At 41.0% G+C, this 115343-nt stretch carries 92 protein-coding genes, 1 tRNA gene and 8 pseudogenes (1 of these 101 running past the window's edge); 47 read left to right on the forward strand and 54 right to left on the reverse strand.

Going from position 1 to position 115343, the window contains the following annotated elements; all coding sequences use genetic code 11:
• Positions 1-99 precede the first annotated feature (99 nt).
• Positions 100-390, reverse strand: a complete 291-nt coding sequence (locus tag FD724_RS13590; protein ID WP_179072989.1) for a CTB family bacteriocin — start codon at positions 388-390, stop codon at positions 100-102.
• Between the two features lie 529 nt (positions 391-919).
• On the opposite strand from FD724_RS13590, the gene glcD reads away from it, so the two are divergent.
• From glcD to FD724_RS13615, 5 genes are all read left to right on the forward strand, one after another.
• Positions 920-2392 (forward strand): glycolate oxidase subunit GlcD, encoded by a 1473-nt coding sequence (gene glcD, locus FD724_RS13595; RefSeq protein WP_114083532.1) that lies wholly within the window; start codon positions 920-922, stop codon positions 2390-2392.
• Positions 2393-3180: 788 nt separating this feature from the next.
• Positions 3181-4422, forward strand: a complete 1242-nt coding sequence (locus tag FD724_RS13600) for a glycoside hydrolase family 10 protein (RefSeq protein WP_179072990.1) — start codon at positions 3181-3183, stop codon at positions 4420-4422.
• Between the two features lie 245 nt (positions 4423-4667).
• On the forward strand, positions 4668-5231 hold the full coding sequence (locus FD724_RS13605; RefSeq protein ID WP_179072991.1) for a hypothetical protein: 564 nt from the start codon (positions 4668-4670) through the stop codon (positions 5229-5231).
• Positions 5232-5575: 344 nt separating this feature from the next.
• Positions 5576-7819 (forward strand): GAF domain-containing protein, encoded by a 2244-nt coding sequence (locus FD724_RS13610; protein WP_179072992.1) that lies wholly within the window; start codon positions 5576-5578, stop codon positions 7817-7819.
• Positions 7820-7982: 163 nt separating this feature from the next.
• On the forward strand, positions 7983-8840 hold the full coding sequence (locus FD724_RS13615; protein WP_179072993.1) for a hypothetical protein: 858 nt from the start codon (positions 7983-7985) through the stop codon (positions 8838-8840).
• Between the two features lie 31 nt (positions 8841-8871).
• On the opposite strand, the gene FD724_RS13620 is transcribed toward FD724_RS13615, so the two are convergent.
• The gene (locus FD724_RS13620; protein WP_372726510.1) at positions 8872-9579 is read right to left on the reverse strand and encodes a hypothetical protein; all 708 of its coding nucleotides are present in this window, start codon (positions 9577-9579) and stop codon (positions 8872-8874) included.
• 25 nt (positions 9580-9604) lie between these two features.
• On the reverse strand, positions 9605-9892 hold the full coding sequence (locus tag FD724_RS42055; protein ID WP_372726511.1) for a hypothetical protein: 288 nt from the start codon (positions 9890-9892) through the stop codon (positions 9605-9607).
• Between the two features lie 690 nt (positions 9893-10582).
• Here FD724_RS42055 and FD724_RS13625 point away from each other — a divergent pair.
• The 9 genes from FD724_RS13625 (at position 10583) to FD724_RS13665 (ending at position 17179) form a co-directional block, all read left to right on the forward strand.
• Positions 10583-10873, forward strand: a complete 291-nt coding sequence (locus FD724_RS13625; RefSeq protein WP_114080508.1) for a PqqD family protein — start codon at positions 10583-10585, stop codon at positions 10871-10873.
• A 21-nt stretch (positions 10874-10894) separates the two neighbouring features.
• Positions 10895-12076: a glycosyltransferase family 4 protein gene (locus FD724_RS13630; protein ID WP_179072994.1), complete on the forward strand. Its 1182-nt coding sequence runs from the start codon at positions 10895-10897 to the stop codon at positions 12074-12076.
• Between the two features lie 314 nt (positions 12077-12390).
• Positions 12391-12549 carry a hypothetical protein gene (locus FD724_RS13635; protein WP_167755970.1) on the forward strand — a complete coding sequence of 53 codons (159 nt, stop codon included), beginning with the start codon at positions 12391-12393 and terminating at the stop codon, positions 12547-12549.
• Between the two features lie 256 nt (positions 12550-12805).
• Positions 12806-13303 (forward strand): hypothetical protein, encoded by a 498-nt coding sequence (locus FD724_RS13640; RefSeq protein WP_179072995.1) that lies wholly within the window; start codon positions 12806-12808, stop codon positions 13301-13303.
• Positions 13304-13323: 20 nt separating this feature from the next.
• A complete protein-coding gene (locus tag FD724_RS13645) occupies positions 13324-13815 on the forward strand; it encodes a hypothetical protein (protein ID WP_179072996.1) in 492 nt (163 codons plus the stop codon).
• Between the two features lie 55 nt (positions 13816-13870).
• Positions 13871-14770, forward strand: a complete 900-nt coding sequence (locus FD724_RS13650) for a glycosyltransferase (RefSeq protein ID WP_179072997.1) — start codon at positions 13871-13873, stop codon at positions 14768-14770.
• Positions 14771-14774: 4 nt separating this feature from the next.
• Positions 14775-15824 (forward strand): NAD-dependent epimerase/dehydratase family protein, encoded by a 1050-nt coding sequence (locus tag FD724_RS13655; RefSeq protein ID WP_114080512.1) that lies wholly within the window; start codon positions 14775-14777, stop codon positions 15822-15824.
• The gene (locus FD724_RS13660; protein WP_179072998.1) at positions 15808-16251 is read left to right on the forward strand and encodes a lasso peptide biosynthesis B2 protein; all 444 of its coding nucleotides are present in this window, start codon (positions 15808-15810) and stop codon (positions 16249-16251) included. The genes FD724_RS13655 and FD724_RS13660 overlap by 17 nt, the downstream gene beginning before the upstream one ends.
• Positions 16252-16255: 4 nt before the next feature.
• On the forward strand, positions 16256-17179 hold the full coding sequence (locus FD724_RS13665) for an ABC transporter ATP-binding protein (RefSeq protein WP_179072999.1): 924 nt from the start codon (positions 16256-16258) through the stop codon (positions 17177-17179).
• Between the two features lie 228 nt (positions 17180-17407).
• Here the strand turns inward: FD724_RS13665 and FD724_RS13670 are convergent, their stop codons facing one another.
• A complete protein-coding gene (locus tag FD724_RS13670) occupies positions 17408-18541 on the reverse strand; it encodes an ISAs1 family transposase (protein WP_179072797.1) in 1134 nt (377 codons plus the stop codon).
• 760 nt (positions 18542-19301) lie between these two features.
• On the opposite strand from FD724_RS13670, the gene FD724_RS13675 reads away from it, so the two are divergent.
• Positions 19302-19496, forward strand: a complete 195-nt coding sequence (locus FD724_RS13675; protein WP_147262569.1) for a hypothetical protein — start codon at positions 19302-19304, stop codon at positions 19494-19496.
• A gap of 520 nt (positions 19497-20016) precedes the next feature.
• On the opposite strand, the gene FD724_RS13680 is transcribed toward FD724_RS13675, so the two are convergent.
• The 17 genes from FD724_RS13680 to gvpN form a co-directional block, all read right to left on the reverse strand.
• Positions 20017-22242, reverse strand: a complete 2226-nt coding sequence (locus FD724_RS13680) for a chemotaxis protein CheA (RefSeq protein ID WP_179073000.1) — start codon at positions 22240-22242, stop codon at positions 20017-20019.
• A 37-nt stretch (positions 22243-22279) separates the two neighbouring features.
• Complete coding sequence (locus FD724_RS13685; RefSeq protein WP_179073001.1) at positions 22280-23527, reverse strand: GAF domain-containing protein; 1248 nt, start codon at positions 23525-23527, stop codon at positions 22280-22282.
• 129 nt (positions 23528-23656) lie between these two features.
• The gene (locus FD724_RS13690) at positions 23657-24682 is read right to left on the reverse strand and encodes a chemotaxis protein CheW (protein ID WP_179073002.1); all 1026 of its coding nucleotides are present in this window, start codon (positions 24680-24682) and stop codon (positions 23657-23659) included.
• Positions 24683-24748: 66 nt separating this feature from the next.
• Positions 24749-25135 carry a four helix bundle protein gene (locus tag FD724_RS13695; protein WP_179073003.1) on the reverse strand — a complete coding sequence of 129 codons (387 nt, stop codon included), beginning with the start codon at positions 25133-25135 and terminating at the stop codon, positions 24749-24751.
• A gap of 111 nt (positions 25136-25246) precedes the next feature.
• Positions 25247-28375 carry a hybrid sensor histidine kinase/response regulator gene (locus FD724_RS13700; protein ID WP_179073004.1) on the reverse strand — a complete coding sequence of 1043 codons (3129 nt, stop codon included), beginning with the start codon at positions 28373-28375 and terminating at the stop codon, positions 25247-25249.
• Between the two features lie 158 nt (positions 28376-28533).
• Complete coding sequence (locus FD724_RS13705; RefSeq protein WP_179073005.1) at positions 28534-33780, reverse strand: GAF domain-containing protein; 5247 nt, start codon at positions 33778-33780, stop codon at positions 28534-28536.
• 199 nt (positions 33781-33979) lie between these two features.
• Entirely contained in the window at positions 33980-34513 is a 534-nt protein-coding gene (locus FD724_RS13710) for a chemotaxis protein CheW (protein ID WP_179073006.1), read from the reverse strand.
• 14 nt (positions 34514-34527) lie between these two features.
• Complete coding sequence (locus FD724_RS13715) at positions 34528-34890, reverse strand: response regulator transcription factor (protein ID WP_069071669.1); 363 nt, start codon at positions 34888-34890, stop codon at positions 34528-34530.
• 100 nt (positions 34891-34990) lie between these two features.
• On the reverse strand, positions 34991-36322 hold the full coding sequence (locus tag FD724_RS13720) for a response regulator (RefSeq protein ID WP_179073007.1): 1332 nt from the start codon (positions 36320-36322) through the stop codon (positions 34991-34993).
• A gap of 444 nt (positions 36323-36766) precedes the next feature.
• Entirely contained in the window at positions 36767-37474 is a 708-nt protein-coding gene (locus tag FD724_RS13725; RefSeq protein WP_179073008.1) for a gas vesicle protein GvpC, read from the reverse strand.
• A 197-nt stretch (positions 37475-37671) separates the two neighbouring features.
• Entirely contained in the window at positions 37672-37893 is a 222-nt protein-coding gene (gvpA, locus tag FD724_RS13730) for a gas vesicle structural protein GvpA (RefSeq protein ID WP_012408764.1), read from the reverse strand.
• A gap of 240 nt (positions 37894-38133) precedes the next feature.
• Positions 38134-38823 carry a GvpL/GvpF family gas vesicle protein gene (locus FD724_RS13735; protein ID WP_179073009.1) on the reverse strand — a complete coding sequence of 230 codons (690 nt, stop codon included), beginning with the start codon at positions 38821-38823 and terminating at the stop codon, positions 38134-38136.
• Between the two features lie 406 nt (positions 38824-39229).
• The gene (locus FD724_RS13740) at positions 39230-41053 is read right to left on the reverse strand and encodes an AAA family ATPase (protein ID WP_179073010.1); all 1824 of its coding nucleotides are present in this window, start codon (positions 41051-41053) and stop codon (positions 39230-39232) included.
• 273 nt (positions 41054-41326) lie between these two features.
• Positions 41327-42070: a GvpL/GvpF family gas vesicle protein gene (locus FD724_RS13745; RefSeq protein ID WP_179073011.1), complete on the reverse strand. Its 744-nt coding sequence runs from the start codon at positions 42068-42070 to the stop codon at positions 41327-41329.
• A 185-nt stretch (positions 42071-42255) separates the two neighbouring features.
• Positions 42256-42690: a gas vesicle protein K gene (locus FD724_RS13750; RefSeq protein ID WP_179073012.1), complete on the reverse strand. Its 435-nt coding sequence runs from the start codon at positions 42688-42690 to the stop codon at positions 42256-42258.
• Positions 42677-43027 carry a gas vesicle protein gene (locus FD724_RS13755; RefSeq protein WP_114085077.1) on the reverse strand — a complete coding sequence of 117 codons (351 nt, stop codon included), beginning with the start codon at positions 43025-43027 and terminating at the stop codon, positions 42677-42679. The genes FD724_RS13750 and FD724_RS13755 overlap by 14 nt, the downstream gene beginning before the upstream one ends.
• Complete coding sequence (gene gvpN, locus FD724_RS13760; protein WP_179073013.1) at positions 43024-44196, reverse strand: gas vesicle protein GvpN; 1173 nt, start codon at positions 44194-44196, stop codon at positions 43024-43026. Before gvpN ends, FD724_RS13755 begins: the two co-directional genes overlap by 4 nt.
• 214 nt (positions 44197-44410) lie before the next feature.
• On the opposite strand from gvpN, the gene FD724_RS13765 reads away from it, so the two are divergent.
• The 4 genes from FD724_RS13765 (at position 44411) to FD724_RS13780 (ending at position 46218) form a co-directional block, all read left to right on the forward strand.
• Positions 44411-44665, forward strand: a complete 255-nt coding sequence (locus FD724_RS13765; RefSeq protein WP_114085075.1) for a gas vesicle protein GvpG — start codon at positions 44411-44413, stop codon at positions 44663-44665.
• 306 nt (positions 44666-44971) lie between these two features.
• The gene (locus tag FD724_RS13770) at positions 44972-45301 is read left to right on the forward strand and encodes a hypothetical protein (protein WP_179073014.1); all 330 of its coding nucleotides are present in this window, start codon (positions 44972-44974) and stop codon (positions 45299-45301) included.
• Positions 45302-45313: 12 nt separating this feature from the next.
• Positions 45314-45715 (forward strand): hypothetical protein, encoded by a 402-nt coding sequence (locus FD724_RS13775; RefSeq protein WP_179073015.1) that lies wholly within the window; start codon positions 45314-45316, stop codon positions 45713-45715.
• A gap of 71 nt (positions 45716-45786) precedes the next feature.
• Positions 45787-46218 carry a pentapeptide repeat-containing protein gene (locus FD724_RS13780; RefSeq protein WP_179073016.1) on the forward strand — a complete coding sequence of 144 codons (432 nt, stop codon included), beginning with the start codon at positions 45787-45789 and terminating at the stop codon, positions 46216-46218.
• A gap of 208 nt (positions 46219-46426) precedes the next feature.
• Here the strand turns inward: FD724_RS13780 and FD724_RS13785 are convergent, their stop codons facing one another.
• Together FD724_RS13785 and FD724_RS13790 are read right to left on the reverse strand one after the other, a co-directional pair.
• Positions 46427-46711, reverse strand: a complete 285-nt coding sequence (locus FD724_RS13785; protein WP_179073017.1) for a hypothetical protein — start codon at positions 46709-46711, stop codon at positions 46427-46429.
• A 45-nt stretch (positions 46712-46756) separates the two neighbouring features.
• Positions 46757-48643 (reverse strand): ArsA family ATPase, encoded by a 1887-nt coding sequence (locus FD724_RS13790; RefSeq protein ID WP_179073018.1) that lies wholly within the window; start codon positions 48641-48643, stop codon positions 46757-46759.
• Positions 48644-49132: 489 nt separating this feature from the next.
• Between FD724_RS13790 and FD724_RS13795 the strand changes: the two genes are divergently transcribed.
• Together FD724_RS13795 and FD724_RS13800 are read left to right on the forward strand one after the other, a co-directional pair.
• On the forward strand, positions 49133-52399 hold the full coding sequence (locus FD724_RS13795; protein ID WP_179073019.1) for a WD40 repeat domain-containing protein: 3267 nt from the start codon (positions 49133-49135) through the stop codon (positions 52397-52399).
• 37 nt (positions 52400-52436) lie between these two features.
• Complete coding sequence (locus FD724_RS13800) at positions 52437-52898, forward strand: hypothetical protein (RefSeq protein ID WP_179073020.1); 462 nt, start codon at positions 52437-52439, stop codon at positions 52896-52898.
• On the opposite strand, the gene FD724_RS42060 is transcribed toward FD724_RS13800, so the two are convergent.
• Positions 52843-53334, reverse strand: a complete 492-nt coding sequence (locus FD724_RS42060) for a TnsD family Tn7-like transposition protein (protein ID WP_242060916.1) — start codon at positions 53332-53334, stop codon at positions 52843-52845. The two genes, FD724_RS13800 and FD724_RS42060, sit on opposite strands and share 56 nt — an antisense overlap.
• 170 nt (positions 53335-53504) lie before the next feature.
• Between FD724_RS42060 and FD724_RS13810 the strand changes: the two are divergent.
• Positions 53505-54542: pseudogene (locus tag FD724_RS13810) on the forward strand (hypothetical protein).
• Positions 54543-54730: 188 nt separating this feature from the next.
• Here FD724_RS13810 and FD724_RS13815 read toward each other — a convergent pair.
• From FD724_RS13815 to FD724_RS13825, 3 genes are read right to left on the reverse strand one after another with little or no spacing between them, the layout of a single operon-like run.
• Positions 54731-55582, reverse strand: coding sequence for a hypothetical protein (locus FD724_RS13815; protein WP_179073021.1), 852 nt, complete (start codon positions 55580-55582; stop codon positions 54731-54733).
• Between the two features lie 14 nt (positions 55583-55596).
• Positions 55597-56391 (reverse strand): hypothetical protein, encoded by a 795-nt coding sequence (locus FD724_RS13820; protein ID WP_179073022.1) that lies wholly within the window; start codon positions 56389-56391, stop codon positions 55597-55599.
• Between the two features lie 20 nt (positions 56392-56411).
• Positions 56412-57356 carry a hypothetical protein gene (locus FD724_RS13825; RefSeq protein ID WP_179073023.1) on the reverse strand — a complete coding sequence of 315 codons (945 nt, stop codon included), beginning with the start codon at positions 57354-57356 and terminating at the stop codon, positions 56412-56414.
• Between the two features lie 305 nt (positions 57357-57661).
• Here FD724_RS13825 and FD724_RS13830 point away from each other — a divergent pair, with 305 nt between their 5' ends.
• The 3 genes from FD724_RS13830 (at position 57662) to FD724_RS13840 (ending at position 60157) form a co-directional block, all read left to right on the forward strand.
• Complete coding sequence (locus FD724_RS13830) at positions 57662-58252, forward strand: hypothetical protein (protein WP_179073024.1); 591 nt, start codon at positions 57662-57664, stop codon at positions 58250-58252.
• A gap of 74 nt (positions 58253-58326) precedes the next feature.
• Complete coding sequence (locus FD724_RS40825; RefSeq protein WP_256874553.1) at positions 58327-58620, forward strand: hypothetical protein; 294 nt, start codon at positions 58327-58329, stop codon at positions 58618-58620.
• A gap of 298 nt (positions 58621-58918) precedes the next feature.
• Positions 58919-60157 (forward strand): DNA cytosine methyltransferase, encoded by a 1239-nt coding sequence (locus tag FD724_RS13840; RefSeq protein ID WP_179073025.1) that lies wholly within the window; start codon positions 58919-58921, stop codon positions 60155-60157.
• Positions 60158-60206: 49 nt separating this feature from the next.
• On the opposite strand, the gene FD724_RS13845 is transcribed toward FD724_RS13840, so the two are convergent.
• Positions 60207-61260, reverse strand: a protein-coding gene (locus tag FD724_RS13845) for an IS630 family transposase (RefSeq protein WP_256874324.1) whose coding sequence is annotated in 2 segments (ribosomal slippage) — positions 60207-60866 and positions 60868-61260 — 1053 coding nt in all. Because the reading frame shifts where the segments join, the coding sequence is not laid out codon by codon here.
• A gap of 679 nt (positions 61261-61939) precedes the next feature.
• On the opposite strand from FD724_RS13845, the gene FD724_RS42065 reads away from it, so the two are divergent.
• Positions 61940-62002, forward strand: coding sequence for a hypothetical protein (locus FD724_RS42065; RefSeq protein ID WP_372726524.1), 63 nt, complete (start codon positions 61940-61942; stop codon positions 62000-62002).
• A 179-nt stretch (positions 62003-62181) separates the two neighbouring features.
• Positions 62182-64773, forward strand: coding sequence for a chloride channel protein (locus FD724_RS13850; RefSeq protein ID WP_179075507.1), 2592 nt, complete (start codon positions 62182-62184; stop codon positions 64771-64773).
• Between the two features lie 51 nt (positions 64774-64824).
• Here the strand turns inward: FD724_RS13850 and FD724_RS13855 are convergent, their stop codons facing one another.
• From FD724_RS13855 to FD724_RS13865, 3 genes are all read right to left on the reverse strand, one after another.
• Positions 64825-66252, reverse strand: coding sequence for a cell wall metabolism sensor histidine kinase WalK (locus tag FD724_RS13855; protein ID WP_179073026.1), 1428 nt, complete (start codon positions 66250-66252; stop codon positions 64825-64827).
• Positions 66249-66626, reverse strand: a complete 378-nt coding sequence (locus FD724_RS13860; RefSeq protein ID WP_152591568.1) for a response regulator transcription factor — start codon at positions 66624-66626, stop codon at positions 66249-66251. Before FD724_RS13860 ends, FD724_RS13855 begins: the two co-directional genes overlap by 4 nt.
• A 132-nt stretch (positions 66627-66758) precedes the next feature.
• Positions 66759-68159 (reverse strand): ATP-binding protein, encoded by a 1401-nt coding sequence (locus tag FD724_RS13865; protein WP_179073027.1) that lies wholly within the window; start codon positions 68157-68159, stop codon positions 66759-66761.
• Between the two features lie 871 nt (positions 68160-69030).
• Here FD724_RS13865 and FD724_RS13870 point away from each other — a divergent pair.
• From FD724_RS13870 to FD724_RS13900, 7 genes and pseudogenes are all read left to right on the forward strand, one after another.
• Positions 69031-70686: pseudogene (locus FD724_RS13870) on the forward strand (peptidoglycan D,D-transpeptidase FtsI family protein).
• Between the two features lie 352 nt (positions 70687-71038).
• On the forward strand, positions 71039-72964 hold the full coding sequence (locus FD724_RS13875) for a transglycosylase domain-containing protein (RefSeq protein WP_179073028.1): 1926 nt from the start codon (positions 71039-71041) through the stop codon (positions 72962-72964).
• Positions 72965-73024: 60 nt separating this feature from the next.
• On the forward strand, positions 73025-73750 hold the full coding sequence (locus tag FD724_RS13880) for a response regulator transcription factor (protein ID WP_012409541.1): 726 nt from the start codon (positions 73025-73027) through the stop codon (positions 73748-73750).
• A gap of 797 nt (positions 73751-74547) precedes the next feature.
• Positions 74548-75990, forward strand: coding sequence for a glycosyltransferase (locus FD724_RS13885; protein WP_256874554.1), 1443 nt, complete (start codon positions 74548-74550; stop codon positions 75988-75990).
• A gap of 56 nt (positions 75991-76046) precedes the next feature.
• Positions 76047-76433 (forward strand): IS630 transposase-related protein, encoded by a 387-nt coding sequence (locus FD724_RS13890; protein WP_179072485.1) that lies wholly within the window; start codon positions 76047-76049, stop codon positions 76431-76433.
• Positions 76352-76993 (forward strand): IS630 family transposase, encoded by a 642-nt coding sequence (locus tag FD724_RS13895; protein ID WP_179072486.1) that lies wholly within the window; start codon positions 76352-76354, stop codon positions 76991-76993. The genes FD724_RS13890 and FD724_RS13895 overlap by 82 nt, the downstream gene beginning before the upstream one ends.
• 117 nt (positions 76994-77110) lie before the next feature.
• Positions 77111-77884, forward strand: coding sequence for a sucrose-phosphate phosphatase (locus tag FD724_RS13900; protein ID WP_179073029.1), 774 nt, complete (start codon positions 77111-77113; stop codon positions 77882-77884).
• 70 nt (positions 77885-77954) lie between these two features.
• On the opposite strand, the gene FD724_RS13905 is transcribed toward FD724_RS13900, so the two are convergent.
• Together FD724_RS13905 and FD724_RS13910 are read right to left on the reverse strand one after the other, a co-directional pair.
• Positions 77955-80285, reverse strand: a complete 2331-nt coding sequence (locus tag FD724_RS13905; protein ID WP_256874555.1) for an HD family phosphohydrolase — start codon at positions 80283-80285, stop codon at positions 77955-77957.
• A gap of 80 nt (positions 80286-80365) precedes the next feature.
• A complete protein-coding gene (locus FD724_RS13910) occupies positions 80366-80545 on the reverse strand; it encodes a hypothetical protein (protein ID WP_372726512.1) in 180 nt (59 codons plus the stop codon).
• A gap of 199 nt (positions 80546-80744) precedes the next feature.
• On the opposite strand from FD724_RS13910, the gene FD724_RS13915 reads away from it, so the two are divergent.
• Positions 80745-82085 (forward strand): transposase, encoded by a 1341-nt coding sequence (locus tag FD724_RS13915; RefSeq protein ID WP_179071337.1) that lies wholly within the window; start codon positions 80745-80747, stop codon positions 82083-82085.
• Positions 82086-82102: 17 nt separating this feature from the next.
• Here the strand turns inward: FD724_RS13915 and FD724_RS13920 are convergent, their stop codons facing one another.
• The 11 genes and pseudogenes from FD724_RS13920 to FD724_RS13965 form a co-directional block, all read right to left on the reverse strand.
• On the reverse strand, positions 82103-82894 hold the full coding sequence (locus FD724_RS13920; RefSeq protein WP_114084989.1) for an alpha/beta fold hydrolase: 792 nt from the start codon (positions 82892-82894) through the stop codon (positions 82103-82105).
• A 171-nt stretch (positions 82895-83065) separates the two neighbouring features.
• Positions 83066-84250: pseudogene (locus FD724_RS13925) on the reverse strand (cation:proton antiporter); the annotation flags it as partial.
• A 316-nt stretch (positions 84251-84566) separates the two neighbouring features.
• Positions 84567-85025: a cupin domain-containing protein gene (locus tag FD724_RS13930; protein ID WP_179073031.1), complete on the reverse strand. Its 459-nt coding sequence runs from the start codon at positions 85023-85025 to the stop codon at positions 84567-84569.
• Between the two features lie 82 nt (positions 85026-85107).
• Complete coding sequence (locus FD724_RS13935; protein ID WP_179073032.1) at positions 85108-87504, reverse strand: glycoside hydrolase family 15 protein; 2397 nt, start codon at positions 87502-87504, stop codon at positions 85108-85110.
• A gap of 50 nt (positions 87505-87554) precedes the next feature.
• Complete coding sequence (locus FD724_RS13940) at positions 87555-88355, reverse strand: cation diffusion facilitator family transporter (RefSeq protein ID WP_256874596.1); 801 nt, start codon at positions 88353-88355, stop codon at positions 87555-87557.
• Entirely contained in the window at positions 88306-88845 is a 540-nt protein-coding gene (locus tag FD724_RS40830; RefSeq protein WP_256874344.1) for an IS630 family transposase, read from the reverse strand. Before FD724_RS40830 ends, FD724_RS13940 begins: the two co-directional genes overlap by 50 nt.
• Positions 88846-88882: 37 nt before the next feature.
• The gene (locus tag FD724_RS40835; protein ID WP_256874500.1) at positions 88883-89263 is read right to left on the reverse strand and encodes a transposase; all 381 of its coding nucleotides are present in this window, start codon (positions 89261-89263) and stop codon (positions 88883-88885) included.
• A 12-nt stretch (positions 89264-89275) separates the two neighbouring features.
• The gene (locus FD724_RS13950; RefSeq protein ID WP_256874556.1) at positions 89276-89524 is read right to left on the reverse strand and encodes a cation transporter; all 249 of its coding nucleotides are present in this window, start codon (positions 89522-89524) and stop codon (positions 89276-89278) included.
• A gap of 18 nt (positions 89525-89542) precedes the next feature.
• Positions 89543-90784: a permease gene (locus FD724_RS13955; RefSeq protein ID WP_179073033.1), complete on the reverse strand. Its 1242-nt coding sequence runs from the start codon at positions 90782-90784 to the stop codon at positions 89543-89545.
• A gap of 36 nt (positions 90785-90820) precedes the next feature.
• The gene (locus tag FD724_RS13960; protein WP_179073034.1) at positions 90821-92944 is read right to left on the reverse strand and encodes an amylo-alpha-1,6-glucosidase; all 2124 of its coding nucleotides are present in this window, start codon (positions 92942-92944) and stop codon (positions 90821-90823) included.
• A 188-nt stretch (positions 92945-93132) separates the two neighbouring features.
• Positions 93133-93945 (reverse strand): SDR family oxidoreductase, encoded by an 813-nt coding sequence (locus tag FD724_RS13965; protein WP_179073035.1) that lies wholly within the window; start codon positions 93943-93945, stop codon positions 93133-93135.
• 426 nt (positions 93946-94371) lie between these two features.
• Here FD724_RS13965 and FD724_RS13970 point away from each other — a divergent pair, with 426 nt between their 5' ends.
• Positions 94372-95340, forward strand: a complete 969-nt coding sequence (locus FD724_RS13970; RefSeq protein WP_179073036.1) for a VOC family protein — start codon at positions 94372-94374, stop codon at positions 95338-95340.
• A 69-nt stretch (positions 95341-95409) separates the two neighbouring features.
• Here FD724_RS13970 and FD724_RS13975 read toward each other — a convergent pair whose 3' ends face one another.
• The 3 genes from FD724_RS13975 to FD724_RS13985 form a co-directional block, all read right to left on the reverse strand.
• Positions 95410-96039 (reverse strand): hypothetical protein, encoded by a 630-nt coding sequence (locus FD724_RS13975; RefSeq protein WP_179073037.1) that lies wholly within the window; start codon positions 96037-96039, stop codon positions 95410-95412.
• Positions 96040-96188: 149 nt separating this feature from the next.
• Entirely contained in the window at positions 96189-96755 is a 567-nt protein-coding gene (locus FD724_RS13980; RefSeq protein ID WP_179073038.1) for a DoxX family protein, read from the reverse strand.
• A complete protein-coding gene (locus FD724_RS13985; RefSeq protein WP_179073039.1) occupies positions 96752-97681 on the reverse strand; it encodes an SMP-30/gluconolactonase/LRE family protein in 930 nt (309 codons plus the stop codon). Before FD724_RS13985 ends, FD724_RS13980 begins: the two co-directional genes overlap by 4 nt.
• 690 nt (positions 97682-98371) lie before the next feature.
• Here FD724_RS13985 and FD724_RS13990 point away from each other — a divergent pair.
• The 7 genes and pseudogenes from FD724_RS13990 (at position 98372) to FD724_RS40840 (ending at position 107284) form a co-directional block, all read left to right on the forward strand.
• Positions 98372-99946: a GMC oxidoreductase gene (locus FD724_RS13990; protein ID WP_179073040.1), complete on the forward strand. Its 1575-nt coding sequence runs from the start codon at positions 98372-98374 to the stop codon at positions 99944-99946.
• 114 nt (positions 99947-100060) lie between these two features.
• The gene (locus tag FD724_RS13995) at positions 100061-100441 is read left to right on the forward strand and encodes a hypothetical protein (RefSeq protein WP_242060865.1); all 381 of its coding nucleotides are present in this window, start codon (positions 100061-100063) and stop codon (positions 100439-100441) included.
• 730 nt (positions 100442-101171) lie between these two features.
• Positions 101172-101906 carry a two-component system response regulator RppA gene (gene rppA, locus FD724_RS14000; RefSeq protein WP_179073041.1) on the forward strand — a complete coding sequence of 245 codons (735 nt, stop codon included), beginning with the start codon at positions 101172-101174 and terminating at the stop codon, positions 101904-101906.
• 45 nt (positions 101907-101951) lie between these two features.
• Positions 101952-103286: a two-component system sensor histidine kinase RppB gene (gene rppB / locus FD724_RS14005; protein ID WP_114084977.1), complete on the forward strand. Its 1335-nt coding sequence runs from the start codon at positions 101952-101954 to the stop codon at positions 103284-103286.
• Positions 103287-103664: 378 nt separating this feature from the next.
• The gene (locus FD724_RS14010; RefSeq protein ID WP_372726513.1) at positions 103665-104561 is read left to right on the forward strand and encodes a DUF389 domain-containing protein; all 897 of its coding nucleotides are present in this window, start codon (positions 103665-103667) and stop codon (positions 104559-104561) included.
• Positions 104562-104795: 234 nt separating this feature from the next.
• Complete coding sequence (locus FD724_RS14015) at positions 104796-105803, forward strand: mechanosensitive ion channel family protein (protein ID WP_114084976.1); 1008 nt, start codon at positions 104796-104798, stop codon at positions 105801-105803.
• Positions 105800-107284: pseudogene (locus FD724_RS40840) on the forward strand (DUF2254 domain-containing protein). The gene FD724_RS14015 and the pseudogene FD724_RS40840 overlap by 4 nt, the downstream one beginning before the upstream one ends.
• Positions 107285-107499: 215 nt before the next feature.
• Here the strand turns inward: FD724_RS40840 and FD724_RS14030 are convergent.
• Positions 107500-108516: pseudogene (locus FD724_RS14030) on the reverse strand (transposase).
• A gap of 175 nt (positions 108517-108691) precedes the next feature.
• On the opposite strand from FD724_RS14030, the pseudogene FD724_RS40845 reads away from it, so the two are divergent.
• The 3 genes and pseudogenes from FD724_RS40845 to FD724_RS42070 all read left to right on the forward strand — a co-directional run.
• Positions 108692-108874, forward strand: a pseudogene (locus FD724_RS40845) (sodium:proton antiporter); the annotation flags it as partial.
• 215 nt (positions 108875-109089) lie between these two features.
• Positions 109090-109413: a plasmid pRiA4b ORF-3 family protein gene (locus tag FD724_RS14035; protein ID WP_179073042.1), complete on the forward strand. Its 324-nt coding sequence runs from the start codon at positions 109090-109092 to the stop codon at positions 109411-109413.
• Between the two features lie 68 nt (positions 109414-109481).
• The gene (locus FD724_RS42070; RefSeq protein WP_179073043.1) at positions 109482-109667 is read left to right on the forward strand and encodes a hypothetical protein; all 186 of its coding nucleotides are present in this window, start codon (positions 109482-109484) and stop codon (positions 109665-109667) included.
• Here the strand turns inward: FD724_RS42070 and FD724_RS14045 are convergent.
• The 4 genes and pseudogenes from FD724_RS14045 to FD724_RS40860 all read right to left on the reverse strand — a co-directional run bounded on the left by FD724_RS14045 (position 109634) and on the right by FD724_RS40860 (position 114287).
• On the reverse strand, positions 109634-110974 hold the full coding sequence (locus FD724_RS14045; protein WP_179071337.1) for a transposase: 1341 nt from the start codon (positions 110972-110974) through the stop codon (positions 109634-109636). The genes FD724_RS42070 and FD724_RS14045 overlap by 34 nt on opposite strands.
• 315 nt (positions 110975-111289) lie before the next feature.
• Positions 111290-111616: pseudogene (locus tag FD724_RS14050) on the reverse strand (IS4 family transposase); the annotation flags it as partial.
• A 138-nt stretch (positions 111617-111754) separates the two neighbouring features.
• Positions 111755-112722, reverse strand: a pseudogene (locus FD724_RS40855) (IS4 family transposase); the annotation flags it as partial.
• Positions 112723-113042: 320 nt separating this feature from the next.
• Entirely contained in the window at positions 113043-114287 is a 1245-nt protein-coding gene (locus tag FD724_RS40860) for an IS630 family transposase (protein WP_256874557.1), read from the reverse strand.
• Positions 114288-114522: 235 nt separating this feature from the next.
• Between FD724_RS40860 and FD724_RS14075 the strand changes: the two genes are divergently transcribed.
• A tRNA-Lys gene (locus FD724_RS14075) sits at positions 114523-114594 on the forward strand.
• Positions 114595-114850: 256 nt separating this feature from the next.
• Here the strand turns inward: FD724_RS14075 and FD724_RS14080 are convergent.
• Both FD724_RS14080 and FD724_RS14085 read right to left on the reverse strand, forming a co-directional pair.
• Positions 114851-115015, reverse strand: a complete 165-nt coding sequence (locus FD724_RS14080) for a hypothetical protein (RefSeq protein ID WP_179073046.1) — start codon at positions 115013-115015, stop codon at positions 114851-114853.
• 233 nt (positions 115016-115248) lie between these two features.
• Positions 115249-115343 carry the final stretch of a hypothetical protein gene (locus tag FD724_RS14085; protein ID WP_179073047.1) on the reverse strand. It continues 712 nt past the right edge of the window, so 95 of the gene's 807 nt are visible here — the last part of the coding sequence; its start codon lies beyond the right edge, outside the window; it ends in the stop codon at positions 115249-115251.

Genomic DNA, 115343 nt, shown 5'->3' on the forward strand with positions numbered 1-115343 from the left:
TTACAATAAATATTTTTGACGTTTTATTTTTTGCTTTCTTTTCTTTCTCTGCCTAAATTTATCAAATACTCTGATTATGTAATAGCTAATTTTTGCAAATTAACTGGTGAACGGATTTGGTATAGCGGGCAAGACAGGTATTCCGGGTATAGCAGCTACTAGACCACCTAATTGTAAGTTCTGTACTGCTGATGTTTGAACACCATCATTTGAACCTTTACTGTTAGCTTCGCTGCCTTGAGGACCAGACCTACTCGTTCCGTCTAACCTTGTAAGTCTTCTAGCGAAATTGCTCTGATTTCTCTGAGAGTCTACACCGCCAGCGAGTAGCTCTTGTTGTTCATTAAATAACTCGACAAACAACTCAGATGTGTTGATTTGATATGACATGATTGTTAGCCTCACTTACGAAATTAGGTATGTGACTACCTAAGACCCAACTATAGGCATTGTTTGTCATGATTTCATAAACCTGAAGACATAAAACCAAATTGTATTTTTGTTTCTTAAGGTAGATATAAAATCTTTAATTTTTTTTAGATATAGCAATGCCATAGAGCAAGAATGGTCAATATTTGCTATTTTCAAACTGATTTCAAGTATTTGAACATATATTTATAAACTTGGCATATCTAAAACCACTACTTTGACATCATGAGTGGGAAATCATTAATAAGTTTTACTTAAGTCTTTGGAACTAATACATAAGCAGTTGTGACAAATAGACAACCTGTCGTAACGAATGCATAATATCAGGCTTTTCAAGTGGAAAATAAGCTCAGTAAGTTCTAGAGCGGTAAAGCAAGAAAGAACGCCGCAATGGCCAAACCGTCGTTAACCGCTCAAAACTATTGGCAAATCCCTCAAAAACTTGGGTATTGTTTTAAACTCTAAGTTACTATAGTTAACTTTAAAAACTATGCTGACCCAAGATAAAAAACAACACAACTGGAAACCTATTATCAAAGCATTCGAGGTTGTCCTTGGCAAAAATGGCGTAGTGCAACGCCGCGAAGAACTTATTACTTATGAATGTGATGGTTTAACTGGCTATCGCCAACGCCCGGCTGTAGTGGTATTACCTAGAACAACAGAACAAGTTGCCCAAGTGGTAAAGATATGCAATCAATATTCTATCCCCTTCATCGCACGCGGTTCTGGCACTGGTCTATCTGGCGGTGCTTTACCAGTGGAAGACTCTGTTTTGATTGTCACTTCCTTAATGCGGCAAATCATCAGCATTGATTTGGAAAATCAACGCACAATTGTTCAACCAGGCGTGATTAATAGTTGGGTAACACAAGCCGTTAGTGGTGCTGGTTTTTACTACGCTCCTGACCCATCTAGCCAAATTATCTGCTCTATTGGGGGCAACATTGCTGAAAACTCTGGTGGCGTACATTGTCTTAAATATGGTGTCACCACTAACCACGTTTTAGGATTAAAAATTGTCACGCCAGAAGGAGAAATTGTCGATTTAGGTGGACAAATCCCCGAAATGCCTGGTTATGATTTAACGGGTGTGTTTGTTGGTTCTGAAGGCACTTTAGGTATAGCCACAGAAATTACTTTACGAATTCTCAAAAGTGCAGAATCAATTTGCGTACTATTGGCAGATTTTACCAGTATTGAAGCTGCCGGAGCAACTGTTTCTGATATCATCAGCGCTGGAATTATTCCTGGCGGTATGGAAATGATGGATAACTTCAGCATCAATGCAGTTGAAGATGTTGTCGCCACAAATTGTTATCCCCGTGATGCTACTGCTATTTTGCTAATCGAAATTGACGGTTTAGAAGTAGAAGTTGCAGGAAATAAGCAGCGAGTGACTGAAATTTGTAAAAAGAATGGGGCGCGAAATGTCACTTCTGCTAGTGACCCAGAAACCAGATTGAAATTATGGAAAGGACGTAAAGCTGCTTTTGCTGCGGCTGGGCATTTAAGTCCAGATTATTATGTACAAGATGGTGTAATTCCCCGGACTCAGTTGCCTTATGTTCTGCATGAAATTGAGGCATTAAGTGAACAATATGGTTATCGTGTTGCTAATGTATTTCATGCTGGTGATGGCAATCTTCATCCATTAATTCTTTATGATAATTCTGTGCCTGGAGCATTGGAACAAGTAGAAGAAATGGGTGGAAAAATTCTCAAGCTTTGTGTCCAAGTTGGTGGAAGTATTTCTGGTGAACATGGCATCGGTGCGGAGAAAAGGTGCTATATGCCCCAGATGTTTAGCCAAGTTGATTTAGAAACTATGCAATGGGTGCGACAAGTTTTTAATCCTAAAGGGTTAGCAAATCCTGAAAAGATATTCCCCACACCACGAACTTGTGGTGAAGCAGCAAATGCGTCTGCTGTCAAGCAATTTGAAGGTGTGGAAAGATTTTAAGAATTCAGAATTCAGGAGTCAGGAGTCAGGAGTTAGGAATTAGAAGTTATACCAATTTAATGTGAAGTTGCATATATCTTGATCCCCCTAAATCCCCCTTAGAAAGCAGGGTGGATTAATTGTGCGGAGAGAAAATTTGTAATCCCCGTAACCTCGTCAGCCTGCTAACAGGGGAACTGGATTTATGAACGCAAGAATGAGGGTTTTAATTTTTCTCTCTAGACAATTAATCCACCCTGCTAAATCCCCCTTAGAAAGGGGGACTTTGATAGATGTTTTTCTGTTTCCCCCCTTATTAAGGCAGGGCTGTTTCATTCGATCTCTTAGAGATTTTGTCAAGAGTAGGAGTCAGAAATTTGCTTGATTTGCTAATCGAAAAGCTACCACCTCAACGACTAAATTTCAGTGTGATCGCGATTTTCTTGCCCAATCAGATTTTTTAGTCACCTGACTTTTTTTCCTGAAACGCTTGTAAATCAGAGCCTTTTAGGGAATGAAACGGCCCTGCCTTATTAAGGGGGGCTAGGGGGGATCGAATTATATGCAGTTTCATAAAGAATTGGTATTAGGAGTAATAATTAGAGTTTGGAATTCTAATTTATTAGGTTTTGGTATCGTTAAGTATATTCATAACCAAAACTGGCTCCGTATGCTTTCAAGTATTCTGAATTCTGAATTCTGAATTCTGAATTCTGAGTTATTAATCATCATTTCTTTACATAATCCGGAGGATTACAACTTTATTTTGTAGTTATATATATTCCGATCGCACTAGGTCACGATTACAAATGAATCGGGTTGCTCGCCGTTGTGTTTCTTACTTAATGTGTTTGGGATTAGTAGCCACTTTAACAGTTTTTTCATTCTCTTCAGTTTCTTCACTCCCAGTTTATTCCCAAAAAATAATTCCTTTACCTACAGAAATTCGCGGCGTTTGGCTCACTAATGTTGCTAGTGGTGTACTATTTGTCCCTTGGGGCATTAACCGGGCTATAAACCAATTATCGTCCCTCAACTTTAATACAATTTATCCTGTAGTTTGGAACCGAGGACATACTTTTTATAAAAGTGCTGTAGCTGAAATGACTACAGGCTCAGATACTCAACCTTTTCTCAATTTCATGCACGGTGGACAGGATGTTTTAACAAAGATAGTGACACTTGCCAAAAAGAAAAATTTGAGAGTCATTCCCTGGTTTGAATATGGGTTTATGACACCGCATTATTCACAATTAGCAAGGCGTTATCCCGACTGGTTAACAATTGGGCAAGAAGGTATAAAGTCTATCCAAGATGCACCACCAGAAGAAATTGATAATAGTTTAGTAAGTAAGCTGGCTTGGTTGAATCCCTTACATCCGCAAGTGCAAGAGTTTATCCGAGGGCTAATTTTGGAAGTAGTCAGGGATTATGATGTGGATGGTATTCAGATTGATGACCATTTTGGGATGCCTGTACAGTTTGGCTACGATCGCTTCACGATTGAACTTTACCAGCAAGAACACAAAGGCAAAAGTCCCCCCATTGACCCTTTTAACTCAGAATGGATGCGTTGGCGAGCAGACAAAATTACTGATTTTATGGCAGAACTCTATCAAGCTGTGAAGGCGGTGAAACCCAAAGTCAAAATATCCCTATCTCCAAACTATCAAGCTTTTGCCTACAAATATTATTTGCAAGACTGGGAGAATTGGATAAAAAAAGGTTTAGTCAATGAGTTAATTTTGCAAGTTTATCGAAATGATAAAAGCTCTTTTATCGCTCAATTAGAACAACCATCCGTGAAATTGGCTCAAAGTCTAATTCCTGTACAAATTGGTATATCAACGGGAACGGTGCGTAATCCTGTAAAAATGGGACAAGTTAGAGAACAGGTTCAAGCAGTACGCGATCGCAATTTTAATGGTATATCCTTTTTTTACTGGGAGAGTCTCTGGGGTTACATTGTACCGGAATCGCCCCAACAACGACGCAAAGCTTTTTTTGAGATGTTTAATGCTAGAACCAGGGCGAACGCACGGGATTTCTGAAACCCTTGCTGGGCAAGGATCTTGATGAAAAAATAGGCTAAATTAAAAAACGCCAAAACCCTTGCTATTAAAGGATTCTTATACTTTAGATGCGTTTGCCCTGATGCTAGAACTGTCAGACAATTCAAACCAAAAAAACTTTGATATTGTCATTTGTCATTTGTCATTCGTCATTTTCTACTCTGCTCCCATTCCCCATACTTCGGCTTCGCTCAGTACAAGTTCCCAATTCCCAATTCCCCTTAATGTCATTCGCGCCGGAAAATACTAGATTTAGCTTTACATTGCTGTGGACTATCGCTACTTGTGGCGGTTTTTTATTGAGTTTACTTTTTATTGAAGTTGGCGATCAGCCAGATGTTGGGGTGGTAGAAGCAGCTATCGGCGGATTTGCGATCGCACTTCCTCAAGGTTGTCTTCTCAAAGAACCTGTATTTTGCATCAGGTGGATTTTGTCAAGTCTTTTGGGTTGGAGTATCATCACTGCGATCGGTATTGGTGCAGTAGGTTGGATTGTACCCAGCATTCAGATTCTTCCTTTGAGAATCCTGTCGGGAGCGATTTATGGCGCACTTGGTGGCTTGGGAATTGGATTGACACAATGGTTAGCAATTCCCCAGCCTATGGCGTGGCGATGGATATTTGTCTCTTCGGTAAGTTGGGCTGTTGCTGTCCCTGTGGGTTCTGCTGTGGGGATGATTTTGCACGACTTAACGCAACTATTCTTAGGCGAAGTTATAGGGTTAGCTATCACTTGGCTGCTAGTTGGTATCCTCACCGGAATGAATGCTCATAAATTGCGGTTGTGAGTTCCCATTACCCAGCCTCGTCCAGTAATTTTATTAAGAATTGTAAAATTAATTGATATAATATGATAATTGTACTTAAGTATATGCAAAAATCTTGGAAAACTGTTCAAAAAATCATTAGATTTGCCCTAAACTGCAAATGTATTTTCGCCTTCAAAAAGCAGGATTTGTTAAGCTGACTTCTATTAGCTTTCCTAGATTTCTGACCAGAAGTAGAGAAAGATTTAAATTTCGATGAGCAACAGCTGACAATACTTTGCTATAGGCGCTAAAGTGCATCTACTACAAGCATAACGATAAGAGAGCGCCTAGAAGAGTCAGTAATACCAGAAAGGGACTCTCGCATGAATAAAAATCCAGCAGAATCAACTATGGAGTTGACAAAATTATCGCCCCCTCAAATTATCTTTGGCACGGAAGTAGAGGAGAAAAATAGTAGTGAGCAATTTCTACTGAGCATGTACGATTCTGTGCAGGCATCAATATTTGTAGTAGATGTTCTAGAGGATGGAGATTTTCAGTATGTGGCACTTAATCCCACTCATGAGCGGTGGATAGGCATTCGCTCAGATGATCTCCGAGGCAAAAAACCAGAGGATATTCTCTCCCCCATCGATGCTGCGAGGGTGCGTCAGCACTATGCTGACTGTGTGCTATTTGGTAAAACTATTTCTTACGAACAATGTTTGCAATTCCAGGGGGTTACTACTTGGTGGAGTACCACTCTCACGCCACTAAGGGATGCTAACTCCCGGATTTATCGACTGATTGGTACTAGTAGCAATATCACCCCTGTGAAGCAAGCCCAAGAAGCAGTCGGACTCCAGGTTGAACGGGAGCAATTGCTAGAAGCGATCGCCGGACGAATTCACCAATCTGTAGAATTAGAGACAATTCTGCATCAGACAACAATTGAACTGCGGCAATTTTTGAATTGCGATCGCATTCTAGTTTATCGCTTTCAGCCTGATGGCAGTGGGGTAATTGTTGCCGCAAGCGTCGCTGCAAGCGATTCACTATTGGGAAAAAACATCATCGATCCATGCTTTAGTGGCAATCCAGAACACTACGGGCAAGGTTGCATTCAAGTTGTTGAGGATATTTATGCAGCAGGCTTGCATCCTTACCATATAGATTTCCTGGCATCTTTGCAGATTAGAGCCAATGTAGTCGTGCCAATTTTCCAAGAGCAAGATATGTGGGGGCTATTGATTGCCCATCATTGCCAGGAATCGCGTCAATGGCAGCAAGCAGAAACTAACTTACTCAAACAACTGGCAACTCAAATCGGCATTGCTGTGCAACAAGCAGAACTTCGTCAGCAGTTCAAGGATCTCAAAGCCGAAATAGAGTTGCAAAAACAGAAGCACAAAAATCAGTTGCAGCAGGTACGAAACTTTGAAGCCTTGGTGCGCCGGATGACAGAACAAATCCGCGATCGTCTGGATGAAGCTCAGGTGTTGCAGACTGCCACTCAGGAATTAACAGAGTTACTGAACCTTGAACGTTGCCAAATTGAACTCTATAGCCCCTGTCAAACCCTGGTAACTATTGTCTACGAGTACAGCATCAACCTACCGCAGTGTCGAGAATTGACCAGACAGATTGCAGACCGTCTGGAAGTTTATCAACCCTTATTGCAAAAACAACCTCTGCAATTTTTAGAAATTGTCCCTGGATGGCAACCAAACCTATTGGTTATGTCCCAGATGGCTTGTCCAATTTTCGATACTCAAGGGATTTTGGGAAATCTTTGGTTGACAAGACCATCACAAGAGGCATTTGATGAATTTGAAATTGAGTTAGTGCAGCAGGTTGCCAATGAATGTGCGATCGCAATTCGCCAAGCTCAACTTTACCAACAAACCCAGGCGCAGGTAAAAGAATTAGAAAATTGTGATCGGCTCAAAAACCAATTTCTCCGAAATCTCTCTCAAGAACTGCGAACCCCAATAACTAGCATCAGCCTTGCAGTCCAAACCCTCGAAAGTGTCTTAACACCAGCAGAAATATTAGAGATAGAAATAGTTCCACAACTCTTGCAGATTCTGCATAATGAGTGTGCGCGAGAAAGCAAGTTAATTAACGATCTACTCAAACTCACATATCTCGAAGCAGAACCCGAACCCCCAACATTGATTGCCATTGACTTACAAAGCTGGCTTCAGCCCATTGTCGAGTCTTTTCGAGACCTCACCAACTGTCAGCGACAGCAGTTAAAACTGAGTCTAGATAGCGCACTCCCGCCTTTAGAGACAGATATCACAGATATGGAGAGGATTATCACCGAACTACTCAACCATGTCTGCAAATATACCCCAGCAGGTGAATCAGTCACAGTCTCTACCCACTTAAGAGGGGATGCAGTAGAGCTTAATATTAGCAATTCTGGACTAGAGCTTACCAGCAATGAACTGTCACGGATTTTTGAGCCTTTTTATCACCTTTCCAAACACGATCCTTGGAAACACAGCGGCACTGGACTGGAATTAGCATTAGTGCAGAAAATGGTCAGACATTTAGGCGGCTCAATTTATGTAGAGAGTGGAGCCGGTCAAACTACCTTCACCATCAAATTCCCCCTTTAATTCGTTTTTTGGGCGTATCACTAGCTAAATTCTCAGAAGTTGTGCTATGATGGTTATTCGTGTGGGTGACTAGCTCAACGGTAGCCCTCATTACACCAAGAATCCCTAAAATAAGGGTTCTCCCTACTATCTCTCAATAACTACACCCAGCATTGAGAGATAAATGAGAGACGAGCCTTCAGACAATTTAATTGGCTTTGAACGTTTACTAGCTTTATTTAAGGATGTTCAAAAGCAGACCCCTTCAGGAGTTGGACTGAAAAGAGAAACTAAGCCTTATGGTACTTACATACTAATTCAGTTTAAACTAGGAAGTAAGCGGGTAGCTAAAGCTTGTGGGTGTACCTTTACTCAACTGGGAATAGTTGAAGCTCTCCAAAAAGCTAAAAAGGTGGCTGAGGCTCTAAATAACTTTTCCACTGAAACAGAGTTCTGGAGTTGGTATGACCAAACCATTCTCGCTAAAAATACAATCCAAAATAACCTAATTACCTTTAGGCAGGCTATTGAGATAGCAGAGGAACATTTTTGGAATAGTATGAGGAAAAATGGGGTAAGGGATAAGAGAAATCCTTCCCATCAATCCTGCTGGAATGATGCTTACGGGAGGTTCTATAAAAGTCTTCCCTTAGATAAAGTATTTAACACTACAGACATACTCCAAGTTATTAACTCAAAGGAGAAGGGGACTAAGAACTTCAAAATGTGTGTGAGAGCAATGAAGAAATTAGCCCAGCTTAATAGTCAAGAGAGTGCCTATAAAGAGCTTGAGAAAATTAATGCAACTCAAGTTAAGTTTAAACAGGATTTGCAAAGTTTATCCCTTGATGATTTCTTGCAAATGAGGGAGCAAATATTAGATGTCCCTGCAAATGATAAACGGTATAGGATTGAGTCACGTAAGTCTTGGTTATTTGTTTTCTCAATGCAGGTAGTCTACGGATTGAGAATTTCTGAAGTATTTGCTGTTAAAAATATTGACCAGCCTTTTACTACTAAGGATGGGATAGTTATACCCTAGCGTGGCAAAACTTACTAGAGAAGACGACTCTCTAAATTAGCCAAGTAACCCTTGGGGTCTCTGCGAAATCGATATTGTTCAATTCTGGCAATGCGTAGTGTTTTTGCAATTGAGAGCGTAATTCGAGCCAAGTAACGATATCAACTTGTGCTAAATCAGATGCGGTAAAAGAATGAAGTTTAGTAGCGATGGCACAGGCAAGTTTGACAGAACCACGAATAACGAGGGATGAGGGGGCAACCTTACGACCAGTACAACGACGTTGATGATGACGTAGCATACCAAAAGCATGTTCTAAGTCATTATTAGTTCGGGGAAAATCTTCAATTTCGTAACAATGAAAAAGTCCAGACCAGTAGTTATGGGTAGTTTTTATAAAGTTATCGATTGCGGTATTGAGTGTACCAGCTTTCTGTTTTTGTTGGGACATTTCTGTTAATAGTTCCTGATAACTTTGTTTAACTCCAGCAGCATCAAGACCTATTTTATTATTAAGAATATTACTAGCCTTATCAACCCATTGATATGCAACTATAACAGGTGAAAATAAAGATGCAGTTGCAGATAACCCTTTAGATATCAGGTGTTTTAGAGCTAGTATTATTTCTCCTGATAAGCAATCTCGAATTACCCATAATACCTCATGTCCAATTTCTGGCTGCATCCCATCGATCGCTAATATCACCCGTCCTTGATTTTTAAATATTGCTTTTAACCTTTTATGGTCTTTTAGCCACAAAGAATTTTCTCGTCATATCTGTCAATTAGGTGCGTGACCGAACGCTTACCTTATACATATACCCAATAATATCGAGGTGAGTGTGTATTTGGGGAACACTTCTATGTTCCTGGTAGCGTAATGCTCCTATATAAGCAATCACATCCAAACCAAATTCGCTCTGTGGTAGAGCGAGTGACCCTTCTTGCTCTGGTCGATATGCTTTTTTATACCGCAGACATGACTTGTTTCGACATCGACGAATTTTTAGCTGTAGTTCTACTACCCCGTTTAACGTTCTTATATGTCGAGGATTATTGTATTCATTCCACATTGCTTGACCGCACGAGGGGCATTTTTTTTGAACACAATCGAGTACTTCAAACGATGTTGCCTCTGGTTTTAAACTTTTTCTTGCCAAGTTTTTGCACCATTATTTCGCTACAAGGTCAAGATTACAGGATTTCCGCTCTTCTCTAGTAAGTTTTGCCACACTAGGATATTGCTACCAGAAAAACTTAATTGCCCAAAGCTCAAACCACTATATAGTCCGATTAAATCTTGACCGTCAGAGAAATCAGTAAAGGAAGACCTATTAAAATCTCCGTTCCAAGATTTCAGCAGGAGCGGTGTTTTGCTTGGTATCAACGCAAATACCGTCGTCTCGTTGTTATATGGGAACGTCAAAAGGTTTATTTTGACGCATTCATTGACCTCGCTACCATTCACATCCGGATTAACAAAATATTATTAGTGGGATAGGTTCACGAATGACTAAAAAATTGCAATTCTCATCAAGAATTACAGGTTTTGCTTAATGCCCAATTTAGGCCACATCTATTTTTAGCGAAGGTATTGTTATACACTGCCTAAAGTGTGTATTTAGTAGTTGTGAATACCAACCTTTCAACTTGTGATGATTCAGCCTCACATAAGCTTGACGTAATTGTAAGGCAATTGGTAGTCCGAAGTAACAGCTTAATGAACACTAATTAACCAGACTCAATATATCCTGTTGTAAAAAATGACACTACAAATAGCCTTAAATCAAAAAGTATCCTTATCTGCAAATGTTCTGACTCAAGACTTAGCAGGGGAATCAGTTTTACTGAATCTGCAAAGCGAAGAATATTTTAGTCAAAACGAGGTAGGTACAAAAATATTCTTTGTGCTAACTGAGTCAGATTCTATCCAGACAGCTTACGACACCTTGATAAAAGAGTATGATGTCGAGCCAGAGAAGTTAAAACAAGACTTGCTCAAGTTTATTGATAAATTGGTTAAGGCTGGACTAGTGGAAATTACTGATTCTTAACTTGAAGCAAAAAATCAAATTATGCGTGTACTGATGATTGGTGCTGGGGGCGTTGCCTTGACAAGACCCTTAGATTGGGTAGTTAAAGCAGGTTATGAAGTTTGGCTACTAGGAGATGTAGACCCCTATGAAACGGAAACTCCCAAAAATTATCGCTATTTCCCCACTGTTTGGCGAAAGTATCTAGAGGAGTTTACCAACACCTACCCTTATGAAGAGCAGATGGCCGAGGAAATGGCGGAGCCATTACGTAAACTTGCAGATGAATTCCAGCCTGATATTATCCATGTCCACGCTATTGGTTGGCACGCCCAGTGTTGTGTCCTGGCAAATCTAAACCCTCTTGTGGTCTCTGCTTGGGGCTTTTTAAATCATTTGCTACAACCAGAAAGGGAACAAAGCAAGCATAACGATAGGGTTAGCCAAGTGTTTAATAACACTGGTGTGCTGATTGTAGAGACACCTAGTTTGATAGAAAAATCTAAAGCACTGCTGAATTCTAATCAACGGGTAGAATTAATTCCTTTAGGGACAAACCCCCAACATTTTCGCTCTGGAGTCACAAAAGATTTACCAAAATGGCGACGGGAAATATTGAAGATTGATGAAGAAGCCACAATTCTGCTTTCGCCCCGTGGTTGGTCTAAAGTGTACAACCATGAGCAGATATTTACAGCCTATGCACAGGCTTATCCCCAATTCATAAAACCGACGGTACTCGTCTTTTCAAAGCTAGGGCGTGCCGGCGGGGAAGAAGCAGTAGTTATTTACGAAAGCATCCGCAAAAAAGCAGAAGAACTTGGCTTATTAGAAAATCTGCGCTGGATGCCTGGCCTACCTTATAATCTCATGCCTACAGGCTACAACTTAGCAGATGTGATTATCAATTATCCCGTCAGTGATGCCTTTCCTTCGACACTAAGTGAAGCAGTTGCCTGTGAACGCCCAGTTATTACCTGTGATTTGTTAGCTTATCGAGGCACTTTTATTGAAGAATTTTGTACTTTGGTAGAACCGGAAAACCCAGATGCTCTAGCAGAGGCAATGATTAAAGTTGTCAATCAACCTCCCCAAGAGCGAGAAGCACATCTTGCACAAGCACGGCAAGTTATTGTCGAGGAATATGATGAAGCAATTTTACAAAAGCGGATATTCCAAATATATGAAGATTTGGCATCTACTACTAAGGTAGTCTCGGCCTAAATTTTCCATCACTCAATTCCATTAGGACTTACTAATAAGTCACGAAATATCTAACTGTAAAGGATAGAGGCAAGAATAATAGTTTAGGAGAGTTTTTGTGTAAATCACATCAATATATTAAATTTTGTTCATTAAAATCTTTTTTTTACCAATCTGTAAATATAGACTTTGGGGATTTTTAGTTGCAATTTTTGAGCGCAGAAAATAGTAATAACTTTACATAAAATTCATAAACCAAGTAATCTGAATTATTGTAATATTTTATAGTCTGAATAATTCCAAACAAGTAAAACACAAAAACAAGGATTGATCAAATGTCTCAATCTGAAAACACGAAAAAAAACTATTCTGAACCAGAATTGAAAGCTCACGGTAAAATATCTGGTTTGACACAACAAGTGGGTGGTAGTGGTGGTTTTGGTACTACTACTATTGTTTTTATAACTTCCCCCCCCATTACTGGTCTTCCTTAAGCAAGCAGTATAAAAACATAATGACAGTAAATTTGAATTCCTGTCATATAAATAATGGGAAGGTAAGGCTAGTTTATTAGGTAGAAAAAAGTGCCTATAAATCTAGACTAGAAGGGATTTTTTACCTACCTTTTTCTTTAACATTTTGTGAAAATAAAGTGTGTAATTTTGTCCTTTCCAAAAGAACCCCGACTTTTTCAACAAGTCGGGTTTCTGAAACTCATAAGTTTGCAGATAAAAATAAATATAAATGCAAATGTCGATTAAAAACGATAATTATTGCTATCAATTTTATGGGCTCAACCTGTCTATTAATCGACTGCTCCCAGGGTTAGTTACTGTTAACAGTTCTGCACTGATAGATGTTGCTATTCACCTAGTTGGTGAACAGCAGAGTCAACCGCCATTACTCGACCAAGCTTTTTGGAATGTGCCGCTTGAGTGGTATGAACAAACAGGCTTCCATTTGTGGACAACGCACCGGGATGACGGCACTTACTGGAGGATAAGGTCTTTTGATGGGGTTGATTGCTTAGAATTCATTTTGAATCCTGATGGTAGTCAAGTTTGGGGTTTTTGGTCTAAAGATGCACTATTTACAGATGCAGTATCTTTGCTGCTGGGTTGTGTACTTGGTCATCTGTTACGGCTGCGGGGAGTGACTTGTCTTCATGCCAGCGTGGTTGCGGTTGATGGTAGCGCGATCGCCAGGGACAATCAGGCGCAGGTAAATCAACCACAGCAGCAGCGTTAGCTAGCCGTGGATTCTCCGTATTGGCAGATGATATTGCCGCACTTATTCCTGATAAAAAAAGTTTTTGGGTACAATCTGCTTATCCTCGTCTACGCCTGTGGCCTAATTCTGTAAATGCCATTCACGGCTCAATAGAAGATTTATCACTGGTATCAACAAATCTAGATAAACGCTTTATAGATTTGCAAATAAAAGATAGAGAACAGTGGCAGTTTCAATCCCAAGCTTTGCCATTAATTGCTGTGTACATATTAGGAGAACGTGACTCAAACCTCACAGCACCTATAATTAACTCTCTTTCTCTGCCTGAAGCAATGAAGTATCTTATGTTCAATTCTTATGGGCGTGCTTTCCTCACTTCTCAACAGTGTAGACAAGAGTTTCAAGAATTAGGTCAATTGGCAAAGACTGTTCCTGTGCGTGAGTTATTACTTCCTGATAATTTAGGGAGTTTGAAGCAAATTTATGATGTTATTTTAGAAAACTTACGCTTGATTCATACTTTGGTTTAGCAACACCAGTAATTTGAATATCTGCCTATATTTACTAAGCAAATTTTTATTAAATATGCAAGTTTTTGAGCCAACCGTCAGTGTTATTATTCCTACTTACCAGCGTGGACATATTGTCAGTCAGGCAATTAACAGCGTTTTGGCACAAACCTACAAAGACTACGAAATTATTGTCATCAACGATGGTTCTCAGGATAATACTCCGCAAGTCCTGGCTGAATTTAGCGATCGCCGTATTACCGCTATTCATCAAGCCAATCAAGGATTATCTGCGGCTCGCAATGCTGGAATTCGCTCTGCTAGAGGGAAGTATATCGCCTTTTTAGATGATGATGACCTCTGGGAACCTCAGAAGTTAGAAAAACAGATTTCCGTGTTGGAAGCCAATCCACGCATTGGTTTGATCTATTCAGATTCACTCTTTTTTTCTGATCAACAGGGTTTGTTTCCAGGTTCATACAATACAGCATATCCTACCCCGAATCTTCAGGTATTATGGACTCTTTTTAGATACAACTACATTCCAGTCCCAACGGTTGTTGTGCGTCGAGACTGTTTAGATAAAGTGGGTTTATTTGATGAAACTCTGAGATGTTGTGAAGATTACGATTTATGGCTGCGCCTGATTGAAAAATTTCCGATTTATTTTTTAAATCAACCCTTAGCACATTATCGGCAATCGCCAAATAATCTTTCTCAAGATGAAGAGCAGATGTTCACTAGCCACCTGTACGTTAAGGAAAAAGTCATCAATCGCAATCCGGAATTACTAAAATTTCCTATGAATTTTCTCGATCCTTGCTTTTACAATATCTACCTCAGACTTGCCAATTTACATATTCAAAATTATCAAATAGAGCAAGCGCGTAGAGTTTTGCATCGCTATCGAGAAATGCGGGGTGAAACTGCTAGGTATGAGGAGTTGCGATTATCTTTATATACTGAGCAAATTTAAGATCATGCATTTTATTGTCACTGGCGGAGCCGGATTTATTGGCTCTCATCTCACAGAACAATTGTTATCAGAAGGTCATCGTGTCACTGTAGTTGATAATCTGACCACTGGACGTTTAGAGAACTTACCCAAACATTGTCATCTTAGGTTTCTCCAAAAAGATATTTTAATATGTCAACCAGAAGATTTTACAGAGAAAGTTGATGGAATCGCCCATTTAGCAGCTATTTCATCGGTGACAGAATCTTTGTGTCGTCCCTTAGAGGCTCATCACAATAATCTTTCGGCAACCCTGGCTGTGATTCAACTTTGCCAAGCCTTAACTATTCCTAAGTTAGTATTTGCCAGTTCCGCATCTGTATACGGCAATCTCACTCAATTACCAATTTCAGAAGAGCAAAAAACTTCTCCTATGTCACCCTACGGCTTACAAAAATTGGTGAGTGAACAATACGCTAGTATGTTTGCTAAACAACTAGGTTTTTCATTTGTTGGCTTACGAATTTTTAACGTATTTGGCCCTAGACAAGTTCCTAATTCAAGCTACTCTGGTGTAATTTCGCGCTTTATTGATATTATACAACGTGGCTTGCCAATTACTATTTATGGCGATGGAACTCAAACCAGAGACTTTATTTATGTTAAAGACGTAGTGAGGGCTTTTTCTCAAGCATTAAAGGTAAATATTACCTCTGGTTCATCCTTAATTTGTAACTTAGGAACTGGAACATCTACTTCTTTAGTGCAGTTGATTAATATCCTCAAAAATCATTTTCCGCGATGGAAACCAGAGATTAATTTCGCGTCTCCTCGTGCAGGAGATATTCAACATTCACAAGCTGATATTTCCAGGATATCTTCATGTCTAGACTTCCAGCCTCAGTGGTCAGCAGAATCGGCTATTGTTTTTTTAATTGCATCATCTTTGAGCAACAAGGAGAATTATTCAAAACAACGGTTGACTCTATCTGCTCAAGATTTAGAAAATGAAAACTGCATTGTAAATAAAAAATTATTAAATAAATATTTAAGTAAAAATGAAGTATTTATCTAAGTTTATCAAATTAAATTCTCAAAAAAAACAACTTTTAATTAACACTTTTATTGTATTGACATTAGTTAGATTAGGTTTGTGGCTGCTGTCATTTAAAACCTTGCATCAACTTCTATTAAGGCTAAGTAACGCCAAACTTAAATATCAAGAAAAACACCACATCTCTATTGAAACAATTATCTGGGCTGTTGAAGTGAGCAGTCATTATATGCTTGGTGTAAAGTGTCTGGCGCGTGCCTTGACTTGCCAGGTTTTCATGAGTCGCCACGGTTATACATCTAATCTCTGCATTGGTGTTGCTAAAGGTCAAGAAGGAGAGTTAAAGGCTCATGCGTGGTTAGAAAATCAGGGACAGGTTGTAATTGGGGATGTTGCAGACCTTCCTAATTTTAGCCAACTGGCATCTTTTGCAAAAGAGCATCTTTAAAAATATGAAAGCGGGCAAAACTTTAAGATATAAAATTCAGCAAAGCTTACGCATTCTGCCTGCGTTGCGCCTAGTTTGGAATAGCAGTCCTCGTTTGACTATTGCTTTGGTTGCACTTTTGGTTATTCAAGGTTTATTGCCTCTACTATCTCTTTACCTCACCAAACTCATCGTAGATACAATAGCTGCCAGTGTTAATGTTGCCGACAAAGGAGCCGCCTTTAGTAGAGTATTACTTTTGCTTGGCTTCTTTGTTGCTATCACCCTGGTAACTACCCTGTGTTCTTCCCTGACTGAACTGGTGTATGCCGCCCAATCTCAGCAACTCACTGACTATATGCAAAACGTCCTCCATGCTAAATCAGTTGAGGTAGACCTGGAGTATTACGAAAATGCTGAATATTATGATGCCTTGCAGCGAGCGCAAAAAAAAGCTCCTTCTCGACCAGGGCAAATCCTACATCGTTTGGCATGGCTATGTTTGAGTAGTATTTCTTTGGTAGCGATGCTGGGGTTGCTACTGTCATTGCATTGGGGAATAGGAGTTATCTTATTTGTTGCCGCGATTCCGGCCCTGGTAGTGCGGGTGAAATATTCCGGTATCATGTATCATTGGCAGCGTCAGAAGACAGCCCAGGAAAGGCAAGCAGGGTACTTGAGTCGGATATTGACTACAGAGCAACACGCTAAAGAAATTCGCTTGTTTGATTTGGGTTCTTTCTTTAGTCAGTGGTATCTGCGCTTGCGGCGGCAACTATATCAGGAAAACATAGCCATGACCAAAAGACAGTCTGTGGCTAATCTTGGTGCCCAAGCAACGGCGACAACTTTAGTTTTTGCTGCCTATGGTTTCATTATTTATCAAACCATGCAAGGCACTATCCGCTTTGGTGACTTAGTACCAGGGCAAACGCATCTTATTTACTAATAAAAACTAAGGGAGATTCCAAAATGACATAGATAATTGCAAAAATCGGTGAAATGATAAATAAAATAAATCAAATATTTTTCAAAATTTGAATTAGCTTATCTTCAACTGAATGACTAATCGTCAATACTAAAATAATTCAATTATGAGCTACATAAGAATATATTTACTTAGAGAATAAATAAAACTTTTATGTAAAACATTCAACTCAAGTTTTGATGTACTATTTTAAGCTAACGCTAAAATACTTAGTAAGTATTTGTTATCCATCGCCGCGAGAAACTGTTTATTTTTGATTCCACGTTTGACACGCTTCTCTTGACTTAAAAGATTGACTGCAAGATGTCTGAGAATTGCAAAATTATGTGGGGCATTATCTTTTCTAATTCGACAGTCATCTTCTCTTAAGGCAACATCCAATAGCCAATGCAATGAATTTTCAATTCCCCAATGACTGCGAATAGAATTACCAAACTGTTTAGCATCTGACTCAAGGCTACTGATAAAATACCGAGTTTCAACCGTTGTTTCACCATTGAATGAACGGACAGATTCTACCATGCCAACACTATTAAAATTTGACCAAATTGAATCTGGGTTAAGCCGAGATTCAATTTGAGAGAACATTACGTAATTGCGGATTTCATGACGACCATGCCCTGTTTCTTCTGTTTTATACGTGCTATGTGCAATCCCCTCAAATCCTGTAGCTATGCCTGAAGAGAATAGTTTTTCTACTTCATCATAAAGATTTCCTTGATTCTTCTTTAACCCAATTACATAATCTGCATTTTGCTGTGTGATTAGCTTCACAATCTCCTTCTGGCAGCCAATTGCATCAATGGTCACAATACATCCTGACAGTTCTAATACCTTTAATAATTCTGGAATTGCTGTAATTTCATTTGATTTTTGATCTACTTTTACTTGTCCCAGCACTAATTTATTTGTAGTTGCCCAGGCACTTACCATTATAATTGCGCTTTGGTCACTACTTGTATCATAAGAACCACGTAAAGTTTTCCCATCAAGCGCGACAACTTCACCATCAGTTATCTTCTGTATTGATTTCATCCAGCTCAGAAAACATTCCTGGAACTGTTGAGGATTTATTTGTGCAAATACTCTTGCAAATGTATCGTGGGACGGAATCCCATTTGGTAATTCTAAAAATGTTTTTAACCATTCATACTTTGCACAACCATAAGTCTCTACGGCTACCCAACCATCCGCACCACAAATCACAGCACATACGGCAATGGTCATGATATCGATTAATTTATGTCGTTTGGTGCGATCTACTCGTGGATCTTGTATCACCGCAAAATGGTCAGCAATCGTAATTTTGGGTTTCAGCTTCATAGAGAGGAGAATAAGAACGTAATTCTTCTTTCTGATAAATGTGAGAATACCACGTTCAATGAAGGCCAGCCGTCCTCACTTTCACAGCATCTGTAAAAGTCACTTTGATCGGAAGGGCGATGGTGTAACCGTCCTTCCCGGCGGCGATCGCATAAATTGAGCTTTTCTTTGTGCTGATCTTCTCATAATTCCTAGTCATTAATCTAAAACTATTGAGAATCAGACTGTGAGAAAACCTACGCTAGAAGAGTGGAGAACTGACCGTGAAAGCTCAGGCAGCCGTCGGCTGCCTCTAACTCCCCCCTCGTAATGATTATCATTTTTATAACGAGTGAGATTTAATTTCCTCAAAGCCTTATGTAGTTTGAGTCTTGGTGTATTTCGCCCTGATTCAGGCTCGTCAATATTTAGATGCGTTTGCCCTGGGGAGGGAGAGGTTCATCGAACTCACGTTGATTTAGCACAAGTTGATATTTACTAGTGTGGTAAAACTTGCTAGAGGTATCTTGGAATCGTAGAAAACTCGTTTGAGATTGTCTTTTTAACGAACACAATTAAGGCTTTAATCTAGACTTTCAAGTTAGTTTTACCGTTCTATGATATTCATACTTGGCTCGAATTACGCTCTCAATTGCAAAAACACTACGCATTGCCAGAATTGAACAGTATCGATTTCGCAGAAACCCCAAGGCTTACTTAGCTAATCTAGAGAGTCGTCTTCTCTAGTAAGTTTTTCCACGCTAGAGAAAAGCTCTAAGCTATGTGGAACAAGGACTACAACTTTAAAAGCTATTTAAAAGTGTTGGGATGGCTCAGGCAATCGTCTTTCATGCAGTTTTATGGAAGGGATCGCCCTGGCAGAAGTGAACCACGAGTTCGTAAACGTCGCCCCAAAATTTACCCCTTGATGACCAAACCCCGGTATGAGTTACGCAAACAATTGCAAACTGCTTAAACTACAAGTGTTTCGGCTTTTCTTAGTGCCATTCGGACTAATGCCCAGGATAAAAATATGAAGCTGGTAGATGAAAAGTTGCTCAGAATCTGACATTGCGTCATCTTAACCGTATTGCCAGTCCCATCTCCCCCGAAAAAAATCGCTCTCGAATTCCGCCGAATCAGTTAAAAAAAGGTTGTTTAAAAATAGCGATTGATTTAAATTTAATTTGTTATTATGGTAAGCAAACATCAGAGGAATTAGAGTACATATATCGAAGTCAAGCAAAATCCGGTACTCATTCATTTTACGCCTATGCAACTTTAGTTTTAGTAGCTTTTTGAGCAACAGAGGTTCTTGCACTTCGTTGAATAAACTGAATTCTAACGCCCTAACAGAAATTTTTCCTAAGTTAGTAAATTCATAAGCCGGAGGGATTAGATACACGTTTTTGCGGAACATAAAGGCTTTGAGTAGCCCCGGAGTAACTAAAACTGCTGTAATTCATGTGTAACAAGCATTTCGGTAGGTATTGAGTTCAAGCTAGAGATTTTGTGAGAAGATGACCATCCAAAACCAGGCTAAGTTGCCCATTGGCAAGAATGCTAGTTCCTTGGATATAAGCAGGAACTGGGATTGCTTCCCCCAGAGGATGGATCGCAGCGGATTGCTTGCCGATTAGGTAATCTACTTCTAAAGCACATCGTTTGTCTAAGTAACGAAATACTAATAAAGGCTTATCCTGCTTGAAAGCATTTAGTGTGTCTGTGCTGTAAGTAGTAACTGAGGTAGGAAGCTGGTTAGGACAAATCAGCACATCAGTCAATAAGTGGATAGGGACGAGCATGTCTGTTGTTAGATGCTCATCAGCACAACCAAGGAAGCCACTGGATCTGCCAGAAGACTGTAATAATAACATCCGTCCCGCTTGAGTTTGGATAATTTGTTCGGACTGGGATAAACAAATCTGCTCTACAGAATCGGCAATAAATGCATAGACTCTGGAGTTAGCTTGACAGACGATAAGTTGAGCAATTTTTTGATCGAGGGGAATTTGGAGCGAGAAGGCTGTACCATGTCCAGCTTTAGACTTCAATACTATTCTTCCCTGAATAGCTGTTAATTGCTTGCAAACTTCAGTTAATTCTACTCCTAACTCTAAGGCAGCACGATCGCATAAAACAGATGAAACCTCTGGTTCAATTACCAGTTCTTGTAAGATATCCCCTGGTTTTGTCAGAGCGAGTCCTTGGGCTAAAGCTTGTTGATAGATTTGAGATAAGTTAAGCCCTGCGCCATCATCACAGCCATCAATAATCAGTTGATTTCCTTGCTGGTAAACTTGAATTTCGATGATACCGTTGCTATTTTTACCAAGGTGTTGGCGTGTTTGGGAAGACTCAATACTTTGATCTAGTAAATAGCAACTTATATGTAACAGGAGAGCATGGAGGCGATCGCTAAATGCCCGATCGACTTGGATATCGCTAATTTGTAAATGTAGTCTAGCAGACTTATATTGTAGAGCTTGTAACTGAGACCAAAGCCGATGTAAAGGTTCTAACGCTACTTTTAAAGGAATAGTTGTAACTTTTTTGACTAAATTGGAAGACTGGTTAAGTAACTTTTCCTGCTGTATGAGTTCTTGTTGGAGTTGATGATGATTTTTATTAAGGGAATAAACAGTTGATGCCACTTGAGACGCTTCAGCCAAAACAGATTGAAGAGTACCGTATAATTGCTGAGAGCGAGAAGCCGCTAGAGGAGAAAGGGTATCTGAAATTGCTGCTAAACGCCCTGACCATTCCTGTAGGTTATCGAGCAGATGTTGTAATCGTTTAACTTGTCGGAGCAACTGCCCGATGGTGTGTTGCTGTTGTTCTTCCTGACAAGCTTGCTGATTATAGTTAATTAATAATGTTGCAATTAGCGCGTTTAGTTGTTCGAGATGCTTAAGATTGATGGGTGTAGCGGCTGGAATACTTGTTGCAAGAATGGTAGAAATGGATTCTTGCAAAGAGAGTGGATGGCGATCGCTCAAAGATTTAACTAGGGATGCTTCAGATATTTCATTAGGCAGGGAAAAATCCCCCAACCAAGCATGAAAATCTTCTTCCCCATACTCCTCCGGGTTTGCTAGTTCCCCTACCTTGATGGGAAACTGCTCGGTATCTACGCGAACAAGGCTGCCAGACTGGGGGCTAGTTAGTTCTCTGTCAAGAATTTCTTTGTCTTTAACCATAAATTGCTCTGGTAGAGCCGCAGAAGATTCTACCTCGGCCAAGCGATCGCCAAACTGAATAACTGGTTGATGTTCGTGCGGTTGCTCTACCGATGTCTCAAGGTTTGTTTCCTGAGAATTGCCAAACTCTGCTTGTAGACGAGCAACAATGGCAGACATCCGCTCCAGAATTTCTACTTCGTCAATTTGCGAGGCTGTTAAAAATGCCATCAACAGCATCTGTAGGCAATCTAATCCTTCTGACAACAGGGAGGCGATGGGGGCGTTGACAGTTGCCCGATACTGATGCAGAAGCTGAAAAATCTCTTCTAGTGCAGCCGCAACTATGGCAATGGCATCTAGCTCGGCTGCTATGGCAATCGAATGCAGAGAGCGAGCAGCTTCCATGAGAGCCAAAGCTGTACCAGGGTTACTGTCTTTCGTATAGTTAGGCAACTCCTGCTCCAAGAACAGTAACAGATCGATCGCTTCTTCTAGAAAGCGATCGTCGTTCTGCGGTTGGGGGACAAAATCGGTACTCATGAAAACAACTCTCAGTTTCTATGGGTTTGTGACAATTCTATGGCTTCGACATTGATTTGAGGGTACAAGCAGCGATGTCGGCGATCGCTTTAAATTGCTCGTGGATTTGCGCGATTGACTCCAGCCCCGCACTGATTTGGCGATCGCACGGTTCGATAGCAGAAGTAACGTCTGCTGCTGCCACCTGGAGTTCTTGGAACCATTCCTCTATATTTAGCGTGCTGTCGCGGGCTTGACGGGCGAGAATTTCCACTTGTTCGGCAGCAGCTAACAAACCTTGTTCCTGGTCGTTAGCTTTTGTGGCTTCGATGGCTGTATTCAAGGATAAAACCTGAATTTTGGTACTCAAGCCTTCCACAAGATGAACAAAGCCAGAAGCTTGCTGACAAAATTCACCAAGGTATTGCAGCTGTTTATTAGTAATAGCAACAGTATCTTGAATAGACATTAAATGCTCGTTGGCAAGCTCGGCGATTCTGGCTCCTTCTTGTACAGTCTGGCTCACCTGCTGCAATGGCACTAGTAACTGTGAGCGATCGCAGGATTCAAGCTGTTGAGCAGGTGGAGCTACTATTTCAGCCCAGCGCAAGTTAATTGTCAACATCATTCCTACTTGTTGTAGCAAACTGCGCTCTGCTTCCTGCCATTGTCGGGGTTGAAGGCAATGATGAATAACTAAAAAACCCCAAGGCTGTTGTTTGACAATCAAGGGCAAGCACAAGCTAGCTTGTACCTGAAAGCGTTGCCAAAATTGCTGTTGGCGGGGAGTTAGTTCTAATACTTCAGTGAGGTTGCCCTGCGAGTTTTGTCCGTCGCCAACACCGTTAGTAACAAACAAATTTATCGGTAGGGATTGGTTGAGCAAGGATGTCCAACCCGGTTGTATAGCTTCAGCGATCGCTCGACTGCGATTATCTTCCTCAAAACGATAAATCAAGACGCGATCGGCGTTGAGAATATCTCGCAGGGCGGTGACTGTAACCTCCAAAAGTGCAGTTTGATCTTTTGTCTGCTGCATTTGCCGATCGATAGCCGCAAGTTGTTCTCGCTGGAGTTGAAAAGCCCCTCGAACATTTTCATCATTGCCACTGGGCGAATCCTTAGCCAAAGCTTGGATAAAAGCTTCGATTTGACTTACCTTCTGCTGCAATTGAGCGACCTTTGGCCCCTTAGCAGATTGAAAGACTGCTTTGATTACAGCCACATTAGCCAAAATTTCTTCTATCTGGATTTCATTTTCAACAGGCTGGGTTTCAGAATTAGGGTCTAAGGTTGCGATCGTCACAGAAAACTCCTTGGCAGCATCAAGTCAAGTAAAAAAGCAGGGGAGCAGGGGAGCAGGGGAGCAGGGGAGCAAAGGAAAGTTCAAATACCAAGTTATTTCCCCTCCGCCCCTCTGCCCCTCTGCCTCTTATCAGTGGGTTTGCCATTGCAATGTTTGGGCGATCGCTCTGGTGTCTAAAATCCAGCGATCGCCTGGCAGAATACCTCGAACAAAATTTAGCAGTTTGTTTGGGGAAAGGTCGGTTGGTGCTGATTGTGCTTGCTGTAAATCCTGCCACTCTACATCGTAGACATGAGCCACCAAAAACCCGATTACCTGATTTTGCAGTTCGATAACCAGAACCATTGGCTTTTCTGGTCGTGACTGCCGCTTCAAAAGCGGCGCATAACCAAGCAAATGTTCCAAGTCAACCAGCCGCAGCATTTGTCCTTGCCAATTATAGAAACCTAAAATCCAACTTGGTAAGGCCGGGGCTGGAGAAATTTCTTGGCTAGCGAGATGAATAATGTCCTGTATTGAGTCAAATGGTAGCAATCCACTTCCTTGATTCCCCAAGGAAAAACGCAGAAATCTTTGCCGTTGTTCGCCTGATGTTAGCCCAGGAGGTAAGGTTGGGGTTGTTCCGGGCAACCCCAACTTATCAGCCAATATCTGGCTCATACCAAAAAGAAGTACTTTGAGTGGTTCCTCGTTTGGTGCTACAGGTAAAACAGCCATGTGGCTCACACAGCTTAACTCCGCTACTTGCCGATAAGACCACGGCACCGGACGCACAGCTTCTAAAGGAATATCGATTAAGGCAGGGGGCTTGTCCACAGGAATGCCACAAATTTCCCCAGTCCGCGTTTGAGTCAGAAGTAAGAAGCGTCCTGAAGTGTCAACCGCAGAGGGAACTTGATGCGCCTGTTGGCCTTGTACTTGCTGAATGAACTTCTGGCGCAAGTCCACAATTGTGATCGTTTGCGATCCCAGATCGACCATCCCGATACCACTTTCAACCGTACTGCGAATCGGGGGACAAGCCATCACCTTGAGAACTGCACCAACTGGCAGGGCAAATAAATAGTCTGCGATCGCAAAAACAACGACTCGTAATGAGTCGCGCTCGCTCACAGCGCCAGATAATCGCTTAAACGGAAAGGGAGTGTTAAGCATAAGTGGGTCGGTGTTGAAAACTGTGGTTAGGGGGCAGGGGGGCAGGGGGGCAGGGGAGAAAGAATATTAACGCTTCATTAGCCAAGGTGAGGGGTCAGTAATCATATTTACCAAACCACCTAAGATCCGATTGTAGATTCCATATAATTCTCTGCCTAATTCAACATCCAAATAATTGCACTTAACAGCAAATTCAATCCATGTTTGTGTTTCTGCTGCCTCTGCTTCACAGTCATTGAGTTTAGCCACAAAAGCTGCTTCATATCTACGCTTTCTCCAAGCTTCAGCTAGATTTGCACAAACAGAACGTGACGATCTACGAATCTGATCAGTTAATGAATACCGCTCCTCGACAGGAAACTTTTTAGAGAGTTCAAAGATTTTCATGGCTGCATCAAATGCCATTTGATAAACTTTCAAGTCTTGATGATTTTTAATTGGTTCTTTTTCCATCTCCATCTACTCCTCTACTCCTCTACTCCTCTGCTCCCCTGCTCCTCTGCCCCTCTGCTCCTCTGCCCCTCTGCTCCTCTGCCCCTCTGCCCCTCTGCTCCCTGCCTTATCTCAGGTATTAACCAGTTCAGCGATCGCGGCTAGAAAGCTCTGTTCTGAATAGGGTTTGGTCATGTAAGCTTTCGCCCCTAGAGCTAAAGCTAATTGGCGGTGCTTCTGTCCGCTACGAGTAGTCAGCATCACCACAGGAATCCCGGACAAACGCTCGTCTTGGCGATGGTGTTCTAAAAACTCAAATCCATTCATACGTGGCATTTCAATGTCACAAATCACTAAATCAACATCACTGTGTTGGACCAATTGAGCGATCGCCTCTCGACCATCGCCTGCTTGCAACACTTGATAATCGGCTTTTTGGAGCGTCTGCACCAAACTTTGCCTTTGGACAACCGAATCTTCCACGACTAACACTGTCAGTCGGTTAGGTTGAGCAACGGCTGTATTGACTTCCATTGGCTGTTGCTGCGGTTGCGTTATAGTTGCGGATTGCTGTGCCTCTAGAGTAAGAACAGGCTCAGGCGCGGGCAATATTGCAAGACTTGATGCTGGGGAAGTCGGCATCATATCTGTCTCCCAAGTTTGCCGAACTAACTCTAACGGGTCAACGATTAGGGTCAGACTACCATTGCCCAACACGCTGTAGCCTTGGATGTAACTAGGTAAAGTCAGGACTCTGCCGAGGGATTTAATTACTAATTCCTGCTCGACTAAAATCTGATCGACTTGCAAACACAGGTATTGATGCTCTGTTTCTAACAGCAGCAGAGGTTCGATGGTGTTCCGTTGTTTGACTGGAAAAGGACTTAGGTTTAAATTGTGGTCTTGGGTGAATAAAGGATATTTGTAATCCAGCAAATTCGCAAGCGAGCGGATGGGAACTAGTTGCTGACTTTGCCCTTCTCCCCACTGCCAGAATTTTTGGCTGCCTTGCCCGTGTAAAGATTGCTGGACTTGAATCTGCTCTGGCTGCGGTAATAAAACCTGGCTAACTCCTTCAGACAGCAAGCCATAAGTAATACCTTGAGATTGACAAACAAGCAAGCGTGCCGTTGTCAAGCTCAGGGGCAATTGCAGCATGAAGGTGGTTCCCTGCCCTGAAAGCGATCGCACCACAATCGAACCTTGTAAAGCTTGCAATTGAGTGCGAACGACATCTAAGCCGATACCACGGCCAGATAACTCACCAATCTGCTTGGCGGTAGAAAAGCCCGGTTCAAATAATAACTCTGCCAGTTGGTCTTCTGAGGCATAGGCGGCTTGTTCGGGAGTCAGCAGGTGTTTTTCTATAGCTCGCTGACGAATGGATTCCCAGTTAAAGCCTCGACCATCATCCCGTACCTCAATAGTAGTGCGGTTGCCTTGATGATAGGCTTTAATTGTAATTGTTCCGGTTTCTGGTTTACCCTGCTCGCGGCGGGTTTCTACCGGTTCAATGCCGTGATCGAAGGCATTGCGAATCATGTGCAGCAAGGGATCGTACAGCTGCTCAGAAATGGCTTTATCCACCAGTACCTTCGTACCGCCAAGCTTGAGTTCAACAGGTTTATGATAAGTTGCTACCATCTGTTGCAGCAGCCGGGGTAATCGATTCAACACTGTTCCCAATGGAACCATTCTGGCTTGCAGCAAATCTTCCTGCGCTCCTGAAAGCAGTTGCTTGCGCTTTCCGAGACTGAAGCGAGATTGCTGAACTAAGCCATTAACAGCCTCAATCCGTTCTCCTAATTGCACCATATCTTCTGTAAGATTTTGCAGGAGAATGTGCAACTCGCTATAGTTATCCATTTCTAAGGCATCAAAATTGGATTGTGCCTCGGTAGCAGAGATAACTCGTGGAGATCCATGTATATGTCGCTGCTTGCGTTCGGGAAGCAGCAGATGTCGATCCGACCAAGTAAAAACTTTACTAAGTTGTTGTTGACAGTACAAAAACTGTAGTAGAGTGTCTTGAGCTGCTTTGTGGATGTGGTTAGATTGCAGGTTTTGTTGGTTTTCGCTGATTAGCAATTCCCCAATTGTATGGCTGAGGCGATCGAGTTGTTCTATCGCTACTCGGATACTGGGAAGTGATGCCGATGATTGAGCCTGGAGGCTTGGCGCTGGTGGTGGAGAAGCTGGCCGATCTGAGTCTGAGTATCGGCAGGATGTCTGTGGATCTCCGATCCAGATTGACTGTAAAATCCGATCTATGGCAGAGGGGGCTACTACCGAATCCTGAGAAATAGGTGCCAGTACCTCCGGTGTTTTCGGTAGGGAGTTATCAGTCCGCTTCGGGAAAAACGACCAAATTGATTCCGCTTCGCTGGCACTGAGGAGGGGGGATGGCTTATTTTCAGTTGTAGTCGTTTCTGTGGGTTGGGCAGCGATCGCAACTGGCTGCTCTTGCGGTTCTGGGACAGCAATAGTTAGTCCTGCCCATTCTCGCAATTGTGGAGATATCTCTCCCCCTTGAGTGCGATCGCCTGCAAGTACTGCTATTTGAGCTGCTTTAAAATTTTCTAAAGCCGCCTGAGCGATTTGCAATACTTTGTCTGGATGTGCTTTGAGCGCGTTTAGGGTCGCCTGGGCAATTTCTTCTAATCCAGATAAGCCATAAGATGCTGCTAGTTCGACAAAAAATTCGGCTTGGGAGTTGAGTGTTGTTTGAATTTGTTGCGGATCTTGGCTTTGGATGTCAGTTTCCAGCTGTTGCAAATCCTGGAGTACACTTCCGGAAAAGATTGACTCTACCACATCAAAGCCAAGTTCTTCCGAACTGGGAAGCGGAGCCTCACGACCAAAAAAGTCGCCTAGTTTATGTTGGAGTTGGGCAAAGATTGAGGCCGTGCGATCGAGTATTTCTGCCTCATTGCAGGATAAGCCCATCAAGGCTGCACTCAATGGAGTTCGCAGGCACTCATAAGCATCTAGAAGCAAAGCACCCAATTCTGGATCGATTTCCAGTTCTGGAGCGTATAACGCTTGGAATACATCTTCCAAATGATGGGCAATTGTCTGAATAGTTTCTTGCCCAACACTGGCAGCACTCCCTTTGATAGTATGGGCGCTTCGCATCAAGGCATGAACTTTTTCTATTGTTTTTTCATCAAGTAGACCGATCAGATTCTGCTCAATGGTTTGCAACAACTCTGCCGCTTCAGCAAGAAAAGCCTGCTCTTGATTACTGGGATCGGGGTTCATAATATGCTTGGTGTCAAGGAGATTTATCTGTTAAGGCAGGCAGGGGGAGCAGGGGAGGCAGGGGAGCCGAGGAGAGTTAGTTTCTCCCCTGCCCCTCCGCCCCTCTGCCCCTCTGCCCCTCTGCCTTATCCTGAGAACAAATATTCACCACGACTTACTTAGTCAACTTTGAACTGGCTAACGCTGGTTTCCAGTTGTTGTGAAGTCATCCGTAGTTCCTCAAAAGACTCGGAAATGTGGATGGCACTTTCTGAAGTCTTGCGGGCGATCGCCGAAACATCCATCATCGCCTCTGTCAATATGTGAGATTGCTGACTTTGATGGGAAACTGCTTCGGTAATTCCTTGTACTAGTCCACCAATTTCGTTGGTAGCTACCACGATCGCACTTAGGGAATGACGAGTCTCATCGATCAAGTTCGAGCCTTGGACAACTTGGCTAATCCCGATTTCCATTGCTTCGGTAACTTCGTTGGTGCCAGCTTGAATTTCTTGCACGAGTCGCTCAATTTCTGTGGTGGCACTAGCGGACTGATAAGCTAGAGAACGAACTTCATCTGCAACCACCGCAAAGCCTTTGCCATACTCTCCGGCACGGGTAGCCTCGATCGCCGCATTGAGTGCCAGCAAATTGGTTTGAGTGGCAAAGTTTTCAATTAGACTCACTACTTTCGAGATTTTCTGAGAAGCTTCACCGAGGCGTTTAATTTTCTTGGCTGTTTCAGAGACGGTTTCCCGAATCTCCAAAATGCCATCTACGGTTCTTTCCATCAGCGAATCGCCAGCTTGGACGGTGTTATTAGCTCTTTGAACCGCCTGTCCGACTTTTTGAGCATCAGCAGCGACTATCTGGGTGGAAGTTACCATCATTTGTAATTGTTCCAGAGCGTGTTCGAGCCGTTCTGCCTGCTGTTGAGCTTGGTCAGATAGTTTTACTACTGAGGTAGTGTTATTGCTGGAATTTTCACTCACCTTGCCAGCAGCAATCTGCACTTGTCGCACTAAATCTCGCAAACTTTGGATCGTAGTGTTGTAACCATCGGCGATCGTCCCAATTTCATCTTCAGAGAGGGGCGCTCGAACGGTAAGATCGCCTCTGAAGGATGGTTCCAAAGCCATGAGAACACGTATTGCTCCTTGTTGGAGTTTTTCGCGGGCGGTGCGTTCGCGCTCTGCTGCTTCTGCTAGTTGCTGCTCTTGAATACGCACCTGTGTTAGGTAATCTGCAAGATTGAGGGCAATACCAATCTGGACACTGGCTTGGTTGAGAACATCCTCCTCGGATTGCTCCCACTGGCGCGATGCGCTATTTTGATAAACTCCCATCAGCCCCCAAAGCCGATTTTCTTGAAAAATCGGAGAAATCATGTAGGCTTTAGTTCCCCACATTTCTAACAATTGGACGTGACATTCGTCATGACCGACAGTATATATATTGTCAACCCGCAAACTTTCTTTGCGGACATAACGCCCTCCTTGGTTGTACTGGAGATAGGTATCTCTAACTTTGGCAAGGCTAGTTCCCACCAACTTAGGCCAATCCCCAGTCACAGACTCAACTACAAATTCTCCAGACCAATCAGGCTCAAAACGGTAAACTCCAACTCGATCTACTTTCAGCAGTTGACGAAGTTCGTGGGTGGCAAACTGGATAAATTCCAGAACATTACCACGACTTTGGGCCATCTCTGTTAACCGACTTGGCAGGCGATAAGAAAATCGGGCGTTTGCTACTTCCCGTTCTGCCAGTTTGATCAGTTCCTCATTCTTGGTTAAGGTTTGTTGTAAGTATTGCGATTGCTGGACGGCAACCCCAAACTGCGTGCCGATTTTTGCTACCAAGTTGACTTCATTCTCTTGCCATTGCCGCGGCCCACTATTTTGGTAAGCTCCTAACAAACCCCAGAGCTTGTTTCCGGCAATAATCGGGGTAATGATATAGGCTCTAATCTGGAATTGCTCTAGAATTTTCAAGTGGCACTGGGCATGGCCAGCAGTATAAACGTCATTAATAACAAAGGTCTCGTTGTTGCGATAGCGTCCACCTTGGGTTTGTTGTAGGTGTTCGTCTTCCCATATAGTCCTGATATCGGGGCCAACCAAAGCCACCCATTCACGACTTACTGATTCGGCAATAAACTCCCCACCCCAATCTGGATTGAAGCGATACACTGCTAGACGATCGCACTCCAAATGCGATCGCAATTCTGGTAAGGCATTGCGGAAAATCGTATCTAGCTCTTGAACTTGGCGAATTTTTTCTGACAGCCGTGTTAATGCTCGTTCCCCTTCTGCGGTTCTAGCTAACTCTGCATTTTTATTCTTGAGCTGTTCGATATACTTAACCTGTTGCAAGCCTATACCCATTTGCACAGCTACTTTTCGCAATAGTTGCACATCCTTGGATTTCCACTCGCGAGGGCCAGTATTTTGGTATGCTCCTATAAAGCCCCAGAGTTTGTTTCCAATAAAGATCGGAGCGATGGTGTAAGCCTTAGCCTGGATTTTTTCTAATATCTCTAGGTAGCACTGAACGTGACCGACAGTGTAAATATCATCGACAACAAATGTTTCATGATTGCGATAGCGTCCGCCCTGAGTTTCTTGTAAGTGTTCGTCCATCCAAATCGTTTTGATGTCGGAACCAGCTAAAGACAGCCATTGATCTTTTACGGATTCGGCAACAAACTCTACACTCCAGTCGGGATGAAAGCGAAATACTGCTAGGCGATCGCAGTGTAGTTGTTTGCGTAAACTTGGCAGCAAAGTCTGGAAAATTGTGTCTATATCCTGGGCTTGACGGATTTTTTCCACCATCCCTGTCAGCACTTGTTCCTCTTCTGCTGTCCGCGCCAACTCTGCATTCTTCATCTTCAGCTGTTCGATGTACTCAACTTGCTGCACGCTTAACCCCAACTGAATGCCCAATTTGGCCAGCAATCGCACCTCTTCGGAATTCCACTGACGCGGGCCGCTATTTTGGTAAGCCCCTAACAAACCCCAAAGTTTGTTGCCAGCAAAAATGGGAGCGATGGTGTAAGCTTTAACTTGGAACTGCTCTAACAGGTCGATGTGGCACTGGGCATAACCAACAGTATAGATGTCATTGATGGCTAAGGTTTCATTGTTGCGATAGCGTCCGCCCTGGGTTTGCTGTAGATGTTCGTCTTCCCATACGGTCTTGATATCGGGGCCAACCAGAGGCACCCAGTCACTTGCTACAGATTCAGCAATAAATTCACCACTCCAGTCAGAGTTGAAGCGATATATTGCGAGGCGATCGCATTTGAACAATTGCCGCAATTCTGCCAAGGTAGTGCGGTAAATCGTTTCTAGCTGTTGGGACTGACGCATTCTATCCGCCATTCGAGCGATCGCGTTTTCTACTTCAGCTACTTGGGTCATTTCTAGATTTTTTAACCGTAGCTGTTCGATATATTCAGCTTGCTGGAGGGCAATGCTCAACGGTTCGCCGATCTGCAACAAAGCACCAGTCTCTTCCTCAGTCCATTTCCGAGCATCAGAATTCTGATAGGCTGCTAACAAACCCCAAAGATTACCAGCGCGGAAGATGGGAACAATGATGTATGCTTTGGCTTGGAACTTCTCTAATGTTTCTAAATAACAAGGTGAAAAACCAGCAGCAGAAATATCGTTGACTTTACGGAAGCGCGTTCCTTTGGCGTACATTCCACCCTGCGTTTCCTTGAGATAGGTATCGGCATCAGCTTTAACAGGGGAGCCATAATCCTTAATATTACAACGTTCTGAAGATATCAGACCTGTTTTTAAAATGCTGTCTTGTTCCTGCATCTCCATCAGTGACGACCAACCAGCACCTACAGATTCAGCGATAACTTCTCCACTCCAGTCTGGATGAAATTGATAAACGACAACGCGATCGCATTTTAAAAATCGCCGCAACTCTTGGGTTGTAATGCGGAAAAGGGTGCGAAGATCCGTTGCTTGCCCAATCTTTTCAATGATGCCGAAAACAGTACGTTCTCGTTCAACAAGTTTGGCTGACTCCTCAGAGCGGTTATAAAGTTGTTGCTGATATTGCACCTGTTGAATAGTAATACTAGACAGAGTTGCAACCTGCACCATTAGGCGAACTTCACTATCTTTCCACTGACGAGGCTGAGAATTTTGATAAGCAGCCAGCAAACCCCACAACTTTTCTCCCTGGAAGATGGCAACAATAATGTATGCTTTGGCTTGATAGGTTTCTAAAATTTTGATATAGCAGTCAGAAAAACCAGCGCTGTAAATATCATTAGTAACTCGATAAATCTGTCCGCGATGGAAATTTTTGCCTTGGGTGTGCTGAATGTAGCTATCTGCACTGTGCGATCGCCCTGTTGTCCCAGCCAATCCGCCTTCGTCTGCAAGGTTCCTAACACTGCAATAGTTAACGTTATTGACAATTGCTGGGTTGTTTCGCTGTTCTTCTAATAGAGAAACCCACTCAGTTCCAGCAGATTCAGCAATAAATTCCCCACTCCAATCTGGCTGGAAACGATAAATTGCGACGCGATCGCATTTTAATGACTGTCGCACTTCTTGGGTGGCAACGCGAAAGATGGTATCCAAATCTTTGGACTGGAGAATTTTATTCGCTACACCGACCAGGATTTGGTCTTTTTCCACTTCTTGTTGCAACGCAGCTTGGATCGCGGCAACTTGCAGTTGCGCTTCTAATTCCTGCTCGATTAATTTTAGTAACTGAATTTCAGCATTCTGCCACTGGCGAACAGCAGCGCATTGCTGCACTACCAACAAACCCCAAACCCCATCTTTTGCTAAGATCGGCAAACTCACACAAGCTCTTACCTGAAACCGATCCACGAGCTGCTTTTGGTAAGGGGACAAGCTTGCAGTATGAGTATCTGCGATCGCCACTAATTTTTCTTGTTGATAAAGCTTGGCAGAACCTAACCCAAAAGTGACGGCGGGCAGTTTTTCCTTCAGCATTGGCGTAAAGCCATCCCTCATTGCCTCCGCAACAACTATTCCCAGCGTCGGATTCGTAAACTCATATAGCACCACGCGATCGGCTTGCAGTGCGCTTTGTACCTCTATGACAGCATTAGCAAGCAAGGTATCTAGATCGGAAAATTGGCGGATTTTGCTAGCGATCGCCTGTACTTGCTCTACCTCTAATCCATCTCCTCCGTCTTGATATGGCAACACACTTAGCAGTTCTTTTAACTTGCGGATTCTCTCTCGCAATGGCTCTGTTTCCACCCAATCAGCTTGATCCAGTTCATTTCGCAATTCTTCTAGAGCGGAGGTGATTTGCTGTTTTGCTGGTACATCAACGGTATGCCCGTTATCAGTTTCCTTATAACCGTTGCTGGGATTTGACTGAGGTTGGCTCGGTCTAAGATTGTGTTGCGCTACCATGATCTTTCTTGCTATGAATGTTGTCGGAGTTAAGGAGTAGAATGCAGAGCGGAGACTAATTACTAAGAAAGGCAAAAGTAAAAAGTTAAAAGGCAAAAGAAAGAAAAAGAAAAATGGTCAAGAGCCGCCTAAATTTATTTATGGGGATTATCTTTTTACTTTTCTAGAACGGCTTCAGCCGTAGGCAAGTCTGAGTAGTTCACAGAGGCTGAAGGGCTTGAATCACAACCTGGGTGTCAAGTAACATCAAAGGGCTACCTTGAGAATCCACAAAGTAACCCTGTAAGAATGAGCCTAATCTGGCAGGTAACATCGATGTCGAAATCGCTAACCGCTCTTGGGGATCGTGAACTTCAATAGTATTGACTTGCTCCACCAACAGCCCGACGGTTTGATTCTGGACTTGAACAAGCATCGCCATGCCAGAGTTACGCATACCTTCTCGCCGACACCAGTGTGTTGCTCCCAATAAAGCTGCTAAATCAAGAATCCAGATCGCTTCTCCCCGCCAATTCATTATGCCTAACAAGAATTCTGCTACCTGCGGTACTGGCAAAATCTCGGTCAGCGCAACCTGAATTACTCCCCGCAAATCAGCTAATGGGAGTAACCCATTTACCTTTCCATTCAATGGAAATCTTAAAAACCTCTGGTTGTTTCCTTGAGAAGAGTTTTCAAGTCGAAATTGGCTATTCATGGGTAGCGAAGAAAAGCTATCATTGCCCTGTAACATTGCCCTAGTTTCCTTTAGCGAATAAATTTATTAACAGTCTGGAGCAAGGTATTTTCATCTACAGGTTTGACTAAATAGCCATCAGCACCACTCATATTGCCCCAAGTTCTATCAACATCTGTGTTTTTAGTTGAGCAAATCACTACCGGGATTCCTTTTGTTGTCGGATCGGCTTTCAACTTGCGGCAGAACTCAAATCCACTTTGGCCTGGCAAAATCAAATCCAGTAAAATCAAGTCAGGTTTTTGTTGTTTCAACCTGAGTTGAGCCTCTTCACCACTACGAACTTCATAAACTGAATATCCTCCTTGCTCTAGGTAACGTGTCATCTTTTCGGATTCTGTGAGGCTATCTTCAACTAAAAGAACTTTTTTCATTTTTTTCCTAACTATTTAATTTAGAATTTGACAAATTATTGCGACAAATGTGTTTTGAAAATGGATGTAGGGGAGCCACTGGCATAACTACCACTTCAACCTAAACACTTAAATACTTGTGAAGCACATTGAGTACTTTCTCTGCTTCTACAGGTTTACCCAAAAAGTCAGTTGCCCCTACTAATTTTGCTCGCATCCGATCTACTATTCCATCTTTCCCCGTTAAGATGACAACCGGCACATTTTTGAGACTTGGAGTTTTACGGATTTGAGAACAAATTTCATAGCCATTTACTTTTGGCATCAATAGATCCAAAAAAATGAAGTCTGGCTTACTTTTAATTAGGTTTAAAACTGCCGTCAAAGAATCTTGAATGCCAACAAAGCGATAACCTTGATGGGTGAGAATTTCCTCCAAACTGCGACAGATCATCGGACTATCATCGACACAGGCTACTAAAGGTCTTGAGACATCAATAATTGCTTTACTAGCCGATGGGGGGGCAACTTGTATAACAGTGTTCTCTTCTTTCTTCAGTGAAGAATTGAAATTATTAACTGCACTGGACGGACTGACAATTTCTTTACTAGTCGCTGGGGGAGCAACTTTGTTGAAATTGGGTGCAACTTGTATAACAGTGTCTTCTTCTGTCTTTAGTGAAGAATTGGAATTATTAACTGCACTGGACGGGTTGCCAGTTTCTTTACTAATCCCAACCTGCCTGAGCTTTGGGGTAGGTGAAAAAGCGATCGCCCCTGTTTTTACCAATGTCATCAATAACCGAGTCAAAGCTAAGACATCCCGACCGCTTTTTTGCCCTAGACCTCGTAAAGTTTTTGTGCCATCAACTAGAGCAATAATCTGTTTAGAGGATGCTTGTCCTTGGAGTAGCTCAATTTGTTGAATTATCGGAAATAAATTGGGCGAGTAATTAGCCAGTCCTGCATCTCGCCATTCTTGCCAGGCTTGTGTAGCCCGTTTCAAGACTTCCTCTGTTGGTATTACAGCTAGGAGAACCCCAGGAACTTCACCAACAAAGGTAGTATGTGAAAACTGCCCTGCTGGATTGTCGCCATTTCTTTTGGCTTCAATGTACTGCATTATATCAAACAGGACTTCAGCTATTGAGCTTGCAATCAGGCTAACAAGTTGTTGTTGTTCGATTAATTTTTGTTCTCGCAACTTAGCAAGAATGGAATACTCGCGATAATTTTCCTGGGGAGAAACAAGCTGCTGCAACTGTGTCACATCCACATTAGAACAGTACCGCAACAAGTGTCGTCGCCATCGCTCATCGGCATTAGAACCGCCAGCCTGCCAAATTAATCGTCCTAAACGAAAATATAGCGTCCAAGTCGGCCCATCCCTTGCTTCAAGATTTAGCCTACCTGTGAATAATTTATTTTGAAGTTGCTCGATCAATTGATTCACAATGGATCGCACCTCCTAATATATCTAGAGTTTTGCATTTACATTAGAATTGCTAAAACAATCCAGCTTACTAACTTCATTGTGAGATTGCCAATAGCACAGTTCAAAACCTTGATTGAGCTATCCCAGGTTGTTATATCCCTTTCAAATCTGGATATTTTTAAAGTTAAAAGCCGGAAACTTGAACAAAGATTTAAGCTCTTTTTCTAATTATTAATAGGTTAACTAATTATTAATAGGTTAACTTGTTGCCATGTTACATCTATTGAGCAAATTGCTTTTATAGATGTGGTTGCAATACAGACCTGAAAAAGATGGGAATGTTGAATACTACAAAGCATAGACCAGCTTTAATGCTTATCGATTTTGTACTCTGCTGCTTAAGGCGATAGACATAAACAATCGTCCAACCGCTAGTCTGCAAATACAAAAAGTGAGCTTGAATTAAGTTTGTCCAGAAATTGCTTGTTGCCGAATAAAGTATTGGCGATCGCGTTGTTCTAGTACGCCTTGCTTAATCAAGGAGCGCAGGACATCTATCGTTTGCACCCGGCTTAAGCCTATCACTTCTTCAATTTCTATCAGAGTAGCTCCTTCAGCTTGCTGAATGTATTGCTGCACTTTAGATTTAGCAGTATCCGCATTCAAGGCAGGCACTTTCTTAGTCATCGTATTGGCGGAAGGACGAAAACCATTAGCTTTAATTGCAGAACGGGAGATTGACCATTTTGGAACTGTTACAACTGATTTCTCTTCTTTAACAGGAGTCGGGGAAACTGGTTGTTCGGGACTATAATCGTCCCAAACACTGTTATGTAAGATTGCCCGGAAATTTTGCAAGTTTTGGAATAATGCCTGAGCCTTTGCTGCCCGCTGTTGGCGGTATTCTTGCTGGCGTTGGCAGACATCTGTTTTTATTTGCAATATTTCCAATTGCCGCTCTACAATCTCTTGCTGAAATTGCTGCTGTTGTAAGTTCCTGTCGTTGTGAAGGCTGGTAACAAAACTGCTCAATTCTTGATGGAGCATATCTGCTTGCAGATGCAATTCTTGTTGAGTTAGCTGTTTCCACTGCTTAACTTTTTGACGGCGTTCAGCAGTTATTTGCAATCGCTGCGATCGCTCTTGTTCCCATAAATTCTTGAGAGCCATCAGATGATATCTCCTATTTTGTTAACTAGAAATATTAAATAAGCTGTTACGCATTTAATTTGTACATTTACCTGATGACTGATGACAGATGACTGTTAACCGTCAATAGTCATCTGTCAACGACCATCAAGAGTGTTTATATACTTTAGACGCGCATCAGCTTAGGAGCCATAAAGACTCCCTTTTCTAATGTGGGGTTAAGCAGCAGATGGAACAGCAGCCTGAGATGTTAAACCAACTGCCTCGGCATATCTTAAGTAAGTTTCAACTGAAGCAATTACAATCCGAGCTTCTATTGATAGCAGTTCAATACCAACTAAAGAAACACGTACCCAAGCATCAATTACAATTCCTTTGTCCAAAATGCGGTCAATAACTTCAGCCAGACTTGAAGATGAGTTAACTTTTTCAACAGCCATTTTCTTTTCCTCTCACAACTCTAATTATTTATTTCATCTTGCTCTGATTGAGCAGTAGGTAAAACTTACACAATGTGTTTTATTCTTCCTGAGTTTAGTGTTCCCAAAAATATAAGATAAATATAAGAAAATAAAAAAATATTAAAAAGTTAACAATATTTTTTTTAGACAAAAATTTAAGAAAAAATCATCTCATCTTGATTTTTTCTGGGAAAGTTATAAATATTATTTTTTATGAATTTATATGAGAGTATTTTTGAGAAAATGATACGGTGGGAGAGGTTCGCTGAGTGCTAATTGCCAGTGCGAGCATTGTACTTGCCAAAGGGAAAACTGCTGGGTACTGACCGTTGAATCGTTGCACTGTGCCAAAAAGTGGATTTGCTGCACATCTGACTGTCGAGTTTCACAGATAACATTTGTATATGTTTTGAGAATTAACTGGTTCAAGAGTTCCAACTGTTCGCATTGTTGTGCTTGAAATGCTTGCTGTGTTTGGTAGCGTTGTTTTTTAGCTAATAAATAGGCTTTTCCCCTGGCATCAATAGTGTCAGAATCGTCAAGTAAATCACAGGGTGTCAATTTTAAAGTGTACTCAACTTTGTCTGCTAGCTGAGTTAGGGTTTCTAGATATTGTTCTTGGTGCTGTTCTAAATGATTCAGCAGTTTTTCTTGCGAGGTAAAACCCCTCCCAAAGCGTAGGGGAAGAAGAGGAGTTTGTTGAAAAAGTTCTCGAATCACGCGATCGTGGTTTAATACAGCTTGAAGTAAATGCTCATCCGTTGCTTGTATTGCCTCCAGGGAGATTTCCGGCTCTACGATCGCACCTAAACCAGAAGAGTAAACGAGTTCAATATTCCTTTCCATCCCTAAAGGTAGAACAAGCGGTGATTCGGTCGGGACTAGAAGAGCATAAACGTATATTGACATAAGTAATTAAGTCTGGACAAATAAAGTTAACTAACTAATAATTCCCTTTTGTTCTACCAAAGTTAGGAAGTCCTCCGGGACGCTTCTTTTGACATCAAAGGTGTTTCCAGAGGATAAGGAAACTCCAAGAAATAAATTATCCAATATTGTGGGGTGGGCATCTTGCCCGCCCAGTCTATAGGGCGGGCGGGCAAGATGCCCACCCCACAAGAGTTAATTGGATATTTTTTATTTGGAAGTCTCTAAGTAGCTTCCGCTCTGAACTTCTGTATTTTTTCAAGGAAGAGACTATTAGTCTCTCCCATTAATTTTGAGGGATCAGAGAACGAACCGCAAAGGACGCAAAGAGCGCAAAGGAAGAAAAGTTAAGAAGGAGTTCAGCCATCAGAATTAATGGGACAGAACACTATTGAGATTGATGCTGATTAGCAAGCATTTGGTATGTAACTTGGAAATCATCATTTGTAATCTGAATCAAGCTGGAGTCAGTCAATCCTTGGGCGCGGTATCGACGAATTGCGCTTAAAGCAGCTTGATTGCTCAACAAAGCCAAGTCTGCGCCGTTCCAACCCTCGGTAACTGTCGCCCAGGTTTCTAAATCGACATCAACCAGGGGACGATCTAGATTGTGAACTTGTAAAATCGCTAATCGGCTGGCTCGATCTGGTAGATCGATTTTTATTTGTAAGTCCAATCTTCCGGCTCTAAGCAAGGCAGGATCGATCGCTTCTGGACGATTGGTTGCTCCTACTAACAGTACTTTCGGGCATTCATGCAACCCATCCAGTTCGGTGAGTAGTTGACCGACAACGCGATCGCTAACTCCAGAATCACCAGTGAATCGTCCCCGTGCTGGTGCCAGGGTATCAATTTCATCTATAAACACAACGCAAGGAGCTGCTTGCCGAGCTTTGCGAAAGAGTTCTCTGACTGCCTGTTCTGCGGCACCTACCCATCGACTGAGTAATTCCGGGCCATTCACAGCAATAAAGTTGGCTCTAGCCTGGGAAGCGATCGCTTTTGCAAGTAATGTTTTTCCCGTTCCCGGCGGCCCCCACAACAGAATTCCACGAGGAGGCTTGGCTTTGGTTTGCTCGTATAGTTCAGGATAAAGGAGTGCGCCTTCCACAGATTCTTGAAGTTTTTGTTTAACATCGTCCAAACCACCAATGTCATCCCAACTGACACTAGGTACTTCAATTGCTACATCCCTGAGAACTGAGGGTTTTATCTCTTTAATTGCTTCCAGAAAATCCTGCTGGATGATAGTCATGTTCTCAGGAACGGGACTGTTGAGCGAGGGGACTTGACGACGCAGGGCAATGTAGGCTGCTTTTTGACAAAGAGCTTTGATATCGGCACCAACAAAACCGACAGCCAAATCGGCGATCGCTCCTAAATTAATTGAAGTCTCCAAGGGCATGGCACTTGTCAAAATCGTCAGAATTTCCAATCGTCCATTGCGATCGGGAACCCGAAACTGAACTTCGCGATCGAAGCGTCCCGGACGACGCAGCGCCGGATCGAGATAATCGGGACGATTTGTTGCCGCTAATACAAGTACGCCCTCGGTTTTGGCAAACCCATCCATTAACCCAAGCAACTGCGCCACTAATCTTTTTTCAACTTCACCTTCCACTTGGCTGCGATCTGGGGCCAGGCTGTCAATTTCGTCAATAAATATCAGGCAGGGAGCAGAACGAGTTGCTTTCTCAAAAATACTTCGCAAACGAGCTTCTGCTTCCCCGTAATACTTGCTCATCACCTCTGGGCCATTGATGGCAATGTAGTTTAACTCTAACTCTTCTGCCAAAACACGGGCTGTTAAAGTTTTTCCCGTACCGGGCGGGCCAACGAGCAAAACCCCACGCGGAGGCTCTAACCCTAATTTCACCAATAAATCTGGACGTTTAAGTGGAATTTCAACTAACTCTCTGATTTCTTGGAGAACATCAGCCAAGCCGCCGATACCTTGCCAAGAAGCTTTTGAGTTCGTCCGAGCTGATGGGGGGGTGACATCAGTATCATCCGTTGGTGTAGCTGCATCGGTGGAATTGGATCTGACTCGGCTGGAATTACTTGTTCTCGGAATATTGCCTTGCCGGGGAATACTACTGAGATTATGAGACCGAATTTGAATAGAAGTTTTTAACTCCCCTTTCTCTACTTTTTCTTCTAAAGCTTTTGCAATTTCTAATAGGTGTTCAAATCCTTTAAATATGTCGTCCATTGATTTTAGTTAGAGGTTGTTTGAAAAGTGTTTCACTGTGATTTTGGGCACTTTTAGATCCCCCCTAGCCTTAAAAAGGGGGGAACCAGAATTAAAGTCCCCCTTTTTAAGGGGGATTTAGGGGGATCTAGAACGTTTTGCTACCGACAAGAGGACTTTTCAAACATCCTCTTAAATAAAAGGCAGAGAAAAATTTTATTTACAAAAAAATTAAAAGTTTCAATAATTTTTGATTCTCAATTTTTATTGCTGTTCAACAGAGAGAGGAATTAATCAGTTGGAAGTGGTTAATCGAAGACGAGCAAAGTTATACGGGGCAGTGAAATTGTTGTAGCGAATTCGTAAACGGTTTTCAAATTGATGATCGAGCGCTTCAACGTGTTCGCTAAATTGTGATTCTGCTTCCCAAGGAATTAGGTAGGCTGAATTGTAGATCATTGTGTCCATTTGGGGAGCATTTTCTACCACCTCGATCGCAATGGAATTGAGCGTGCTTTTAAATACATCTATGATGCCTTGCTTGCGATCGCTCATTCCCTGTTCGATGGTTTGCCCTATTTGGATTACCCGCTCCATACTCAGGGGTTGACCGACTAGCTTATCCCTTTCGGTTTTGAGATTTGGGTGTTCTGCCAATAGTCCTTGAATTTCTGCATCGGTATCCCAAAAAACTTTGACACTAACTTCTCGGCAACCCGATAACTTCGCAAGCATTTGCGTCAATTCTTCTTGATGAGGACGAATTAATTGCTGTGAAACCGTTTCCCAACTGGAAACCAAAAGTCCAAATTGCACGGGCAGTAAATAGCGATCGCCTCCTTGCATGATCTCCTCAAGGACTTTTTCATGACTTAGCAGGTTACGACGGCTGGCCAAATAACGCTCTTGCTGTGCTTCTGAGTAGATTACTGCAAAATCATCCAAAATTTTAATTTGTACGGGTTGCCGATCTAAGCCCTCTAAATTTAAATTTTGTGGAGCAGGCAAGGTCAAAATTCCATAAATGTAAAAACTCATATAAATGTCTTACCAAGAAGAATGTAGTTAAATAATTCGTAATTCGTAATTAAGTTTTGTAATGGGGATTTAACCCAATCGCATTACTTGCTAAGAGTCTTGTTGGGGTATTAAACCATGAGTATTTACTGCCATATCCTTCATTCCGTGAAATCCTTAAATCAGTTAAATCAGTGATAAAAAAGTTACAGGGGTTTAGAAGTGAGTACTAATCTTAACTTGGCATGAACTAAGCTTAATTGAGCCAGTCCTAAGTCCAAGTCACCTTCAACCACAACACCCGTATTTAATAGGCGATCGAGAAGTTCTAAGATAGAGGGTTGACTAGAGGTTTCACCGGGGTAGTATCCTCCAGATTGGGGAAGTAAATTTCCCATTTCACCCAAGTTAATATTTAGATCGGCTGGGTCAACATCAAATATCTCGCAAAGCTTAACAACCTGTTGTTCAAGCTGTTGAAGGCTTTCGGCAGCCCGATCTAGCTCATGGTCGTTGAGAGTGCCAGCATCCATTCGCCGAATCACCTGAGCTTCCATGAGTTGGCGTATCAGTTCAACAACCGTCAGTAATAACGGTGCTAAACCCGAATCAGAACCTTTTGATTTGCTAATCCCCTGCATTCTGATGATTAATAGGATTGAGTGTTTTAAGCGATTGCAGTTCTGTTTCTAGACTGGCAAGACGCTCTTGAAGTTGTTGATTAGTTGCTAATAAGGTGCGAGTTTGGCTATTAAGATAGGGGTCGCTCTCCCACCAATTAATTCCAATCTCTTTGGCTTTATCAACAGAAGAAATCAACAAACGAATCCGAATGTTGAGCAGTTCTGTGGAGCCTACGGAAATAGAAATATCTCCTGCGATAACAATGCCTTTATCCAGAACCCGTTCTAGAATATCTGCCAAGGTAGAACCTTGAGTTGATGTGGTGATAGCTCCCCGATTAGTATTAGTACTCATTTGTTTATTAAATGGCCAGAATCAAAAGCAACTGTCTGTGATATGCTCGGCGACTCGGCATTGCCCTGCATTTGTACTAATACTCCCTGTTCTCTGAGAGATTTGAGTGCAGCCACAATTTGACTGCGATCGATCCCTAGTTCTACTGCCAATTCAGAGAAACGCCTTCCTGGAGAATTACACAGGTAGTTGTAGACTTCATGCTCGTAAGGTACTCGTTGTTCCAATACAACCTGATTTTGGTTGTTTGGTATTATCTCTGACGGCTGAGTTTGAGTATTTATACTATGATGCAATTCACTTAAAACCTCTTCCAGTAGCCGAGTTGCTTCCATGAGAGGTTGATTCGTGCGAGAAAGCAGGATATCGGCACAAATATCTTGGAAGTTAGGATCTCCAGGGTTTACAGAAATTTCGTGTTCGTGGCAGATTTTGGCAATCATCAGACAGGAACGCAATCCACCGCCTTGTCCAGAGCCAGATCGACTCCAAAACGTCCGTACTAAGCGGACAATTACTTCTGCTTTCTCAGAATCTATGCCTGTTTTATGAACTACAATTTCCTGCTGACTCAGTTCATCAGGTGTAGGCATATCGATGGTAATAACACGATCCATCAAAGCATCCTGAGTTGCATGAACTCCACAATACTCTTGAGGATTTGATGTTAAGATTGCCCGAAACTGAGGATGAACCCGGATATACTCGGCTCGATGTTGGTTTGTTGGTAATACTAACAACCTCTCCTCAAGTACGGAGAGTAAAACGTTATTTACCTCCGGGTGCGATCGATTGAATTCGTCGTAAACCAGCGTGAATCCTTCTTTACAAGCTAGGGTTAATCGTGCATCAACCCAGTGTTGTCGGAGTTCATCCTCAACTTTAACAACGCTGTGGATATAGTTATCAACAACCTTTTTACGGGTATAACCTAATTGATTACCAATCAAGTCTGAGGTTTTAAACTCATCATCTCCAAATAAGAGGATGATCGGCTGGTTGAGCAAATCAGCTAGATGCATTGCCAGAGTAGTTTTTCCGACTCCGGCTGCACCACGTAAGTGTATGGAAAAACCTGACTGTAGATAGCGCAAAGCACGTTGAGCGACGCGTTGAACCGCAGGTGTATTGACAAATCGCTGGGGAGATGCATTTAATACTGTTGTCAAACTTTAAGTACCTCCTCAATAGTAATGTGTTATACGAAAGTCTTTTTTGTTACATTGCAAATATAAAATACAGATGTCAATCAGCCTTAACTGGACTCAAATCCAACGGATTTTGGCATCAACACAAGACTAGTAATGTTTAATATTTATGTCATCAGCATGATTACGGTGTTGAGAGGATACCTTTAAGAAGTCCACACAGGTGTAAAGCAATATGGTTCTGCGCTTCTTACTATTACCGATTACTGGCCCATTAATGGGGGTAACGTGGCTTGGGGAAAAAATTTTAGAACATGCCAGTACTGAAATTGATGATAAAGAAAATCTCAGCAAGCAACTTCTTGCACTCCAACTTGCTTTTGATATGGGGGAAATTCCTGAAGAAGAGTTTGAAATTCAGGAAGAAGCTCTTTTATTAGCGATTCTGGAAGCAGAACAGGAGGAACGCGATCAGACACAAGAGGATTGAAATTCTTTCCTAGCTTGTGTGATTTATTGCTTTAACTAACGTGCGCCTCCGTTGGAGACTCACGTTAATTTTAAAAATTTTGTTAGCTATTATACTTAAATAAATTATGCTTCTACTGTACAAGTATTAATTTTAGGACTTACGCAACTGGCATATTATTTTTAGTTTGTAGTGTACCCCTTCGGGGAAGCAAGCTACGCGTAGCGTCTCGCAGAGAGGACTTTAGTCCTCAAAATCAGGGCTGAAGCCCTTACTACAAACTAAAAGTTTTAATTTTTTGTGACACTTGCGTAAGTCGTAAATTTAATGGAAGCTTTACCCGATAATTGGGCAGATATTCAACCTGATACTGTATATCTTTCAATCAGTGGTCTGCTAGTTTTATTTGGCAGTGAACAAATAAAGTTGGGATTAAAATACGATCGGAAGGGGAAACATTTAAAAGCCATTGAGAAAGGGCTTGTACCTCCTCGCGGTAATGTTGGCTTGGTGGCTTCCCAAGAATCTGGCTACGATTTGAAATCTAAAGTCTTAGGTAAAGGTGGCGATGCCTGCGGCGGGCTGCGCCTACGCCGATTTCATGCAAAATTCATTGATGGTATATTGCACTTCCCTGGTTTGGTAACAGAACATTAAACCCACATAACTATGACAAGGCTCGAATTAAAAAATCATCAAGTTTGGCAAGATTTAACTGAAATATTACAAAGTTTAGATGCTAATCTTCTTGTTCAAGAACATCTTGACCAGTGTGATTATAAAGTGTGTGGCTATTGGGATGAACAAGATGAATATTATGAGAAAATTACGTTACCTCGTACCCTAGAAGCCGAATTAGTTAGCAGTTCAATAGGCGTTACTCACAAAGAACGTTTTTTACAACTAAAGTTTTTGCTCATAGCTGATGCTGTTGATAATACAAAAACTGCAAGTAGCAATGCTCAAAAACTTGGTGAATTGGTTCTTGTTTATGATGAAAATCTAGAATTTATTGATGAGAATTGGCTTTTAGATGTCGATTCTTCATTCCTTATGAAGCTATCTGGCTAATTTTAGGCAATTGAGTAGAAATAAGAAATAACTAAGCAACGAATTTTCGTGCCTAATTTATGAGTTGGAATATGACGGCTGTTGAGTTGTTGGAGCGTTACGCTGTTGGTGAGCGTGATTTTGCTGGAGTTGACTTGAACGGAGTCGATTTGAGTGGGGCTGTGTTGAGAGAAATTAATTTAGATCGAGCGGATCTTAGTGGAGTTAACTTTACTGGTGCCGATCTCAGTGGGGGTTATGGTAGAGATCGCCATCCTGCATATACCAAAATTAGATATGCCATTTTAAGAAATGCTATTTTTCGAGATGCCAATGTGAGCTACGTTAATTTCTCTCGTTCTGATCTAAGCTTCGCTGATTTTAGCCGGGCTTACGGTAACGGAGTTTGCTTCGAGGATGCCTGCTTGTTTTGCGCTTTGTTGAACGATGCTGAGATTGGAATTAGCAGTTTTGACGGAGCGAACGTTGAAGAAACTATCCTTCAAGATGCTGAGTGGGTATGAGGTATTTTTCAACTAATTTATTCAGCATTAATTATGTTGGTTATTAACAGGCTTAGATGTGCAACCAGGACAAACGCTAATTTTGGCTGATGTTTTTCTGCCGCCCCCGCTTCGCTCTTAGTGCTTTCAGCAATGCTTTATAGAGTAGGTATTAAGCCTTTGCTTCGCAACTTCCTTGCGAAGAATAGACAAGCTGAAATCTTAGTACTTAGTATTCCAATGTTAAGGTTTTGAATTTTGGTGTCTTTTTCTCCAAGTCAATCTTTGCTTGCTGATGGGTCGTGTCTTCTTCAGCAAGTGTTTGACTATTTAAAATAGCAAGACGCTGCTGAATCTGATGTCGGCGTGCTTCGAGTTTCTTTAGTTCCTCCTCTAAACGCTCCTTCTCTAACATCATTTTGTAAGCATTTAAGTAAGCTGTTGCTTGAGAACGTTGAGGAGGCATGGTGCTAAATTTGGCTTGAATTTGTCTGCGGTTTGGAGTGCGATGCATAATAAATTTCTCTTTGGGTATGAAAGTATTTAGTCTAATTAGCCGTTAAAATAAACAGGCTGCGGCTGCTTGGATGCGTTCTAAAGGCTGAACTGAGCGAGGAAGCATTGGTAAGCGAACTATTGTCAAACCTGGAAAATTTGTCTCGCAGTCATCGCAATTAATGGTTGCTGTAGAAGTAAAACGGTTGAGAACAAGGTAATTCTGACTTACACCTATTTCTTGCATAGATTTGAACAAGCGTTGTTGTTCGGCAAGTACGCTAGTCTGGTTAAGTGTAACCCCAATGAACTCTGCTTGTTGTGGGTCTTTTAGCACTTTTTGGGCTTTGACTACGCGCTGTCGCAAAGTTCGTAAACGCCCCATAAACTCTGTACGACCAAGGACATTCTGATACTTGATCCAGAGTTTGAAAATCCAAGCTAGCCAGTCTGCTAATGCAGTTGGCATTTCTAGAAAACGCAGAAGATGACCTGTAGGAGCAGTGTCTAAAATAATCAAGTCTTCTTCTTGTTGCTCTAGCAATTCCATTACTGTTAACAGGGAAAGTATTTCATCAATCCCTGGTAAAGCTTGATCGACAATTTTGCGCCAGGCAGCAGGAGCATAGGCCATTTCAATAGCTTCGCTTGTTTGGGTTTCGCCACTCATCATTTCGGCCAGTTCCCATAGGTAATCGGCTCTGAATTGATCGACAATGCGATCGCCATCCACTTCCTGACCTCGAAGATTGGCAGTTATTTGATATGGTTCGTGTCCTAAACTCAAACCAAAGGCATCACCCAAGGAATGGGCTGGATCGATAGAAACCATGCGAATTTTACGATCGGGATGTTGTTGAGCCATAGCCCAACCAATCCCAGCTGCTACTGTGGTCTTGCCTACTCCACCCTTACCGCCAATTAGTAATAGGCGACGACCTTCGGTGAGAAAATCTCCAAAGCTAGGAGAAATTTTTTCAGGCCATTGAATTGGGAGTAGATGAACAGGAGATGGCGGTTCAAGCTGAGGAACATGGATTTGGTCGATCAGATGGCTGAGGGCTACAATTCCCAAAGGCTCCTTATCTTGCTGCGGGACAATAAACATCGGCTTTCCGTTAGCAATAGCCGTATACTGACCGATCATCGGTTGTTGTTCTTGGTAACGATCTGGGTCAGTCGCACTGGCAAGGACTTGGTTAACAAACAACCCTCCGCAAGGAATCTGCATGGTTTGTAAGGCTTCTAGGAATCGTTTTGACTCCAACCAACTCATTGGTTCGGCGATCGCAACTAACAAACAAGCTGTATGCGTGGGATCTTGAAGCAGACGACGGCCTTGCGACAGTTCAGCTTTCAGGGTTTGCAAAAACTCGTCAGCGCGATCGGGTGTGTAACTTCCAGCAAAGGTCTTACTAATAATCCGATGCTTTTCTTGAAACAGTTCAAGAGAGTGGAGGAAAGTGTCTAAAAAATCCATCAATCCAAACAAGTTGAGAGTATGACCGCTAGGAGCCATATCTACTACTACTCGATCTACCTGCTGATCGTTGAAAAGACGTTGGATCTCTAACAAGCCCATCAACTCGTCCAGTCCAGGCCAATTTAAATCCCAAACTGGAGACAAGTCTTCTCCTTCAACAAAACTACCGCGCTCCACTAACAGTTCTAACACCTGACCATAACGTTCTTTAAAGTCTTGTAGCAGACGCTTTGCATCCAACGCCCTTACTAGTAGATTGGGTAGTTCCGCTATGGGACGAGGAATGTCATCAACGCTAACTTGTAAAACATCTCCAAGAGAGTGAGCCGGATCGGTTGAGATTAAAAGAATTTTCTCATTGGCAAATTTCTGCGCCCAACGACATGCAAAGGTGCAGGAGATTGTCGTTTTTCCGACTCCACCTTTGCCGCTAAACATAGCAAGGTGTAGGTTATCAAAAAGTTCCATCCCGTTTGTCATTTCTGGCGTTTTAGGATAAAGTTACTACATATTTTTGAAAGTTACTTAAGTAATTTTGCTGAATAAACCTATTTAAAACCTTAATCTTTCTAGGATTTACAAAACTTCTATCCTATAGACTACCGTGTACACACAAGTTGGAAATAATTGACAAATCCGGGTTTTACCCCACCCTAACCCTCCCCTTGTAAAGGGGCTACGTCAGTTTGAATCCTTCTTTTTGGGCTGGAAACTTGCTCTGGGTATGGATGTGTGTACACCGTAGTTGTAAAGGGGAGGGAACTAGATTTCTTTTTTTCCCCCTTTACAAGGGGGGATTAAGGGGGGTAATTGACTTGTGATCCTATAGGGCGGCGACAGGGAAAGCTTCACCAGAGAATGTGTAATTAATTTTGTTGAGGTACTTACAAAGATTAGCCGAGGAACTATAACTGAGGTAAAGATTTAGCCAGAGATGTCCAAAGGTAAGGAGATAAGATGGTTAACAGTTCTGAAGGCGATATAAATATTGGGTTTAATGTCCAATGTATTTCTGAATACGACTTTTTTTCTGACAGTAATTTTGAGGACATTCATTGTCGTCCACTGAAAACAGACTCTCCCTACTTAGGACTAAAAACTTTTGAAATTAAAGATAAAGACAAATTTTTTGGTCGGGAGAAGTGGATTGCTAATCTGGGCGATCGCTTAAAAAAAGATAATGTACTCTTGCTTTTAGGAGCATCAGACACGGGCAAATCATCATTGATTCGGGCAGGTTTAATTCCTTATTTAGGATCTAATAAAAAATCATTAATTAATATAAGTTTTCACCCAGATGAAAATCCTTTTAAATCTCTTTATCAGTGTCTTGCTTCTACTTATGGTAAAAAATCGTCACTAGCGGATATTTCTAAAGAAATAAGAGAAAATACCCTAATTAAAATTGTCACATTCCTCAAACAAGATTATCAGTGTATTCTGATTTTTATTGACCAATTTGAAGAACTGTTTACAAAAACTCAAAAACCGGAACGCGATAAATTTTTTGCTAGTCTCTTTCAACTGTTCCAGCAGCAGGATAGCTCTGTCAAAATTGTTTTAACAATGCGGTCTGATTTTTTGGATAAATTTAGTGAGTATCCCCAACTTGCAAAGATCCACGATCGCTATAGTCGTATACTCACTAGAATGAGCGATGGAGAATTAAAGTTAGCGATCGCTGAACCTGCTGCGAGAAATGGCGTTATCTTTGAACAAGGATTAGTTGAGCAAATTATTCATGATTTTCACCAACAAAATGATTATTTACCACTTCTGGCATACACCTTAGATGTACTGTGGGAAAGAGAAAATATTGCAAACCGGGTTCTGAAGATAAAGACTTATCAAGAACTAAAAGAGCAAACGTTTGGTTATTTAAGCGAACAAGCTAATCAATTTATTAATCCTAGTCTTGGATGGCGCGATCGCCATTTGAGAGAAAAAGAACAAGAGATTCAAAAGTTAAACCTTGCACTGACTGAATTAAAACTACGCGAACAATCCGCCAGAGTTTTGAATTTATTTCCTGTCCAACCGCTAGAGGGTTTGGTGCTGGCAATTCAAACAATGGGTGAGAATTTAGAGAAATATCCAAACCAGCTTCTAGCTCCTGTTTTGGGAAGCTTAAAGGAAGCAATGAACACACCCACAGAGGCAAATAGCTTGCGCGGACACGAGCAAGAGGTTAATTGTCTAGCCTTTAGTCCTGATGGCAAGTTTATTGCTAGTGGCAGTAGCGATTCTACGGTTTGCTTGTGGAATATCATTGGCAATCCTACCGCTCAATTTTTATTGGGGCACGAGCAAGAGGTTAATTGTCTAGCTTTTAGTCCTGATGGCAAGTTTATTGTTAGTGGCAGTATTGACGGAATTTTGTGTTTATGGGATCTACAAGGTAATCTCATTACTCAACCGTGGCAGGGACATGAGGAAGGAGTTATTTCCGTCGCCTTTAGCCCAAATAGCGATGGCTGCGCCAACCCCGGAGGGGTACGCATTGTCAGTGTTGGTTTTGACGGAACAGTTTGTTTGTGGGATTTACAAGGTAACGCCATTACTCAACCTTGGCGCGGACACAAGGAAGGAGTTATTTCCGTCGCCTTTAGCCCAAATGGCGATTGCATTATCAGTGTTGGTTTTGACGGAACGGTGTGTTTGTGGGATTTACAAGGTAACAGCATTACCCAACCCTGGCACAAACATGAGGCGAAAATTATTTGCGTCGCCTTTAGCTCTGATAGCAAGTTTATTGTCAGTGGTAGTAGTGATTCTACAGTGCGGTTGTGGGACATCCAAGGTAATCCCATCGGTCAACCTTGGCACGGGCATGAAGGACATATAAATTCTGTAGCGTTTAGCCCTGATGGCAAGTTTATTATTAGTGGTAGCTGCGATCGCACAATACGCTTATGGAATATCAATGGCAACCCCATCACTCAACCTTGGCGGGGACATGAAGGACAGGTTAATTCCCTAGCCTTTAGCCCCGATGGCAAGCTGATTATCAGTGGTGGCGATCGAACTGTGCGTTTGTGGGAGCTACATCAAATATTACAAGAGCGGGTCATCGGGCGATCGCAGCGCAAATATGAGAATTGGGTCAATTCTGTCACCTTTAGCCCTGATGGTCAGTGGATTATCAGTGCCAGCAATGATTCGACAGTCCGCTTGTGGGATATTCACGGCAACCCCATTGGTCAACCTTGGCGCGGACATGAAAAAGAAGTCAATTCTGTCACCTTTAGCCCTAATGGTCAGTGGATTATCAGTGCCAGCAATGATTCGACAGTCCGCTTGTGGGATATTCACGGCAACCCCATTGGTCAACCTTGGCGCGGACATGAAAAAGAAGTCAATTCTGTCACCTTTAGCCCTGATGGTCAGTGGATTATCAGTGCCAGCAATGATTCGACAGTCCGCTTGTGGGATATTCACGGCAACCCCATTGGTCAACCTTGGCGCGGACATGAAAAAGAAGTCAATTCTGTCACCTTTAGCCCTGATGGTCAGTGGATTATCAGTGCCAGCAATGATTCGACAATCCGCTTGTGGGATATTCACGGCAACCCCATTGGTCAACCTTGGCGTGGGCATGAAAAAGAAGTTAATTCTGTCGCCTTTAGCCCTGATGGTAAGTGGATTGTCAGTGCCAGCAATGATTCGACAGTGTGCTTGTGGGATATTTACGGCAACCCCATTGGTCAACCTTGGCGTGGGCATGAAAAAGAAGTTAATTCTGTCGCCTTTAGCCCTGATGGTAAGTGGATTGTCAGTGCCAGCAATGATTCGACAGTGTGCTTGTGGGATATTCATGGCAACTCCATTGGTAGACCTTGGCGCGGGCATGAGTATTGGGTAAATTCCGCAGCTTTTAGCCCTGATGGTAAACTGATTGTCAGTGGTAGTCTTGATGGAACAGTCCGCTTGTGGTACTGTGGGTGGCAAGAATGGTTGCAAGTTTGCTGCAACAGATTAAATTATCATCCCGTCTTTCAAAATCCTGAAAATGGCAGTGATGTAGAAATTGCCTACCAAACTTGTCAAAAATATGTATGGAATCCACAATTCCCCAAACAGTTGCACAACCAAGGAGCAGCCAAGCTAAAAGAGAAAGCTTTTTTAGCAGCTTTAGAGGATTTTAAGCAAGCAGTTCAACTTAATTTCACATCGCACTGGAAAGATCGCCTTGCTTGGCAATCAGTACCCACAGAGAACCAATAACTCGGTCTACGGTTGACAACTGCAATAAAAGTTTTGAATGCATCCTGCACGTTTAGGGACTTTGCGTTCCCGAACTAGTGCTGCATATAAGGGTATCAATACCTTGATTCAACGTGAAGGTTCTAAAGATTTCTTTTGGAAGTCCACTATTCGGGATTTGGATGAAAGTGATTGGGAAGAACGCAGACTAGATATTCATCACATTTTCCCCAAAAGTTGGTGTGACAAGCAGGGTATTCCCGCATCTCGCTATAACTCTATCCTCAACAAAACTCCAATATCGTTTAAAGCAAATCGCATGATTGGCGGTAAAGCTCCAAGTAAATATCTGGTTCAACTTCAAAAGCATGACAGTGTTCAGCTAGACGATGCAGGTATGAATGCAATTCTGGCAACTCATCAAATCGACGCAATAACACTTCGACAAGATGACTTTGAGGGTTTTATGGCATCGCGTCAAAGGATGATACTTGCCAAAATCGAAACTTATCAACTTTAGTCAAATTCACGCCAATCTTACTATATTGAAAACCGCAATCACACTCAAAGGTGCCTATAGGATTTTTTATATAAGAATAGGTCGAATTTAGATCATTGCTTAAAAGCATCACTAACTTCGTAACCACAGAATGGAGATAGTGTTCGCAAGCAGGATTTAGACAAAGCCAAGGCCCCTTACCAAAAGGTTTATATTTAGATTTACGAGCAAAAAATGTTGAAGGCGAATTCCTCAAAAATCTAATCATTAGCAGATGCATTACCGGGTCAAAAAACTCCAAATGCAATCGAAAAATTTTAAATAAATTTATGTTATTATTACTGACATTTATACCAAGAGCCTCAAGAAATTCACTTCCATAAAAAGACAAAAATTTCTGTCGTAAACCTTGCTCATATACCTGACGGTCTAGAGTCGCTAAATTCCTCTTAATCAATAAAACCTAGCGTGGCAAAACTTACTAGAGAAGAGCGGAAATCCTGTAATCTTGACCTTGTAGCGAAATAATGGTGCAAAAACTTGGCAAGAAAAAGTTTAAAACCAGAGGCAACATCGTTTGAAGTACTCGATTGTGTTCAAAAAAAATGCCCCTCGTGCGGTCAAGCAATGTGGAATGAATACAATAATCCTCGACATATAAGAACGTTAAACGGGGTAGTAGAACTACAGCTAAAAATTCGTCGATGTCGAAACAAGTCATGTCTGCGGTATAAAAAAGCATATCGACCAGAGCAAGAAGGGTCACTCGCTCTACCACAGAGCGAATTTGGTTTGGATGTGATTGCTTATATAGGAGCATTACGCTACCAGGAACATAGAAGTGTTCCCCAAATACACACTCACCTCGATATTATTGGGTATATGTATAAGGTAAGCGTTCGGTCACGCACCTAATTGACAGATATGACGAGAAAATTCTTTGTGGCTAAAAGACCATAAAAGGTTAAAAGCAATATTTAAAAATCAAGGACGGGTGATATTAGCGATCGATGGGATGCAGCCAGAAATTGGACATGAGGTATTATGGGTAATTCGAGATTGCTTATCAGGAGAAATAATACTAGCTCTAAAACACCTGATATCTAAAGGGTTATCTGCAACTGCATCTTTATTTTCACCTGTTATAGTTGCATATCAATGGGTTGATAAGGCTAGTAATATTCTTAATAATAAAATAGGTCTTGATGCTGCTGGAGTTAAACAAAGTTATCAGGAACTATTAACAGAAATGTCCCAACAAAAACAGAAAGCTGGTACACTCAATACCGCAATCGATAACTTTATAAAAACTACCCATAACTACTGGTCTGGACTTTTTCATTGTTACGAAATTGAAGATTTTCCCCGAACTAATAATGACTTAGAACATGCTTTTGGTATGCTACGTCATCATCAACGTCGTTGTACTGGTCGTAAGGTTGCCCCCTCATCCCTCGTTATTCGTGGTTCTGTCAAACTTGCCTGTGCCATCGCTACTAAACTTCATTCTTTTACCGCATCTGATTTAGCACAAGTTGATATCGTTACTTGGCTCGAATTACGCTCTCAATTGCAAAAACACTACGCATTGCCAGAATTGAACAATATCGATTTCGCAGAGACCCCAAGGGTTACTTGGCTAATTTAGAGAGTCGTCTTCTCTAGTAAGTTTTGCCACGCTAGGTAATAACACTTAGTTTTTTAGAGTAAGCAATATTTTGTAGTACGACTTTGAGATAGCTTCCTTGGAGTAGCGAGCGCCTTATGCTTTGAGAATTTAACTCACGAAATTTCATAAATTCTCATTGTGGACGGATTCATTTTCGTTGATTAGCTCGATTCAAATGAGTATTTTATCGTTTAAAAAATAACAACATCCCATGTGGATTATCTAAAAATACATCTTTATTACTATTATGATTTTGCGATTCATCCCCTTGCAAATCTTGACTTGAAAGTGAGTACACATCAGTTGCAACAAGCTGATATCCTTGAGTATTGAAATAACCAACTAGTTTATCAGGCATTACATGAGATGCGCCGTAACTTGGTAACAAATTATGTTCAATTTTATCCTGGTCTAAAATATTTAATTGCACAACACCTGTACGACAAAATATATCAAAATCAATCGGCTCAAATAAGCCACTTGTAGTAATTTCTATTGAATTTAATTCCATCGCCAGTTGCTTTATACTTGCAAAATTCCGCGACCACGGGTTGCCCATTAAAAATAACCGTATCGATATTGCCTCTGGCTGCACCTTCACGATATCAAGTAATGTTTTTGTAACCGCATTTAGTTGCAAGTAATCTAATACTCCATGAACCGAAACTAGCCGCAGGCTATTAGGAGCGTAAAGTTTTGTCAGTTCTAGTTCTGCTAGATTGCGATCGCAAAAATAATTTAACTGTAGGTTTGGGTATTGGCTGCGTAAAGCTAAAAACTTTTCTGGCGGATTAATAGCAATGTCGTAACAGTCGATTGTCGGAAGTTGGTAGCGCGTCAAGTCAACTCCCTCAAAACCAAAAAAAACTTCACGTTCGGCAAAACCTGCACCCAAGATAGCTGCACTATCACCATTACCTGAAAGAATCGCTTCCCAAGTGAGGGGATAAACATTGGGGGTAAGTTCCAAAAGTCTAGCTCGACTAATCTCTAGAATATTGCCACTGCCCTTGTTTTCTAGGAATCTTACTGCCATAAAACCTCGCTATATTATGAAATAACCTTGGGACGACTGATTAGGGTGATATCTTTACCTTCGCCCAAACGGTACACTTCTGTGCGATCGCCAACATCAATTTCAAAAAACCGATAGCTTGTAGTAAACCGCGCCCACGGTGCCAAAGGATTAATTTTTGGGAGATTGGTTGTTGCTTGGTAAGTAATTTCAAACCCCGCTCCCCCATCTTGCTTGAACATCCGCAAAAAACATTCGTAGTCTCTAGCGTGCCAAAAATCAGTCGTTCGACGACGCACCACATCTTGTGAGTCAGAACTCATCGCCCGTGCTGCTGATGCGGACACGATTAATTGCAAATTGTCAGACATTCGCGTTAAGGCAAGTTTCTTGTCTGGGTTTGAGAATATTTCATCAACAATTGGTCTAAGCTCAGGGTGTAAACAAGTTTCGGCAATGTAAAACCCTGAATACTTACTGATATCGTTCTCAAATTCCCGATCAACTAGTCTTTCGCAGTCACAACTAACCGACTTTCGTAAGCTCGCAAAAATCAAGTCTTCATATAACTTCTGCTGCGATGCTGGCGCTGCTGCAATAATTTTAAATGCAGACCCACGCATCCCCTGAATTCCAATCAAAGCACAGGTACAATCGAGGGATGCCGCCCACATTGCTAAAAATTTCCGATAGTTGGTATAAAGCATTAATGCTTCCTGGTAGTCAGGAGCTTTAATTTTGAGTAGATGCTTTACTGGGTTGGGTTTAATTTCCCATCCAGGCTTGCATAGTAAAGTCCACAACGTTGAGGAATCTTCAATGGCATCCATGCATTTATCCCCTCAGCAAATTAATGACAATTATTGGTCTGTCCGTTCTTGTCAAACCTCATGCGGGATATCAAATCCTTAAGATGGGCTGGATCTACACCAAACCTATGAGCAATGTCATACTCCTCATCTTCAGTTGGCGGTGCATTTAGTGTAAGTAAATGCTCCAAAAAAGGTTGCGACCCCCCTAAAGGCAAACCATCATCCGTAAAAGGTAACCTATGTTCGTGCATTGACTGCTCAAATACCGCAGGGCGGGTATTTTGTAGCCACGCTACAACCTCACCAGGTTTTGGCGGCTCTATCCCCAGTCGATCGCATTCTTCTAATAACTCGTTTGATAATTGTGATTCTACTGCGGAGATGCTGTGCGAACGCACCACCAAATCCTGCAACCATTCCTGTAGTTTTCCTGTCTCTGGCAGTTGCCAACCCAGCGTCTGACAAGCAGCTACAAACTCTTGTCCAATAACAGCTTCCCTATGCAAATTTTTCAGAAATGCAGCATACTCGTCTTCCGATAAGACATTAAGCTGCTGCTGAAAAAACTTTTGAATTTCTCGACTTAAGCGAAATATACGTGATGCCTGAAAATCATTGTCTTTCTTGATACCCTCAATATCACCCAAGCCAAGGGAGAGATTATCTACAAACCAAACTCCTACCTGGCCCACTTCTGGTACTGATAAACCCAAGGATTCGCACGCAAATATCAGTTCTATACCCAAAGAGGTATAACCAGAAAACATCTGCTCCAAACTACCCGGTTGAGGAACCGGCTTACCACTTTTTTGAGCTAGGTCAACTAAATCTAAACCCAAATCAACTAAACGCCTTAAAGCTTTCGCCAAAGTGCCACCCAATATCGGCAGTAAATCATCTACCTTTTGCCGCACACCGGGCGCAAGGGTAAAAGATACTCGGTCAGTATCCCCTCCAGAAAAGCGTTCGCGCTGATTTGACACACGTTTTTTGAACTTGGTTTATCGAGATTTCTCTTCAGTTTATAGAAACAACAGGGGTTTTAGTTACAAACCTTAAGTTTTATATCAAAACCTATATCGCTAGAACAAATAAACACCTCACCATCAATAAACCTTGTCATTTTAGTGATGCACTAATTTTGATTAGTGCATCACTAAATATTAAATAATATTAAGTTAATGCATCACTAACTCGGCAAATCGGTAAACTTTACCTAAAAAGCACAAAAGAAGGGCTTGAGATAAATCGAGCTAACTCGGTAAAAATCGTGCAAGAGTTAATAAAGATGCAAAAGAACTACAAAATACTAGAAGTACTACCAAAACAAGGACTAGAACCAAGGCAATTTCTACGCCACTGTTTTGATATCGCTGAACTCACTCCCAGAGAACTGCTTGAAGAAGAAACCGACTCACAATACCGCAAAAAATGTATCACTGTACTATGTGCAGTCTTAGGTGTACAAAGACCAACAGTTCGCAAGTGGGGAAGTGATCTCAATTTTGATGGGATACCCAACTACTCCAAAGTTTCACTTGCTTACATTCATGCCGCCGAAATCGTGCCAAAGCAGCTAAAGAGCATCTTGAGAGGAGAATACAACGCACCGTTCGTAGATGCTCAAACGTTTCTAGAAAAAATACTCCTCGAAGGATTAAGCGAACAACAAGTATTGCAAACTGTCTCTCACGCCAATTTTCGCGCAACTTGTGTCAAAACTCTCACGCAAGTATTACATATTGGCACCAAGTCAGTTCAAGATTGGGGTCAGGATATGTCGTTTCACAAAATGCCCAAAATTCATAAGCACACCTTGGGCTATGCCTTGGCTGCTATTTCTAAATCATCATCAAAAAACTTGCAGAAAGCAGCTTAACTTATTCAACTAGTCGAATTAGGAAACTTAGTCTTAGAGATTAAGACCGCGCATATTAGTGCATGAACAACATCATGACTACAGCAACTTTTGCAAATAATTCATACATCGAGCAGCATCAGGTAGACTCCAATCCTACCACTCACATAGAGCAAAGTACCCTAGAGTACCTCCATACGGCTTTCCTACTCTACGAGTACAAGCAGACTTACACCAAAAAAGAGTATCGCGCACTGTTAGAAGAGTACGGTTGGGATAAGGGCAGTGCTGAGGAAAGGCGATCGCTCCGAATTGCCGAGAATTTTCAAGCATTTATCAGTTGCCCGGAACACTTGGCAGTTTTGACTATGGCAATATCAACAAGCTAAAGAAGAAGCTTGGAACCTCCTCTCGGATTCGGAAAGGAAATCTGTATGGCAGATGCTTCCAGAGGCAATCAAAAAGCTTAGTAATGCCAAACGTGAAGGGTTGATTGTCAATTTTTATGAGATTGAGTCGGGAGGGGTATATAAAGTCTTTACTACAGATTACCCACTAATAGAAGAAACAATTAGTAATAGTCGGTTAGACAGATGGTTGGCAGACTTGAAACTCAGGCAGAACTCCGATTGTAATTGATGTGTGTTTAAAGCCAAGTGCAAGAAGTTAACATTAATTAGAATCTCAATGAATTCAACAGCAGCAAACAAAAAAATAGCTGTTAGCCTATTCTCCGGGGTGGGTGGATTTGATTTGGGATTTAAAGCAGCAGGATTTGAAATTGCGATCGCTATTGATAACAATCCCATCGCCTTAGCAACATACCAACATAATTTCCCGCACGCCACAGTCTTGTGCAAAAACATTCGGGAAGTGACAGGGGAAGAAATACGCGCCCATATTCAGGCGAAGTACATAAATTGGGACGGGGAAATTCATGCCGTTTTTGGTGGGCCACCATGCCAAGGATTTAGCGTTGCCGGACTGCAAAATGTTGAAGATGAGAGAAACTCGTTGGTAGGGGAGTTTGTACGGCTGGTGTTGGAACTCAATCCCCTTGCGGCAATCATGGAGAATGTGCCAGGGATTGAGAATCAGAAGTTTGGCACCATCACCGATTCCCTCCAAGCAGTGCTAGAAGAACATTATTTTCTCTCAAAGTGGAACCTGAACGCTTCAGATTACGGGGTTCCCCAGGCTAGAAAAAGGGTGTTTTTTGTTGCATCTAAGTTTGGAGAAATTATACCGCCAAAGCATCAACTTCAACATACAGTTAGAGATGCGATCGCGGACTTGTTGCCAGTCCCCCTACTCCCCAAGCAAAACACTCAAGAATGGCATCCAGATTGGGTGAAGGGAGAATATGCTAAGTATCTTGAAAAAATATTCCCAAATCTTGGTATAGTAACTAACATTGAGACGGGATTCGCAGCGACAACACATACACCAGAAGTAATTCAGCAATTCATCAACACTCCTCCAGGCGCGAGAGAAGCTAAATCCAAATCAAAAAAGCTGCAATGGGATGGATTCTGCGTGACGTTAAGAGCGGGGAGTGGCAACCGCACCGCATTACGTCCCCTCCATCCAGAACAACCACGGGTTATCTCAGTTAGAGAAGCTGCTCGTTTGCACAGCTACCCCGATTGGTTTAATTTCAGCGAGGCAATACTCCACGCCCAAAGAGAAATCGGAAATTCGGTACCCCCATTGCTTGCATATGCTGTGGGAATGCAAGTTAGAGAACATCTAGAATGCAATACCATTTATCAGATTAAGTGCCAAAATTGGCAAAACTGCCTATTTTTCTCAATATCTTGCAGTTTTAAGAATATAGTCGTTTTTGTCAATGAAATACTGTCTTTAAGCGGGTTAAGCAAAATCAGCAAAGAGCGACCCCCTCCACATCTGGAAGTAGAAGTGTAACAGTATCTAAGTAGGTAGGTGGGAAAATTTACAACTATGTAACGAAAGTTTAACCAGAGCCATTAGAGCCAAATTTAATACGTTTTGTACTGTGGTTGCCTTTTTCTCCCCTAGCTTTAACGCCATCAATCACCGCGTAAGCAAGGTCTAACTCATCATCAAATATTTGCCCACATAATTCATCTTTTTTCAGGTGCTGCCACTCCAATTCAATTGGATTCATCTCGGAGCAGTATGCAGGCAAAAAGAAGATGTACAAACCCATCTGTTCCCACTTTAACCATAGTTTTTGCACTTCAAGACATCGGTGTATCGGTCCGTTATCCTGCACAATTACCCTAGTGCGCCCGGTTTTTTGAGCTTCCGTCGCTTCAATTTCCATCATTTGAATGTAAGATTTACGACTAACACCACCAATAACTAGACCGTAAATAAAGCTGATTAAAGGTTGAAGAAACCCGATAATACTTAATCTCCGACCACGACGCTTGGTTTGCTCTAAGCGTTTTTGCTCACCTCTAAAGTAATAGGTGTAACCTGGTTCACTCCACACACAGAATCCTGATTCATCTAGATACTTTAGGTCTATTTCTCCGGTAGCTGCGGATAATTCCAACATATCTAGGTCTGCTTGTTTCTTCGCTCTGACTACGGGGTCTTGTTTTCTCTTGTGGCTCTTCTTGGCTCGCTTCCAATAGACCCCCTTTTTTGAGTACCCGTCTTAATCTGTCGGGACTCAATTTTATGTGGCGCTCGCTTTCTAATTTCCGGGAGAGTTGAAAACTATTGTATGTACGTGGTTCTTCTCTGAGGCATTTTTCCAACAATACTATGTCCTCCTCCTTCCACTTCGGTTTTCCTCCTCGACCTGGTAATTCCCAAAGCCCTTCTATACCTAACTTCTGCCATTTATGTAAGACTTCTCTTACTGTTTGAACACTCCAGTCAAAGTGAGCAGCTATTTTTTCTACGTACCAACCATGCGCGTTTAATCTGATTGCCTCTGCTCGATCTTTAACTTTCTGTGGTACATCCACAGTTCTCAGGTTTAACAGGGTTTGGTCTTGCTCACGCGTGAGGAATACCCTTAAGCGAGCGCCCATAACATTTGTTACCTCTGTAAGTACATTTTCCGTATTTATTTATCTTAATATAGTTGGGTTTTTTCCCACCCACCTACTTACAGACATATAATCTCGCAACTACTCAAGTAGCCTATGAAATGTTGCAGTCAGCCTAGTTTTTGTACCATTTTGTTCGCTAGCTACAACCGCATTCCAACCCCTGTAAGGCATTGGTTGTCCAGTGTCATCTCCCCAAAACACCATTGCTCAACTTCATTAACTATAAATACTGCTATTGTTGTGATTTTGAGTACTCAGCTTTGCACTTTAGAGATGGCAGTCAAATTTTTTAAGAAATTAATAGCTTCTTTATCAAATTCAGATTATGACATTTTAGCTGAAAAATTGTGAGGAGCAAGGAAAAAGTAAATTATTCTTTAATCAGGTCAGGTAGTGAATTTTTCTTAGGCTACAGTGGCTCACGGTTCAAAGATAAAAAGTTGTTGCAAGGTCTTTTTGTAATTATATAACTGAAGTTACTTTTTACAAAAAATTCCGCTACTATGCGACTTATTGTTGCAGATGAGCCAGATTTAGGCACAGTAGTTAAAAGCGATGGTGCGGAGCGCCCACGTAGGCGATCACAAAAATTTTCAGTCTACTGAAGTTGCGTTTTTAACAATCAACAGCTTTTGGCAAACTATGGTATCTGGATCGCATGGTTTGGCTTTATGAAGATATGAAAGAGACAAATACAGATTATCAGAGTTGGCTGTATTAAAGCAGGAGTTTTAAGTATAAAACACTACAGTCAGGTATTGCTACTGTACATACCTATCTTTAGGCATAGAAAAATTTCATTCTAATTTCATTTTCTTATGAAACTCTATGAATAGGGTGAACGGTAAGACATTTCAGACATTTATATACCTTCATTGATGACAAGTGATTGCTAAAAATATGTTAGCCAGGGGTAAAATTCTCTGGTTGAGGCTCTCCCGTCAGTTGGTTCAACCCAGGCGCTTGGCTTTCGTGGAAGCTTGCCTGATTGGTCTAGTTTCTGGGTTAGCGGCAGTTCTGTTAGGACAGGCAGTGGATTGGGCTGGTGCATTGCGAGTACGTGTTTCTTACCATTGGCCTGCCTACTTAGTACTACCAGCTATTGGACTAATAGGGGGACTGTTAGCTGGTTGGCTAGTAGAGCGCTTCGCACCGGAAGCATCAGGTAGTGGGATGTCTGAAGTCAAAGCGGTATTGGCTCGCGTACCGATGCCGTTAAATCTGCGGATTGCTTTGGTCAAGTTGATCAGTGCGACATTAGTGTTGGGTTCGGGAATGCCTTTGGGACGGGAAGGGCCAACTGTCCAAATTGGGGCAGCCTTGGCAAATCAACTGAGTAATTGGGCACCGACTTCACCAGAGCATCGTCGCCAACTAATCGCCGCCGGAGCCGGAGCTGGATTAGCTGCGGCTTTTAATGCACCGATCGCAGGTGTACTATTTGTAGTGGAAGAATTACTCCAAGATGTATCAGGTATCACTCTTGGCACTGCAATTTTGGCTTCTTTCATCGCTTCAGTCATCTCCCGGCTCTATGGTAGTCACAACCTGGATCTGAATCATCTAAATTTAGGTCTTCCCGATACAACTTTCTTCGCTCAGGAAATCCCTTTCTACTTAATTTTGGGAGTGCTGGCGGGACTTCTAGGCATTCTATTTAATAAAGGTATTCTTGAAAGTCTAGCAATTAACCGCCGCCTGGTAAGGTTGAGTTTACCCTGGCGAATTGGAATTGCTGGGTTAGTGAGTGGTTTGGCGATCGCCTTTTTACCTGCTACCTTTCGCGATCATGCTGGGCTGAGAGAAATTTTGCTTGCGGGTAATACTAATTGGTCATTTGCAGCGATCGCTCTTTTAGTTCAGTTTATCCTAATTATTTTTACCTACGGCTCTGGAGCGCCAGGGGGTTTACTAGTTCCCACTTTGGCATTAGGGGCTGCCCTTGGTTACTTAGTTGGTGCTGTCGAACACAGTTTACTGGGAATGAGTGCTGCAACAGTCTATGCTCATGTCGGCATGGCTGCCTTTTTTAGCGCTGTCTCCAAAGTACCAATTACAGCAGTCGTTATTGTATTTGAGATGACAACAGATTTCAATCTGGTGCTACCGCTAATGATTGCGTCTGTGGTTGCCTATTTAGTAGCAGAAAAAATTGACCATCGATCGCTCTACGACCTTCTACTAGAGTGGAAAGGGATTCACATTACCAAGGAGCCTAGTACAGAGGGACTTCTAGCGCAACTGAGTGCCGTAGATGTGATGCAACGGCGTGTAGAAACCCTCTCTAGCCAAATGAGTACTGATGAAGCAGTACAGGCATTTTCTCACTCTCACCATCGCAACTTCCCGGTTTTAGAGAATGGTAGAGTTGTTGGGATTGTCACTCAGAAAGATTTAGTTAATATTGCTTCCCAACAGTTAAGTGGAGATACCACTATTAGCGAGATTATGACACCAGAGCCTGTGACAGTAACTCCCACAGCTACACTGGCTCATGTACTGCATATACTCAATCGTTATCATCTCAGCTGCTTACCCGTTACAGAAAATCGCAAGCTCATAGGAATTATTACTCGTAGTGATATTATCCGTGTAGAAGCAGAGCAACTCAGTGGTAATAGCGAACAAATAGAACGTAAATCAGCACCTTCTTATGTAGTTTACCAAACTCGCGCTCCGGCTACAGGTAAAGGAAGATTGTTAGTACCACTTTCACATCCTCAGACAGCCGAAACTTTATTAGAAATGGCAGTTGCGATCGCCAAAGATCGCAATTACGAAATAGAATGCCTACAAGTGATTATCGTTCCGTCTAGCCGCATCCCATCGGAAACACCAGTACAAATCAGCAAAAGTCTTCAACTTTTGCAACGGGCAATACTTTTAGGAGAGAATTCGCGGATTCCCGTTCATACCCAGATCCGAGTTGCCCATAATGTTGCTGGAGCAATTTTGGAGACTGTCAAAGAACGACACATTGACTTGGTGCTAATGGGATGGAAAGGCAGTACATCAACTCCTGGTAGAGTTTTCAGCCGAGTGGTGGATACCATAATTCGACAGGCAGGTTGTGATGTTATCTTGGCTAAATTAGATGATAAAAGATCCTTTGACCGTTGGTTGTTGCCAATGGCAGGTGGCCCTAACTCCAGCCAAGCAATTAAGTTATTACCTGCTCTGGCTTCTCTAAGTACATCGCCCCAAATCAAGCTATGTCAGGTTTTCCAGCCTACTAACTCGATTCCTGACACAACATTATTAGATAAATCTGTTCACTTTCTGCAACGCCGAGTTAGCGGTAAAGTGATGGCTACTCCAGTTCGTGCCAATTCTGTTTCTGATGCTGTCCTCAAGTGTGCAGAACAAGATAACAGTGATGTGATTGTTCTGGGAGCTAGCCGTGAAAGTTTACTACAACAAGCGATTCAAGGAAATATTGCCGAGAATATTTCTCGCAAGAGTAATTGTACAGTTATCATGGTCAAAACTTAATTACATAGGCGCAACCCTACCCATAGAGTATTACAAATGACAAATGACAAATTACGAATTACGAATCATCGGCAAGTATATAGTAAAAGTTGCCCCTTGATTTGATGTGCTGCTGGCGATAATACTACCTTGATGGGCTTCAATAATCCGCTTAGAAATTGCTAACCCTAGACCATTACCGCTACCTTTGCGTGCAGGGTCTGTTGTATAAAATTGCTCAAAGATTCGGGGTAAATCACCCTCTTTTATCCCTTTTCCCTGGTCTTGAATTTGAATAATAGCTTGTTTGCCTTGGCTGTATGCAGAAATAAATACTTGAGAATTGGCTGGTGAGTGCTTAATCGCATTATCCAACAAATTGAGAATCGCTTGTAATAACCGCTCTGGATCGCCCTGAATCATTAGGTTTCCGGCGTTAACCTGTGTAGAAATTCCCAAAGATAGCATTCGCGGTTCTAGTGCATTGACAGCACGGTTAATTAATCCATGCAGCGAGATGGGTTGCTTTTCTAATTCAAAAACTCCTGCTTCCAAACGTCCTAAATCCAGCAAGTCATGAATCAATCGTGATAAACGCTTGGTTTCGTTTTCGATAGTTTGGAAAAAGCGATCGCGTAATTCTGGTTCTTCAGATGCTCCTGCTTTGAGTGCGTCTACTGTCACCTGAACGTTACTTATAGGGGTACGCAGTTCGTGGGAGACATTGGCTAAAAACACCCGTCGCTCTTTGTCTAAGGAAGCTAACCGCTCACTCATCCGGTTGAGTTCTGCTGCCAATTGATCCAACTCATTGTTCTCATGGATCGTCAGCTTATCGCCAAAATGACCGCCACCCAAGCGAATGGCAAAGTTCCGCATAATCTCAATTGGTTTTGAGAGGCTGCGAGCAAAGCGACTGCTAATTAATGTACACAGTAGAATCGTTACAGCTAGGGTTCCCAAAATACTCCAAATTACCCTAGCAAACTGTCGCTGAAGCTGCTCCAAAGTCATAGACATTCGGATTACGCCCAACAATTGACCGTTACGCTCAATAGGTCTGGTAATGTAGAGGCGATCGCTATTTGATAAAACGCCTTTGGCAACACCTTGCTTTACACGGTTTTGTAAAGCTTCCCGTATTCCCGGAACTTGATACCAATCTTTAACCTGGCTGTCTAACTTGGGGTCAGAAGTGGCTAATAGACTGCCTTGTTGATTAAAAACACGTAGGGTTACAGTTTGTGGTGCGCCATACCGTTGCACCAGTAAATTTACCTGTTTAATATCTTTTTCTTCTAGTGCATCTGCTACACTTTCGCTTAACGCACTCGTCCAGTTATCCAAATCTACTTGTCGCGATCGCATAAAATAATCATGGAACGACCAAAGGATATAACCTGCCATCAGTGACGTTCCAAAAGCTGTTAACATCAGGTATGTGCCTAAAAGCTTGGCATAAATTGTATTTAATTTAATCCCAGGTATCCAGCCTCTCATGAAGGCTGCTCCCCAGAACGACGACGCAGTACTGCTTTGATGCGTGCTAGTAGTTCACGGGTGTTAAAAGGTTTAGTAATATAATCATCTGCACCTGCTTCTAACCCCCAAATTTTATCAATATCCTCATCTTTAGCAGTGAGCATCACAATAGGTACATTGGAAAATGCTCGAATCCGCCAGCAAACTTCCATACCGTCAACTTCCGGTAACATCAAATCAAGCAAAATTACATCTGGTACTTGCTTGTGAAACTGTTTGATTGCACTATGTCCATCGGCGGCTGTAGTCACCGTGTAACCTTCTTTTTGTAGTGTATAGGTGAGACTGTCGCAAAGAGCTGCTTCATCATCTACAAGTAATACATGTGGCATTGTTTATTCTAAATTAGCGTGAGTTATTTATAATAATATTTTGTATTAACAGATATATTTGTGACATCTTCCTCTCGAAATTAATTTGTTAAATAGTAAGGATGAAAACCTTATCACCAAGAAGGTTTAAGTTTAGTCATGACTGCTTAATTTACTCTTGACTATTACTGTTCCTGGTTGGGGAAATTTGATCGTAAAACTTGTTCCACCTCCTACTTCGCTATCTACATAAATTTCTCCATGATGTATTTCTAAACACTTTTTAACCACAGCAAGTCCTAGTCCACTGCCAACAATCTTGCCTACATTATTAGCACGATGAAAAGGCTCAAATAAATGCTCTTGAAATTCGCCAGGAATCCCTATCCCATTATCTTTAACTTGGAAAAATATTGCGGATGATTCACAACTAAGAATTAAGAAAATACTTCCCTCTGGAGGTGAATATTTAATTGCATTTGAGAGTAAGTTACTCAGAACCGAATAAAGTATATTTTCGTCTAATTTAGCGTGAGTACAGTTCCCTTGGCTGATAAATTTAATAGTATGCTGTTGTTGATTAGAAAATTGGAGGTCTTCTATCAAATTAATGCAAAAGGCTTCCAAATCTATCAGTTCTGGATGAAATTCTAATTTCCCAGCTTCTGCCCTAGTCAAAGTTAAAATATCGGTTAGTAACTGGTTCATTGACCTAGCTGAAGATTGAATGCGATACAGATTTTTAAGTTTCTTCTCTTCCGTCCACTGCTGATTACTTTGAGCCAATAGTTGAGCCGACCCCAATATAATACTCAGTGGTGTGCGAAATTCATGGGATACCATTGAAAAAAATCGTAACTTCAATTCGCTAAGTTCTTTTTCTTGAGCTAAAGTCTGTTGAATAGCTTCTGCTTCTTGGCGCTTTACTAATTGCTGATAAAGCAACGCATAAACGCCTAATAAAATAGCAAAACTCAAGAAAGTACCGAGGAATTCAATTAACATCCGGTTGCGGATATTCTCTTGGGAATGTCTGACCGAGATTTGTAGTAACTGTTCTTCCCTAGCTTGCATTTGAGTAAGCGTTTCGCGGATTTGATTACGATTTTGGTTACTTTGAGTAAGTAGAGGTGCTTGAATAGCAAAGCTTGATTTACCTACTTCTTTGAGGTTAATCGACTGTTTAGATAATTGAACTCTTTGAGCAATGAGGAATTTTAGCTTCGTTATTTGCTGCTGTTGATAAGAGTCATCAGCAAGTTGTTGCTGCAACTTTTTGACTTTGGCATCCAGGCTTTGCATTGCCTGATAGTAACGTTTGAGTTCTGATTGCTCTCTATAAAGAATATAACCCCTGCGTCCGGCTTCTGCATCGGTTAGTGTAGCAAAGATGTCAATAACATTTTTCATTACCTCATGTGTGTCCTTGACTTGATTGCTACTTTCAATTAACTGAGTAGCATTTTGGTAAGAAATAAGACTAGCTGTACCCATTAATAATAAGCTCAAGCCGAAGCCAGAGGCAATCCATTTCCTTTCCAGTGACCATTTCATAGAAAAAATCAATTAATGGTTCAGAGTCCATATCTTATCCAAGACCTTACATCAAAGTAAAGATTTTTCCAAATATTAAGCTTAGTTCAAAAATTTTATTACTAACCGATTTCTACCCGATTTTTGCCTTAAATCTCCACAAAGAGGTATTAAACTTCTACTTAAATTCAAGCTCCTTTGCACTAAAATATCTCCAAACAAATAAATTTAATTGTTTGTTTGGAGAATTTTAGTTTTATATATCAGGACTCATATTTGATTTTTGAAAAACTCATTGCCACTCAAAAAGCTTTCTTTTGTATTGGCTATGTAAATACCCACTAAACCCAATAAATTCTCTAAATCAAAAGATATTCCTATATTGTCATTAAATAAACTGTGATTGCTCTATTAAGCTAAAGCATATCTAATTTGCATATTAAACTTTTCTGAATATCTTGTGGGGTGGGCATCTTGCCCGCCCTGATTATGCAACTTTAATGCCGATTAGCTTATCTCATCTCTAATTCATACGAATTATATTGAAAATTTAGAATTCATCAATATTCTTGCTTTTACTACCCGATTTTTACCCGAATTCTACCCAACTTTTAGACTTTTAAGGTGTAGCGTTAAAAAAATACAAAATGAGGTATTGAAATATCATTTCCGGTTTTGGCAAATTTTAATGCCTCACTGTTCAGTGAATATTGTCAATAAATATCGTTCATCATAATGAGTAAGTAGAGTGAAATTACAGAGTTCACAGAATCTCGCAGTTACAAGGCGAGAGAGTGTTTTTAGACAAAATAAAAAGAAAAAAATTACTACCCATACACCAAACCAAATACTAAACACTAGACACAGACTTTTTTTAGTATGGTGTATTTTAATGGCAGCAGTATTAGGACTGGTTATCAACTTGTATAAATTACAAATTGTACAGGGAGCAAAGCTAACAGAGAAAGCACGAAATCAGCAGATGGTAACTTTACAGCCTTTTATACCTCGCCGAATGGTGGTGGATCGTAATCATAATATCTTGGCTTGTGACCGTCTTGTATATACTCTGTACGCCCATCCAAAACTGTTTAAACAATCTGATGAACAAGTAGCACAAAAACTTGCCCCAATACTTAACAAAAATGCTAATGAATTAGTGAAAATTTTTCAAAGTCAAAAAAGTGGCATTTTACTTGCTTCTGCGCTACCAGAAGAAACTGTTACTCATGTAACTGCATTGCACTTCAATGGTTTGGAGTTAACTCAAAAATACCTCCGGTTCTACCCACAGAAAGATTTAGTTGCAGATGTAGTAGGTTATGTCAATACAGACCGTAACGGTCAAGCAGGTGTGGAATACAGCCAAGAAGATTTGCTGAAACGTTCTGTGCAAAATGTACGGCTTAGTCGAACAGGTAACGGCGCATTTATGCCAGATTATGCTCCTGTGGGATTGCTGGATTTTGATGATTTGCAACTACAGCTAACTATTGATAATCGCCTACAACGAAGTGCCCGTATAGCTCTGAAGCAACAAATGGAGAAATTTAGGGCGAAACGAGGGGCAGTAATTGTAATGGATGCTTTGGATGGTTCTTTGCTGGCTTTAGTATCTGTGCCAACATATAACTCCAACGAATACTCCAAAGCTGATATTTCATTGTTTAAAAATTGGACAGTAGCAGATACTTATGAACCAGGATCAACATTTAAGCCTTTGAATGTAGCGATCGCTTTAGAAAATGGCGTTATAAAATCAGATGATGTGTTTAAAGATCCTGGTTTTATTAAAGTAGCCAACTACACTATTAAAAATGCTGAGGAAAACAATTATCGAAAAATTAGTGTTACTCAAATACTACAATACTCTAGCAATGTTGGCATGGTGGAAATTATGCAGCGATTGCGTCCTTCAGTCTATTACAACTGGCTTCAACGCTTAGGAGTAGGACAAACTGTTGATACAGATTTGCCATTTGCAGTTAGCGGACAGTTAAAAAGTCAAGAAAAATTTGTTGCTTCACCTATAGAACCAGCGACTACCTCCTTTGGCCAAGGATTTTCCCTCACACCGTTACAAATAGTCTAATTACACGCAGCTTTAGCTAACGGTGGGAAGTTAGTTACACCTCATGTAGTCCGGGGACTGATTGATAGCAAAGGACAGATACATTACTCACCCACTTTCCCCACACCACGCCAAATTTTCTCACCCACTACAACCAAAAAGGTGATTAAAATGATGGAAACTGTGGTTGAAGAAGGAACTGGAAAAGCATCACAAATCTCCGGTTATCAAATAGCTGGTAAAACTGGTACAGCACAAAAAGCAAGTTCCACTGGCGGTTATAAAAGAGGCGCTTACATCACTAGCTTTTTGGGTATATTACCAGTGGAGTCTCCCCGTTATGTAGTTTTGGCAGTGGTAGATGAGCCAAAAGGAGAAAATGTTTATGGTGGTACTGTCGCCGCACCAATTGTTAAATCTGTGATGGAAGCACTTATTCCTCTTGAGGAGATTCCACCAAGTCAGGTAATGAATTAAGGGTTAAATACTATATAGAATAGGAAGAAAATAACTGTATAAAAAGTCAATACTTTATACATACTTATATCTTTTTTGAGTCAATTATGAGAGTTATAAAAGATATCAGAACTTACGATAACTAACGGGACTTAAACATTTTTGATGGATAAACAAGCCTCAAACCCATGCAGGGTAAGGGAAATACACCAAATGCTCAAAAACGGCTTAAACCCAGATATATCAATCAACCGAGTAAAACGATGTCAAAGTCTCTCTGTATATAGATTTGAGGCTTTTTTGTGGGTGTTTTTTGTCTAAGTCCCACTAAACAATTTGTAGTTAAATTTATAAATTAGGAAATCCAATTGCCGTGTCTTCATTTAAAACTTTTGAAGAGAAACAATCAAAAATTCAGACTTTACCTAATTTTGAGTTTTTCAAAAGAGTCGGTCAAGTAACTGGTGGCACACTCTTATCAATTACTATGCTATCAAGTTCTGTGCTGGCTGGAGGACTAGTAGGTTTAGCTATTAGTTTCCGCGATTTACCAGATGTTAGACAACTACGAAACTTTATACCCTCAGAAACAACTTATATCTATGATATTAAAGGCAAGCTTTTAACACGTATACATGGGGAAGCTAATCGCCAAGTAGTGCCTTTAGATCAAATTTCCCCCAATTTAATACGAGCCGTATTAGCTAGTGAAGATAGTCGCTTTTACGAGCATCATGGTATTAATCCCGGTGGTATTGGACGTGCTGCATTAGTCAATTTTGCATCTGGGGAAGTGCGAGAGGGTGGTTCTACAATCACCATGCAGTTAGTAAAAAATATTTTCTTATCTCAAAAACGCGCTTTTACCCGAAAAATAGTAGAAGCAGTATTAGCAATTCGCTTAGAGCAAGTTATCAGTAAAGACGAAATATTAGAGATGTACCTCAATCAAGTTTATTGGGGTCATAATAACTATGGTGTTCAGACAGCAGCACGCACTTACTTTAAAAAATCAGCACAAAATTTGACTTTGGGCGAATCAGCAATGATGGCGGGTTTAATTCAAGCTCCAGAAGAATTTAGCCCGTTTGTGAGCATGAAGCTGGCAAAACAGAAACAAAAAGAAGTATTGGGGCGAATGTTGGAACTCAATTGGATTAGCCAACAAGAGTATAATGATGCACTCAAACAAAAAATTAAACTTGGTGAAATTAGGTCATTTCAAGGTAGCGCTTTGCCTTACGTTACAAATACTGTAGCTCAGGAATTAATTAAAAAGTTTGGGCGTGAAACATTGCTCAAAGGAGGAATGCAGGTACAAACTACAGTAGATACTAGCTTCCAAATGATGGCAGAAGAAACTATTAAGAAGTGGCATCAAAGCCTTGAACGTCAGGGATTAAATAATAATCAAATGGCTTTAGTGGCAATTGATCCTCGCACACATTTTATTAAAGCACTAGTGGGTGGTGTAGATTCAAAAACTAGCGAATTTAATCGAGCAACTCAAGCCCACCGTCAGCCAGGATCTTCTTTTAAACCGTTTGTTTACTATACTGCTTTTGCTAGTGGTAAATTTACACCACGTACAACAATTCTAGATACTCCAGTTAGTTATCGTGATGGTAATGGTTGGTATTCTCCCCGAAACTACGATAATAGTTTTATGGGAGCAATACCAGTTCGCACTGCCCTCGCCCTGTCTCGTAATATCCCCGCAATCAAGATTGGCAAAGCTGTGGGTATGAATAAAGTTATTGAAACTTGCCGTACTTTGGGAATTATGAGTCCAATGTTACCTGTGAGTTCTTTGCCACTAGGTGCAATCGGTGTGACACCGCTAGAAATGGCTAGCGCTTATGCGACTTTTGCTAATTACGGCTGGCGATCGCCAGCGACGATTATTGCCCGTGTCACTGATGGTAATGGCAATGTGTTAATAGATAATACTCCTAAACCTCAGCTAGTGCTTGACCCTTGGGCATCAGCAGCAACTTTAGACGTGATGCAAACGGTAGTACAAGAAGGAACTGGTAGAGGTGCAGCTATCGGTCGTCCAGTTGCGGGAAAGACGGGTACAACCTCCTCAGAGAAAGATATTTGGTTTATTGGTACTGTACCGCAGTTAACGACTGCCATCTGGGTAGGGAGGGACAACAACCGACAATTATCTAACCACGCAACAGGCGGAGGTATGGTTGCTCCTATTTGGCGTGATTTTATGCAGAAGGCACTTAAGGGTGTACCAGTAGAAAACTTCCAGCCACCTTCTAATTTTCCTCGTCCGAAATCAAATTGAAAGTATTAAAGTTAAGTATTGGAATTTATTCTAGTTTTTTAATTTACAAATATTCTGACAATGCGGATTTTGGTAGTTGAAGATGATGTCCAGTTAGCAGAGATGCTGATGGAAGCCCTGACTGACCGTCAATATGTGGTAGATATAGCCCAAGATGGAGAGGAAGCGTGGGATTGCATCAAAGTGTTGGAATATGATTTGGTTGTACTAGATATTACTTTACCCAAGTTAGATGGTGTAAGTTTTTGTCAACGCTTGCGATCGCCTATGGTGGGGCGTAGCCCATCGCCTACATCAAGGCATACCTTATCGCGCAACATTGCAATACCTGTACTCATGTTAACAGCACGAGATACCCTTGGTGACAAAATTACCGGGTTGGATGCTGGGGCAGATGATTATATGGTTAAACCTTTTGAAATGCCAGAGTTAATGGCTCGTGTTCGCGCCCTGTTGCGCCGCAATAGTGCCGCAACATCTTCTTCAGATTTTGGTTGGGGTAGTTTGCGTTTAAATTCCAGCACTTATGAAGTCACTTATGCTGACCAGCCTTTACATCTAACACCTAAAGAATTTGCTCTTTTAGAACTAATGGTTTCTAGCGGTCGGCGGGTGCTAAGTCGAGCCGGTATTATTGAGCGCATTTGGTCACTTGATGACCCTCCGAGCGAAGAAACTGTTAAGTCTCATATTAAGAGTTTACGGTATAAACTTAAAGACGTAGGTGCTGCCGATGATTTTATTGAGACAGTTCATGGACTAGGCTATCGCTTAAAGCAGCTTTAGGAAAATACCCGATTTCTACCCGATATTTACCTCTTATCTTTACAACTGATTGTTATACTTCAATTACATTACTGAAATTAACCTCTTCTTTTACACTAGAACACTATTATTCTCCAAATCAATTTAATTATTGGTTTGGGGAATTTTAATTTTTATATAACTAAAATAAAAAATACATAATTAACCTATTTTTAGATATTTCTATTTTGATATCTTTGGATGACTGAGAATAAGTTTTACTACAGTGTCAAGCTGAGTCAAGCTGATGTTGAATCTTCGGTTTGACAAAGTTATATTTGCTATAGGTAACGCTACGCGAACAGTTAAAATTTAACTATTAGATATTTGATATTTTCAAATGAGATAGATATTGATTTAGATCGCATTTTTTTATTAGTAACCGATTTCTCACCGATATATCACCGATATTTCAACTTCTAAAATGTAACATCTTGGAACGAAAGCATTTTGGTAAGTTTCTTTCAGTTTTAAGGAAATTTTTATGCCCCATTTTTCAATAAATATTTCCAATATTGTTATTACAAATAAAGAGCATCGCAAGCTTAGAGGTTATGCAGGGGATAATCAAATATCAATTCATCAAGCAATACGGTTATTAATTGATTCTCTTCCATAATGCTCTCAAAATAATAAAGAATTGAGTAGAAGCCATTCGGTTATGTTTCCTAGAAGGTTTTTACACGTTTCTTTTGATGATAGGTAACTTAATAAATAATTTTTTCTCCAAGTTACCTAGCTGTGAATTTTTGTACCACATACCATACTGAATTTTGATTATGAATACTCTTACTTCTTTAAATTTAGTTAAATCTCTAGAAAATTCTGCTACAGAAATGCCAAACTCTCAACCTATTTATGCCCTAATTTCAGTTCATGGCGACCCGACAGCTGAAATTGGTAAAGAAGGGGCAGGTGGTCAAAATGTCTACGTGCGAGAATTGGGATTAGCATTAGCAAAACGCGGCTGTCAGGTTGATATGTTTACCCGACGCGAATACCCCGACCAAGAAGAAATTGTGGAATTAGCACCAGGGTGTCGCACTATTCGTTTAAATGCTGGGCCAGCAAAATTCATTACTCGAAACGATTTATTTGAATATTTACCAGAATTTGTAGATGCCTGGCTGAATTTTCAACAACGAACAGGGCGCAGCTATGCCTTGATTCACACTAACTATTGGCTTTCTGCTTGGGTAGGATTAGAACTTAAATCTCGATTGGGATTACCTCAAGTTCATACCTATCACTCTATAGGGGCAGTTAAATATAGTAATGTGGAGAATCCGCCGCAGATTGCTGCAATTCGTAATTGTGTGGAGAGGGCAATTTTAGAACAAGCAGATTATGTAATATCCACTAGCCCTCAAGAAGCGGAAGATTTACGTCAGTTAATTTCGCAGTATGGACGTATTAAAGTCATTCCCTGCGGGATTAATACTGAACACTTTGGTTCTGTCAGTAAAGAAGTTGCTCGCCAACAGTTGGGAATTGATGCAGATTCTCAGATAATCTTGTATGTAGGACGTTTTGATCCCCGTAAGGGAGTTGAAACCCTAGTCAGAGCTTGCGCCAATTTACCTTCAGCATTTCAACTCTATCTAGTTGGTGGTTGCCGTGAAGATGGAGCAGACTTCCAAGAACAACAACGCATTCAAACTTTGGTGAACGACCTGGGATTGGAAGCAGTTACAGTTTTCACTGGACGAATTTCTCAAGCGCTGTTACCTACTTACTACGCCGCAGGGGATATCTGCGTTGTACCGAGTTACTACGAGCCTTTTGGTTTAGTGGCGATTGAAGCAATGGCAGCCGGAACACCTGTAATTGCTAGCAATGTGGGAGGATTGCAGCATACGGTGGTGCATGGTGAAACTGGATTTTTAGTTCCTCCTCGTGATTTTAAGGCATTGGCGATCGCTATTCATAGTCTATTACAAAACCCAACTCTCAAAGAAAGCTATGGTAATGCTGCACAAAATTGGGTTCAGTCTCGTTTTAGCACTCAGGGAGTTGCCGCCCAAGTTCACGAACTCTACCAATCTTTAACACTTGATACATTTGTTCAAGAAATTATTCAAACTAGAAAGTTAACTCCAGATTTGGAAAGACAAATCCAAAGTTTGTTGAAGTCAAAAGTTTTGAAATCCAATGAAATTAAAGCTCTAGAAAAATTAATTGACTCTTTTTCTAATGGCATTGTGCAGTGGGCAACCAGTTAAATACAGCACTTCCGTCTGTTATAAGGTACACTAGATTAAAATATAAATATTTTTAAATGAAGTCATACTCTGTCGATTTTCGAGAAAAAATAGTTGCGGCACATCTTCAGAAAAACATCTCAATCAGAAAAGTAGCTAATATATTTTCCGTCTCAAAGAGTTTAGTCCAAAAGCTTGTAAAACAACAAAAAGTTGAAGGAAATTTACAATGCAAGCCACGAGGAAAGCCACAATTTAGTCATCTAACAAATGCTGACATAGAGTTGAGAGAATTAGTTGAATCACATCCTGATGCAACATTGATAGAGTTGTGTGAATTATTCGCAGATAAGACTGGTAATTGGGTAGGTCGTAGTGCAATGTGTCGGGCGTTACAGAAATTAGGATTAAATCGGAAAAAAAAACAAAGCGGAGTACCCAAGCAGGCACGGAGAAAGTCCTGAATTTAAGATTAGATTTTTGGGAAAAGGTCAAACATATAGAGCCAGAAAATTTAGTATTTTTGGACGAAACTGGCGTTTTACTTGGTTTAACAAGGACTCATGCCCGTTCACAAATGGGAACAAGAGCTTACTCTCTTAACCCCTTCTATCGGGGATCAAAAGTTACAGTAATTGGAGCAATTAGTATTAAAAAAGTAGTTGCATTAATGACAATGAATAATTCAATGGATGGCGAAGCTTTTGAATTATTTATTGAGAAGTTTCTAGTGCCAGAGTTATGGTCAGGAGCAGTGGTAGTTATGGATAATTTATCCGCACATAAAATCGATTCAATTGTGCCAATGATTGAAGCTGTCGGCGCTTCAGTTATTTGTTTATCCCCATATTCTCCCGATTTTAATCCAATTGAATTATGGTGGTCACAACTTAAATCTTTTTTACGCAGTTTTGCTCCAACTACAACAGAAATGGTTGATAAACTAATATCAGTTGCACTCGACTTAATAAATCCTCAACATTTAAGAAACTGGTTTGCTAATTGCTGCTACTGTACCTCATAACAGCCGGAACTGCTGTAATACGTTTCCGATTAAAGACTTATCATTAATACCGCAGTTCTTGCTGGGAGCAAGGAGAAAGAGGTTTATCAATACTGTACTGTTTTAGTGGAAGCAAATATGAAACTGCTTTTGGTGATTGAATTAGATAATACCTTGGTTGGTAACAATCGAGCTATTGCTGCTTTAAACCAAAGGCTAGAAGCTATACGTAATCAGATTTACTTAGTCTATGTTACTGGTCGCTCTTATGCTTCTAGTCGTCAGATAATAACAAAAGCACAACTTTTGAAACCCGATTATTTAATCGCTAGTGTAGGTACTGAAATTTATCAACAGGGTGTGCTTTTAGAAAAAGATTGGGCAAATCAAATCTCAAAAGATTGGGATTGGGATGCAGTTTGGACAATTGCTAGTTACTTTCCGGCACTGATACCCCAACCCGACAGCGAACAAACCCCCTATAAATTAAGCTTTTGCCTAGATATGGATGCGCCACTTGAGGTTATCCATGATTTGCAGGATTTGTTAACTTTTACTGGATTGCAGGCTGAGGTGATTTTCAGCAATGGGCGGGATGTTGATATCATACCCAAGAACAGTAACAAAGGTGAAGCAACTGCATATCTGCAAGAATTGCTACAAGCGCAATTAGATACAACCGTTATCTGTGGAGGTTCTGGAAATGACATCAGTTTATTTCAACAGCCATCAGCTGGGATTATCGTTGCTAATGCCCAAACGGAACTTCTGTGGTGGTATTACAAGACACATTACCCTTGGCACTTTTTAGCTCACTACCCTGGTGCTGCGGGTATTCTTGAAGGATTGATTTATTTTAATATTTTGCCATTCCCTAATAGTTGGAGGGCGATGGGCTACGCCCCACCATAGATGATATCGCAACCCATTTATAATTAACTCTATCCCACTTTGGAAATCCAGGAGTAGCCTTAGCTAATATCTAAAGTTTAGGATAGGCAATCCGTTGGTGATGAAATTGCTGCCAAACCTGGACAAAAATATGAGCAATTTGAGACATCTCTGCCCGTGTTAACCCTGAATCTACCAACTGATTATCCTGCCAACGTGCTTTCAGGATTTTATTTACCATTGCCAGTGCTGCTTCTGGGGTTGCGTCTTTGAGGGAGCGTAATGCCGCCTCACAAGCATCAGCCAATATAGCAATCCCCGTTTCTTTGGATTGGGGAATGGGGCCGTCATAGCGGAAATCTGATTCGTGTAAAACTTTTTCAGGATTTTGTTGCTGTTGCTGTGCTTGTTGGTAGAAATATGCAATTAAAATGGTTCCTTGATGTTCGGGAATAAATGCCTGAATAGCGCTCGGTAGCTTGTGTTGACGAGCCATTACCAACCCTTCGCTCACATGCTTTTTGATAATTTCGGCACTTTTCCAGGGATCATTAATCACATCGTGTTTATTAATACCTCCCATTTGATTTTCAATAAATCCTAGAGGGTCATGCATTTTACCAATGTCATGATAGAGAACCCCAGCCCTAACGAGTTCCACATTACAATTTAATGCTCGTGCCGCAGCTTCCGCTAGAGTAGCGACAAACAGTGTGTGCTGGAAGGTTCCAGGAGCTTCATTAGCTAGGCGTTTTAATAAAGGTCGGTTGGGATTGGACAATTCAGCCAGACGAATAGGTGTGACTAGATCAAATAAAGCTTCTAGGTAGGGGCTTAAACCTAGTGCTAAGATGCTCCAAACTAACCCTGCTAAAGCGTTGAGGACTGCTGCACCCAGCACAGCATACCAAAGGGGTGCGATCGCAGTGTTGACCAACAAATAAACTACTCCCTGCGTCAACCCAATTAAAATTCCCAAGGTAGCTAATTCCTCTCGCGTTCGCAGTGCTTCTCTACCAGGGAATCGCCATTGTCCCGCCATCAATCCGCCAAGAATTCCGCCAGCTGCACTAGGTACTAAATAATGCCAGCTAAGTTCCGTTCCCATTGAGAGCAATATCGTTAGTAACCCCATAACAGTACCTCCGATCGCAGTACCGTAGAAGCTACCAACAAGCAAACCAATAGCAGGTAAGCCTGTAAATGATTTGGTCAAGAAGATTAGCAACGGCGCACTGAGAGTAAGGAGCAGTATCAAGAGATAATCGCTCCGTCGTAATTTGGCGTAAATCCTTCGTTCTACCAGTTTGAAAACAGCCACAGCAAATCCCACTATCCCACTAAAACGAATCAGATGCAGCCAATCGATTCCGCGTTGACTCAAGCGAAAGTGGTCTAATAGGACAAAATCAGCCTGGGTAATTTTTGCGCCAGCTTTAACGATAACTTCACCTTTTTGAATGCTGACGATCGCCGGTTCTACTGCTTCGGCTGCTTGTTCTGCAATCAGCTTGGTTTGCTCAATATCTTTAATTAGATTAGGTGCGATCGCCTCTGATAGCAATCGCCTTGCTAAAGGTTGTGCTGTTTCTGGCACAGAAACACTCACCTGCATCCCGATTGCAGAGTTCAGGTTTGTCTTGGATAACCCTGGATAAATGCCCTGTGCTAACATTCGGTCTAAAGTTTGACGCACTTGGATTTGAGTTTTTTGCCAATCTATATCAGACAGGTTTAAGAAAGTGGCATCGTAAAGGGTTTCGGGTTGGGCATAGACGCTTTGCGTGTTGTCTTTAGATACCGCATTCAGGGCTTTTAGGCTGATATTATAGCGCTGACGAGCTTGGGCGATCGCTTTTAATAGTTGAGCAAAAGCCTGGGAGGAGTTAGACTCTCGGTAAGTTCGCAGTTTTTTCACTGCTAGCTGCTGGGCAGAATTTAAACCAGTCAGATTGCTATTTTTATCCAAACCTCGTAATACTTGCTGCCATTGAGGTTCTGGTGCTTGTCGCAGGTAAGTTTGTGTAGCAGTGGACAACACTGAAGTCTTAACAAAGGGAAAATTGCCCAAATTTTCGCGGATTTGATTGCCTTTTGTGAATAATTGCTGGAGATTTTGGTGAATTTGCTCATTAATTACTGGGTCGTCAACCCAGACTGCTGAAGCACCGCTACGAGCCTCCCTGCGTCTTTCTTCTGTTGTTTTTACATCTTCAACATTGGCTGAACTTGGTGCGGTAAGCGTTTGGGGAGCTATCTTACCTACATCCAGTTTTGGTTGGTTATAAAAACGGTAGCCTAGTCCACTGGAGAGAGATAGTACGACAAACACAAACATCCCAGTAAAATAGAGACGGTTTTTTAGATGCGATCGCTTACTCTTAGGTCTAGTTTGCCTGTAATTCCTACGAAATAAACTCAAACATCACCCCCAAAAACTATACCACTATAGTGCTTGTTCATTATACTTGGGCAATTATCAATATCAGAGCTTCAAAATCTTTATTTTAACGCTTGTTGTAATTGTTCGGATGTCAGAGATTTTATTAAACTTAACGGTAGTGGTTGCTGACTAATTGTATTAACATAATCTGTACTCAAATAAGGAAGATAACTCGACTGTTGGGTAACATAGGTTTCAAAAAAGGGAACACTCAAAGCTTTAACATAACGACGTGCCAAAGCCGGACTTGAACCGATTACTTGTGTAGGAACAGGTACGGTTGCAAACAGTTTTTTTATTTATCAAATGAGTCATGGTATATCAGTTAAAATAATACATTATCAATACCATTGCCAAAATAAGAGTATGAAGAGGTAGGGCATTTCGTAGTAGATTTATTGTCTCTCACAACGATAAATCAAACACTACAAGCAGCCCATGCCTGATATCTTATCACTGCTACAATGCCTGCTACCGCAGATCAACGCGACAACAATGCGGCAATTTAACCAAATAATCCTGGCTATGTTAACGATGAGCGGGCGAGTCACGATGTTGGGAATCTCGCGTTGGGCAGGCACTGGTGGTAGTTATCGGACGATATTAAGATTCTTTCAGACAGTAATACCTTGGGCGACGTTGTTTTGGCTATTTTTCCGTAAGCATTTATTCCGTGCAAATGAGGTGTATTTGCTTGCAGGAGATGAAGTTGTAGTGAGTAAATCAGGTAAAAAAACTTATGGTTTGGATAGATTCTTTTCCAGCCTAGTAAGTAAACCGATATTAGGACTGTCTTTCTTTACATTATCATTAGTAAGTGTTGAACAAAGGCACTCATTTCCCATTCAAATAGAACAGGTGATTAAGAGCGATGTAGAAAAAAGTAGTTCAACATTAGCCTCAGAAATAAAGCCTAAAGAAAAACGTAAGCGTGGACGACCAAAAGGAAGTAAGAATAAGAATAAAGCCGAGGTGATTTTAACATCTGAATTAGTGCGAATTCAAAAGATGATTAATTCGCTGTTCAAATTATTAGCTGGATTTGTGCCGCTTACTTACTTAGTGCTAGATGGGCATTTTGGTAACAATAATGCTTTGCAGATGGCACGTCTTGTTAACTTACACATAATTTCTAAGTTGCGCCACGATTCTGCATTGTATATCCCATATCAACATCCTGACTCCCATAAACGCTCTCGTCGTAAATACGGTGATAAGATTGACTACCATAACATACCTGATAAGTATTTGCGTAAAAGTAGCATAGAGGATGAAATTCAAACTGATGTTTATCAATGCACTCTCCTTCACAAGGAATTTGCCCAAGCACTAAATGTAGTTATTTTAGTTAAAATTAATCTTAAAACTCATGCTCGTAGTCATGTAATTCTATTTTCTAGTGACCTAAAGTTGTCCTACGAAAAAATAATAGATTACTACAAATTGCGCTTCCAAATCGAGTTTAATTTCCGTGATGCCAAGCAGTTTTGGGGACTGGAAGATTTCATGAACTTAAGCCAAACTGCTGTGACTAATGCTGTTAATTTAGCATTTTTCATGGTCAACTTGTCCCATCATCTTCTCTTGGATTTTCGTCTCCTTAATCCCGACTCTGGCATTATTGACCTGAAGACTCATTATCGTGGTTTTCGATATGTCCGTGAAATCTTAAAAATGCTTCCGGAAATGCCTGAGCCTATTTTATTAACCCAGATTTTTGCCAAGATTACTTCTTTGGGACGGATTCATAACGTTTCTACAGGCGTTGAACCCTCGTAAATTGGCAAAGGTATTGATTATGCAACAGTAAAATTAGCGGATAATAAAAGTTGATAGAGATTAACATCACTTTCAATTAAGCAAGCATGACCGCTATGAGGTAAAGTTATTATCTGATGATTAGGGAAAATATTACTTAAATATTGTGCTTCTGCTTCTGAAGGTAAAAGTCGGTCATTTCTACTACCAATTAGTAAGACAGGTTGAGTAATTTGAGATAATTTATTCTCATCAACATCAAATTCTCTCATCAGGGATAATCGCTGATTAGCAGTTTCTTGTGGTGCGGAACTAGTTGATTTTGAAAGAGCAAGTCTTGCAGTAGGTGAAATTCGACTTAAATTAGCTAGAAAGGGTAAAGATAAAAATGAGGATATTTTATAAAATAGTTGAGGTGTGTAAGGAAATAAAAGTGAACCTAAGTTTAACCAAGGTACTCGATGAAATGAAGAAGCAGAATTAATTAAAATAATCTTTGTAAATAGCTGAGGACATTTTTCTAATACTTTCAGCGCCAAGCAACCACCGAATGATTCTCCACAAAGATAAACGTGCGATTGCGGTAATTTTTCTAGTTCTATCTTAATTAAAGTTACTACTTTTTCTGTCATTTCATCCCAACTTGTTAGAACATCAGGGGGAATGACAAAACAACGTACATTAAAAGCTGCTTCTAAACCTGCTGTTTGAATATACATCAATTCCTTGCCAGTCTCATCCATTCCAGGTAGAAATACAAAGAGTGGATAATTAGAGTTAGATAATTCGGGAGTTAAAAAATCAGGATGACTACGAATTTTAGATGACATAAATAAACTAATTTATGAGAACAAGAGTGATAATTTCGATAAGTTAGTAAAAATTTTTAGCTATGACTCAATTAACTCAGAAGTCAAGCTGTTTTTATCTACATCTTTTTGGCTATTGACATCATCATTAGTTGCTTGCAAACAATCTCGATCTATTTTATCTACTAAACGTAAATCAAGCAGACTGGCGACCCAACCAGCCGTTAATCCTTGGAAAAAAACTGTCATCATTATTGTCAAAAATACTAAGGCTTTAATTGAATCACCGCCATTTATACCCTCTTTTGTAAGTGAAACCGCAAACAAAGAAGCTAAAGAAGCAGCTACAATTCCACGAGGAGCAACCCAAGATAAAAATAACTGCTCTTGCCAGTTAAAACCTTGATTACAGGTAGATATTAAAATATTAATAGGACGCACTATTAGCATCAGCGCTAGAACTGTCAGAACACTACCCCAACCTAAAGCGAAAACACTGGCAATTGATAAGTCTGCTGCTAACAGAATGAACAAAACCGAATTAGCTAAAATGCTCAACTGTTCATTAAACTTACGCAATAAAGATTCTGAAGGTAGGTTACTAGCTCTTAAAACTATCCCCATAACTACAGCAACCACCAAACCAGACTCACCACGTAACACCTGTGCCAAACTAAATAAACCCCAGACACTAGCTAAAACAACTAGATTTTTTAACTCTTGGGATAAGAATTGATCCTGTTTGATAATTTGGGATAGTAACCAGCCTCCAGCAATACCAATAACTACGCCTATACCCAAACGCAAAACTAGACCCTTAATTAAAATGAGCGGCTCCACATTTCCACTCAAAACAAAGTGAAGCACAATCACAGCCAAAATTGCACCAATTGGATCGATAAAAACACCCTCTCCTTCTAAAAGTGTTGAGACTTTTTTTTCTACACCAATTTGTTTGAGGAGTGGATTAATTACTGTTGGGCCTGTCACAACTACTAAGGAGGCATAAAGAAAAGCAATTGACCAAGGAAATTCACTCAGCCAGTGTGCAGCCATTCCAGCACCAGTTAAGGTAATCAGTACTCCCAAAGTGACAAGATTGCGAAGACTACTAGAAACCTCTTTTAACTCTCCTAACTGTAGATTTAAACCACCCTCCAATAAAATCAGCGCCACTGATAGGGAAACCACAACTTCTAAACCAATGCCCAGTAAAGAAGGATCTAAAAAATCAAAACCATCTCGCCCCAGAAGAATCCCAAACAGAAGTAGCAAGACTATACTAGGAATGTGAAAATAACCAGCTAGAACTTGAGCAGCAATACCAGCCACAACTGTTGCACTGATCAGAATAGTAATGGGCAAGGATTCTTCCATAGAAAAATTAAGTTGTGTTGTACAACCTCCTATAACCGAATACTCCTAAATTATGAGGTTTATATTTCAGGAAAAAAATGATAGCTATTTACGCTATGATGTACTAGCTTTTTAACAGGCTGATGCTGGCGCGACAGGGTATGCATAGTTTACTTCACTAAAGGAGTATACTAACGCACTGCTAGCGATCGCTACTAACTCAATACGCTTGGGTTAAGGGCTACTGGCAACAATTTTGGGTTTTCGAGACGCGATAAATCGCCGTCTCTACAAATATTTTGTTGCTCATTCTGAACTGTATTGGCTACTAACTCACTTACCTAAATCTACAGGATTGCTCTATAGTCGGAGTCTCTTCAAATTGCACCATTATTAGAACAGCTGGTACATCGCCTACTGTTCCAGATAAGTGACCCTTATGACCTTGCGCGTCTGTTTTCGTACCCTGATCTTCTCCAAAGGAAATTTCGCCAACACCCATCTCGACTCGCTGGCCATCCATAGTCTCTACAAACCAGCGTCCCGACAGTGGGATAACCCATTGGGGTTTCGGGTTCTCATGCCAGTTGCCAACCCATCCCACGGGTAGCACAGTAAAGGTGATTGTGGCACCGGACTGCTTTAACTTAGAAAGCCATTGAGGTGAGGTATCCGGCGCTATGCCTTTCTCGATGAAGTCCTCAATTTGACAACGAGACTGGTGGCTTATACCGTCTTGGTCAGTCCAGACGTGCCAGTAGTCAATTGTTGGCTTGTTTGATGAGTTATTCTGCATAATAATGGCTCTCTTAGATTGTGTGGTTATGTTACGGCATTGCTAATTGATGTATTTTCGAGCAGGAATTCTTAACAACGAATTATGAAACTGCAACCGTGTAATTGTGTTGTTCCCATTTACTACTTTCAATCCAGAAAAAGGTAAAATTAATTGACTTTTGCTGATTATCAGAAACAGATATATCTACAAAATTCACTCCTAACTTAGTGGAAGTAGAAGGCGTATCTTTAACGGTTTGCCAATTATCATCTGACCAGTGCAACTGAAAAGATGCTAAAGCTTGAATTCGCAATGTATGACTTTTTTTAAATTTGCTTACTTGACGATTAAACTTCCAAATTTCTAATAATTTACATTGCTTTCTTTCGCCTAAATATCGATTCGCTATCTCTGGAATAAAATCAAACACCTGACCATCATGAGTTGACCGCAGCAGTTTGATATACTCGGCGTGCGCCCACATTAAAGGCATTGCTGAACCTGTTGGTTTTCCTAAGTACAGATGGACATCAGGTTTATCTGCTTCATCCCAAACTTGTTCTGGTAGCAAACAAGTGTCTGAAGCAAATCCTTCCATCACCTTGATATATGTTTTGACATCGCCGCCAACAGCTAATTCATAATGTCCCCGTTCTCCTGCCAAAAGAGGCCAAGCACGTCCCTTACCCCAGCCGACATAAGCACTACCGTCTTCTTGCTGTCCGTAGCCGTCATGATTGTAACGATGCCAACAAGGGCCAACGGGTGTATTTACTTTTAAGATTGCATCAATTACTTTGACAGAATCAACGATAATCGGATCGTCTGGTTTACGAATTCCATAGCGCACCAATTGCAGAAATCCGCCATCAACAATTTCCTTCGCTGGAAATTCTCCTACTTCACCAGGTGGCTGACTGCTGATGAAAAGAGTTCCTTGGTTGGGATTTTCGTGAGGTTGAGGATTATTGATATCTGTAGGAGTAATGCGGATATAGTGCCGTTTGATACCAGGAACTAGAGTGCCTTCGGTAGTTACTGTCCAGTCTTCAATGTGACATTCTAAAAAATCAGCGTACTCTTCAATGAATTGTGCTGTTGCTTCATCGCCATGTTCACGAACAAATTGAGCAGCACAGATTAAGGCAGCAATATTAGAAGCCAGTGTAGAAGGTGAATAACCGCTATTTTCTTCCCAGCGTTCTTGTTGAGTAGCCGGGCCATGACGAATTAAATAACCCGCCGCCCGCAAAATCATCGGATAAATATCAAAGTTTAGTGGTACATTTTCCTGGCGTAATAACCGTGCCAGCAGAATGGGAAATGCTACTTCATCTAGTTGAATACCTGTCCAATAGGGTTCACCATCAACCCAGAAATTTTGAGCAAAAACGCCGTCTTCCTGCTGGCTGGTGGCAAGATAAATTAGCGATCGCACTGCTGTATCTGTTTCCCCAGCAGCCACTAAACCTGATACACTGCTAACCATATCCCGCGTCCAGACAAGGTGATATCCTCCTTGATCTTGATCGTCTTTGGCTTCACCCCAAGGGATAGCCAGAGATGCAATTAATGCACCTGGATAGGTTTTATCTTCGTGTGCCAACAACAGACTAATGCTGTTGTGATACAACTTACCCTGATCATAAGAACTATTTTCTAATGAATGGATGCTGTCGCGCGATCGCTTCCACTGTTCGTTATATAGCTGCTTCTGCTTTTCAAAAGGAATATTGAGTGACTGAAACAGTGTAGAAATGGCATTATGTAGATTTGTCCCAAATGCCAGTCCTAGAGTAAACTCTTTACTGCTGTCTAAATTTAGTTCTCCAGTTAATGCTATGTTGCCATCTACAGCACTATCAAACTCCCAATCCATCTGAAAGTTATCAGCTAAATCTGTCCAACCATCACTTTCACCGACATAGCCACAAGAAAGACGGGTAAAAGGAATTGTTGCACCCATCGCTAACCATGTTCCTCCTTTCTCGGCTGTGAGAATTCGATGTCCAGCAACTTGTACAGCGTAACCATTATTACCTCTACCTCCAACTTCCAGATGCGGCGCACATAAAGCGTATAACTGGAGTTGGGAAATAAACTCGCTATTTCCTGTTAACTTTGTATGTTGTAAAATACAGGATAAATGCGGGTCAGCAATCACTTCTTTGATGACAGCATAACGCCCCTGTGGATCGGAATTAATGATACGATATCCTAAACCATGAGTCCACATCGGTTCAACTTTTGATTCGAGATGGCGTTTCTCTTCGTGAAAAAAGCTTTTTCCATCAGAAATTAGATACTGTAAATCCCGAACTTGTGGTTTATCTACTGTGGGATGGTAGATTTCAGTCACAACACCGTTCCAGATAGTAAACCAAATGTTACTAGAGGTAGAGTAAGCTGTTCCGACTCCATCTTTATTAGCATGAGTCCATCGAGGATCGATACCCGGTGAGCCAAAAGCCTGTGTTTGACCGAGAATTTTTACCATAAATTTCTGTCCAGTTCAGTGCTGTAGTTGATTTTTCTTTGATTCAAAAATTATTGAGAATTTTGAGAATATTTGCGAGATGCAGTTAAGGATTTAGCTTCAATAAAAATTTGTTTGATCTCAGGATGCTTTTGGCGAATGTTTGCTTCTAAATTTTCTACAGTTAAAGCTATTTCTTCACCTGTAAGATTGTGAGAAAATTGAAGTTCTAAGTTGAGCAATACTTCTTTGGGAGCAAGTTGCATTGTTAGCACCCGGATAACTTCTTTCACTCCTGGTTCTGTTTTTGACAAAGAACGGATATTAGCTATAGTTTGAGTATCGGCACTTTCACCAACTAATAATCCTTTACTTTCTCTCGCTAGTACCACTGCTACTATAGCTAAGATAATGCCAATGATAATTGAGGCGATACCATCAAAATAAACATTATTAAATAGATGACCTAAAAATATTCCGATTAAGGCAACGAGTAAACCTGAAATGGCAGCAGTATCCTCAAATAATATTGTAATTACTGTAGGATCTTTACTATTTTTGATAGCTTGCCAAAAATTTTGTTTGCCCTTTGTCGGCAAAAACTCTTTTAAAGCTACAGTCCAAGAATAACCCTCCAATAGTATTGCTATACCTAACACAATATAATTCCACATTGGGTCTTCTAAAGGACTGGGGTTAATTAAATGAGTAATTCCCTCATAAATTGACATCCCGCCACCGATAGCAAAGATGAGGATAGCAACGATAAAAGTCCAGAAATAAAGTTCTTGGCCATAACCAAAGGGATGACTATAGCGGTTATCAGTCTTCTGAAGTACAGTAGCAGCAGTGAGTAAACCAGCCGAGTAAATTCTCTATCGTCACTTCTGCAAATGCCGCATCTAATGCCTGGAGTAAATCAGGGTATGTCCTTGCACCGATGCGACGGAGAATGTTCTTAATCTTAGACCAACAATTCTCAATCGGTGAAAAATCGGGAGAGTAGGGGGGGAGATAAATCAGGTGAGCACCAGCAGCGATGATCAAAGCTTCAAGTTCATCACTTTTATGGATCGAGCAATTATCCATGAGCACGACTGCGCCAGGCCAAAGCTGAGGTATGAGTTTTTGAGCGATGAAGGCATCAAAGGTCAAGGCATCGATAGAACCTAAACCACTCCATTGGGTGAGCAATCCTTTCAAGCTAATGGCACCAATTACCGAGACATTTTTTCCTTTGCGGTTGGGCTTTTGAGCATAAGCTCGTTTCCCTGGTAAGGCGCGGGCACATTTGCGGATGAAAGACAGATTGACTCCCGATTCATCTAAGAAAATCAGATTTTCGACGGGTATGCCCCTCAAGAGTTTCCAGTACTCAAATCGGGCTAGTTGGACTTCATCACTGCCTTTTTTGGTGGGGTGGAGACTTTTTTTTGAGGTTTAGGTGAAGTTTCCAACGAACCATCCGATTCACCGTGGCTACCCCAATTAAGACCTCTGTTTTCTCGTAAAGTCGTTCCCGCAATTCGCTTAACGTCGCATCGGGCTGTGCTGTGACGAGCTGGCGCAGAATTTCGAGCTGTTCGGCATTCAACTTTGTTGGTGTCTGCTCAATCCGCACCTTGGGGACTATCGTGCCCAATTCTCGATGGCGTTTGAGTAAATTTTGCACAAAACTTAAGGTGACTCCAAAGTTTTTAGCCAGTTTTCGTTGGGAAATGTCACCGCAGGCATAAACATCAACAATTTTCTGGCGCAAGTCGAGAGAGTAAGCTTTCATCGCCACCAATTATCAGTAGAATTGCTCTCTTCTAGTGTACTGAACTAGACTAATAACCGCTATATCATCTGCTGGTTTTTGGCTCCTGCTAATTCCTAGTAAAAGTAATAGTTGGTCGCCAGTATCTACAACTGAATGAATACCTTCAGATATCATAGCGGAACTGCCAGTAATAGAGGCGGCGATAAATTTAGTAATAGCGATCGCTAAGTTAGCCCCCATCGCTGCAAAGATTGTTTTATTAGATGAATCAGTTGCCATGATTGTAAATATTAGCTTCTAAATAGGTAAGTTTCTCACACATTTCTTTCTCCTCTTCCTCACAATATAATGCATCATATTATGGTGTTCGCTATGTTCTTTTTTGCTGCGATTATTCATCATTTTCAGCATATTCGGCCCGCCAGTTTTAAAGAACCGCGCAACTAGTAAAGCTGCTAGGGACAAAAACAAAATATTTAATACTGTAGTGTAGTTAAATTGGATAGATGCCTCAACTACTTTGGCGTTGTGTTCTTGTGGTATTAAACCCAAAATTTGGAACAGAACTTCAATAATTAGCGCCGCACTTACCATTGCTGCGTAGAAAGCGATCGCTAGAAATATGCTAACTTTTAAACTGTAATATCTCCGGTAAATATTCAAAATTGGTAATATAATCAGGTCGGCAAAAATAAATGCTACTACACCTCCAAAGCTAATACCTCCATTCCACAGCACAGCCGCTAGAGGAACATTACCCACAGAACAAACAAAGGAAAATATCGCTACAATTGGCCCGACAATTGGCCCCCATAACTTCGACCATATCGGGTGATCTGTGAGAAAGAATGCTTGCCAAAAGTCATTGGATACCCAAGCAGCCAAAGCACCTGCAATTACTAATCCCAGCGCAATATCTAACCACACAGAAACCCAGTCCATAACAAAGTAGTGGCTAATAGATGTAAATCCTTTATCAGAAAAAATCCTTTGCCAAATGGAACCTTCTGTTACTGACATGTCCATGTTGGCGTGTCCTTCCATTTTACCGGAAAGTCCCCGGTTAGCTTGCTGTTTAGCTGCTTTCACCATCTGGGGTTTTAGGAATACTTTAAACAGAAATACTAATATTACAATCATCAACAGCCCACCGGCATACTCAGCCAGGGTAAATTGCCACCCCATTAATACTGCCAAGATGATGCCTAGTTCAATGACTAAATTAGTTGAGGCAAATTGAAATGCGATCGCTGCTGTAAAGTTACCACCTTTGCGAAAGATGGAACGGGCAAGGGCGACAGAAGCATAAGAACATGACGATGAAGCTGCACCTAAACCACAGGCTACTGCGATCGATTTTGGTGACGCATCTGGTAGTAGTCGGCTCATTTCCCCTTTAGAAATTACCGCTTGAACAATACCTGATAGGGTAAAACCAAGAATGAGCGCCCAAAGAATTTCCCAAAACATAGAAAATGTCATACTGAGTGCTAGGAAAATTCCATTTATGGGGTCGCTGAAAGGGTTTATAGTGTTCATTTTTATCAATTATTCAGAATAGTTTTATCGCAATTTTTAATTAGTAGAAATTTCCAATTCACCATCGAGATGGATAACTTCCCATTGGGTTTGTTCGCCATTGCGCCAAAATCGCAATCCCACCGTAGCGTCTCCCACAGACAAATTGATGAGTTCTAAATCGGGTAAGAAATCTGGTAGATTCGGCTGTACTTTTAACTGTTGTTTTGAAGCATCAGCTTTGAGTCCTAAAATAGTACGAATGAGTAAGAAAATTGAACCAGCAGCCCAAGCTTGGGGAATATTGGCATCTGGATAAGGTACGGGAAAGTTATTATCTTGGCGTTCAATTCCTGCAAATAATTCTGGCATTCGCCCAGCTTGAAAATAACTAGCAGCAGCAAAAATCCCCTCAGCAATGCGATTAGCTTCTTCGTGATAGCCATATCGTTTTAATCCGGCAGCAATTATGGAGTTATCATGAGGCCAAACACTACCCCGTTGATAACTAATTGGGTTATATGCCGGATTTTCAGATGAAAGAGTCCGTACACCCCAACCACACCACATATCTGGTTGAAAAAGTCGGTTAACAAGTTTTTTTGCTCGTTCCTGTGGGACAATACCAGACCAAAGCAGATGACCAGGATTTGAGGTAATTGATTGAATTTGCTGCTTTTTATCGTCTAATCCTAAACAGTAAAAACCAACTGATTCCATCCAAAAGCGATCGTTAAATCGTTGATAAAGTTCTTCGGCTTTTTGACGTAGCTTTTTGGCTTGCTCTTTTTCGCCCCAGACTTCATAAATTAAAGCTGCCCTCAGCCACGCATCATAAACGTAACCTTGCACTTCACACAAAGCGATTGGCGGCTCAACTAACTGCCCATTGGGGTAAACTATTGCATCACCCGAATCTTTCCAACCTTGATTGCGTAATCCTTTTGGCGAATGAGTTAAATACTCAACAAAGCCATCGCCGTCAAAGTCGCCGTATTTGTCAATCCAACTTAGTGCCTTTTCCAGTGGCGCTCGACATTCATCAAGCATACTGACATCGGCATTCCAGTTAAAGGCTTCAGCTAAAGTAACAATCCAAAGGATGGTAGTATCTACTGTTCCGTAATAAGGATGATATGGAAGTAGGTTTAATGTAGTTAACTCATCGCGGCGCTTTTCGTGCAGCATTTTGCCCGGTTGGGCATCGTGCCAATCATCCAACTCAGTAGCTTGGAGTTGAGCCAGTTTCAGTAACGTGCCACGAGCAAATTCATGATAAACTGCGATCGCTTGTAAGCTAGCAATTATTGAGTCACGTCCAAAAACAGCAACAAACCAGGGAATACCAGCAGCAGGCATCCAAAATTGATGTCCATTATCATCCACCTCAATCCGCAACGCTCCCATATCTGCGATCGCTTGCTGATAGTATTCGGCAATTTCAGCATTAGACGATCGCAACTTTGTGGCATTAGTCAGAAATTCATCCCTAACCTTTCCGGCTTTCGTACTGTGAGGCACAGCACAGGTGTTTTGAGGTTTGAAAACATTTCCATCAGCTAAAGCCGTAAAATTGACACAAGTGTGCCATGTTTTCCCAGGAGCGATGACCACATCAAACATTAAACGACCATTGGCATAGCGTGGCTCAGAATTACCACAAACTGGCTCAATCACAATGCCTCGCAAGAAAGAGCCGTTACGATATTCAGTAGTGAGTACACCATTTTCCCATCTGGTTTGTGTTTCACCTCGCGTCAAAATTTGCTGTGATTTGACATCAAAAATATCCGCAAAATCAGAACGCACAGCTAGCATTAATTGAAACTCAACAACTTCATTGTGATAGTTAGTTATATCAATATCTTCATGCATCCCTTCCACAATATCGCGCCGAACAGTTACAAGCAAACTACCAGGAGGTAAAGAGTCGTTGATAGTAGGAAGTTGCGGATTAGTAAATTGGTAAAGCGCATTATGATGGGTGATATTGCTAGAGGCTAGCAACGAAAGTCGATAGCGATTAAGAGAAATTTCGTAGTAAGAAATTAGCCGTGTGTCCCAAACAAAAAAACCTTGAGGTAAATTCTCGTCGATAGAACCATCACTAGCCGTTACTAAAAAAGATGAACCATCGTTAATGGTTATCAAACCCGAATTGACAGTAACTTTTGTAGGCATTTTCAATTAACCAATTCTGTGGCTTTAATTCCCCCGCTGACAACAAGCGGCAAGTTTTCTGGCTCTTTTTAAATCCCAGTTACAAAACTTAAGTACGAATTACGAACTTGTACTGAGCGTAGCTGTAAAGCCTGCGGCATAGCTACGCTTCGGGCGCAGCCTCTCGTAGAGAAGTATTACGAATTATCTTAACCATTCTCTGTAAAACCCGGATACAAAGTCATCCCACCATCTACAAACAGTGTTGTACCATTGACATAATCAGAGTCATCAGAAGCCAACCAAACTGCTGCTTTGGCGATATCTTCTACATCACCCACACGTTTTGCTGGAATCAATTGTAGTAACTTCGCCTCTGCTTGTGGAGTATCCCAAGCTGATTTATTAATTGGGGTTTTGATTGCACCAGGAGCAATACTATTAACACGAATTTTGTGAGGGGCAAGTTCTTGGGCAATACTTTGCATCATCATATTAATACCACCCTTGCTAGCAGCATAATTGACATGACCTGCCCAGGGAATTACCTGATGTACGGAACTCATGCAAATAATTTTACCTGCCGCACAAGAAATATCAGGCTTCACACCTCGACGCAAGAATTCCTTTGCGGCTTCTCTAGCACACAAGAATTGTCCCGTTAGATTTATCCCAATCACTGCATTCCATTGATCCAGAGTCATATCTATAAATGCTGAGTCTTTTTGAATGCCCGCATTACTTACTAAAATATCAATAGTGCCAAATTGTTTAAGGGTTTGGCTGAACATTGCCTTTACTTGGTCTTCTTTACTGACATCAGCTTGTATGGCAAAAGCTTCACCATTAGCAGCTTTGATATCATCAACAATTTTTTGGGCTGATTCAGCTTCCGAATGATAGTTAATAACTACTGCTGCACCTGATGCAGCCAAATAACGAGCGATCGCTTCACCAATTCCAGAACTAGCACCTGTCACAAGTGCTTTTTGACCTTTAAGCAGATAAGGAGAATAACTCATAATACGTTTTCAGAATTTTTGCTATGTATTTTCATTTGCAAAGTTTGAAGATAGCTGATATTGAAAACTTATGATTGAATCCAAATTGAAACAAGCTGTCCTACGTTGAAATTTTTATACCAATTACACATTTTGCTTATGTGTTTAAATTTTGACTAGTTATTTTGGTGATTCTGGCATTACTTTAGAGGTTTGCGAGAATGAACGCTTCTAGCCATTGGAATAATAAATATCTCTACCGAAAGAACTATAAAAATTTCATCACGATTTCATTATTGGATGAAATCTTTAAAGGATAAAGTCAGTTGCATGTCTTTCTTAAGCTAGAGATAAATTTTATAATATTTTTTATATTGATTGATTTATACAAGACTGATATTGAATTTTTGCGAAGCTAGTACAGAATAAGTACAAAGTCTGTTGAATATGTCTAATCAAACCGATGTACAAGTACAAAGAATTAGAGCTATTGGCTTAACAGTGACAAACGGCGAGCGCTCTTTGGAATTCTATACACAAGCACTTGCTTTTGAACTCGTTTCTGACATTACTGTTGAAGGACAGGATTATAGCGACTTAGAAGGTGTGACTGGGGCAAAAATTCGCATTATCACTTTACGATTAGGTGATGAACTTATCGAGTTGATGGAGTATCTTAATATTCAGGGTAAACCCATCCCCAGCTATTCACAAAGTAATGACCTGTGGTTTCAACATCTGGCAATTGTAGTGAGTGATATGGATCGTGCTTATGCTCACTTGCGTTCATTTTCCATTGAACCAATTTCCGTTGCACCGCAGACAATACCACCTGGTAATCAAGCGTCTGGTGGTGTCCGCGCTTTTAAGTTTAAAGACCCTGATGGTCATGATTTAGAGTTAATTTGGTTTCCGCCTGATAAAGGACAAGATCAATGGCATCAAAATAGCCATAGCTTGTTTTTGGGAATCGATCATAGTGCGATCGCTATTTCCAATACCGAGCAGAGTCTACACTTTTACTGCAACATCCTGGGAATGCAAATTGATAGCCGCAGCCTCAACTGGCGTGCAACCCAATCTCGCTTGGATAATTTACCAGGAGCCGAAGTCAAAATTACAGCACTGCGACCTGTTGAAGATGGTGTGGGAATTGAACTGTTAGACTATATTGTGCCTGGAAAAGGTCGCTCAATACCGAGTGACTGGAAAAGTTGCGATATTGCACATATCCAAATTGAGCTAGTTGTAAATAATCTTGAGCAGTTAGTGGATAAGCTACGGCGTAACGGGGTTGAGTTTGTATCGTCGCGGATTGTGCAGTTTAGCGATCGCTCTTTTCCTTATCGGCAAGGTTGTCTAGTTAAAGATCCTGACGGACACCCAATTTTGCTTGTCACAAAATTATCTAAATGAAAATACAAGGACTAAAATAATGAAAATACAAGGACTAAAATATTGCAATAAATATACGTTAAAACTGCATCAATTAAGCTTTTGTTCAAGGGTAGTGAGATAGTCGTAAGCACACATCGCATAAGCACGCACAATATTAATTTCATAGTGCTTACTATTTCCTTCCGTGAGGTTGAGCAAGCTTCCTAAACTTTTGCTGACTTCCTTTGAAGTGAGAAGCCCCACTATCAATGCAGGATCAGTATTAATATTGAGATCCTTGCAAAGTTTTTCAGATGGTTTCGGGTTAGCATTGTGCTTCCAGCAGTTGGCAAATAACCGCAGAACATTTAGCTCAAAGTCGCCTGGGATCTTTTTAAGATCAACACCTGTCTTATCAGAAAAGAGATTGCGACTTTCCATATAGGATATTTTCTTAGTAGAGAAGTTCTCTGGTAGAGCAGCTACAAGTCGTTTCATTTCACGCTCTACCCAATGAGATATGTCCACTAAGAGCAACTCGGCAAGTTTTATAAGTTCATAATTCCAGTCAGCTAAGTCGTCGAAGCACCTTTCTTTCTCGAAATCATCGGTAGCATTTAGAGCCTGTGAGTAAAGCGTCTCTTGTTTTTCAAGGAGAGCATTAATGATAGTTTCTATACTCTCGGTGTGAAGTCTAAGTCCAACTTCGTATGGGATAAAAGAATTACGCATTGTCATATTTAGTGAACTCAGGCAAAGTTTTGAGCTTGGCGATCGCTTTTTCAAGTAACTCGGTCATCACTACCCTACTCCCGTAGAAGAGTACTTTCAATTATCTCTTACAAAATCGCCTGTCTGGTACAATGCAGTGTTAACGAGAAAATAACTCAACTTCCAAAAATCAAAGCATCAAGCGAATAAGCACCAGGGCCTAAAACTGCGATCGCAATTAACATAACGCAATACATAAAAGCCTTTTCCCAACTTGGCGGTTCACCTTGTCCTAAAGCACCCTGATACTGTTCTTTAGGAATTAAGTATGGATCTTGAGCTACAAAAGGCTTACTTCCAGAGATGTGCAAATATATCGCAAAAATCATTGAGCAGAGAATGGGCAAAGTTGCTAAGAGTGTGACGAATCCAAGAATCAGAAAAATTCCGCCACCTAACATCGATGCAGCTGATAAAAAGCAAAGAAAGACAGGCGTTTTTAGAGACTCAGCCCACCGTCGAAGATGCGTTATCTTGGGATAGCCGTGTAGTATAAACAACCAGCCAAGGCTAACTCTGAGAAGTAAAAGTGCTAATCCGGGAAATCCGTCAGGATACACAGGAGAAAGTGAACTTAACAAGTGTGGACTTAGCTGTGGGAAATTAAATTCAGCTACGAAAAAAGCGAGTTCCTTCGGAATAGCTCCGCTTAACGCTACACCCAACCCAAATTGATAAATCATAGTTGTACACCACGGGTATTAAGGTCGATAACATATAACGAATGACCGGCTGTGATAAATAAGCGTTCACGAAGTGTCCCTGAAAGGGAATCGCCTTCTTTACCACCAAAAGTCAGGTTAGCTGATGTCTCCGGTACAAAAATTTTTCCTAAGCGAGTTCCGTCGGGGGCGTATATCTGCACGCTGTCTTGAGAACTAGTAAAAACATTGCCATGTTCGTCAACCCGCAGTCCATCCGGTTGTCCTGGTTCAATGACTGCAAATACACGCCCATTCTTTACATAGCGATTGTCCACAACCTCATAGACACGAATATGATGAGGCCCTCCAGGAATATTAAACGCAGCTGTATCTGAAACATACAGCATGCTTTCGTCTGGACTGAAAGCCAACCCATTCGGGCGCACCATGTCTGTTACTACAGGATAAATCTCACCTGTTGTCGGGTCAAAGCGATAGACGTAACTTCCGGGTTGTTCCTGTTCGCCGCCGTAACCTTGGTTTGGCTCGGTAATCCCATAAGGCGGATCGGTGAACCAAATCGTGCCGTCGCTTTTTACTACCAAATCATTTGGACTGTTGAGGCGTTTGCCTTGGTAGCGATCGACTAAAACCTTCCATTCACCATTGTCTTCGCATCGGATAATAGCACGCAGACCAGAGGAACAGGCAACCAGACGACCCTCTAAGTCACGGTAATTACCGCTTTGGTAATCAGATGGATCTCGTAGGACAGTCACATTGTCAGTGGGACTCCACCGTAACAGGCGGTTGCCGTGAGCGTCACTCCACACAACACTGTCATCTTCATGGAAGTAAACAGGCCCCTCGCTATGGACTGCACCATTGGCTAGCTCCTGGAGTAAAGCACCGGGGCGTACAATAGCAAGGAGGCGATCGTCATAAATCTCAATGGCTTCAGGCATAGAAATCTCCTGTTATTTAACTTGGCTACTGACGATAAATAGCAGGTTTAAATTAATACTAAAATACTATAAATGTATATTTAATATCGTGTAACCAACTGAGTACGCCAAGGCGGAAATAGAGCAACCATTTAAAACCCCTAAAAAATTGATTCTATAATACTTTTGACTTCCGGCTTGCGGTACTGAGTGTAAAGCTTCTAGCTGTTTTCATCAGTTACTAAATACAATATTAAAGTTAATTGTTATAAAGCTAATTCTTACTTTATTGATTTCTATTAACATTGAACCATAGATATAGATTGCACCAAAAGACTATTTTTATTCAAAACAAAGTTATTCATTTTTAAAATTAAATATTTTTTAACACATCGAATTAATAGCTTCATCAAAAATGCCAACCAAAATTTATTTCCTATTTTTGTAAAGAGATTACATAGCTAATTCATACAATAGAAATAAAAAATGAAATTAAAATGAAATACTAACCTGTCTTTAGGCATAAATAAATATTAATCCATTAGAGAGAAGCAATATTGTAATTAAAGCTTTAGTCTAAGCATAAGAATCTGTCTTTAGAGCTATTTAAATTTTGATAAAACTTATAAATGAACTTAAAACATTGCCAAATTACTTGACAGCATGAAAGAAATTAAACCGTAATTAATATGAAATTACTAATTATCAATTATGACTAGCATCACAGAACATTACGACATTATTATTATCGGTACAGGAGCCGGTGGAGGTACATTAGCCCACCGCCTTGCACCTACAGGTAAAAAATTTCTCGTACTGGAAAGAGGCGACTTTTTACCGAGAGAGAAAGCTAACTGGAACCCAGAGGAAGTCTATCAAAAACATCGTTACCATACTGATGAGCAATGGTATAACAAGGAAGGTAAAGCCTTTCAACCTCAGACAGGTTACTGGGTTGGTGGCAATACCAAACTCTACGGTGCAGCCCTAATTAGATTCCGGGAGCGAGATTTTGAAAGGGTAATTCATAAAGGAGGAATTTCTCCAGAATGGTCTTTGAAGTATCAAGACTTTGAGCCATACTACACCCAAGCAGAAAAGCTATATGACGTGCATGGACAGGAAGGAGAAGACCCCACAGAACCACCTCGCAGCGAACCATATCCTTATCCGCCAGTCAGCCATGAGCCAGATATGCAGTCTCTCGCTGATGGCATTCGGGAACTGGGTTATTATCCATTTCACCTGCCATTAGGATTAAAGCTGAATGAAAGCGATCGCACCAAGAGTCCCTGTATTCGCTGCGATACTTTTGACGGATACCCCTGTTTAGTACAAGCAAAAGCCGATGCTGATGTCAACGCCATTCGTCCGGCTCGTGAAAAGTATGCCAATGTTACTCTTTTAACTAATGCCAAAGTCTTGCGGCTGCATACCAGTGAGTCGGGGCGAGAAGTGACAAAGGTAGAAACTGAAATTGGAGGAGAGCAACATTGGTTCACAAGCGATATTGTGGTTGTTGCCTGTGGTTCTGTCAACTCAGCTGCTTTGCTGTTACGCTCTGCTAATGACAAACATCCCAACGGATTAGCAAATAGTTCCGATCAAGTGGGGCGGAATTTCATGAAGCAACTGGAAACGGCCATAGTTTCCATACATCTAGAAGTGAATCACGCCAACTTTCAAAAAACCATCGCTGTCAACGATTTTTACTGGGGAGAGCCGGATTTCCCCTATCCAATGGGCATGGTGCAGAATACAGGTAATGTACTTGCCGATATGATTCCCGGAGAAGCACCGCCACTGATGGCTCCATTTGTCAAGCTGATTCCTCATTTTGAGCGCCATTTGCTGGCCAAGCGATCGGTTGGCTGGTGGTTACAGACAGAAGATTTACCAGATCCAAATAATCGGATTCGGATGGTGGGCGATAAGATTCATGTTGACTATACACTGAACAATAACGAAGCAAGCGATCGCTTAATTCATCGCTGGACATCTGTACTCAAGTCAATCCCTCACTCTGCTAAACACGTCTTGCCATTTAGCATTTATCCCCGCACTCATCTACCTGAACAAGCAGTTGCTCATCAATGCGGCAGTTGTCGATTTGGCACAGATCCCAAAACCTCAGTTCTTGACATCAATTGCCGTACTCATGATGTCGATAATCTCTATGTGGTAGATAGTAGCTTCTTTCCGTCAAATTCCGGTGCTAACCCTACACTCACGATTATGGCGAATGCGTTGCGTGTTGGCGATCTACTTGTAGCACGCTCCGTGTAGCAAAATCCCGTTCACCCTTGGCATCCCGTAGGGAAGGGTACACTAAGGCATAGCTTAACTATTGAAATGAACTAGGTTATCGGTCAAGAGTAAATAGTAAAAAGGAGAAAGATTATGACCAAAGATGAACGACAAATTACACCAATTGAGCAACCACAGATTCAATCTCAACAGGACGAGTCAGAACAGATAAATTCTGATCCCTTAGTGACAGGTCTAGGTGCTGTGGGAGGTGGCTTTGCAGGAGCCGCGCTGGGTCGCTCAATTGGTGGTAAGATGGGTGCTGCAATTGGTGGGCTTGCAGGGGCAATTACTGGTGGGCTTGCAGCCAATAAGTTGGCAGAATATGTAGAGGAATTTACTGAAGAACTCGAACCAACAGTTGGATTGGGATTAGGAGCAAATCACAAACCAATTGAATTACCTAGTCACTATAGTTGGGAAGAACTACAAGCACTATCAAAACCCCAAGGTGAAAAAATGCAAGCTATATAAACAAAAAATTAATTACGAATTACGAATTAATCCAAATTGAAGAAGAATTCAGAAGTCACAATTCAGGAGCGGAGGCGGAGACGCTCCGCCTCCGGTCAGAATCAAGACGCTCGATAGCGACGCGCAAAGCGAATCCTTGAGCGTCTAACTCGCTCTAAGCGTTGGCGCAGCCTCTCGTAGAGAAGCTTATGCCGTTCGCGTTAGCGTCTCTGAAAGAGAAGGCTTTACGCTGCGCTATCCACTTTTTCGTACAAAATTCATTCTGTTAGGGGTAGCGAGGCGGTTTAACCCATTCTGACTCCTGAATTCTGTTCGATAATCATGTCAATAAAGGCAACCCACAGTCACAATGGAGTCATATTCTTACTAAGAAAATGTTTTTGTTACAACTATGTTATTGATAGTTGTAACATCGTTTATAAAATAGCTATACCAGTCCTAAATTATTCGTGAAAAGCCCTACTTATTACCTCTCTGTGTTCTCTACATCTCTGTGGTTCGATTAAAAAAATATTTTTCAAAACTCATTTATGATTGCTATATAAAGTTTGCTTCCTACTATTGAGATAATAATTATTGATAAGTCAAAAAGCAGAAAAACTTTATTTTTGTATGAATCAAAAACTATGGAGGCATCAATATTTATTTCTTGAGTATAATAAAAATTTCATAATTATTTTACTTTTTTGTGAAAGCGTAATTAAAGAAGGCTTTTAGCATTGGGTTGACTATGCGGCTAATATTAGTTGAGGATGAAGCAGATTTAGGTTCAGCAATCAAACAAGTCCTGAGCCATGAGGCGTATATAGTTGACTGGTTTCTAGATGGTACTCAGGCATGTCAATATTTAGAAACTGGCTGGACTGAGTACACACTTGCGATTTTTGATTGGATGCTGCCTGGAGTTTCGGGGATAGAGTTGTGTAAATGGTTGCGATCGCGCCAATTAATTCTACCTGTATTAATGCTAACGGCTAAAGACCGGATGGAAGAAAAGATTATTGGTTTAGATAGCGGTGCAGATGATTATTTAGTTAAACCCTTTGATATGGCAGAACTGCTGGCAAGATTGCGGGCATTACAACGGCGATCCTCTTACGTAGGAGCAACGCTAACACCTCAAGTCCAACCCCGCCGTTTACAAGTAGGTTGTCTGACACTCAATTACAGCACTCATCAACTTACTCGTCAGTCTGGTCACGGAGAAAATCAAGTATTCTTTTTAACTATCAAGGAATTTCAATTGTTGGAATATTTCATGAGACATCCTAACCAAATTGTCAGCCGCGACCAAATTATTAATCAGCTTTGGGAAATTGGTGCAGAACCAGTTAGCAATGTCGTAGCAGCACAAATTCGCTTATTGAGACGCAAATTAGGAGAAGAAGAGAACGAAGCTTTAATTGAAACTGTTTATGGTGTGGGCTATCGTCTCAATATTCCGGCTGCGGAAATAGGCAGATGATTTCTGCTAACTGGACAGTGACACTTTCACCAAGGTTATAGAAATATGGAACGCAACCCGATTTTCCACCAGACTAGGTTGCGCCTGGCAGCTTGGTATACCCTCGTCATGGGCGGTATTTTAGGGCTATCTAGTTTGGGGGTTTATAGTGTGGTTGCCCATGCCTACTATGAAACCATAGACCAGGGATTGCAATCAGTCGCAAACGCACTCCATAAAAGTATTGAACCGGCTTGGCAACAACCCGGACAATTACAACGCCTGAATAAAGAATTTTCTTTAGAATTATGTGTGGGTCAGACAAATTGTTTGCCTAAAAGAACATCTATTAAAAAATCAATCACAGAGGTGGCGAATCCAGTTAATTACTATATCCGCTTATTGGATCGCTCAGGAAAACTTTTTGCTAGTGGAGGCATGGAACTTGACAATTTTCCGATTACCTCAGCATTAGAGCATTGGCAAATATTAACAGATGACTCTGGCACTCGATACCGCGAAATCACTTTACCTTTGTATACTCAAAACCAGGTTTCGGGTTATCTACAAGTGGCGCGTAGTATCACTGATTTAGACCAACATATTGCTTATTTAAGATTAGCTTTGGTGTTGGGATTGCCAATTTCCATGATTTTCGTTGGGTTGTCTAGTTGGTGGTTGGCAGGAAGGGCAATGCAACCTGTATATCTTTCCTACCAACAAATGCAACAATTTACTGCTGATGCTGCCCATGAGTTTCGCACACCTTTAGCAGCAATGTACTCTACTATTGAAGCTGCTATCAAGTTACAGCAAGAACCAAAATCCAATGGGGGAATTTTAGATGTACTCAAACGCCAAAATCGGCGCTTATCACAATTAGTTGGAGATTTATTGCTATTAACTAGGATAGACCAAAAAGAACTAACAGGAGAATATCAATCTTGCTGTTTGAATGATTTAATTAGCGATTTAACTGAGGAATTAGCATTTTTGGCAGTAGAAACTAAGGTAAATCTCTCTAAACAGGTGCAAGTCTCAGAAAAACTGTATGTGATGGGATATGAAGAACAGCTTTATCGCTTAATTTCCAACTTAATTGCCAATGCAATTCAAGCTACATCTAGCGGTGGAAAAGTCACGGTTTTTTTAGAAAAGAGTGAGCTTTACGCCATGATTAAAGTTGAAGATACAGGAATTGGTATTGCTGTTGAACATCAACAGCGAATTTTTGATCGCTTCTACCGAGTAGATCGCAACCGCTCTCGCACCTCTGGCGGTTCAGGATTGGGATTAGCCATCGCAATCGCGATCGCCAGAGCGCATAAAGGCAATATTCACGTTCAAAGTCAACCTGGCCTAGGTAGTACATTTACAGTTCGACTTCCACTTTCATCCTGACTTCTGGAAATAAATGTTGCTATCTAATGCATTATTTATCTTGATAACGATATTCTATGCTAAGTAAGTTGGTGGGAATAAACCAAATTATATTACGAAACATAAATATGCTTAAAACCCTTACCAATGAACAATGACAAAGGACTAATGAAAATCACCGCCAGTTAGCTTTAATTACACCGACTTACTTAAAGCTTTTGTTTAAAATCCAGAATCTAAAATCATTTGATTTGGAGGAGTTTTGATAAATAATATTCGCGATCGCTTTCGGGGTTTTAAGCGCAAAAGAGTTGAACCATCACAACTAAAACAGTTAGTACATGAATTGTTGGAAGAGTCTAGTCTCGACGCAACATATTTGATTTTGATTATTGGCTCATGTGCGTTAGCGAAGCTCCTCCGAAGGAGATCGCTACATTTGGTCTACTTGCCAATAGCAATGCTGTAATTATCGGCGCAATGATTATTGCACCTCTAATGTTGCCAATTCGAGGTTTAGCCTTTGGTGCATTAATTGGAAATATTAACCTATTTCGTAAAGGCGTAATAGCAGTATTTTTAGGCACATTACTAGCACTTTTAATTTCTTGCAGTATCGGTTGGATCGTTAATCTACCTAGTTTCGGCAGTGAAGTGCTATCTCGCTCCAAACCTAACCTACTTGATTTGGGTATTGCAGTCGCAGCAGGTTATATCAGTGGCTACGCTAAGGTTAATTCAAAAATCTCTGCTAGTGTGGCAGGGACAGCAATAGCTGTTGCCCTTATGCCCCCAATTTGCGTCATCGGTTTAGGTCTAGCAAAATTTAACTTGTCACTCAGCTTAGGAGCGACTTTGCTCTACCTAACGAACCTTTTGGGTATTAGCCTTGCTTGTATGCTGACATTTTTATTCACCGGCTATTCTCCTGTCGATCGCGCCCAAAAAGCGCTGCTATGGGCATTGGCGTTAACAGGTGTTTTACTGATACCTTTAACTGTGAGCTTTACCCGATTAGTTAGACAAGCAGAACTCGAAACCCATTTGAGAAAGGCACTGCTGAACCGAACTGTAACTTTTCAACGTTTGGAACTACTGAAAACTGATACTAATTGGCTGAGTAATCCGCCCCAAGTTCGCTTGAGTGTTAGCGCACAAGAAGCTGTAACATCAAAGCAAGTAAGTCTGTTAGAAGCGTTTCTTGAAAAAGAAACTGGGCAACGTTTTTACCTGATTTTTGAAGTTAGTCAGGTGAAAGAAGTCAGAGGAGAAAAATCAGATTCTCCTCACAAATAAAATAGATATCGACCGAGTTTAAATATCCGTTATTCTAAACTCTTCTACAGACGTAGAAGTGCTACCTCTGTACATTCATTTTTACCAGATGTCTAATATCTAAAATCCTATTATCTTGCCATAAAATAAATTTTTCATCCTATTTATAGATAGGAAAAACTAACTAAAGGTGGAGTTAAGTATCAGGATATTTTTATATGTTAATTAAGGTTGACTAATTAAGCAAGTAAGATCATGAATGCAGATATATCCGCACTCTGGGACAGAGTTCAGGGAATGATTAACGGATTCATTGTCTTACTGCCGAATATCGTGCTGGCATTGATTGTCTTTGCAATCTTCTTCGCGGTGGCTAGAGCGATTAAGAGAGTAGTTAAACGATTGACTCGCGATCGCCACCAAGCTCGGAATCTAGGACTAGTACTGGGACGCTTGGCGCAAGGTACAATACTGTTAATCGGGCTATTTGTTGCTTTGTCGATTGTAATACCGACATTCCGAGCCGGAGATTTGATACAACTACTGGGCATTAGCGGCGTAGCTATCGGCTTTGCCTTTCGTGACATCCTACAAAACTTCTTGGCTGGGATTCTGATTCTCTTGACAGAGCCGTTCCAAATCAATGACCAAATAGTTTTTAAAGATTTTGAAGGGACTGTAGAAAATATTGAGACACGAGCGACAACAATTAGAACTTACGATGGTCGCCGTATTGTGATTCCTAACTCAGAATTGTTCACTAATTCGGTAACTGTAAACACTGCCTTTGACAGTCGCCGACTACAGTATGATGTCGGTATTGGTTACGGCGATGATATAGACCGAGCCAAGGAGTTAATGCTTGAAGCATTGCATAGTGTGCCGGAAATACTGAAAGACCCTGCACCTGATGTGCTGCTCATGGAACTTGCCGAAAGTACCGTTAATATCCGCGTTCGTTGGTGGATTAACCCGCCACGACGTGCAGATGACCTCGCCTCAAGGGACAAGGTGCTTTCTACAATTAAGAAAACGTTAGTTGAAAACGGCATTGATTTACCCTTTCCCACACAGCAAATTTTATTCCATGACCAGACAGAAGAGATAGATGGCGATCGCTCCCGTCAGCGAGAAGGTTGGCCATCTGGTAAAGGCAAAGTACCAAAACCCCGCAACATTGGTGATTCACTCAGGTTACTTGCTCAAGAGCGCTCCTCACGAGATGACAACGGTAAGGTAGATGCTCAAATCAACGAACAATGAGAAACGTTAAATTAAGCAAACTTTGGGATCAGTTGCACTCAAGCTACTGGTTTATTCCAGCAGTAATGGCGGTAGTAGCTACTGCTTTAGCTTTCACAATGCTTACTCTTGACCGCACAGGCAAAGTGGGAATTGATTATTGGTGGATGTACACTGGTGGCGCAGATGGAGCGCGATCGCTTCTCGGATCGGTTGCAGGTTCAATGATTAGCGTTGCTGCGACAGCTTTTTCAATTACAATCGTGGCGCTTCAGCTGGCTGCTTCCAATTTTGGGCCGCGGCTTTTGCGTAATTTTATGCAAGACACTGGGAATCAGGTTGTACTTGGCACATTCATTGGCACTTTTATCTACTGCTTACTAGTACTTCGGACAATTCATGGACAAGGAGATGGATATGAACAGTTTGTACCACAACTTGCAGTCACAGTTGGTACTTTACTCGCCATTGTTAGTATTGGTGTTTTGATTTATTTTATCCATCATGCTTCAACCATCATTCAGGCATCGCACGTAATTGGAAATGTTAGTAGTGATTTACACAAAACTATTGATCGCCTGTTTCCCGAAAAAATTGGATATAGTAAAGCACAGCAGCAGGTAACACCGTCCATCCCAGTTAACTTTGAAGAAGAAGCTTGTCCCATTCGAGCGATCGCCACGGGTTATTTACAAGCAATTGATGACCAAGAACTCATAAATATTGCTTGTAAATACAATCTACTAATACGGCTTCAGACTCAGGGCAAACGCATCTAAAGTATAAGAATCCTTTAATAGCAAGGGTTTTGGCGTTTTTTAATTTAGCCTATTTTTTCATCAAGATCCTTGCCCAGCAAGGGTTTCAGAAATCCCGTGCGTTCGCCCTGGCTTCAGACTCGACCGGGAAAATTTATAGTCAAAGGTAGTGATTTAGTTATAGTTTTTCCTGGAGAAGTGTTAAATACAAAACTAGTTAATGAAATTAATGATGCTTTTATTCTGGGCATAGAACGTACAGAACAACAAGATGTAGAGTTTCCCATCGATCAATTAGTAGAAATTGCTCTGCGTGCCATTTCCCCCGGAATCAACGATCCATTTACTGCAATTCGCTGTATCGATCGAATTAGCGCCGGATTGTGTCACTTAGTGCAAAGGGATTTCCCTTCGCCCTACCGTTGCGATCGCAATAAAAAATTACGCATAATTGCCGAAGGAGCAGATTTTCAAAGATTGCTTGACCGTGCTTTTAATCAAATTCGGCAATATGGAAAGTCAGATGCAGGAGTAACTATTCGGTTATTAGAAACTATAGCTACCATTGCCAATTACACAAACAATAGTCAATACTGTAAAGCCTTACGATATCATGCTGACATGATTTTGCAGGACAGTAATGAGGGGCTATCACAAGAACAAGACCGCAAAGATGTACAAGAACGGTATTATGCTGTTATTAAATCTTTAGACTGTAACAGTGCTATTAAAAATTGGGATTAATCAGCAATGTTAACTTTAGTATAAAAACTATGAAAAAGGTATATATCAGTCCTAAGTTATTTCTGAAAAATTTCTCTTGATTCTTCTCTCCGTGTTCTCTGCGACTCTGTGGTTTGATTAAAAAATAATTTTAAAACTCACAAATGATTCCTACACAGGACTTACGCAACTGTCACAAGCAATGGCGCGGTGTAGCCGCGCCGTGCGCCAAACAACTAGGCAATAAACATGGGAACATTCGGACGTTTTAGTTGCTGAACTAAATAATTTGATAACAATCCATGCTTAATTTGATAGATTGTTTGACCAGTTTTATAAGCTAAATTTTTGAGCCTAAGCCAAACTAAAATAGCGCAGGCAATATGATTTCTTTGAATACGACCCTTACGACATTGGCATGATTCAATACCAGTCAATTGTTTTAATTCTCTATGAAACTCCTCAACCTTCCATCGTACCTTACACACTTTTTGTACAACGTCCGTAGAATCTTGAGATAAATCGTTTGTAGCGATAAAATCCGTTTTGTCGGTGGAGACAATTACCCGGAACAGTTTCACTTTTTTTCGCTTGAGGAAACTTTTTTATTTTAACTATTTTACCTGATTTCAACTCCTCTTCATTCCAAGATAACAATTCAACTTTTTGATAATCTTCTTCACCTGCTGTATCATCAACAAGTCGATTACGTTTTAGAGGACAATAATAATATTTTCCTAATCCATCAATATATAACATCAATTTATTTGTCGCATACCAAGTGTCCATCAAGACAGCTTGAAATGGTAAAACCTTATTATACACAAGGTTTTGCAGCATCTCCATCACATGGTCTATCTTTGTTTTTCTTTTTCTCGTTCTGGGTCATAAATGCGATAGTCAACTACCCAAAACTTTCCGAGTTCATGATTTACATATACACAATTTACTAGCCCAATCCCTTGAATTACACCATGCTCATTGCCACTATATTGGCGTTTACTTGGCTCTATTTCAATAGCATATCGTTTATCAATTACTGTGTCATCAAAAACCAAGTAGGCGTTCTCATTTATTTCTATTAAATCTTTCACGTTATCCCAAAGAATCCGAGGTGTTAATTTTTCGTTCTTTAAATAACGGTTGATTTTATCATGACTGATCTGCTCTAAATGCTCTGCCAAATTTGTCAGCGTATAATTAATCTGACTACTTAACAAGTACTGGCAATAGTTAAGTTTAGTAAATCTCATAAAGCTACAGGATTTATTTTATGCCTCCTCAGCTAATCTTCTCATGATTTGATGAATACTTAATACAGCCGATTACTGTTACTAATTTCAGCAATGTTCTCTGAGTACACCACCACCTTCTAGTACATAACTACTATAAAAATGCGATCGCACTGTGCCAGTTGCGTAAGTCCTGGAAATTGATAAGTTACTTGATGAATACCCAAATTTACAAGAATTTACAACCGAAGAACTGCGAGGGGAACTGCTGGCAATTGAAGCTGATACCTACGCTGAGTTTGTCCGCGCAGGTAAGTTAAATAAAGAACTGTCACCTTTTTTACAAACAACCCATGACAGAGCAGATGGGAAGGAATAAGTGTATGTCTCATAGTAATACCGTTTCACTTTAAGATTGATACAGATTCTTGCAGGGGGAGCAGGGGGAGCAAGAATAGTGATTTGTATGAATAATTTTGTGAAATGGTATAAGCGATCGCAACTTAACAAGATTGTAAACTCTTTAAGTTCTGTCTTCATTGAGAGCGATTTTTTTCGGGGGAGATGGGACTGGCAATACGGTAAGATGACGCAATGTCAGATTCTGAGCAACTTGTCATCTACCAGCTTCATATTTTTATCCTGGGCATCAGCCCCATGATTTGGCGTAGGATAAAAATCCGCAGCGACAGCACGATCGCCGATTTGCACTACATCATCCAGATAGTAATGGGATGGACTGATTCCCACTTACATCGTTTCATAATCCACGGTAAGCATTACGGGATTGCCCAAATTGAGGGAATGTGGTTTTCTGACGATCCTAAAGTTGTCAAACTATCAGATTTTGGCTGGCGAGGTAGAGAGCGTTTTTTATACGAATATGATTTCGGTGATAACTGGAAGTACTACCAATAGAAGGTGAAATAAACACTACAGCGATACGGAATAACTTACACACAATTGGTCAACGCTTAGAAGACGAGTTGGGTGAAGAAAAAGGAGGATACATTGAAGGCTGTCCAAGAGATTGGGAAGAATTGCCCCGACCTGATTTACCCTTGGTGCTGGGAATGGATGGCGGATATGTTCGTTCCTACGACAAAAAATCGCTCTCCAAAGCAATACCTTTGCCAATTTACGAGGGTTCAACGCCTGTAGAAACGTTATGAATCCGTCCCAAAGAAGTAATCTTGGCAAAAATCTGGGTTAATAAAATAGGCTCAGGCATTTCCGGAAGCATTTTTAAGATTTCACGGACATATCGAAAACCACGATAATGAGTCTTCAGGTCAATAATGCCAGAGTCGGGATTAAGGAGACGAAAATCCAAGAGAAGATGATGGGACAAGTTGACCATGAAAAATGCTAAATTAACAGCATTAGTCACAGCAGTTTGGCTTAAGTTCATGAAATCTTCCAGTCCCCAAAACTGCTTGGCATCACGGAAATTAAACTCGATTTGGAAGCGCAATTTGTAGTAATCTATTATTTTTTCGTAGGACAACTTTAGGTCACTAGAAAATAGAATTACATGACTACGAGCATGAGTTTTAAGATTAATTTTAACTAAAATAACTACATTTAGTGCTTGGGCAAATTCCTTGTGAAGGAGAGTGCATTGATAAACATCAGTTTGAATTTCATCCTCTATGCTACTTTTACGCAAATACTTATCAGGTATGTTATGGTAGTCAATCTTATCACCGTATTTACGACGAGAGCGTTTATGGGAGTCAGGATGTTGATATGGGATATACAATGCAGAATCGTGGCGCAACTTAGAAATTATGTGTAAGTTAACAAGACGTGCCATCTGCAAAGCATTATTGTTACCAAAATGCCCATCTAGCACTAAGTAAGTAAGCGGCACAAATCCAGCTAATAATTTGAACAGCGAATTAATCATCTTTTGAATTCGCACTAATTCAGATGTTAAAATCACCTCGGCTTTATTCTTATTCTTACTTCCTTTTGGTCGTCCACGCTTACGTTTTTCTTTAGGCTTTATTTCTGAGGCTAATGTTGAACTACTTTTTTCTACATCGCTCTTAATCACCTGTTCTATTTGAATGGGAAATGAGTGCCTTTGTTCAACACTTACTAATGATAATGTAAAGAAAGACAGTCCTAATATCGGTTTACTTACTAGGCTGGAAAAGAATCTATCCAAACCATAAGTTTTTTTACCTGATTTACTCACTACAACTTCATCTCCTGCAAGCAAATACACCTCATTTGCACGGAATAAATGCTTACGGAAAAATAGCCAAAACAACGTCGCCCAAGGTATTACTGTCTGAAAGAATCTTAATATCGTCCGATAACTACCACCAGTGCCTGCCCAACGCGAGATTCCCAACATCGTGACTCGCCCGCTCATCGTTAACATAGCCAGGATTATTTGGTTAAATTGCCGCATTGTTGTCGCGTTGATCTGCGGTAGCAGGCATTGTAGCAGTGATAAGATATCAGGCATGGGCTGCTTGTAGTGTTTGATTTATCGTTGTGAGAGACAATAAATCTACTACGAAATGCCCTACCTCTTCATACTCTTATTTTGGCAATGGTATTGTCTAGAATGTCAAATTTCACTGGTTAATATCTCTAACCCTGACATCTTAGTAAGTTAGCTACAGGTTATAATACTAAACTTTTTTCTTATGGCTGAAGATGGCTCCTATGGGGATGAGCAGCTAGAGGTAGGTTAACTTATCCCTATGCTGAGGCTGCCGCTTAAGGTGTATACCATCAGTGAGAGGTTAGAGTGATTGCACTTTTGTCAAGAGGGTGCGGGAAAAGGCGATAAATCCAGCTTGGAGACTGGTTTTCGCAGGGCTTTAACTACTCCTAAATCTTGATTTTCTTTGGCAGCGAAGTACTGAATTGGGTCATCCGCCTTACCTTTGTCATAGGCGACGCTAAAATGATATAAACCACGAAAAATCATCTCTAAAGAAATGCGGTCAAATGGCAGAGATAATTCGTCTGCAACCGCATCTCCCAAGTCAACCAATACTGCATAAAAGAGCCAAGTTGCCCACACTTGTAACTTCACACCATTAATAGAACCAGTCCATAAATACGAAAGTCCCAATAAACGTTTGACCACATAGAAAGCAGGGCAAACGCATCTAAAGTATAAGAATCCTTTAATAGCAAGGGTTTTGGCGTTTTTTAATTTAGCCTATTTTTTCATCAAGATCCTTGCCCAGCAAGGGTTTCAGAAATCCCGTGCGTTCGCCCTGACATAGAAAGCTTCTTCAATCCTCCATCTTTTCCGATATAAGTCAGCAACAACGTAGGGAGGTAATATTTGCGGGTCTAGGACAGAAGTAATGTAAGAATAGCTAGTTTTACCGACTTTTATTTCAATTAGACGTAAAGTCAGTACTGGTGCGCCACGACGAATAGTACCAAGTTGAATTAATCGGTCTTTAAGCGAATGGTCATAGCTAAAAATCTTTAAGTATTTAATAGATGCTTTAACTTTTAAACGTGTAACAAAATGAACTTCTTGGTTAATAAGTTGTTGCAAAAATTGAAAATGATAAAAACCTCTGTCAAGTAAAATCAGAGTTTTAGCAGGCAGTAAATTTAGTAATGCCGCTTCAAAATTAGTGTCTGATGCTGCGGGATTAGTGTGAAACCAAACTTCGACAGGTAAGCGAGTTACCAAATCAATAATTGTACAAATCTTACCTGCTAGTTGCCCTGCTTTCAAGTCTTCCAGGCTTTTTAACTTCCGAAATAAAGCTTCTAGAGTTGACCCATCAGCAATCCAAATTCGTTCAAAATTACGCAGTGTAAACTTAACACTATCTGGTAGTGGCGCCTGAGCCGTTGCTGCCAATTAAATTGCAATTGAGGGAGCAGATCTTTAAATACTCGCTCAAATAATTCAGATGGAAATACTAAAAATCTTTCAGAAAGAGATTGTTGGGCAACTTTAGTAACAGGACACCATAATAAACCTTCTCGTGCTAACAGACGATTCAACTCTTGAATGCCAGGAACTTGTCGCCACAACAGTGTTAATACTGCTGCCACCATTAAGGATAAATTCAGAATTCTATCTCGTAATCCTAATTGCTTGTAATATTTTTGTTGAGCAAAAACTGCTGGTGTTAATAAAGCTTCTAAGTGTTGAGAAATCGCCTCATTATCTATAGTAGGAGTATTATGTTTGTGCGCGTGGTCAGAGTTTTGTTTTTGTCGCTTGGGCATAATGGTAGACCAAACTTTTCATTCCCTCATTTGATAATTGAATTTACCTAACAATGCTGCCCACTTTTTACGTCGTTACAATACTTTTTCATCTCCTATAAAAGCAGTTAAACATTTTAAAGATAATGATAATCAAATATAGGGGGGAGGAGGTGAGCGTCGCTCACCTCCTCCCCTACCCTCAACACGATTATCATTCTTGTTTAAGATTTTTTGAGTATTTTAACTGATTGACAAAAAACACTTTGTTCTAACCTCTCACGGATGGGTGTATACTAATCTGAGAGATATTTGAGAGATAAGCTGTTACGCAGCTAAATTTAATAAATAGCATTACCTTTATTTTTAATTTTGCGTTCCCATTTAATAATAAGACCTCCTTCATTTAACAATTTATTTAACAACTCTTCTAGCTCTGATACTGACTCGAACAATCTATGAGCTATATATTCTTTTGCTGAATGCCAAACCAATTCAATTAAATTATAATCTGGACTATAAGGTGGTAGAAATTCCAGGATAATATTTGGCATTTCTGCCTTGATACGAACTAAAATATCTTTTCTTTTATGGAAGCTGGCATTATCTAAGATAATCACTATTTTCGCCGAACATTTATTGAAAGTCTCAATTGGATTTCCTTGCTCTATCCATTCTTGCAAAAGAAAATTATTCAAAGATTTAAGCTGCTCATAAAATACATCTGCATTTCCTTTTTTAATCACAAAATTCATTCTCTTCTTGTCGTGATAGCGTAACCCTCCCATAATATTTACTCTTCCTCTTCTTCTTTGACCTGTGATTTGTTTTCTTGTACCTTTCTTACCCAGGGCGAACGCACGGGATTTCTGAAACCCTTGCTGGGCAAGGATCTTGATGAAAAAATAGGCTAAATTAAAAAACGCCAAAACCCTTGCTATTAAAGGATTCTTATACTTTAGATGCGTTTGCCCTGCTTTCTTACCCCAATTTTTTCTTCTTATCACTCTCAAACTAAATCCACTCTCATCCCAAAACCATACCTGTAAACGCTCTGGGGCAACATTTTTTATTCTTAAGTATTCTGACAATTTTTCTTTAAATGCCTTACGTATTTCAGGATTCTGTTTGTCCTCTAGGCTGTATTTTGCCCAAAGGTAAACGTATTTTTTTCGCTCTAATATTCTCCCAACTTGCGAACCACTTAACTTAATTCCTGTTATCTTTTCGAGGTACGTGGCTAGTCTTGCTGCCGTCCAACGACCAAAATCATACCCATAATCTAGTGGTTCTTTTTCAATTGTTTCTAATAATAAATCCTCATATTCTTTAGTAACTTTGCGGAAGTTACCTTCTCTTCTTCCATCTAAAAAACTTTCTAGGTTATCTGGATCGCCGTGAACTGCCCAATATGCTACCGTTGGATATGCAATGTCTAAAAACTTACTAATTTCCTGATAAGTTTTTCCATCATTCATTAATAATAAAATCAATATTTTTTCTCTTACGTATGGATTTTCATGCTCTTTTAGAGTTTTTAGTAACCGTTCCTTTTGCTCTTTAGAAAGATGGTTTTTTGCTGGCATAGGTGGCTAATGCTAGGTTAATTACTTAGCTTTATTATACAATCAAGCTGCGTAACAGCTTACCCCACTGGAATTAGCATTAGTGCAGAAAATGGTCAGACATTTAGGCGGCTCAATTTATGTAGAGAGTGGAGCCGGTCAAACTACCTTCACCATCAAATTCCCCCTTTAATTCGTTTTTTGGGCGTATCACTAGCTAAATTCTCAGAAGTTGTGCTATGATAGTTGTTCGTGTGGGTGACTAGCTCAACGGTAGAGCAGTAGACTCTTAATCTATTGGTTGCGGGTTCAAATCCCTCGTCACCCACTTTTTAAGTATTTGTTTTTTCTCTCAGTTTTCTCTCACTTCAATCCAATGTACCCCTAAAACAACCAAATAGGGGTGACTACTTGGGTTGAGATAAACTTATCATTGATGACTGCAAACATAAGCTTATCTTATTAATTAGTTAATAAACTATCTGATAACCTTATAAACGCCTAACAGATTAGAGAACGTAGCTGTATCAGGCTGTAATACCTCTGTTTTGAGTTTCATGTAATGATGCCACAATCGCTTCATGTCACACTTTACAAAGGCTTACAGAGGCAGGTAGTATAGCTTTGCTGATTTTAGTATCAATAGTTAACTTCGGTTTAACTTTGGTTGATACCTGTGGTTTAGCTACAGTGGCAGTATTGGTAACTGCCTTGCCAGCGATCGCCCCAAAATCTGACAAATCTACCATAATTATCTTTTATCTAGTAGTGTGATAAGTTGACAAAAAAGGTAACTATTGATATTTACCTCATAAACTAACTTATGTTGACTTGAGTGTTACTTGAGGTTGATTAAATCGTTTTCAATGTCACACTTATGACCGTATGCGTTAGCTAGCTCGTTAATGATAACTTTCTTGACCTTAGCTAGCTTGTTAACGAGTGTTTTAGTGTAACCATCGTTATACAGTTGACTCAACCACTAATCATTGCTGTCGTTAGCGATCGCCGTATCATCTGCTTTACTATCGTTAACGATTGCATTCTGTATTTCTGCTAGTTTGCCGATAGCATAAC

This window comes from Nostoc sp. C057, from assembly GCF_013393925.1.
GTDB classification, from domain to species: Bacteria; Cyanobacteriota; Cyanobacteriia; order Cyanobacteriales; family Nostocaceae; genus Nostoc; species Nostoc muscorum_A.

What these genes read in the sequence shown, in the direction of transcription:
- FD724_RS13590 (WP_179072989.1), bottom strand. Translation starts at nt 390, where the DNA reads ATGTCATATCAAATCAACACATCTGAGTTGTTTGTCGAGTTATTTAAT.
- glcD (WP_114083532.1), top strand. Translation starts at nt 920, where the DNA reads ATGCTGACCCAAGATAAAAAACAACACAACTGGAAACCTATTATCAAA.
- FD724_RS13600 (WP_179072990.1), top strand. Translation starts at nt 3,181, where the DNA reads ATGAATCGGGTTGCTCGCCGTTGTGTTTCTTACTTAATGTGTTTGGGA.
- FD724_RS13605 (WP_179072991.1), top strand. Translation starts at nt 4,668, where the DNA reads ATGTCATTCGCGCCGGAAAATACTAGATTTAGCTTTACATTGCTGTGG.
- FD724_RS13610 (WP_179072992.1), top strand. Translation starts at nt 5,576, where the DNA reads ATGAATAAAAATCCAGCAGAATCAACTATGGAGTTGACAAAATTATCG.
- FD724_RS13615 (WP_179072993.1), top strand. Translation starts at nt 7,983, where the DNA reads ATGAGAGACGAGCCTTCAGACAATTTAATTGGCTTTGAACGTTTACTA.
- FD724_RS42055 (WP_372726511.1), bottom strand. Translation starts at nt 9,892, where the DNA reads ATGTGGAATGAATACAATAATCCTCGACATATAAGAACGTTAAACGGG.
- FD724_RS13625 (WP_114080508.1), top strand. Translation starts at nt 10,583, where the DNA reads ATGACACTACAAATAGCCTTAAATCAAAAAGTATCCTTATCTGCAAAT.
- FD724_RS13630 (WP_179072994.1), top strand. Translation starts at nt 10,895, where the DNA reads ATGCGTGTACTGATGATTGGTGCTGGGGGCGTTGCCTTGACAAGACCC.
- FD724_RS13635 (WP_167755970.1), top strand. Translation starts at nt 12,391, where the DNA reads ATGTCTCAATCTGAAAACACGAAAAAAAACTATTCTGAACCAGAATTG.
- FD724_RS13640 (WP_179072995.1), top strand. Translation starts at nt 12,806, where the DNA reads ATGTCGATTAAAAACGATAATTATTGCTATCAATTTTATGGGCTCAAC.
- FD724_RS13650 (WP_179072997.1), top strand. Translation starts at nt 13,871, where the DNA reads ATGCAAGTTTTTGAGCCAACCGTCAGTGTTATTATTCCTACTTACCAG.
- FD724_RS13655 (WP_114080512.1), top strand. Translation starts at nt 14,775, where the DNA reads ATGCATTTTATTGTCACTGGCGGAGCCGGATTTATTGGCTCTCATCTC.
- FD724_RS13660 (WP_179072998.1), top strand. Translation starts at nt 15,808, where the DNA reads ATGAAGTATTTATCTAAGTTTATCAAATTAAATTCTCAAAAAAAACAA.
- FD724_RS13665 (WP_179072999.1), top strand. Translation starts at nt 16,256, where the DNA reads ATGAAAGCGGGCAAAACTTTAAGATATAAAATTCAGCAAAGCTTACGC.
- FD724_RS13670 (WP_179072797.1), bottom strand. Translation starts at nt 18,541, where the DNA reads ATGAAGCTGAAACCCAAAATTACGATTGCTGACCATTTTGCGGTGATA.
- FD724_RS13675 (WP_147262569.1), top strand. Translation starts at nt 19,302, where the DNA reads ATGTGGAACAAGGACTACAACTTTAAAAGCTATTTAAAAGTGTTGGGA.
- FD724_RS13680 (WP_179073000.1), bottom strand. Translation starts at nt 22,242, where the DNA reads ATGAGTACCGATTTTGTCCCCCAACCGCAGAACGACGATCGCTTTCTA.
- FD724_RS13690 (WP_179073002.1), bottom strand. Translation starts at nt 24,682, where the DNA reads ATGCTTAACACTCCCTTTCCGTTTAAGCGATTATCTGGCGCTGTGAGC.
- FD724_RS13695 (WP_179073003.1), bottom strand. Translation starts at nt 25,135, where the DNA reads ATGGAAAAAGAACCAATTAAAAATCATCAAGACTTGAAAGTTTATCAA.
- FD724_RS13700 (WP_179073004.1), bottom strand. Translation starts at nt 28,375, where the DNA reads ATGAACCCCGATCCCAGTAATCAAGAGCAGGCTTTTCTTGCTGAAGCG.
- FD724_RS13705 (WP_179073005.1), bottom strand. Translation starts at nt 33,780, where the DNA reads ATGGTAGCGCAACACAATCTTAGACCGAGCCAACCTCAGTCAAATCCC.
- FD724_RS13710 (WP_179073006.1), bottom strand. Translation starts at nt 34,513, where the DNA reads ATGTTACAGGGCAATGATAGCTTTTCTTCGCTACCCATGAATAGCCAA.
- FD724_RS13715 (WP_069071669.1), bottom strand. Translation starts at nt 34,890, where the DNA reads ATGAAAAAAGTTCTTTTAGTTGAAGATAGCCTCACAGAATCCGAAAAG.
- FD724_RS13725 (WP_179073008.1), bottom strand. Translation starts at nt 37,474, where the DNA reads ATGGCTCTCAAGAATTTATGGGAACAAGAGCGATCGCAGCGATTGCAA.
- gvpA (WP_012408764.1), bottom strand. Translation starts at nt 37,893, where the DNA reads ATGGCTGTTGAAAAAGTTAACTCATCTTCAAGTCTGGCTGAAGTTATT.
- FD724_RS13735 (WP_179073009.1), bottom strand. Translation starts at nt 38,823, where the DNA reads ATGTCAATATACGTTTATGCTCTTCTAGTCCCGACCGAATCACCGCTT.
- FD724_RS13740 (WP_179073010.1), bottom strand. Translation starts at nt 41,053, where the DNA reads ATGGACGACATATTTAAAGGATTTGAACACCTATTAGAAATTGCAAAA.
- FD724_RS13745 (WP_179073011.1), bottom strand. Translation starts at nt 42,070, where the DNA reads ATGAGTTTTTACATTTATGGAATTTTGACCTTGCCTGCTCCACAAAAT.
- FD724_RS13750 (WP_179073012.1), bottom strand. Translation starts at nt 42,690, where the DNA reads ATGCAGGGGATTAGCAAATCAAAAGGTTCTGATTCGGGTTTAGCACCG.
- FD724_RS13755 (WP_114085077.1), bottom strand. Translation starts at nt 43,027, where the DNA reads ATGAGTACTAATACTAATCGGGGAGCTATCACCACATCAACTCAAGGT.
- FD724_RS13765 (WP_114085075.1), top strand. Translation starts at nt 44,411, where the DNA reads ATGGTTCTGCGCTTCTTACTATTACCGATTACTGGCCCATTAATGGGG.
- FD724_RS13770 (WP_179073014.1), top strand. Translation starts at nt 44,972, where the DNA reads ATGGAAGCTTTACCCGATAATTGGGCAGATATTCAACCTGATACTGTA.
- FD724_RS13775 (WP_179073015.1), top strand. Translation starts at nt 45,314, where the DNA reads ATGACAAGGCTCGAATTAAAAAATCATCAAGTTTGGCAAGATTTAACT.
- FD724_RS13780 (WP_179073016.1), top strand. Translation starts at nt 45,787, where the DNA reads ATGACGGCTGTTGAGTTGTTGGAGCGTTACGCTGTTGGTGAGCGTGAT.
- FD724_RS13785 (WP_179073017.1), bottom strand. Translation starts at nt 46,711, where the DNA reads ATGCATCGCACTCCAAACCGCAGACAAATTCAAGCCAAATTTAGCACC.
- FD724_RS13790 (WP_179073018.1), bottom strand. Translation starts at nt 48,643, where the DNA reads ATGGAACTTTTTGATAACCTACACCTTGCTATGTTTAGCGGCAAAGGT.
- FD724_RS13795 (WP_179073019.1), top strand. Translation starts at nt 49,133, where the DNA reads ATGGTTAACAGTTCTGAAGGCGATATAAATATTGGGTTTAATGTCCAA.
- FD724_RS13800 (WP_179073020.1), top strand. Translation starts at nt 52,437, where the DNA reads ATGCATCCTGCACGTTTAGGGACTTTGCGTTCCCGAACTAGTGCTGCA.
- FD724_RS13815 (WP_179073021.1), bottom strand. Translation starts at nt 55,582, where the DNA reads ATGGCAGTAAGATTCCTAGAAAACAAGGGCAGTGGCAATATTCTAGAG.
- FD724_RS13820 (WP_179073022.1), bottom strand. Translation starts at nt 56,391, where the DNA reads ATGGATGCCATTGAAGATTCCTCAACGTTGTGGACTTTACTATGCAAG.
- FD724_RS13830 (WP_179073024.1), top strand. Translation starts at nt 57,662, where the DNA reads ATGCAAAAGAACTACAAAATACTAGAAGTACTACCAAAACAAGGACTA.
- FD724_RS40825 (WP_256874553.1), top strand. Translation starts at nt 58,327, where the DNA reads ATGACTACAGCAACTTTTGCAAATAATTCATACATCGAGCAGCATCAG.
- FD724_RS13840 (WP_179073025.1), top strand. Translation starts at nt 58,919, where the DNA reads ATGAATTCAACAGCAGCAAACAAAAAAATAGCTGTTAGCCTATTCTCC.
- FD724_RS13850 (WP_179075507.1), top strand. Translation starts at nt 62,182, where the DNA reads ATGTTAGCCAGGGGTAAAATTCTCTGGTTGAGGCTCTCCCGTCAGTTG.
- FD724_RS13855 (WP_179073026.1), bottom strand. Translation starts at nt 66,252, where the DNA reads ATGAGAGGCTGGATACCTGGGATTAAATTAAATACAATTTATGCCAAG.
- FD724_RS13860 (WP_152591568.1), bottom strand. Translation starts at nt 66,626, where the DNA reads ATGCCACATGTATTACTTGTAGATGATGAAGCAGCTCTTTGCGACAGT.
- FD724_RS13865 (WP_179073027.1), bottom strand. Translation starts at nt 68,159, where the DNA reads ATGAAATGGTCACTGGAAAGGAAATGGATTGCCTCTGGCTTCGGCTTG.
- FD724_RS13880 (WP_012409541.1), top strand. Translation starts at nt 73,025, where the DNA reads ATGCGGATTTTGGTAGTTGAAGATGATGTCCAGTTAGCAGAGATGCTG.
- FD724_RS13885 (WP_256874554.1), top strand. Translation starts at nt 74,548, where the DNA reads ATGAATACTCTTACTTCTTTAAATTTAGTTAAATCTCTAGAAAATTCT.
- FD724_RS13890 (WP_179072485.1), top strand. Translation starts at nt 76,047, where the DNA reads ATGAAGTCATACTCTGTCGATTTTCGAGAAAAAATAGTTGCGGCACAT.
- FD724_RS13900 (WP_179073029.1), top strand. Translation starts at nt 77,111, where the DNA reads ATGAAACTGCTTTTGGTGATTGAATTAGATAATACCTTGGTTGGTAAC.
- FD724_RS13915 (WP_179071337.1), top strand. Translation starts at nt 80,745, where the DNA reads ATGCCTGATATCTTATCACTGCTACAATGCCTGCTACCGCAGATCAAC.
- FD724_RS13920 (WP_114084989.1), bottom strand. Translation starts at nt 82,894, where the DNA reads ATGTCATCTAAAATTCGTAGTCATCCTGATTTTTTAACTCCCGAATTA.
- FD724_RS13930 (WP_179073031.1), bottom strand. Translation starts at nt 85,025, where the DNA reads ATGCAGAATAACTCATCAAACAAGCCAACAATTGACTACTGGCACGTC.
- FD724_RS13935 (WP_179073032.1), bottom strand. Translation starts at nt 87,504, where the DNA reads ATGGTAAAAATTCTCGGTCAAACACAGGCTTTTGGCTCACCGGGTATC.
- FD724_RS40835 (WP_256874500.1), bottom strand. Translation starts at nt 89,263, where the DNA reads ATGAAAGCTTACTCTCTCGACTTGCGCCAGAAAATTGTTGATGTTTAT.
- FD724_RS13950 (WP_256874556.1), bottom strand. Translation starts at nt 89,524, where the DNA reads ATGGCAACTGATTCATCTAATAAAACAATCTTTGCAGCGATGGGGGCT.
- FD724_RS13955 (WP_179073033.1), bottom strand. Translation starts at nt 90,784, where the DNA reads ATGAACACTATAAACCCTTTCAGCGACCCCATAAATGGAATTTTCCTA.
- FD724_RS13960 (WP_179073034.1), bottom strand. Translation starts at nt 92,944, where the DNA reads ATGCCTACAAAAGTTACTGTCAATTCGGGTTTGATAACCATTAACGAT.
- FD724_RS13965 (WP_179073035.1), bottom strand. Translation starts at nt 93,945, where the DNA reads ATGAGTTATTCTCCTTATCTGCTTAAAGGTCAAAAAGCACTTGTGACA.
- FD724_RS13970 (WP_179073036.1), top strand. Translation starts at nt 94,372, where the DNA reads ATGTCTAATCAAACCGATGTACAAGTACAAAGAATTAGAGCTATTGGC.
- FD724_RS13975 (WP_179073037.1), bottom strand. Translation starts at nt 96,039, where the DNA reads ATGACAATGCGTAATTCTTTTATCCCATACGAAGTTGGACTTAGACTT.
- FD724_RS13980 (WP_179073038.1), bottom strand. Translation starts at nt 96,755, where the DNA reads ATGATTTATCAATTTGGGTTGGGTGTAGCGTTAAGCGGAGCTATTCCG.
- FD724_RS13985 (WP_179073039.1), bottom strand. Translation starts at nt 97,681, where the DNA reads ATGCCTGAAGCCATTGAGATTTATGACGATCGCCTCCTTGCTATTGTA.
- FD724_RS13990 (WP_179073040.1), top strand. Translation starts at nt 98,372, where the DNA reads ATGACTAGCATCACAGAACATTACGACATTATTATTATCGGTACAGGA.
- FD724_RS13995 (WP_242060865.1), top strand. Translation starts at nt 100,061, where the DNA reads ATGACCAAAGATGAACGACAAATTACACCAATTGAGCAACCACAGATT.
- rppA (WP_179073041.1), top strand. Translation starts at nt 101,172, where the DNA reads ATGCGGCTAATATTAGTTGAGGATGAAGCAGATTTAGGTTCAGCAATC.
- rppB (WP_114084977.1), top strand. Translation starts at nt 101,952, where the DNA reads ATGGAACGCAACCCGATTTTCCACCAGACTAGGTTGCGCCTGGCAGCT.
- FD724_RS14010 (WP_372726513.1), top strand. Translation starts at nt 103,665, where the DNA reads ATGTGCGTTAGCGAAGCTCCTCCGAAGGAGATCGCTACATTTGGTCTA.
- FD724_RS14015 (WP_114084976.1), top strand. Translation starts at nt 104,796, where the DNA reads ATGAATGCAGATATATCCGCACTCTGGGACAGAGTTCAGGGAATGATT.
- FD724_RS14035 (WP_179073042.1), top strand. Translation starts at nt 109,090, where the DNA reads ATGTCAGATTCTGAGCAACTTGTCATCTACCAGCTTCATATTTTTATC.
- FD724_RS14045 (WP_179071337.1), bottom strand. Translation starts at nt 110,974, where the DNA reads ATGCCTGATATCTTATCACTGCTACAATGCCTGCTACCGCAGATCAAC.
- FD724_RS40860 (WP_256874557.1), bottom strand. Translation starts at nt 114,287, where the DNA reads ATGCCAGCAAAAAACCATCTTTCTAAAGAGCAAAAGGAACGGTTACTA.
- FD724_RS14080 (WP_179073046.1), bottom strand. Translation starts at nt 115,015, where the DNA reads ATGGTAGATTTGTCAGATTTTGGGGCGATCGCTGGCAAGGCAGTTACC.